Origin of the sequence: Psychrobacter sp. TB67 (assembly GCF_000511065.1) — a bacterium.
Lineage (GTDB): Bacteria > Pseudomonadota > Gammaproteobacteria > Pseudomonadales > Moraxellaceae > Psychrobacter > Psychrobacter okhotskensis.
In genome coordinates this window covers 57,672-146,628 of the sequence record NZ_AYYA01000006.1, presented here as the reverse complement: position 1 = coordinate 146,628, position 88,957 = coordinate 57,672, and the positions used below count along the sequence as shown (strand labels likewise).

The window sequence follows — 88,957 nt, the reverse complement described above, 5'->3', positions numbered from 1 at the left end:
GGTGTAATGGACATTATTCATGCTGTCATAGGGTCTAACGCTATATACTGTCTATATTTGCAAGGAATGAACGCCATGAATCAAAAAACTGCCCTTTTTGTAGTGATAAACACACCAAGAAGAATGGACGTAAGCTTGGCAAACAGCAGTATCAATGCCTAGCTTGCAGACGGCAGTTTTTAGGTGGCAACAGACTCAATAACCAAACACTTTGGACTGAATATACCCAAGGTAAACAGACTTACCAACAACTGGCTGATAAATACCACTGTAGTCTTAAAACCATTCAAAGACGCTTAGATAAAGTCAGTATCGAGTATCAGGTTAAACGACCAAAGACTGCTAATATCATCATGGACACCACTTACTTTGGTCGCAAGTTTGGTTTAATGGTCTTTATGGATAACACCACTAAAACCGTTCTTTATTACGCGATAGTCAGTCATGAAACTAATAGTGCTTATAAGCAAGGGATTGATCACCTAGCATCGTTAGGCGTTGATATACAAAGTATTACCTGCGATGGTAGACGAGGACTGCGTACGCTATTTACCGGTATACCTTGTCAAATGTGCCAGTTTCATCAAGTACAAATAGTGACCCGCTACCTCACTCGTCGCCCTAAGAACATCGCCAGTATTGAGCTTAGACAGCTCGCTTTAAACATAATACAGCTTGATAAGACAGCGTTCATAAAGCGCTTAGATCACTGGTATTTGACTCATGAAGCCTATCTTAGTGAACGTAGCATCAATACTGATACTGGTAGAACGTGGTACACGCACAAGCGTCTTAGAAGTGCTTATCGTAGTCTACGAACCAATAGTAACTGGCTGTTTACTTATCGAGAATATGAGCACTTAGATATACCAAATACGACCAATTCTCTTGAAGGGTTATTCAGTGAGCTAAAGCGACAATTGCACAGTCATCATGGGTTAAATGAGTACCGTAAGTTACGGTTTATTAAAGACTTTTTAGGGTCGAAGTCACTCAAATAGCATGAATTATGTCCATTAGCGACTACCTTCTACTTTTTAGCATGAATTTTGTCCATTACACCTAATATCGCTATGCGGTATTAATAATCATAATTTTTAGTGTGTTTTAAGGGTGACAGCAGTTTACTTAAGGACATTACTTAAAGGACAGCATCATGGAAGAGCAAATCATTATTTGTGAAACGTTAGATAGTGGCGTTAGTGTGATAAGACTGAATCGTCCCAAGGTTCGCAATGCTTTAAACACTGAACTACGCGAAAAAATGGCAGAGATTTTCATCAAATTAAACGATGACCCAAAGACCAAAGCTATCGTGCTGACGGGTGGTGATAAGGTGTTTGCGGCTGGTGCTGACATCAATGATTTCTTAACCGCCAAAACGGTTGATGTGTATCTCCGTCATAGCGAGCGTTATTGGGATGCTATCACCAATTGTCGTAAGCCGATTATCGCGGCGGTAAATGGCTATGCCCTTGGCGGTGGCTGTGAGCTTGCTATGCATGCCGACATCATCGTCGCTGGCAAGTCTGCTAAGTTTGGACAACCAGAAATCAAAATCGGACTGATGCCCGGTGCAGGAGGTACGCAGCGTTTGTTTCGCGTGATTGGCAAACATAAAGCCATGAAGCTGATACTAACAGGCGACATGATAAGCGCTGATGCAGCGGATCAAATGGGGCTGGTCTCTGAAGTGGTCGAAGATGAGGCGACTATTAATCGTGCTATTGAAATCGCTGAACAACTCGCAGGTTATTCGCCTATTGCGTTAACCCAAATTAAAGAAGTCGCCAATCTTGGGATGGATATGCCGCTACAAGCCGCCTTAGCTTTGGAGCGTAAAGCCTTTCAAATTTTATTTGATACCGAAGATCAAAAGGAAGGCGCGAAAGCCTTTTTAGAAAAGCGTGACGCGAATTATAAAGGTCAGTAGCTTGTCAAAGCGTAAATTTCTCAAAGCATAGAAAGAAACAGCATATATACTTTGAAAACGAGACTATTCAATAAGAGTATATAAATTAACAAGACCATATAAAGGATTATTATGACTGTTAAATCATTGGCCATTATTGGCACCGGTATCATGGGTATGGGTATTGCCCAAATCGCCGCCCAAGCAGGCATTCAAGTGCTTTTATTTGATGCCAAAGCAGGCGCTGCCGAGCAAGGACGCCAATCGCTTCAAGCTATGTTAGAGAAGCTAGCGGCTAAAGGCAAATTCACCGATGGGCAGCTACAGTCTACTTTATCGAATCTAACCGTGATTGAAGATATAGCCAAAATTGCCGATGTTGATGTCGTTATTGAAGCAATCATTGAAAATTTAGACATAAAAAAGCAGCTGTTTAAGCAACTAGAAAGCCTTGTCCCTGCCGAGACGATTTTGGCAACCAATACCTCATCGCTAGCGGTGACGGCAATAGCCTCCGATTGTGAGCATCCAGAGCGCGTGGCAGGATTTCACTTCTTTAATCCAGTACCCTTAATGAAAATCGTTGAAGTGATTCCGGGACTCTCTACCAAATCTTCAGTAGTAGAAACGCTTACAACTCTAGCCAAACGCATGGGGCATTTAGGGGTCGTTGCAAAAGATACTCCAGGGTTTATTGTCAATCATGGCGGTAGAGCTTATGGCACAGAAGCGTTGAAAATATTAGGCGAGGGCGTTGCTAGTTTTGAGGATATAGATCGTATTTTACGTGATGGCGCTGGCTTTCGAATGGGGCCGTTTGAGCTACTGGATCTCACTGGTATCGATGTCTCGCATCCAGTGATGGAGTCGATTTATAACCAATATTACTTTGAGCCTCGCTATCGTCCGCATCCTTTGACCCGTCAAATGCTAACGGGTAACAAGCTTGGTCGTAAAGTTGGTGAAGGCTTCTACCAGTACACAGACGGTCAAAAAGTGACATCAAATACAAATCAACAATTACCTTATAAGACAGATTCCGATACCTCCAACCTCTCAGTTTGGATTGGCGCAGATTTAGCAGAAGATAAACAACAGCTGATTGATCATCTAAACGCTAATGACATCACTATCGACGATAATGATCAGCCAAATCCTGACAGTTTAATATTACTGGCAATTTATGGCGAAGATACCACCAATGCGGCTATTCGCTATCAAGTTAATCCAAAGCAAGCGGTCGCCATTGATATGCTGACTGACTTATCCCAGCATCGTACTCTCATGCCAAGTATCGTTACAGAGGATAAGTTTGTGGCGCAAGCTTATGCTCTATTTTCTAGAAATAATAAGTTTGGTAAAAGCTCGGATGAGGGCTCAAATATGGCTATCGATGCCACGCTGATTACTGAAAGCACTGGTTTTGTGGCGCAGCGAGTCGTTGCTATGGTCATTAATTTAGGTTGCGATATTGCGATGCAAGGTATTGCCACACCAAAAGATATCGACAATGCCGTCAAGCTTGGATTGGGTTATCCGTATGGTCCTATCTCATGGGGAGATGAGCTTGGTGCCGAGCGTATTTTACTTATCTTAGAGCGTATCTATGGGTTAACAGGTGATCCGCGTTACCGTCCAAGCCCATGGTTACAGCGCCGTGCCAAGTTAGGCATCTCATTATTTACTCAACAGAGCAATTTCTCATGCTAATAGCATGGCAATCTTTCTATGGTCAGCTTACTTTATGTATAAAGTGCTACTGGGATGAATTTTTTGCAGCCTCTGTCTGCGTAGACACAGCAAGCAAGAAAAATTTATACCAGTAGTACGATTAAACAATCGTAACTCTTTTATTTAGAATTCACTATAAACCCTACATTTTAATCAGACAAATTCTCAAACACAACAAGGAACAGTTATGTTAGACGCCTATATTTATGATGGATTAAGAAGCCCTTTTGGTCGCCATGGTGGAGCATTAGCAACCGTGCGTCCTGATGACTTAATCGCCACAGTGATGAAAGATTTGGTTGAAAAACATCAATTACCTAGCGATATCTTTGATGAAGTGCTGATCGGTAACACCAATCAGGCCGGTGAGGACTCACGCAACATCGCTCGTAATGCTGCATTGCTAGCAGGACTAGATGTCAAAACCCCCGGTCAAACCGTCAACCGTTTATGTGCTTCAGGGTTATCTACTGTCATTGATGCCGCTCGCGCAATTACTTGTAATGAGGGGGATATATTTTTAGCAGGTGGCGTTGAGTCAATGACCCGCGCGCCCTTTGTGTTTGCCAAAACTGAGCAGCCTTTTAGTCGTGAATTTAAAGTATTCGATACAACTATTGGCAGCCGCTTTCCCAATCCTCTTTTGACTAAAGAATTTGGCAGCGACAGCATGCCGCAGACGGGTGATAACGTCGCTCGCAAATATGGTATCACTCGCGAGCAAGCAGACAAATTCGCCGCAGCCTCGCAAGCTAAATACCAAGCCGCCAAACAAACGGGATTCTTTGACGAGGAAATAACGCCAATCATGGTATCGCAAGGTAAAAAATTACCTGAAAAAGCGATAGCAGAAGATGAGCATCCTCGCGCCAGCTCTACTGTCGAAGCGCTACAAAAACTTAAGCCTTTAAATCATGAAGGGGTCGTCACAGCAGGTAATGCGTCAGGTATTAATGATGGCGCAGCGGCTTTAATTATTGGCTCAAAGCAGGCAGAAGAAAAATTAGGCTTTAAGCCTATTGCCAAGATTCTGTCATCTGGTGCTATGGGTGTTGAGCCTAATATTATGGGCGTAGGACCTGTTGAGGCCATCAAATTGTCACTAAAACGTGCCAAGCTGACCCTTGATGACATGTCCATCATTGAGATTAATGAAGCCTTTGCCTCGCAAGTACTCGGCTGTCTAAAAGGTTTAGATATTGATTTTGATGACAAGCGTGTCAACCCCAATGGTGGGGCGATCGCTGTCGGACATCCGCTGGGTGCATCAGGGGCAAGACTTGCATTGAGCACAGCGCGCGAGCTACAGCGTACGGGCGAAAAATACGCAGTGGTCAGCTTGTGCATTGGCATTGGGCAAGGGCTTGCCATGGTAATAGAACGAGTTTAATTCTTTCGTTAATCCACTGTAAAAGAGTGACAACGTTAACCTCGCTTGCCTTGCCCTTCTTTTAAATTGAATCAACTATATGCCCTCGCCATACTATTTTATTATCAAGGACGACAATAATGACTTCTATACTTAACCAACATGAGGACTACCAACAAGCTGAAGAAGCGTATGGTTTTCCTTTAATTATCAAACAGCTGCTAAACCGTGCAAAAATTGCCTCTACGGATCAAACCATTAGTTATGCCGATAAGGTTACTTATACCTATGCTGAATTTTTTAAGCGCGTTAATCGCTTGGCAAACGTCCTGAAAAACATGGGTTTACAAGCAGGCGATGTGGTTGCTGTTATGGATTGGGACAGTCATCGTTACCTTGAAGCGTATTTTGCCGTGCCGATGTCTGGCATGATTTTACAAACGGTTAATGTACGCTTGGCTGAAGATAAAGTGCTGTACACCATCAATCATGCTAAGCCCAAAGCCTTGTTGCTAAATGCTGAGTTTGAGCCAATGGCTAAAAACTATCGTCATGAAGCCCCTTCTATTGAGAAAATTGTTTGGCTCGATGATACTGGCTTTGATGATGCTGAGTATGGCGAAGACGATACAAAAAACCATACAAAAACTGAGCAAGCTAGCATGCCAGATTATGTCGAAGGTGAATATGAAGCCATGCTAGCAGCTGCTAGTGATGCGTTTGATTTTCCAGATTTCGATGAAAATACCATCGCCACGACATTTTATACGAGTGGCACGACGGGCGACCCAAAAGGCGTCTTTTTTACCCATCGCCAGATCGTATTGCAGACGCTGGCAAGTACGTTAGCATCTGCGCTAAATGCCGAAGGTCAAGGCGCGCGCTACAATGATGTGTACATGCCAATGACGCCATTATTCCATGTGCATGCTTGGTGCTGGCCGTATGGGGCAACCATGATAGGGCTTAAGCAAGTATATCCAGGGCGCTATCTAGCCCCCACGTTGGTGGATTTAATTGAGCAGCACAAAGTCACGCTTTCACATGGCGTTCCAGCAATTTTGCAGATGCTATTAAAAGAGATGGCAGCACGGGGACGTAAGTTTGAGGGTCTGAAGTTGTTACTCGGTGGCTCAAAGTTGAATGAAGGTTTGGCCAAAGCAGCTATTGAAAGCGGTATTGAGTTTATGTCTGGATTTGGGATGTCAGAGTCTTGCCCCGTGTTATCGAGAGCGGTGTTCGATGATAAAACGGATTCGATGGAAATGAAGGATCAGCTCAATTATCGGTGTTTATCTGGCTCACCCATTATGCTCGTCTCAATGGAGATCTGGGATGAAAACGGCAAAGCTTTACCAATGGATGGAGAATCGACAGGAGAGCTTGTGATTCGAGCGCCTTGGCTGACCCAGAGTTATTTTAAAAACCCAGATGCTGGCAATGAGTTATGGCGCGGTGGCTGGATGCATACCCAAGATATTGCCTGTATTACCTCTGACGGTACTCTAAGCATTACGGATAGGCTCAAAGACGTTATTAAGTCTGGTGGTGAGTGGGTATCTTCGCTTGAGGTCGAGACTATTTTATCCTTCCATCCCAGTGTCGCTGATGTTGCCGTCATTGGCGTGCCGCATGAAAGATGGGGCGAATGTCCTTTAGCGTTAGTGGTTTTAAAACCTGAATATGTCGATATCAAAGCGGAGGATATTTTAGCCTTAGGTCATCAAGCGGTAGAGAAAGGCCATTTACCAAAGTATGGCGTGCCAAGCGAAATCAAGTTTTTAGCAGAAATGCCAAGAACCAGTGTGGGTAAGCTCGATAAGAAAAGAATGCGGATAATGTGCGCAGAAAAACTCATTTAATCCAAAAATTCTATCGATGACTGCAAAAGATAATTGCAAATTTTTTTTTGAATGTTCAACAGACCCTAATAATTTTAACGTATGTGTCAATAACACGTACGTTCACTGGCATGATGAGACGAGAAAACTATGAAAGCTTTAGCGATATTACCAGAAATACAAGAGACGCTTAATAAAGACAAAAACCATCCCATGCATGGCTTCGCGGTTATCTACTCTCAACAAGTAGCGTGGGGCGATATGGATGCTTTTGGTCACGTCAATAATGTGGTCTATTACACTTATGCCCAAAACGCTCGAATTTACTACAACAGTCAATTAAATCTATTTAATGAAAACACTTTTTCCGTCATGGCAGCATCATCCTGTCAATATTTCAAACCCGTGACTCACCCCGATACCTTATGGATTGGGGTTCGAGTTAAGAAAATTGGTAATGCCAGCTTGATTCATGAATATACCTATTATAGTACGGTGTTAAATACCATCGTTGCTAAGAGTGAGTCCGTGCTGGTATATCTTGATAAAGCGAATGGGCAGAAAAAAAACATCGATGATACCAAAAAAGCCGCGATTACCGCTTTCGAAAGTTTTAACTAAAATAGGCTGCATGGGTTTTACACAAAAAGGTGGCGCTGATAGTTATGGTATTAAAAGCACGGTAGCAGCAGAGATTTTAATGAATTTAAATTAACTTAAATGGATTTTAAAACAACACAAGGAATGTGTAGGTTATGCTTTATATCAAAAAATTGTCTTTTGGTTTGGCTGTCCTTGGGGCATGCGTACAGGCACAAGCGATAGATCTTGTCACCAATGGAGATACTACTTTAAGTATCGGTGGTTATGTGAAAGCAGAAGGTATATTTTATTCTCCCGATGAAGGGGAGTCTGAGTTTAAAGGAAGTGGACGACAATCTCGGATTAATGTTAAAACCACAAAGAATGTAGAAGATAAAAAATTAACCGGTTTTATTGAAGGTGATTTTTATGGCAATGCCGCAAACGGTGGTTCAGACTTACGGCTTCGCCATGCTTATGTTCAGGTCGATGATTTGACCGTCGGTAAGACGTGGAATGGTCAGTTCTTAGCAGTCTATCCGCTCTTGACTGATCAGCTTGACTTTCGGGGTACGGGATTGGGTACTATATCTGGTGGTGGCGCTGATATTCGTCCAGATTTGACGGTGCACTACACTCATAAAGGGTTTCGTTTTACCGCTCAAGACCCTGTTTATGATGAAGCCAATCTGCCTGATATGGTAGTTAGCTACAAGAATAATATATCTGATCTTAGCTATAATGTGGCGGTCACTGCTCGTGAGGCCAAAAATGGAGACGATTCGGATGTAGGCGTCGGTGTCTCTTTGGCTGGTAAACTAAAACTGGGCAATGACTCGCTACATGCGAGCGTATATAACGGTAAAGGGATGGGCGTCTATTCTACCGTCTGTGTTGGAAGAGCCCTTGGCACGACGGGCGATTTAGATTGTGATGCGGAAGACGGTAAGCTTGTCTCGCAAACGGGCTACACGGTCGGTTACAGGCACAAGTTCACAGAGAAACTGATGAGCAACATGCGCTATGGTGAAATTATGGTGGATGATGAGGCAGATACTTCTGTAAATGTAAAAAGTATCAACCTTGTCTATGAGTATCTACCAGATCTAGACATTGGTATTGAGTGGCGGGATCGTAGCGACAAAACGCTGTCACAGGTAAAAAAAGGTCAGCAAGTTGAAATAATGGCCAAATACGAATTCTAAGCTGAATATAGTCAATCATGTATAAATCCGATACGGTCTCAGGCGCTTAGTCGACTATTTATCGTACTTTCACTTACCTTCTTTGTATTCGGATTAGGTTCAACATACCTTCTGGTTAAAGTTCTTTTGGTTAGTCATTGCTTATTTGGTTGTTAAGAGATTGTAAGCAATGACACCGTTTTTAAGAAAGTCTCAGTTTGGCAAAGGCTCGTATCGTCTTTCTTGTATCACAATTATAGTAAACCAATTCTATCTATAGTCTCGTTAGCGTCATTCAAAAGTTCTGGCCCATTCAGCCCATGCTACATTTATGTCGACTCAGTCTTGACGCCAATACACTTTCACAACGACTTCTGCACGGCTGAGCTCAAATCTCTCTCTTAACATAGGTCGCAGCGCCTTCACCGTGCTAGCCTCTAGTGCGCCCCAAACCTTATCAATTTGCAATGGATGTTCAGTCAAATAATCGCTTAGCTTACTATCGATTAACGTGGCTAAACTCTGCTCTGAGTTTATTGAACCGATTACGATAGGTAGTACGGTAAAGTTTCCGTCAATACTGCCTTTGACATCGTGATTTATTTTTATATCATCAAAATAGCTTTGATCGGCTGCGTCTTGCGTGACACACACAATCAATGGTGGCTTAGGATTGTCCCAAAGCTCTAGCAAACGTGCCGCTGTTGGCATCGAAGTCTCATCGACGATCAGTAGCGCTTGGCCATCGCGCAAATGCTCAACCTTCTCTGGAAACTCCCTTTTAGTGATAACCGTATCACCTGCCTGCAAGGCTGTCGCCCAATTCCCGCCCGGGGTATTCCCATGGACAAAGACATCGACCCATGCTTGCAGACCATCAGAGTTTTGCCATGCTTTTCTTAGGGTGTAATAACAATGTGGACGAGCGGGGTGCGAGCTGTCTTTTATACCGCTATTTATATGATTGCTAGCAATGACGTTGTGTTCTAAATCAAACAAATACGCATAACCGGCCTCATTCATGGGTATCGAGGTTGGGTTGGTATTTGATGGGTCGTTTTCACTTAATGCCGGAAGGCTTAATGCTGGCACGTCTAATGTAAGACGCAGCATATTTTTGCTGACTCTGTAGCTGTCCTGAACTATAAAGGTTTGCTTGGTCAATTTGATACTTTTTTTACCCAGCTTTTTATCCGCTCTTTGTTTGAGCAAAATATATTGGGTTTGTAACTCATCAGGCTCTGTAATGGGGGTTGCAAACCCAATAAAAAAAGTCTGATCATAAAGAGTTTTATTTTGAGAGTCGGTAGGCTGTTGTTCTTGATTTTTGGGCTGTACTTGTACCTCGATACCCTCAGAGTAGATAGCGGTTAACTGCACGTCTATGTTATTAAGCTCGTTTAAAGACAACGAGGTAAACACTCCGAGAAACCCAAGTAGCTCATCAAAATGCTCTTCATTGAGATGAGCAATAATGTTCGTTATTTCAGGGTCATTTATCAAGGTGTAGGGGCGTACTTGGTTAGGCGTGCTTTTGTTCGCAGCTAAAAGGGCGTCGGTCATATTAATACTCACAAGCAACAGTGAATTGAGGAACAAGATTATTTATTTTTTGGTAATGATAATTGTTTTTATTATCATTTGCGAGTAAAATCGATTTTTATTGTCATATCAAGTTACCGACAACGATTTCTATTGACCATTAATTTTATTAACCGTGAGTGCCTATATGCTACGTGCAAATCAACTGACTATTAGTCGTCAAGGGAATACTTTACTAGACAATGTGAGCTGTGAGATTGCCAGCAATCAATTGGTCGCCCTAGTAGGGCATAACGGCTCGGGCAAATCGACCTTGATTAAAGCTTTGGCAGGCGAGATGAGCAGTAGTAGCGGTAGCATCACTTTGGATGAGCGATCTATTAGCGATTACGGTAGTAAAGAGCTGGCGCGGCAAATGGCTTATTTGCCGCAGCAACTGCCTGAAGCGGCTGGATTTACGGTACGTGAGCTGATCATGCTAGGGCGTTATCCACATCAAAAATGGCTGCAAAAGCCAACCCAAATGGATAAAGAAAAAGTCGCGCAAGCGCTGAGAGTGACTCAAACAGAAGCGTTCGCTGACCGTATTACCGCGACTCTCTCAGGCGGCGAGCGCGCCCGAGTGTGGCTGGCGATGTGTCTGGCGCAAGATACCAGATATCTGTTACTCGATGAGCCACTGGCTGCCCTTGACATACATTATCAAATCGAGGTTATTCAGCTTATTCGTCGCTTAGTCGATGAGCAAGGTTTGAGTGTGGTCATCATTGTGCATGATATTAATTTGGCCGCGCAGTATGCAGATCGAATCATTGCGCTAAAGAACGGTCACGTTTGTCATAACGGTGATGTGTCCAGCACCATGCAACCCAAAATATTGCACGATATATTCAATATCGATATGCAGTTACTTAGCCATCCAGTCACTGGTCAGCCCGTCGCAGTGGCGTAGTGCTCGGTATTTGCTTTTTTTATTCTTTCTTCTTAACTCGCCTACAAAGATATGCTTCTATGCGTCCTGTTTTTTATAAATATAAATCGTCCAAACCGTCAACCGTTTTGCCACTAACAACCCTAAAATGGTTAACCGTTTCAGTATGTTTAGTCTTAACGGCTTGTAATAATACAACGACCGCACAAAGCGCTGACCAGCTTGATGAGTCACATTCTAAAAATGCTGCAAAAGCAGACAATCATACTGGCGAAACCAACCACACTAACGACACCATTAATATTGCCTCCCCTGACTGGGGCAATGCGGCGACCTTGACCGCTATGGGTCATCCACCGATTGCCACTGGCGATGTCAGAGTGTGGGACAGGTGGGTAGGTACGCCTACCTTGCCGAGCTCAATTATTGATTTGGGCATTCGCTATCAACCCAATGCAGAACTCATCGCCCAATTACCCGTTAATCTGGTGGTGGATAACTTCTTTTATAAGCATGCGCGCAACCTCTACGGGGACGTGCCTGCTGAATCTGTGATGTTTGCCGCCAAGGGGGAGACGGCAACGTGGGCTGACTATACCGAACCAACGCGAGAGCTAGGCATACTGATTGATAACCCTAAGATGGCTGAAGACTATATTGTAAAAAGTCAGAAAGACATACAGCTGGCCAGTCAGCAATTCCAGCAGCGCTATCCAAAAGCCAAGAAATTTGCAGTGGTACAGTTTGCGGATGCCAATAACATGCGTATGTATGTGGCAAACAGCTTATTTCAGCCTGCGTTAGAGCAGATGGGTAGAGAGCTTGTAGTATTGGGCAAGGGCAATCAGTGGGGGTTTGTGCCAATACGAATGGGAGATTTGGCGCAATTAGATGATGAGACTTGTCTATTAATTATCGATCCACTAAGCCCAATTACTAGAGCTGAAATTGATGACAGCTTAATTTGGCAGCGCCTGGATTATGGTAATACCCGCTGTGTGGGCGAGCTACCACCAGTATGGATTTATGGTGGGATGTCATCATTGGTTAGCCTAGCAAATAACTTGTCAGAAGTTTCATTAAAAGGCGGGGAAGTACTATGAGCGCCAACGCAGATACTCACAACAACCACAATAACCATATCAATAACTACGCCGACAGTTCTCATAACGACAGTGCTCATACGATGACATTAGCCTCTCAATCAGCAACGGTTTCAAAACCCTCATCAACGTCATCATTAAAACAGTCATCGCCGCCACCGAACCAACCCAAACCTCAAACTTCTCTATTTACCAATATATCTTGGCGACTGTGGGTCATGCTCATCGGATTAACGGCTCTATCATTATGGAGCAGTTGGGTACTGATAGATCAAGAATGGACGCGCCCATTCCGTGATTTGTTGATACCAAGCTCGCAATTGGACATTGCCAGTATGGCGATACAGCTGCATATCGTGGCGACCAGTGTGGTGGCGTTATTAGCTGGCGGGCTGTTAGGCGTGGTCAGTATCTTGCTACAGCAATTGGTAAAAAACCCTTTAGCATCCGATACGACGCTAGGGGTGGGCGTTGGTGCGCAGTTGGCTATGCTCATCGTCACGTTGTTTTTGCCGAGCTTGGCCATTTATGGTGGACTTTATGTGGCCTTTGTGGGGGCTATCATCAGTATGAGTCTAGTGTTTGCGTTATCAGCACCCAGTCGGTTTAACCCATTGATTTTGATACTGGCTGGTTTGGTGGTCAATATTTTGCTGGCAGCCGTGGCCAATGTATTGGTGTTGTTTTTCGCTGAGCGTAGTAATGGCATGCTGTCATGGGCGGCTGGGTTTTTGGCACAAAACAGCTGGCATACCAGTATCGCGCTAGTCATCACTGCTATTTTGATGGCGGTCGTATGTCTGCCACTATTGAAACCATTAACGCTAATGAGTCTAGATGACACGCAGGCCAAACGTTTGGGTGTGCCTATTAATGGGATTCGGGCACTGGTTGTATTGGTGGTCGCCGTTGTGACCGCTTTAGTGATTAGTGAAGTTGGTTTAATTGGTTTCATTGGTCTTGGTGCGGCAAGTTTGGTCAATGCGCTGGGCATCTCCGCGATTGGTAAGCGTTTGGCCACTGCCTTTGGGTTGGGGGCACTGCTGTTATTGTTGACCAGTAATGTCGCGTTACTGCTTGAGCCAATGCTCGATATGCAGATTCCAGCTGGTGCCATGACAGGTATCTTGGGTGCGCCGCTGATTATTTGGCTGATTTTGCGTCAGCGCCGCGCGCGGATAGAGACAGTGACGCCTATGCTTGCGGGTAAGCATACATCTATTGCCTTTTGGCGATGGGGCGTTGGTGTGATCGCTATCATCATGCTAGCTTGTCTTTTTGTACAAGACATCAATGGTTGGGGGCTCAGTACTGACTGGGCGCTCACTCAGCAATACCGCTTGCCTCGCAGTTTGAGTGCTGCAGCGACAGGCTTGATGTTGGCGGTCGCCGGTGTGCTACTGCAAACTTTAACGCGTAACCCTATGGCCAGTCCAGAGGTATTGGGTGTCAGTTCAGGCGCCGCACTTGGGGTTATTTTAGGGTTTTTATTACTGCCAAGTTTAGGGCTGTCCGCGGGAGCAGGGACGTTGCTGGTTTCAGGACTGTCAGGGGCGATGGCCGTGTTGCTATTGATTATTTGGCTGGCACGCAGGGTCAGCTCAGGTTATTTATTGTTAGTAGGTATAGGCATTGCCGCCATGATGGATGGGGTGATGCATATGGTCAAGCTCTCAGGAGATCCGCGTCTAGAAGCAATGCTCAGCTGGCTTTCAGGGACGACTTATAGCGCTCAGCCTAGTACAGTATGGTATCTCATTGGCATTGCCGCTATCTTATTTATACTCAGTCTATTGCTGATTAAGCCTTTACGTGTCCTTGGACTAGGTACAGGTGTGGCGCGTAATTTAGGTGTGGCAGTTACGCTAGTGACTTTATCGTTATTGGCATTAGTAGCAGCGCTTAGTACGGCTAGCACGCTTGCCGTTGGCCCGTTGAGTTTTATTGGTTTGATGGTGCCACATTTGGCGACTTCACTGGGAGCTGTGAAGCTTGAACGGCAATTGCCACTAGCTGCGCTTTTAGGGGCAGGGGTAATGGTGATAGCAGATTGGATTGGCCGTTACGTTATTTTTCCTTATGAGCTGCCTGCGGGCACGATTGCTGCCATTATCGGTGGTGGATATTTCTTATGGCTCATTCGTAAGGTGCCAGCCTCAGCAAATAGATAGCTCATGTCTGCAAGCATTGAATAGCCGACAATTTTGACTTCATTCAGCAGAGGCTTATCTAACCTTATTTGATCAGCATTTTGATAAGAATAACGATGCTAAATTTCAGCAAGATTGGATGACGTGCTCGTCAGGCTAGCCAAATAATAACTAGGAGCAAGTCATGCCGACCATCACCCAATTTTATGGTGCCGCTGCTTAATGAGCAACGCCCCTATAAATAAGGCATCTACCAATGAGTCGCCTATAAACGAAGCCTCGAATAGTAGTGGTAATGGCTTTACCGACAAACAGGTACAGCAGGTGTTACTGACACTACTGCTCGGCGGTACGGTGGTCAGCTTTAGTAATAGTGCGCTCAATCCAGCGATTCCTGTCTTTATGTCGGCGTTTGATGTCGATATCGTGATGGGGGGCTGGGTGTTAAATGCTTATGTCTTGGCCATGAGTGTAGGGCTAATGCTGAGTGGCTACTTAAACAAAAAGTTTCCGTTTAAGCATGTTTATTTGGCGGCAATTTTTGGATTTATGCTGGGCTCAGTCATTGGCATGCTGGCGTCTAGCATGAGCTTTGTCATCATTGCCAGAGCCATACAAGGACTGAGTGGCGGTCTGATTATCCCGCTGTCTATTGGTATGCTATATCAGATTTATCCGCAGAAACAGCACGGCAGAGTAATGGCGCTATGGGGCATTGTCATTATGATGTCGTTGGCGTTTGGCCCTTTGGTCGGTGCTTACTTGGTTGAGCAGTTTGCGTGGTGGACACTGTTTGCCATTACCTTGCCACTCAGTGCGGCGGTCATGGCGATGGTGTGGTGGTTAATACCTGATATGCGCTCACATGATAAAAAAAGCCCTTTCGATACCATTGGGTTTATCAGCTTACTCATTTGGCTATTGACCATGATGGTGTGGCTGAGTACGCTGAAGGTAGACTTCACTGGCGGGCTACTCAGCAGTGATGGCTTATTAAAGATAGCCACGTTGGGTTTATTATCTATTGGGTTTCTACTGTCCGCGATGGTTTGGTGGGCATATGAGCGGCGGCAGAAATATCCATTATTAAACGTGCGCTTGTTCAATAATAAAACCTATTTGCACAGTAATATCATCAGCATTAGCCAAACAGTCGGTTTGATGCTGTGTCTCTTGTTATTGCCCGTGGTGATACAAGATGTGATGGGCGAAAGTGCTTTATGGACAGGTATTGTCCTGATGGTCGCGACGCTCGTGGCCAGTATCACCACGCATTACGCTGGCAAGATGGTAGATAAGCAAGGTGCCCGAGGGATTGGCATCGTAGGAATTGCGATTAGTGCGCTGTCTACTTTGATGCTGGCATGGTGCTTGTATCAGCCTACGCTTTGGCTATTAATGCTAATTATGAGTGTGCGAGGTATTGGGGTAGGTTTGGCGTATCTGCCGACCACTACCGTTGGTTTTAGCAGCTTACCCAAAGACGCGGTCACTGAGGGAGCCGCCCTTAATAACATCAGTCGCCGTATCATCTCTACTATATTTATCACGCTGTCCACCCTTTATATAGGCAGTCGAAGTGCGCAGTTATTAGCAGCAGGTAGTAGTGACGGCATGGCAAGCTCGATTCAAGAAATACTGGTGGTCATCGCGGTGATTTTATTATTCACAATCCCTTCAGCGTGCAAATTACCACGATCCCCATAAACAAACACCCCGTATCGGGGTTTACTTTAACTTATCAAGACGGAAATATCATTGATTTTTGGCACTAGGCATTAATCGCCGCAGAACAGTGGGCATCATTAATCAATTGTCCTTTTCACCCACTGGATAAAAGTAAGTTAAGTTTCCCTGTGTTTGCACAGGGTATCAGCGCTGTGACTACCTTCAAGAGTAACCAAGTACAAGGCACACTAGCACCCGATATTTGCTATCGCTTCGGTGAGCAGGCAACGACGATTCATTCAGGCGACATTGCCATTATGGATAATGACGGCGTATTTATATTGTCTGTTGATGTAGCACAGCAGCTATTATCAGATTGTCAAAAGAAGCATAGAGAGGATGAGGCAAAATTTCAGCGGTTTTTTGAGGCCTATCGTAATAATGAGCTAGATAAGTTATTCAATAACTAATGAAAATATCAGAGGTTAAATAGTCAGCGATATCTAAAAACAGTACAAATAAGCGTTTACTAACAAGATGTAAATACATATAGAAATAAAAATGATTATCATTTACAATACGATTCACAAAGTTAGTACACACTGTATTATTAGCTAAATATTATTCATATCACTGTTTATTTATCCAACTAAGTGAAATAACCTAAGTGAAAAAATTATGAAACGCCATCATCAAGTTGCTCTATCCGTTCTTACCCTTTGTATCAGTCAACAACTATATGCAGAAACTAATATCGACGTTTCAACGACAGATACAGTCGAAAATTCAGCTGCTAGTGATGAGCCAAACGTGACTTTGGATGCCATTACGGTCACTGCTAACGCCAGAACAGGTACGGCGCTGGCACAAAAAATTAGCGAGATGCCTGCCGTCACGCAGGTAATTACCGAAAATGAGCTGCAGATGCAGGCGACAGGCAATCGTACTACTGGTGACATCTTGGCACAGCTGATTCCGAGCTTGGGTACCAGTAGTGGTTCGACCAGTAACTACGGCACCACCATGCATGGCCGTCCAGTACAGTTTTTGCTAAATGGTGTACCATTAAGCGGTTCACGCAGTCTTTCACGTGAGCTTAACAGTATTGATACGTCACAGCTTGAGCGGGTAGAGGTGCTTTCGGGTGCCACTAGTATCTATGGTGCTGGCGCGTCAGGTGGCCTGATTAACCTTGTGACCAAATCTTTGGTAGGATATGGACCTATCAGACAGACTAGAGTCGGTGTCAGTAGCAGTCGCGATTTTGACTCAGACTCATTGGGCTATCATGTAGGGCAGACATTGGGCTATGGCGGTGAGCGAGTCTACGGTCGCTTAGATGTGGATTACGATACTAAAGGCGGCAAGTTCGATAGTCATGACAATCGCATCAGCCCAGACGTCAATCAAACTGACCAACAAGATACCGAGGCTTTGAGTGTTAATGGTAGCTTAGGTATGGAGCTCACTGATAGCCAACGTCTTGATCTCGCCGTGACTTATTATAAAGATGAGCAGGACACCGACTATGGCCCAGACTATGGTAAGGGTTTAGGTGTATTATTTGGCGAGATACCCTCTCTAAAAGCTATTGACGGCGCCAACGTAGAAAACCAGCCTTATACCGAAAAAAGCTCCGTGAATTTAAATTATAGTGATGATGATTTTGCGGGTTCAGGTTCTAGCTTAAGTGTAACGGGCTACTACAGAAACGAAAAGGGTCGTTTTTATCCTTCAGGTAAAACTGCAGGAGACCAAGCAGCTGAAGTATGGCAGGCAAATGGCCTCACTGATGAAATTGCATTGAAAAAACTAAAGAGCGCTGCAACATTTGTCACTCAATCAGAAGCAGAGATTGAGGTAATGGGTCTGCGTGCAGCGATGCAAACTGAAACCGAAATCGCAGGCAAAAATACCCTATTTAGTTATGGTGTGGATGTCGAACGCGAAAACAGTGAGCAGACCTATTATGGTCAAGATCTAAACACGTTTATTGCTAGTAATGGCTTGACCGCCCAAACCAATGGGCTTACTTACAGTGGTGGACCAGATACCACCATCGATAAATGGGGTGCTTTTGTCAATGCAGATGTTGACTTGACCGACAAGTGGCATACCAGTGCTGGTGTGCGTTACCAAAAATTGAAGTCAGAGACTGATACCTTTACGCCCATCTATGAGCAGCTGCTTGAAGAGTATTTTAATAGTGCTGCTATTAGCGGGACAAGTGCAGCTTATGGCATTGACTATCAAGCAGGCGACGTAGAAAAAGGCAACACCGACCATGACAAAGTACTTTTCAATCTTGGTACCAGCTATCAGATAACACCGAAAGATCAATTGTTTGCCAATTTTTCACAAGGTCTTGATACCGCAGATATACAGCGAGCACTGCGTGATGTGCGTGCCGGTTTCGTGGTTAATTCAGACAATGTTCAACCGATTGCAACCAATAACTATGAGTTTGGTTGGCAAGGAAAACACGGTGATACAGCGGCACGCTTGAGCGGTTTTTATAACGAATCAGACAAAACGGTACGCTTTACCAATGACTATACGGTAGAAGTGGTCGATACCGATGAGCGTGTCTACGGCGTAGAAGGCTCATTCAGTCACGATATTAATGAGCAATGGCAAGTGGGTGGCAGTGTCGCCTATACCCGTGGTCAGTACGACAAAGATGGCGATTGGTTGGAGCTCGATGCCGTGCGCTTGACGCCACTTAAAGGCACCGCATTTGCGCAATACAACTTTGATGAAGGCAGTAATGTACGTCTACAAGCGTTAGCAATTGGCGATGATGATAAAGCCTTTAAGGATCAACAGAAAGACCCTGATTCTAGCGCATTGCCAGTGACAGGTTATATGACACTAGACGTTTTGGGACAAGTAAAAATGCCAGTAGGCCGAGTAGACTATGGGGTTTATAACTTACTCAATAAGGATTATCTAACGGTCTATCATCAAACAACTTATGGCGACTTGAATCGTCTACCTGCCTCGGGCACAACTTACGGCTTGAGCTACACTGTAGATTATTAAAGAAGGGTACGATGACATGCCCTACAAATCCTTTACGTTATCTAAAAAGGATTTGATCTAAAGATTTGATATAAGAATTTAAGCCTACCCCCATCAGTTGGATGCAACTGATGGGGGTAATTTTATGGCGTACGCCCTAAATATTCCATTTTTTAATAACTGTATTCTACTTATTACACAACTGCCTCAACAGCGGTAAAAGATTTAATGCTAAAATCGCCAGTCATTATTACCCCAGCCGCTAGTGCCTGTGTAAATGGGCTAATCGCATCATCGATCAAATCATGTATTTGATACCGCGCGTACCAATATTATATTAATAGGAAGCTCTCATGATCGTTTGGCAAAAACCGAATGCATTCAGAATACTTTTTACTTTGCGCGGCTCTGTCATACCCCATATTTACCCCCAAGTTTTGCTGATTACCCTACTAAGTGCCATCATTTCAGCGGTTCAGCATTGGTTTCCAAGCTCTTTTTCCTCTTATGGTGCTGCGCCATTTACCTTGCTTGGTATCGCCTTATCGTTGTTTTTAGGCTTTCGTAACAATGCAAGCTACCAACGCTGGTGGGAAGGTCGGTGTTTATGGGGGCAACTGGTCTATGATGCTCGTAGCTTTACCCGCCAAGTCCTCTCTTTTATAGATGATGAAACTGAGACTGGACGCCACACACAGCAGTCTATGATTCATCTGACGATTGCTTTTACGCACGCACTGCGGCACAGGCTTCGCAAGACGTCTCCATGGGAGGATGTCGAGCGATTTGTAGAGCCGGAGCATCACATTAGTATGCGCCAAGCAGGCAATCTACCCGAGTATCTACTGCGCCTAATGGGTAAAAAGCTCGGATATAGTCGACGCCAGCAGCTATCATCAGATCTTATGATACAGAACATGGATGAGCGTGTGACCTCGATGACGATAGTATTGGCAGCTTGCGAGCGCATTCATAATACGCCTTTGCCATTTGCCTATACCTTACTCGTGCATCGTACCACCTATCTATATTGCTTTATGCTGCCTTTTGGCTTGGCAACATCTTTGGGCTGGGTCACTCCTTTGGTTTGCGGTGTCATTGCCTATACTTTTTTTGGTTTAGATGCACTCAATGAAGAAATTACCGATCCTTTTGGCGTTGCTGCCAATCACTTGCCCCTCACTGCTATATCCCGCACCATCGAAATCAATCTGCTCGAAGCATTGGGAGAGACGGAGCTTCCCCCTGAATTAATGTCTGAAGATGGTTATTTACAGTAAATTAGTTATTATCACTTAGATTGAGCACATGCCTTTGTTAAGCCTGTCATGCTATAAAATATCCAGCGTGACAGGCTTTCTTATATTTTGAGGCTGAGAAATGATTACTGTCTTTTAAATTTATTTAAGACTGAGCATATAAAAGAGAAGGGCTTAATCTCGATAAGTTGAGAAGATAATGATGGTTAATCTTTTGCGGATAACGTTTGAGAGCGATGTTTGGCAGTGATGCTTGAAAAAGCACGCTGAGGCAGCAAAGAAGAGGCGACATCTAAAGAAAAAATGTTATATTTAAGCTCATAAAGACACAGAGTCAGATGAGTTAACCAGACTGTTATTGTTTCAGCTTAAAGGTAAGCAGTCTCAAAAACGATGATAATAATGAAGGAAGGAAAAGTTATGCATATCACGGCAAATTTCGATGCGGGTAATATTGACGTTATTAACTTGGACAATAAAAACAATATTCAGTTGGCGATTCGTCCTGACGTTGGCGAAGAATTTTTTCAGTGGTTTAACTTTCGTCTATCAGGTGAAGTGGGCGAGCAGTATGTGCTGAATATTGTGAATGCAGGGCAGGCATCCTACCTTGCAGGCTGGGAGAATTACCAAGCGGTTGCCTCCTATGATCGGGAGTATTGGTTCCGTCTACCGACCTCTTATACAGATGGCAAGTTGACCATAACGGTAGAGCTTGAATGCGATACCATTCAAATTGCCTACTTTGCCCCGTACAGTTATGAGCGTCATCAAGACTTATTGGCAGCTGTACAAACGCATCCCTTGGTAACCTTAGAACATTTAGGCGAAACGCTGGATAAGCGCGATTTAACCTTAGTTAACATTAGCGATGGCAATAATGAGGTCAATAAACGCAACATTTGGATCACGGCGCGTCAGCATCCGGGCGAAACCATGGCTGAGTGGCTGGTTGAGGGACTATTATATAGCCTCTTAGACAGTGATAACGCTACTGCTAAATTATTATTAGAAAAAGCGAACGTCTATATTGTACCCAATATGAACCCTGATGGTAGTGTGCGTGGACATCTGCGTACCAACGCTATTGGGACGAACTTAAACCGTGAATGGTTCAATCCAAGCTTAGAAAAAAGCCCTGAAGTCTTTCATGTCATTAATAAAATGGAGACGACAGGCGTTGACCTATTTTATGATGTGCATGGTGATGAAGCTTTACCTTATGTATTCTTAGCGGGTTCGCAAGGCACACCAAGTTATAGTGACCGCCTTGCCCGTTTACGCGATAAATTCTCAGACATGTTAAAGATAGCCAGTGCTGATTTTCAGTCTGAAGTTGGCTATGACGTTGATGCGCCAGGTACGGCCAACATGACTATCGCAACTCACTGGGTGGCGGAACGTTTTGATTGCCTTGCCAATACTTTAGAGATGCCGTTTAAAGACAATAATAATTTACCTTTTGAGGATACAGGCTGGTCGCCAGAGCGTTCTGCTAAACTGGGTGAAGCGTCGCTAGTTGCTATGTTGGCGGTCGTTGATGATTTACGCTAGTGAATAGTTTGATATTATAGTTCATTGAAAATAAAACGATTATATAAATTTAAACGCGCTACTGGTATAAATGTTACTTACGTGCTGCGTCCCCATAGGCTGCGCAACCTACATTTAAAGACAGCGTCCCAGTAGCGCTATGTTCTTTTTAGAGTATATCGACTATAGTTAAATATTTAGGTTAATTATTTAAAGCTTAATCCTTCCTTATTTAATATCTCTCATTTCTCTTCCGCTATTTTTAATTGGCGTTTAAGTGGCTTGATTCCTTCAAGAACGGCCATCACTGCAGTATAATAGGTTGCTGTGACGACAAGCATGCCTTCTTTTGACCGCTTCTGCTTTGAATTCCGCATTATTGCTCTGCAATTTTTTGGTCATGATACACTCATCATAGAGTGGCTGTTTTACCAAGTTCACCACTACGATTTTTTCAACACGCTCTAATAAATCAGTAAAATATTTGACCCATTGATTTTTCACTCATACGCCTTTAATAATTAATAAGAAGACTTTATTATGCAAACCAAACGTCCACTATATATTCCCTTTGCAGGTCCTGCATTATTAGAAACCCCTTTACTAAATAAAGGCAGCGCTTTTTCATCAGAAGAGCGTGATAGCTTTAATCTGACAGGTTTGCTACCTCATAACATTGAGACGATTGAAGAGCAATCTCTGCGCGCTTATCATCAACTGCGCTCATTCACTAGTGATATGGATAAGCATATTTATCTGCGTAATATACAAGACACTAATGAAACCTTATTTCATCATCTAATTGAACAGCATATTGAAGAGGTCATGCCGCTCATATATACCCCAACGGTTGGTCAAGCATGTGAAAAATTCTCGCAAATTTATCGCCGCAAACGTGGTTTGTTTATCTCTTATCCTGAGCGCCATAAAATCGATGACATGCTGCAAAATGCCACCAAACAAAACGTAAAAGTGATCGTTGTCACCGATGGTGAGCGTATATTAGGCCTAGGCGACCAAGGTATTGGCGGCATGGGAATCCCCATTGGTAAGTTAGCGTTATATACGGCTTGTGGTGGTATTAGCCCAGCTTACTGCTTACCGATTTTGTTAGACGTCGGCACCAATAATCAACAGCTAATTGACGACCCTATGTACATGGGCTGGAGAAATCCACGCATCTCTGGTGATGACTATAATGAGTTTGTAGACTTGTTTATTCAAGCGGTCAAACGTCGCTGGCCAGAGGCATTATTGCAATTTGAAGATTTTGCCCAAGAGAACGCGACGCCATTATTGAATAGATATCGTGACCAATTATGCTGCTTCAATGATGATATTCAGGGTACTGCTGCTGTTTCAGTCGGCACCTTGATTGCAGCGTGTTTAAATAAGGGTCAAAAGCTTAGCGAACAAAAAATAGCGTTTTTGGGTGCAGGATCTGCAGGTTGCGGTATCGCCGAGCATATCATTCGCCAAATGCAGCGTGAAGGGTTAACGGAGGCGCAGGCGCGTAGCCAAGTATTTATGGTGGATCGTTATGGCCTACTTACTGATAGCATGACAGAGCTACAAAAATTCCAAGAACCGTTGGTACAAAAAGAATCGGCCATTGCAAATTGGGATAAAAGTAAGAAGCTTGGTTTAGCCCAAGTGGTGAAACAAGCAAAAATAACGGTATTATTTGGCGTCAGTGGCCAAAAAGGTCTGTTTACCCAAGAGGTGATCGAAACGTTATGTGCTAATACTGAACATCCCATTGTCTTACCGCTTTCAAACCCAACGTCTCGTGTCGAAGCAACGCCACAAGAAGTGACCAATTGGAGCAAAGGTCGCGCAATTATTGCAACCGGAAGCCCTTTTCCTCACACCACTTTTGAAGGTCAGACTTTCGAAGTGTCGCAGTGTAATAACAGCTATATTTTCCCCGGTATTGGCCTAGGAGTGTTAGCCTCACGTGCGACGGGTATCAGCGATAATATGTTAATGGCCGCAAGCCAAGCACTGGCAGATATATCTATGGAATATGAAAAAGCACCAGGTGCAATATTACCGCCAATTAGAGTCATTAGAGAGATCAGTGAAAAAATAGCCTACGCAGTTGCACGACAAGCAATTGAAGATAAATTGGCGCTACCTGTCACGGCAGAGAATTTAGAACGTCAATTACAAGCCAATTTTTGGTTACCAAAATACCGCAACTATCGTCGTACTTCTTTTTAGTAGTCAAAAAGTAGCTGCTAAAAAGCACTCATAATAAAATATAGTCAGTGAAAAATAATATCGAACCATCACACACTGCTGATATCTATTTTTCTTGCTTGCTGTGCCTGCGCAGACAGAGGCGACAAAAAATTGATATCAGCAATACCGTCGCGTTTTTAGGATATTTTGACTATACATATAATAAGGCCAAACGTTACCGTTAAAAGTAGCATTTGGCTTTTTTCATTATTGTGGTAGTCAACTAATTCAGGACGGCTGATAAGAGGGTTTTATTAAAGTGGTGTCTCTCTTCTTCTAGCGCTACTAAGACGAGTTTTGCATTGCCTCAGGTTTTGACATCGAACGCCATAATATATCAAATAATGCATCAAAATTTGCATTGAGCGGGGCATCTGCTTGACGAATCGTTTTCATAATACCGAGACGGCTGATAAACCCCATAAACACGTCAAATAAGATATGCAGTGGAACCGTCTCCACCAGTACCCCTCGCTTTTGACCATCCTCAAGCACGCTCAAAAAAGCATTGATAAGCTCTTTATTATTGTAAATAGCGATGTTATGAAAACGCGCTATCGATACCTTCGATAACACCATCACGGCGTCAGGATGAGTGTCGACAAAATCTAAGCACACCCATAACGTCTTACGCAGACGATCTTCTACGCTATCAATACCTTGCAAATGATCCATCATCCTTGTCGCTAGCCTACCAAGCACTATATCCATAATAGTATAAAGTACCGTTTGTTTATCGCCAAAATACTTATAGAGTGTTTGCAACGAGACGTTTGCAGCCTTAGCAATTTGTATCATCGTAATATCGCTAGCATCACTACTAGCAAAAAGCTGGCGTACGGCTTTCTCTATTTTATCTAAAGTAGCAGGGCGCATATCGGACAATGGCGCTAAGGCTAAAGACTCCGTTTGAGCAGTCAAATTAGCAGAGTTGCTTTTATGTTTGCCACGTTTATTTTTGGCGCTTTTTTTATCAATGTCAGTTTTGCTACTTGCTTGCGCTTTTGAGCGAGTGGTTTTCATATTTAGTATCTCCTTGATAATTCTAGCTTATCAATTTTTAAAACCAGCAGTTAATATTTAGGATAATTATAATTACCATTATAATGAACTCTGTTGCAAATGTAAGATTTATTTTATAAGATAAAAGCAACTAGGCTAGTATTAATATGTATTTTTATAACTTTATAAAAGGTAATATTAATTACTATTTTATAATTTTTTATTATATTATCCGTGTAAGAAGTTTAACATCCATTAAAACTAATACCATATCAAGGAAGACTTTATGACTATCGCCTGTTTTAAACCGAAGTGGATGGATGAAGAAATCGAGATGCTGCATGAGAGTGCGCTAAAAGTGTTTAAAGGTTGGGAAGTGCATGATGAAAAATGGCGTGAGAACGGCATGCTTGACCGCGCAGCTTGGCTAGAAGCTGGCGAGATGGGCTTTTTATGCGCCTCGATGCCAGAAGAATATGGCGGCGCAGGCGGTGATTTTCGTCATGAAGCGGCCCTGATTTATGCACAGTCAGAAGCCAATCAAGCAGGTTTTGGTGGCTTTTTGCATTCAGGAATTGTCGCCCCTTATATTTTGCATCATGGTACCGAAGAGCAAAAGCAGAAATGGCTACCCAAGATGGCGACCGGTGAGCTGATTGGTGCAATCGCGATGACTGAGCCGGGTACAGGCTCTGACTTACAGAATATCAAAACCTTCGCAGTCAAAGACGGTGATGATTATATTATCAATGGCTCTAAGACCTTTATTACTAATGGTCAATTGGGCAATTTAATAATCGTGGCTTGCAAAACGGATAGAGAGCAAGGGGCGAAAGGCGTTTCGCTGATTGTAGTAGAGACGGACAATGCGCCCGGGTTTGAGCGTGGCAAGAAGCTAAAAAAGCTCGGTATGGCGTCACAAGATACCTCGGAGCTGTTTTTTAGTAATATGCGAGTACCACAAAAGAACCTCTTGGGTACGGTTGAAGGTATGGGGTTTATGCAGCTGATGCAAGAGCTGCCGCAAGAGCGTCTCATCGTCGCCTTGGCGGGGGTTGGTGCCATGAAGTTGGCGCTGGATCTCACCATTGATTACACCAAAGAACGCACCGCTTTTGGTAAGCCAGTATGGAGTTTTCAAAACACTCGCTTTAAATTAGCGGAGTGTAACAGTCATTATATCGCTTCAAGTGCGCTATGTGATGCTGCTATTGAATCGCTACTCAAAAAAGAGCTTACCGTGCAACACGCAGCTTTAATCAAATATTGGGTGACCGAAAAGCAGTGTATCGTCATGGATGAATGCGTACAGTTATTCGGTGGTTACGGTTATATGATGGAATACCCCATCGCGCGACTCTACGCTGATGCACGAGTACAAAAAATCTATGGCGGTACCAATGAGATTATGAAAGAGCTGGCCTCACGTTTTATGTAAAAGCGGTTTTTTGATATCAGTACTTTATACCCCTTTTATACCTCTATTTTATATTTATTATTCAGAACGAACTTTCAAGGAAGAAAGTATGAAAAGTATGCTCGGACACATGATGCAACGGCCATTGTTGATTAGCCATTTGATTGAACACTCTGCCAATTACCATGGTGATACACCGATTTATTCGCGTGAGACTGATGGTAGTACGACTCATACTGATTAGAAAACGATACATAATAACAGTAAGCGCATCGCAAACGCTTTAGCCAAGCTGGGCATAGAGCAGGGCGATCGCTTAGCGACCATCGCATGGAATAACCGTCGTCATCTTGAGATATGGTATGGGGTGTCCGGCTCCGGCATGGTATGTCATACCATCAATCCACGTTTATTTCCGCAGCAAATTATCTATGTTGTTAATGATGCTGAGGATCAAGTGCTGTTTTTCGAAAAGACGTTTTTACCGCTGGTATTAGGGGTTAAAGACCATCTGCACACGGTTAAGCATTTCATTTGTATGACTACGGTAGATGAAGAGGTCAGAGCGCAAATCCCTAATGTCATCTTCTATGATGAGCTGATAGAGGGTGAGTCAAATAACTATGACTGGCCTGAGCTTGATGAAAATGCACCAAGCTCGCTATGCTACACCTCAGGTACCACGGGCAATCCTAAAGGCGTGTTATATACCAATCGTAGTACGGTGCTACATAGCTTCGCGGCCAGCTTACCTGATTCAATGAATTTATCGTCACAAGATATCGTGTTGCCTGTAGTACCGATGTTTCATGCCAATGCATGGGGTTTGCCTTATGCGGCTGCGATGATTGGGACATCAGTGGTGCTACCAGGGCCAAATCTAGATGGGCACAGTTTGGCCAATATGATCGATGAGTATAAGGTCAATGTGGCAGTTGGCGTACCGACTATTTGGCAAACCTTACTAGCGGCGGCCAAAGAGACGGGGACTAGGCTGCCTAGCCTTAAACGTAACGTCGTTGGTGGTTCAGCTTGTCCATCGTCCATGATTAAAGCTTTCCGAGATGAGTTCGATTGCGAAACCTTGCATGCGTGGGGTATGACGGAGACCAGTCCGCTGGGGACAGCCAATCAGCTCAAAGCCAAACATAGCGAGTTATCAGCAGACGATAAGCTAAAGACGCGTCTGTCGCAGGGTCGTCCGCCATTTGGAGTGGAGATTCGTCTTGTTGATAAGGATCAGAACGATAAGCTACTGCCTAATGATGGTAAAACCTCAGGCAATCTACAAATTCGAGGATATTGGATTGTCGATAGTTATTTCAATAGTGCAGAGTCGGCACTTGAGGCTGACGGTTGGTTTGATACGGGTGACATTGCAACCATCAATGAGGACGGTTATCTAAGCATTCGCGACCGTGCGAAAGACTTAATCAAATCAGGTGGTGAGTGGATATCCTCAGTAGAGCTAGAGGATATTGCTATGTCGCATCCGGCGGTGGCTATGGCAGCGGTCATCGGCGCTAAGCATCCAAAATGGGATGAGCGTCCAATAATTATTGCTCAATTAGCAGTTGGCGAGGAGTTAACAGAGGAGGCCTTAATCGCTCATTATGAGGGAAAGCTTGCAAAATGGCAGCTTCCGGACGCCGTAGTCTTTGTAGACACCGTTCCGCTGAATGGCACTGGAAAAATGCTCAAAAAGGATATGCGTGAACAGTATGAAAATCATCTCATTGAGCGCGGTTTGATCGATTAATTAAGGTAGAGCGACTTGTCTCTTAAGTAGTATTAGGGCGTGTCCTCACTTCAAGCGCTTGTCTCTAAATGGGCTAAAAATGGCTAAATTTTGCCAAATATCGTCAAATAGCTGATTAATATCGCGATATTATTTGCGCTATTTTCCTCATTTGACGGCAATTTATCTCATTTTTATGACCATTTTTAAAATGAGGACACGCCCTAGTCTCATTATATATTTAAACCCTAAAGGATTGGTTATGAAAACCAGAATCACCGAAATGCTCAATATTAAATACCCTATTATCCAAGGCGGCATGATGTGGGTGGGCACTGCGGACATGGCGGCCGCTGTATCAAATGCTGGCGGTTTAGGCATGGTTACCGCCCTCACTATGCCGACGCCTGAAGCGCTGACCAAAGAGATTGCCCGTTGCCGTGAGATGACGGATAAGCCCTTTGGCGTAAATTTAACCATTTATCCCACCATTAATCCGCCGCCTTACGATGAGTATATGGACGCCATTATCGAAAGTGGGGTCAAGATTTTAGAAACCGCTGGCAATAATCCCAGAGACTTTATGGCAAAACCCAAAGCGGCTAACATAATCACCATTCATAAATGTGTATCGGTTCGTCACGCCTTATCTGCTGAGCGCCACGGTGTCGACGTGATATCTATTGATGGTTTTGAGTGTGCCGGTCACTCAGGAGAGGAAGATATCGGTGGCTTGGTGCTCATCCCAGCTGCCGTCAAACAGCTATCAATCCCTGTCATCGCCTCTGGCGGTATCGGGCCGCCGCTTTAGTATTGGGTGCAGAAGGCATCAACATGGGCACGCGCTTTTGTGCCACTGTCGAGGCGCCCATGCATGATAATATTAAGCAAGCGTTAGTCAACGCCTCAGAGCGTGATACTCGCCTTATTTTTAGAACCCTAAATAACACCGCCCGTGTTCTTAAAAACGCCATATCGGACGAAGTTGTCGCCAAGGAGTATCGAGAGGGCGGCGTTGAATTTGCAGAGATACGTCCGCTCGTTGCTGGTGCTCGTGGTCAAGCAGTGCTCAATTCAGGCGAGGTGGATGATGGGGTCATTACGGCAGGTCAAGTTGTCGGCCTCATTGATGATATTCCAACTTGTGCCGAGCTCTTAGATCGCATCGTCGCTGATTGTGATGAGCGCTTATCTATTGCTTCAGGTTGGATGAAGTAAAATCTATAAAGTTAAGCCATATTAATTTGTTTGAATAATGGTAAACCCTGATATTAACAACATCACCTGAGAAAGTTAAAATTCATACCTAATCCCTACATGCTATGCAAGTAATAGCATGTAGGGATTTTCCGAAAACTTAGACAACAAAAAACCCTTCAAGCCTAATAGATTTGAAGGGGTTTTTGTTTTTCAATATGTGGTGGGCCCAGTATCAACCATATTTAAATATTAACTTATTGATTTTAATGTCTTTATTCGTAAATATTTCTGCTTATACCAACGGTTATACCAACAATTGAATCGAATTATAGATTGATTTTCCAATCAATACTGCAGTAAGTTTGGTCTTAAAATTAATTGTTGTTTATTGTTAAATATAGGTAATATGCTAATTGCAGAATATAACTTATTCTAACTGTATCTTAATATCATTCAGATAATATGTGGGGAAGTAAAATACTAGGAAATCGTGTATATATTCTTACCCCACAGTGGCAAGCAGTTAGGAAGGTGTTTCCTATATTAGTGAGAATTCAATATTCCAACGTCCAGCTTCATTATATTCACCTTTAGCATTCAACTTAAAATATCGGTTTTTATTAGTATCTGAGGTTAGTTGATAGGTTACACCACATTGCGAGTTTAAGCATTGCGCGATAAAGGTACGATTGGTTGCTCTTGGTTCAAACCCCGATATTAATAGCGTCACCTAAGAAAAATAAATTTCATACTCCAGCCCTCTACACTATATAGATAATAGCATATAGAGCTTTTATAACTTATCAGAGTAAGGTTGATTCATGGCATATGCAGATATTGACGATATTTTAAACACCATAATATTGAGGAGTTTACTACCTAATAAGTTATAGTTTTAATAAGAACTTGATCTACTTGAGCGTTAACTATTTCTAGTATCTATCTCAATTTTGAGCATAGCTAGACTATAAAACTGACGACATCAGTGTATTTATAAAGATTCTAATGCTTGCTGGCATGCTTGAGCTAAATAAGGGTCAATACTGTCCTGTTTAAGCAGCCATTTAATATAGCCAGTACCTTCAGAGCTAGCAGCTAAATCTGCAATAGCCTCACCCTTGTGCTTACCAAAGCTTAAATGCGTGGGTATACGCGCCATTTCACTAAATTCATATAAGCTTTCCACATCATTTATCTCATGACCTTGGCTATTAGCTAAATCAATCAGACTACCAAGCACCAGCTCAGTGAAGTAAATATCAGCAATGGCAGCATGTGCATCTCTTGCTTGAGCGCGCGCTATATAACGGTGAAAGTAATAGAGGAGGTATACTAGCTTATGACTCTCAAGCGTAGGAAGCAGGTAGTTAGCCATCGCATTAGTACATATCAGATTAGGAGTATGGGTCACGCCAGCATTTTTCAGAACGGTCATATCAAAATCAATATTATGACCAATCAAGTACTCAACACTGTTAGATAGTCTAAAATCAGTATGAGGCGGCTCATCTGCCACATCCTCATCACAGATATGTGATATTGCCATAGAGCCCAAGCTGATTTCTTTTAGAGGATTAAAGCGCTTCGCTCTTGGTGCTTGCAATACAGTCACCTTGGAAAGTACCCTAAGCATGCAAGATAGAACCTTAATATGTGGTTGCTCCAAATATGAGGTTACTCACTTTTCAAGATATTTCACCATTTAAAAATTATTATTACGTTTTTTAGTAAACGGCTAAACTCAAGCTTCAGAAATTGTTAATCTATTTCGGGCTTACTAATCGCGCGCCATAATATAATGAACAGCTCATCGAAGTTATCATTCAGAGGAGCTGGGTTTCTCCGTATAATATGCATTAATCCTAAGCGGCTAATAAAGCCTATAAACACATCAAATAAAGTAAATAAAGGCACCGTATCATTCAATATGCCTTGTTCCTGCCCATCTCTCAACACCTGTAAATAAGAATCAACTAACTCTTTATTATCATAAATGGCAATTTCGCGATAACGCGAAACTGGCACTGCTGTGGACAATACCATCATAGCATCTGGGCTTTTATCAATAAAATCGAAAAATACCCAAAGAGTTTTACGAAGGCGATCTTTAACACTATCAATACCTTGCAAATGATCAATCATACGGATCGCTAAACGTCCTAACACTCTATTTAAAATAGTGTAAATGATGGTTTGCTTGTCCCCAAAATAATTATACAAAGTTTTTAATGACATATTTGCTGTACTTGCTATCTGTATCATGCTCACTTCGGTGGGGTCATGATTTGAAAATAACAACAGCACTGCTTTTTCAAGTTTATCTAAAGTTGCTGGTCGCATAGCCGATATTGGTTTTAATTCTTTGCTCCCCATTTTACTCTTCAAATTCTTGCCTGCCATTTTCACATTCTCCAATTCATAGTTTGCATTTCGTTATCCTCTAATTCGTCTATTAGACTGTATATAAATTGCAGATTGAACAAGATTCGTATTTAGAAAAATATCTCTTAAATAAATTATTTAAGGATAATATACATTATCTTTACAATATAATAAGTTGCAATATTTATTGCAACTGCTTAATATAATTTCTATTAACCTTATTTAATAGGTTTTTATGGATTATATGAAATGATAATAAAGATTATCATTTTTTATGCAAAGCAATCATACAATGTGAAAGCCAGTATCTTGAAGGTTTTCAAACATACTAAACTAGAAAAGGAAGCCATGAGCATGTTAATGACAGAAGAGCAGAAAATGGCCACTGAAGGCTTGCGTAAAATTCTGGATAACGAAATTGAACCAAAGCTGCGTGCTCACGGAGAAGGTTTCATTCCTAAAGAGATGTTAAAAGGATTCGTCAAGAATTTAACAGAATACGGCCTAATAAAAGCGCCCTTTCCTGAGAAGTGGGGTGGTTTAGGCTTGGACTGGGTGACGCACTTATTACTTTGGGAAGAAGTAGGTGTTAGCTCGATAGATTTGGCGTTACCTATCCTAATTAATGTTTCTGGTGCCGATTTATTGATTAGAAATGCTCCAGAGCATATCAAAGAAAAATATGTGCCCGGTCTGCTCTCAGGTGATTTGTTCATAGGCATCGGGGTATCCGAGCCTGACGCAGGGTCTGACGTAGCTGCCGCAAGGACTCGAGCAGTGCGTGATGGAGACGACTGGATTATCAATGGAGAAAAAACCTGGATTTCAAACGGCGAGCATATGGATATCTTTATATGTACATGCAAAACTGCTGAAGGCGAATTGACCCATATTTTAGTAGATATGAACACACCAGGCATTGAAGTCCGCGGTATTAAAAAAATGGCTTTAAACGGTCAGTCAACGGCACAAATATTTTTTGGTGATGTGCGAGTCCCTGTGAGCAATACTATTGGTGAATTGGGCTCTGGGTTGAAGAATACGCTTGTGACCTTTGAACGTGCGCGCTGTCATATGGCGGCCTGGGGTTACTCTATTGCTCGTAGATCAATGGAAGAGTCAATTAAGTACAGCCAAGAGCGTTTCCAACACGGCAAGCTGATCGCGGGTCATCAATTAATAGCGGATAAAATCGCTGATATGGCTACTAAAATAGATGCCTCTAGATTACTAACGCTAAGAGCCGCCACTATGATCGATCAGGGCATACGTTGTGATAAAGAATGTGCGATGGCTAAATGGTATAGCACCGAAATGGCAGTTAAAGTTTGCCGTGATGCTGTGCAGATTCATGGCGGCAATGGTGTTACCAAAGAGTATATTGTTGAGCGTTTAGCTCGAGAAGCAATTATCGGCACCATCCCCGATGGCACTACTGAAATCCAAAAGTTATTGATAGCGCGCTCCCTTACTGGTATTCAAGCCTTTAGATAAATTTACTCGACGCAATAGTGTCCCAATAAGAGAAAGTATGGGTAAAACAAAGCTGAGTTTTTTAATCAACTAGTAATAAATAGTACTGAGTCAGTAGCCAGTCAGCAAGTTGTAAGGAACATGCTTAATCGACCTAAACCGTGGGTTAATGCATAACAATTAGCTTGACCTGAACGATTAGACTGATTTTAACGATTAAAAAACTCTTAGTATCTGGTTTATTGATGTATGCCAAGGAGAGGCCATCATGTTTAGTACCATTGCTATTATCATAACTTTACTGTTATTGATGTTCTTTGCTTATCGTGGATATTCTGTGTTGATTTTGGCGCCGATATTGGCAGTGTTAGCCGTATTTTTATCAGGTGATTTTTTAAGCAGTATCCCTGCTTATACCGATATATTTATGGGTGGATTAAGTGGATTCTTACTCAAGTTTTTCCCAATATTTTTATTAGGTGCTATGTTTGGGCGCTTAATGGGAGATTCGGGAGCGGCCACAGTCATTGCTAATGCGATCGTCAAGAAGTTAGGGTCAAGCAAAGCTATTCTAGCCATTATTTTAGTATGTGCATTATTAACTTATGGTGGGGTATCTGGTTTTGTTGTAGTATTTGCTATCTATCCGGTAGCCAAGAACTTATTCAAGATTGCAGATATTCCTAAGCGTCTAATCCCAGCAGCGATTTCGGTAGGGTCTTTTACTTTTACCTTGACGGCACTGCCAGGTACACCTGCTATTCAAAACGCTATTCCTATTCCTTACTACAATACCAATCTTTTTGCCGCTCCTATCTTAGGTGTTATCGGCGGGATAATTATGTTCGTGCTGGGTTGGTGGTGGGTACAGTCACGAGCAAACAAAGCTAAATCGGCTGGTGAAGGTTATGGTCAGCATAAGGATGGTTTCGAAGGGGGTATTAATGTTGCGAAAAGTGATATTTCTCAAAATAATACCACTCAAGGCGAAGAGTTCGTAACGGGTCATACAGTTAAGGAAAAAGCCCCAATTTCATTTACGATGGTTATCATACCGCTGATATTGGTTATTGGGATTAATGCGTTACTGGTTTACGCTATCTTTCCTTCGATTGACTTCAGTGCGCTACAGACTCAGTTCCCTGATCTGAATATTGCTGGCTCATTAGGATTATGGTCTATTATTATCTCGTTAGTTATTGCCTGTTTGGTCTTGATTATAATGCGAGTTGGGCATTGGCACAATCTACAAAAAACTATTAATAATGGTACGTATGACTCCATGTTACCTATTTTCAATACCGGCTCTGAAGTAGGGTACGGTGCTGTCATTGCTTCGTTAGCAGGCTTTATCATTATTCGCGACAGTATTTTAAATATAAGTCCTAATAATCCATTAATTTCAGAAGCTATAGCCATGACGACGTTGGCAGGAATTACTGGTTCATCGTCTGGCGGTTTAAGCATTGCCTTAGCGACTCTAGGTGAAGATTATCTACGCATGGCCGTCTCAGCAGGTATTGATCCAGAGCTGATGCATCGAGTCGCCGTTATGGCCTCCGGCGGTCTAGACAGTCTGCCGCATAATGGTGCTGTAATTACTATGCTAGGTATTTGTGGTCTTACTCATAAGCAGGCTTATCTCAACGTGGCGGCGGTTACTATTGCTATCCCGATAATTGCCATCATTGCTGTTATTACCTTAGGAACTGTCTTTGGTTCATTCTAAGCAGCTTGATTAATTATGAGATGTTTACTTAATGATAAATAATAACCAAATATTAATAGAGACATATGCTGCCAATACGCATACCAATAATAGCGCTTTCAAAATTAACGTTCGATAGGAGAACCATACATGAAATTACATATGGAAAATAACGCTTTAGAATTTAAACAAGTAGGGCCAGCGGCTTGGATTACCTTGAATAGACCTGCCGCTATGAACGCCATTAATCTTAATATGATAGATAAGTATGAAGAGCTACTGCCAAAGATTGCTGAAGATAGCAGTGTGAAAGTATTGGTCATTACCGGTAATGGTACAGCCTTTTGTGCGGGTGCGGATCTTAAAGAAATCTTAGTCTCAAACGATGGCCCTGCAGGCGAAGCAGATTTCATTGATCGCTTAACCGTTAACGTGCTTGATGTACTACGTAACTTCCCTAAGCCAGTTATTGCAGCTATTAACGGTATTACTATGGCCGGTGGTTTAGAGACTGCTATGTGTGCGGATATTGTGATAGCTGCAGACAGCGCGCGCATAGGGGACGCTCATGCTAATTATGGCGTCTATCCAGGAGCTGGTGGTGCGGCAGTATTACCAAGATTAATTCCACTTAATGTTGCAAAGTATTTACTTTTCACTGGCGAAACCCTTTCTGCAGAAGAAATGAGAGGCTATGGCTTCGTTAATAAAGTTGTTAGCCCCGATAGCTTGCAAGAAGAAGTGCAAAAACTAGCAGAATTAATAGCGGAAAAAAGCCCTATAGCGCTAAAAAGAATGAAAGTAGTTGCTAATGCCAGTGCAGACAAATCGCGTGATGATGCGTTGCAACAGGAGCAAGTGTTGTTCCGTGCTCATATGCGCTCTTACGATATGCAAGAAGGTCTCACCGCGTTCAGTGAAAAGCGTAAACCAGAGTTTCGCGGCTATTAACTTAAGTTATTTTTCAAATAATTTTTAATCAGAAAACAAGGGAATGAATCATGAATTTAACCAATAAAGTTGTCGTTATCAGTGGTGGTGCCTCAGGATTAGGTTTAGCTACTGCTCAATATATGGTACGCAATAAAGGGGCTAAGGTAGCCTTATTAGATATGAATCAAGAAGCAGGTGAGGCTGCTGTTGCCGATCTTGGCAAAGATAAAGCCATGTTCTGTCGTACGGATGTGACTTCTGAAGAAGATGTCGATAACGCTATTGCTGCCATCATAGATGGGTTTGGCGCTATCCATGCCGACATCAACGCGGCAGGTATTGTAGCTCCAGCGAAGATTCTAAATAGAGAAGGCAAAGCTTCGGCATTAGCGAATTTTAAAGCAGTAATTAATGTGAATTTGATTGGGCTATATACCGTCATGTCAAAATGTGCTGAAAAAATGGCACTAAATGAGCCTGATGAAAAAGGCGAGCGTGGCGTTATTGTGAACGTCTCTTCTGGTGCTGCTTGGGAAGGCCAAATTGGGCAGAGCGCCTACGGAGCGTCAAAATCTGGCGTTAACGGTCTCAATATACCGGCAGCGCGTGAGTTCGGAAAATTGGGTATTCGAGTTAATTCCATTGCTCCAGGCATGTTTGCGACCCCTATGGTGGAGTCGCTTGATGCAAAAGTTAGTGAAGCTCTTATTGCTATGTGTGAAGCACCTAAACGTATGGGTAATATGGAAGAGTTTGCCTCTACTTGTGCATTTCTAATTGAAAATAGCTACATGAATGGTCGCTATATTCGTCTCGATGCTGCGACGATACTGCAGGCTAGATAATAGAAGGCAGTTTTATGAGTACTCAGCAAGGAAGTTACATTACGCCACCAGAGTTTGGTGAGTTGCTAGTCGTTAGTGACGGAATATTATGGACTAGATTTAAAATACCTAGCAAGTTGGATCATATAAATATTTATTTGATTAGGGATGTAGATGGCTGGTTCGTGATTGATTCAGGTCCTGCCTCCGATGAAAACCGTGACTTGTGGAAAAGCTTAATACAGAACTTACCTAGCCCCGCGAAAATTACCGGTATCTTAATCACTCATTCACACCCTGATCATATTGGACTGGCTGGCTGGTTGGAGGATTATAGCGATGCACCCTTATATATCTCCGAAAAGGAGATTTTACAGGCAAGGCTTGAGAACCGTTATCGCAGTACTAAAGATTACAGTGACTTGCCACATTTCTACAGTCGTATGGATGCCTCACTAGAAGACATGCAAAGTCTGGAGGAGGTTTGGGAGTACTTAGATATGATGTTTGGTTCGTTGCCCACCGAGGTAAATATTGTCAAGTCTGGCGATACGATTGAAATAGGGGGCGAGTCATGGCATCTTTGGTCGGGTTCGGGGCATTCTATAGAGCATATTTGTTTACAAAAGGCTTCGGGAGAGGTGATGATTTCAGGTGATCAAATCATCGAACATATCACGCCCTACGTTGGCCTAAATTATATGAGCCAAGAGACCGATCCTTTAGCCGGTTGGTTAGCAGGTCTGAGCGATATGATTGATTGGATAAGTACGAATGCACTGGTCTTACCCGCACATAATAAGCCGTTTTATCATGGGGATGAAAGAGTTCGTGAAGTGTTGCAGCACCATCAAACCTCGTTAGATAAACTGCGGAAAAACCTCGACCAATGGCGCACTGTCAACGAGTTAAGTTCGGTATTGGGATGGGCAAAGAAAAAAGGTTTTGCACGTTGTTTAGCGCTTGAAGAGACGTTCGCTCACGTTACTTATTTGGTGAATACTGGAGAAGTAGTTTGCGAGACTGCAGAACTATCCGGTGTCTTGTACTACCAGTTAGCTTAAACAATTATATTTTTTAGAGATCGTCTAAAAAGTTATAACCTTTGGTTTCATGGTAAATGTAAGAGATTCGATAGCAGGATTAGGCTGTAAAGATAAACAAGGGACTACCACTTATTAAGGATAATAAACATGTTAATTAATTTTAGTAATCATATGGCAGCACTCGCGCAGCGTTACGGAGATCGTGAAGCCTTAGTAAATATAGAGCGTAACCGCAGATATACTTTTTCTGAATTTCACCTCTTATCCAATCAAATCGTCAATATGATGGTCAGCTTAGGATTAGGTGTTGGCGATCGCTTTATCAATATTCTGGATAATGACAATCTATCATTGATTCATGCTCCAACTATTTTTAAAGGCGGCGCTACTGGTGCCTTCACCAATTTTAGAGATTCGCTTGAAGAGCATACTTGGCAGGTGGCGGCTGCTAATGTGAAAGTTGCATTTATTGAAACGTCATTACTCAAAACACATTATGAAATGTTAATAGGGCAAGGCATTACTATCGTCGTTATGGATAAGCCAGAAGATAGCTTAGAGGGTGTCCTTTATTTTTGGGAGCTAGTAGATCAGGCCCCTGATCATAATCCTGATTTTGAATTAGATGATCGTGAGCATTGTGCGCTGATTCGCTTTACTGGTGGTACGACTGGCAAAGGTAAGCCAGCTATGTACTCTATGGATAATTGGTTCAGCTGCCGTGATACGGCCTTTGCTTTTGATGACAAGGATATATGGGCCGATGAACCAAGATGCATTCACGTAGCGCCTATCAGTCATGGTAGTGGCATGCTTGTATTGCCAACGTTATATTCGGGTGGCTGTACGATTACCCAAAACAGCCCTGATTTGAATGCTTACTGCGCTAATATTGAAAAAGAAAAGGCTACGCTGACATTCTTAGTGCCTACCATACTTTATCGCCTGCTAGAGATTGAGTCTGATTTAAGTACGCTTAAGTATGTGGTTTATGGCGCAGCACCTATGAGCCCAGGAAAACTCAAATTACTTCAGGCAAAGCTAGGTAATATATTCATACAGGGATATGGGTCTACCGAGCACTTTGGTTTTGCATTGAACATGAGCACCCAAAAACATATTATAAAAACAGAAGTGGACGAAGTTCGATTAGGTTCCGCTGGTCAACCTACACCTAGTGTTGAGTGTGTTATCGTTGACAGTGAAGGCAATACACTGCCACAGGGCGAGACAGGAGAGCTCTGGGTACGCTCACGTAGTGTCTGCCAAGGATACCTGAATGCCCCTGAGCTTACCGCTGAGGAATTCCATAATGGATTTTGGAAGTCGGGTGACTTAGGTTATATGGATAAAGAAGGCTTTATTTATCTTGTCGACCGCAAAAAAGACATGATTATCTCAGGTGGTTTTAATATTTATGCCAATGAAGTCGAGTCTGCTCTTAATAGCCATGCGGATGTCTTTCTAGCTGCAGTAGTAGGTATCCCTCATGAAGAGTGGGGTGAGGCTGTACATGCTGAGGTTATTCTTAGAGACAATGTTAGCTTGACAGATCTTGAGCTCATTGCGCATGTTAAAAACCTGATTGGTAGCTATAAAGCGCCAAAAACTATCTTAATTGTTGAGCAGATTCCCACTAGTGTGGTTGGTAAAGTGCTACGTAGAAAGGTGCGTGAAAAATACTGGAGCGAGGCTCGTAAAATCTCTTAGTAAGGTACTTGATATTCACAGCCTAGTCTTTACAACTGGTGTTGATGGATAAATATTTACTTTCTAAAATTAATTCAAAGGAATGACCTATGAGTGACATTTATATTACTGGCGTTGGCATGACCAAGTTTGGCCGTCATATAGAGCGCAGTTATAAGGATTTGGTGCGTGAAGCGGTAGAACAGGCATTGACCGATGCCGGTGCTGAATTGGAGCAAGTTAAGCAAGCTTATTTTGCTTCCTGTGTTATCGGCTTTATGCAGGGTCAACACATGATTCCTGGTCAGGTAGCTTTACGCTCGATGGGCTTTCAAAGTATCCCAATCTTTAATATCGAAGGGGCTTGCGCGTCTTCTAGTACCGCCTTACATTTAGCAGCGATGGCGATCAAAAGTGGCTCGTGTGATATCGCTATTGCGGTAGGAGCTGAAAAAATGATCAATGAGGATAAGGCTAAGATGTTTGCCGCTTTTGACTCAGCTTGGGATGTAAGTACGGTTGCGGATAATCGGGATACCTTATTGGCGATGGGCGCAGGCTTTGAATGTCCTGAAGGCTCGCAATCTCCGAAACCGTACTCGATGTTTATGGATGTATACGCCGCCTTTAGTCGCCATCACATAAATACTTTTGGTACTACGCAAAGACAAATCGCGGCTGTCTGTGCAAAGAACCATACCCACTCTGTGCATAACCCACTGGCTCAGTATCAACGACCTTATACGATAGAAGAGGTATTGGCAGCACCACCTATCACATATCCGCTCACTCTGCCTATGTGCGCGCCCATCTCTGACGGTGCTGCGGCTACGGTCTTATGTAATGCGGAAGGGTTAAAGCGTCTAAAGGGTGATGCTAAACGTGCCATCAAGCTATTGAGTAGTGTCGTGCGCTCAAGCTCAGATCGCAGTTTTGAGGATTATAAAAACCACCTTACTGCGCTTGCTGCTACCGAAGCTTATGAAAAGGCGGGCGTCTCTCCGGCCGACGTAGATGTCGCTGAGGTACATGATGCTACGGCTATGGGAGAGATTATTCAGGTGGAAAATCTTCAACTGGTCGGTTATGGCGAGGCGGGTAGAGCAGCAGAAGCCGGCGAGCTGACAATCGGTGGCCGTGTCCCTGTCAACCCATCAGGCGGTCTTGAGTCCAAAGGACACCCGATTGGCGCAACCGGACTAGGTCAAGTCTATGAGCTGGTGACCCAACTACGGGGCGAAGCTGGCAGGCGTCAAGTAGAGGGCGCGCGAATTGCTATTCAAGAAAATGGTGGCGGTATTTATGGAGTAGAAGAGGCTACTGCCGTTATCAATATCTTTGCTATGCAGTAGTATTTAACTAACTCATTATTAAAAATAAAAAAGGAATTTTCTATGACTGAAATAGCTTATATCTATGATGCCATTCGTACGCCACGTGGCAAAGGGAAAAAAGAGGCTCCCTTTATTAGGCAACGCCAATTTGGCTTGTTCACACTTGAGCTATGCTGAAGAAACCGTAGAGATAAACTTGGTAAACTAAGCTTATTAATCGGAGTTTACCATGACCAAGAAAACCAGAACTTATAGCACAGAATTTAAAGCAGAGGCCGTTAAGAAGATAGCGGGCAAACCCCAATTTTGACAAACTCACCTGAGTAAGTTCTCGAACTAAAAAAAGGTGCTAACAATAGGCCGTATATAGCGTTAGCATCATTTTTTGCTACTACCTATATCTAATAATTATCGACATTTGTTCATCAAAATAAGAATCGAAAACCCTCGTTAATAAGGCTATAAGCATCTAAGAAATTACTACTTGATCCATAAAGTAATTTTACTAAAAGCATATTCATCAGTGAACTTTAGCACTAGCCCACTGTTTAAAGCCTAATAAGCACACAATGATAAATACTAACAGGACTGTTGATACGCAGAAGCGACTTAGTACAAGATTAACATTATCAAACCCATCAGTACGAATTTATGTCGCAGGTTATCGATTACGATAATAGGGATATAGAGAAGCTAAGTCTTTATACTCGCCATTTACAACCTATGCTACGTGAAAGGCTCGATGATGATGAGGTTTATTTCAGTAATATGATAATGAGTCACTACCGCTTTTTTAAGCTACGTCAACAGGATTTAAAACTGTAAGAGGGTAGTTTCTTTCCGCTGAATACTGGTAGCGGTGGAGCTGGCAAAGCTAAGGATAAATAAGAGGACTGGCTATTAAAAATAGTTGCAAGGTTAAATGAGCTATTCGATGCTGAAAATCTGACCGATAGAGACCTAATCAATTACTCGTAAACTATCTGGGATAAAGTCAACGAGAACCAAATCGTCATGAATACGAATATAGTTATTGTTTTAAGTGAAAGGAGTTGATTATGTCAGATAAAAATATCAGTTTTTTAGCTGAAAGTAGCTTTGATTATTTATTTACTAATAAAGTCACTTCTCCACATTGCATGCTCGCATACTGCACAAAACCAACTCTCTTTTGCCCGCATATAGGCGATATCAGCAGGTACATCAATGGGACAGGCGCTCCCGCAATATTCACAGCACACATCATCTAAGCAAGCATAGCATTGGCTTATGGTTTCAAATAATATGTGTGAACTGATATTATATTTTTGACAAAGCATACGGACATAATCTACATAGCTAGTTTTATGATCATAGGACCAATAATCCTCACAGACCCGTTTGTCCCAAGCATTTTGTGTCATGCTCCATTCAATCCTGATGCCCATAATATACTCCTTCTTAATGGCAGAATGACTATGATTAGTGTCACATTTTTATAGTATCTATATCTATCGAACGAGTCGCACCCATCATAGTTAGCCAGCTATTGAGCGATAAGATGAGTCTATGACATAATAAAGCGTTAGTCAGCACAAAATAGTTTTTGACGGAAACTTAGTTATTGCCAACGAGTATTATTTTAACAGAAAAGTAATCACTGGCAAGTATTTTTTACTTACCAATAAGGATTTTATTGTGATTTTATGTAATCTACCAGTGCTTTTAGCGGAAAGAAGGTTGCGAGTTGCAGATTTAGTAAGAATGACAGATATCAGCAAATCAACGCTTCATAGAATTTATAACGATGAGACAACTCGCATAGAATTCGATACCCTGAGTAAGTTGTGCCAGGTATTAAAAGTCAATCCAGGGGATGTTTTAAAGTATGTTCCCGATGAGAATGAAGAAAACTAAGCTTTATAGGAAGGTCGACTGCTATAAGACGTTAACCTCCTCACCCGACTAGAATTGAAATTTTAAAATACTCTTCAGCCTTTATTTATAATAGGTTGGAGAGTATTTTTTTGTCTAAAAGATTTTTCTAAATCAATATTTAAAGTATTAAAGATAAAAATATAACAGAAATATTAAAGTCTTTACAGCTGGTAGGTTATAACATATTATAGTTAATATAATTCACTATAATTAGTTAAAAAATGAATAATATTCATCTAAAGCCTATTCAAAAGTTTATAACTTTTAGTAAATCTAATCTGGTTATTCATACACATGCTCAGAAGGCATTATTGATGTGGCAACAATTTAGACCGAGAGTAGTTGGTGTAAACATGAATAGTTTTAATGACTATTATCGACCACCGCTACGCTTAGTATCTAAACCAGACGGCGCTTACTATTTTTTTAATGAATTTAGACGTATTGATAGGGTTCTTACAGAAGAGGTTAGTTTGCGTCAGCCTTGCTTGATTGCGGCTGAAAGCTTACAAGACATTAAGTACTTGGCTTGGAGTGAGGTTGTTGAGCTGGCTTTCGCAAGAGGGACTCATCATCCTGAGTTTTTTAAGGCACTCAGTAATAGTGCACCAAAAAGTATTATTTGCGAACTTATGAATATAGAGCGTCTTACGGTAGACAATTATTGTCAGTTTGCTGGTATCAGCCAAAGTGCTTATGAGTATCAGCAGGGCAAGGCGGTTAATGATGAGGTGATGTTGGGACTGCACAAAAACATGGATTGGATGGATGCCTCTTATGAGTCAAACTAAATTATTTGATGATGTGACTACTAGGCGAGTGTTGGATAAGCTTATTCCAACAGACTCACTGCATAACGTACAAATGCGCCAGCTCGTGATTGATGTGATTAGTCTGGTGCAAGATGATGATATTGGTTTGTTGTATTTAAAACCAGGTGAGAATTTTGCAGAACTTACTGGTATAGACTGTGAAGATGTGATTAAAGAAATCATTCGGCAAGGTAAAACAGTAGAGTGGGCGGTTACCTATATGCTGATTGTCTTTTATCAGGCATATGGCGAAGTTAATATAAATAATAATGCTTGGCGATTTATGAGTGGCTACTTAAAAGTGATATTTATGATCACAGTACGCCACAACAAACACTTTGCCAAAATAGATAAGCTTGGTGTGCGTGTTCGTATGGCGCTAAGACCTTCTGATCCACAACGTGGCATTCTCGACCAGTTAATCAGCACTCATGCTCAGTGCGATAGCTTGTCCTCATGTTTACCTTATATCAGACAATATGAAGCAAGCGTCAAACAGGAAGAGGCAACAGGTGAAAAAGCGAACCAATATCTTGGTAGTAAAATTGGTCAAATTAGGTTGGCTTATGAAGTAGCAATTGATAATAAGGCTTTTATTGGTAAAACCTATAATGAAGATACTAAACGCGTAAAGTTGTCTCAAACAGTCACCAAGATAGTGGCGCATATCGATGGTGAGCCGCTACAAAGAATAGTGTTTGGTACGAAACAATCAAAAAAGCACAGTAATGTGGCAATCGCTGAAAATATTGCCGATGACAACGAAGTGCCATTGCTAGACAATGATTTTAAGCCAGCTCTGCAAATTGCTAAATCTTCTGAGCTGCAGCAATGGCGATTGAAAAATAACCATCAACACGCCCGCCGTAACCAATTTCATTTCCCAACCAATCATCGTCAGCTAAGCATTACCGGATATCAGATGTTATTTGCCACGCTTTGGCAACGCTTTATGAATGTTGATAAAGAGAGTGGTACTGGGTATGCAGTTTTACTACTGTCACTGTTAAGCGGTCTTAGTATTGATAGCATCATTGCTGATTGGCAATGCAGTCGCAGTCAACGGCAGTATTTCGTCTATGACCGTGTCCGTAAAATCAGTAGTATCGCCATCACGATCGATGTGACGACCAATACTCGAAGTCATCTGCTTGCCCACAGACAAAGCAACGGCAGTACCTTTTATCGCGCACTGCCTGAAGCTTTACAAATCATGCTTGAGGATAAAATTACCGTTTCACCTGGTAATGTTAAAGCCGCTATCTCTTACGCTAAAGATATATTGAACCTGCCAGCACTGAGTCCTCAATATATTGAAGCCGGGCTATTTATCCTTATTAAAAACGAACTTAATAAGCCCCTACATGCCGACATGATCACAGGTGTTGATGTAAGGCATAGCTCTGCGCTGTATTACACTAGCACTAAAACGGTAGAGCTAGAGCAAACTTATATAAAAGCGGTAGAGCTGATAACTGAATACTGCAATGATGAGCAAAAAGTACTTTTAATAGATGAGTGTAGCGTACCGATGAACGGGCATAGAAGCCATATTGGTAGTGATATGGTACTAAAGACCACAATGTGCCAGCAGTTCTTTAATCAACTGGCTATCAGTGCTGAGAGTTTTAATGGAAAGTTAAAATCCCACATGGATCGCTATATTGCGCAGTTCAATAGTTATAGCATTTGGCTATGGCACATTATCCTGATCCAAACGGGTATTCGCCCAGTCAGACATGCACCAGGATTACTCAATCAGTTTGATTTGAAGCGGCGTATATTATGGGTATCTGACAAAGAAGAGCGTCATGCGCAGTCTGATGGCAGGCTCATTCCTCTTAGCAAGTTTTTGATAACTGCTATACAAAACTATATGACTTATATTAAGCAATTTGCCGCCATCTATAATCCATTATGTCCAGCAGCGCCTTATCCTATCAACGACATCTTGCAATCTGAGCGTCCTCTCATTCAGCTCTATAAAAAGAACCCAAAGGGCTTTACTAGCATTACGCCAAGCCAAGTTCGCTACCAGTTGCAAGACTTTTTTAGTCATCAGGATAATTGGCTGCGTCATCAGCTGAGATCCATGCTTACGGGGCGCGTGCCTGACTATCTGATTTGTGCCCTTTATGGTCATGAGCATCCTGATCAGGAATTTATGCATCCGATGTCATCAAGCTCTATTAATCAGCTGCACCAGCTCAGTTCCCATTTAGATGCGATTGCTACAGACCTTCACTTAAAACAAATTGAGGTTCGCCTATATGGATAACATTAGCGCTCATAAAATGCGACAGCTGAATAGAGAAGAAGCTAAAAACAGTATCAAGTATGATGCTAAAGCCCTAATTAAAGAATATATCAATCAATATCCTATGCAATCGCCTTGTGAGCTGCAGCATCATTATGAAGCGATTAACCAGTTACTAGAGGAGAAGTTCGATACCGCTCAAAACTTTCAATTGGCGCGGCGCGGATTTTTAGAGTTTATTCGTGATTATAATAAAGCTCACCAGATATACCTTAACGAGCCTGTTGTACCGATACTGGCGACTCGTGAGCGCTTGACCATTAATTATGATTGGTTTGTGAATGGGTGCGCTGTGGCAGACAGTAGCGCTATGATGATAGAGTCTTGGCAACGAAAACGGCGTTTTTCAATGAATGACTTGGTTGAGGGATTATTATATTGCAGCATCATGTATGGCGGTATCAACGACATTGAGGTGTTAAAAGCGCTCTATGATTGGCTATTTGGTGAGCGCCGTATATATAAAATTAACATGTCAGCGACTGATGAAAAAAGCAGAGTAGAATGTTTGGCTATAATACCGCTTAGCGTACCTGATGATAATTATGGAACTACGCTAGATGACAGCGAAAGCTTACATCGTTTTGTTGATTATATTCCCGATGATATGGGCCTATGTTTTTTATATGCTCTAAAGGATAAAGAGTTAAACACTGCCAAGATAAAGCCATTTAATACCATAATCAACGATATCTCACAAACGCTTAAACTCACCAATAAAGATATCGATCGCCCGCAGCACTCAATGCTCATCAAATATGCCAACTACCACTGGCGACAGCTAGAGGGTAGTCTAATCGATGGTGCGCTAGCCGTGGTGAAACAAGATGATATAAAGACAACAGGTTTGCCTACTGAGAAGCTAATCCATTATAACCGAGAGCTCATCAATCAAAACCCTGAGCCACTCGAGTGGTCTGAGCTGTTTGATGCCAGTTATCAGACGGTAGGAAAATCGCAGGACAAGAGAGATGCCACAGTTTATCCAAGCTTTAGCAAAAATCTGATCAAAGAGCTGCAAGATGCACTCAAATTGACTAGAAACGCCGCTATTTGTACTATCACAATATTAATGACAGACGCTAGCCAGCCTAATGCGCGACGCTTGCTTAGCTGGGTATTATCATTGCTCGGTGATAATAGTATTAGACTAAATACTATTAGTAAATATGCTGGCTGTATTGGTCGCGACTGGCTAATGCTGACGTTGGATGAGGATATTGATCAGTGGGAGGGTAATGACTTTGAGGAAGTGTACGAGCAAATTATTCAAAGTAAGGTAAAAGATGGTCGCAAGTTTTCTGTACTGTGCAAGTCGTCAGAGTTTGACGATACATATAGTGGTATAGATAATGATAACCATACTACTGGTCAACCGCTATCTTATCTTGATCGTTTAAAAGACAGTCAGAAATTTACTTATGGCCGTTTGAAAGCATTTCATGATCATCAGCGTATGCACTTTGATGCGCCTTATGTGCATTTTCCCTGGGGTAATAATCGGCAAGTTGTCAAAGCTGAAATGATATCACCGCGCGTGTATAGAGCGATGAGAAGTTATATCCAAACATCAGAGTTAGAGATAGAACAAAAGCAGCTATGTTTTATTGTACTGGCGCTTGCTTATCGGACTGGTATGCGAATTAACGAAATTATTGGTATTAAGGTTAGCGACATTGCAGATATAGGGTTTATTAATGGCCAAGTGGTTGAAGTGCCAAAAATAATCCTCAAGCCCAACCGCTATCGCCGGCTAAAAAGCAGTAGTTCTAAACGGGTGATACCGATAGACAGGCTTTTCAAGGATGATGAGTTAAAGCCCTTCATCGCATTCTATTATCAACAAAAAAGGTTAAAAAGAAATTATTTATTCTCACAAGGCTCAGGTGACCAGCCACTACCGTCCGTATTCTTTAGTAATATGATGAAAATAATATGGGATAGATTGCTGAGTACCCATGATTTCACCTTTCATAGCTTTCGGCATACTGCAATTAGCCAATTGGTCCTGGTGTTAAACGACTCGCCACTTAGAGAGGTGATGACAGATTATGGTACAGCCCATAGTGAATCTATCGTTAGCGCCGTGCTTGCTAATAATAAAGAAAAGGGGATGTGGTTTGGGCTAGCTAGCTTTGCAGGGCATCTAACGCCAGATACTACGTTTGAATATTATATGCATACCGCTCATCTATTGGCTGGATGGCAAATGAGTCAAGCCACACTTGTTATGCCGATAACCGTGTTTGAGATGGTGACAGGTATTGGTTATCAGACGGTGAATAGACAGAATGGCAGAGCTTATAGTCCTAACACCAAACAGGTTCATCTTGATAAAATGCGTGGCTATTTAATCAATAAGGTTGCGAGCAAAGAGTCTCTACTCTCTTATAACAGAACACCAGCTAATACAGATTATGAGCAAAACACACAAAATGACGCAGCGAATACTCGACCGTCTCTATTTGTCCATCCTAGAATTTATGATGTGATTGCACTGTTAGAAGAGCTGCAAAAAACAAGTGTTGATAAAAGAGCGGATCAGTTGGCAGAGGTCGCACTTCAGCATGGTATCGCTGTCAATGATGCTAGACAGATTTACGATAGAGCCAGTCAGATTTTTACTGATGATAGGCTGCTTTTGAGTGCGCCGACGGGACATAAAAACCAAGAGGTTCTAGTTAAAGCGCTTGATCGAGCATATCAGATGTCAATTGATGAGCCTGCTAGACTGAAATCGTTTGTAGGAATATTTACAGGTAAAAAAAACTTAAACACCTCATCGATTCATTTTGGTATTAAAGAGACTCAGCTTAAAATGCTACAGCAGTTCATGGAAGTAGGTTGTCAGCTTATCGATGCCAGTCATTGGCGAATTAGAGCACATAGCGAACAGGCAGTGCGTGATATTAAAAAAGAGCTTGGACTGAATAGCTCAATACGTATTGGTGCTCGTGAGAGTTTCCATGGTTATGAGGTTAGGGTAGTACAGAAAAAGCGGAGAAGATCTGATAAAAATATGGCTATAACAGATGATTATTATTCCTCGTCAGGAATTTTGAAGTATGTGGGATACTTACTTATAATATTAGTTGAAAACTAGATACAGCCTTTTGTAATTCTGAATGATTGCTTTTTTTATGTAGCTTGCAGTAGTTATCAAGCTGATTTATTCAAGTAGTTCGTATGAGCAAGGTGACAGAGTGACAAGCTATATGGTCAACGGGCTAGAAGATGATTTTTGCTCTATATGATTAAAATTTTGTCACAGATAATATTCTTCTAAACACTAGAGAGTATAAGGATTGTCACGTTGTCACGTTTAGAAAAGGTTAGTGTATACGATAAATGGAATACCTTACCTCGTTAGATGTGGTAGTGATAGGTACTGTGGCAGGAGTAACTCTTAAGTGACTACTAAAAAATAATACTAACAATGAGAATAATAACTTTAACTATAGTAATTAGCCTCTATCTAAGTGTTAGTTTCAGTTCAAAGCCAAGAAAAAGGAATTGCAATTAGATTTTAAGGTTTTAACCAAATAATAATGCATCGGCTATTTACTCGAGATTTATAACTCATAAAGTATCATCTTATTAGATAGAGCGTGAATATTTAATAGCTTTTGATATATTCACAGTAGCGGAGTATAGGTGGTTTTAGCGTGACAACGTGACAAGGCATACACTGTGTGGCGTACAGCTATTTTTATCCGCGACTTTTTAATACCTTTCACCGGTTACGATATGTTAAAAGGTAGGTAGCTAATAGCTTTCACGTTGTCACGTACGTAAATCCCAATATCTTCTCGACTACCTTATAAAAAATAAGATTTAAGAAGTTAACTACAAACTTTGCATGTTGAGGTCTTGGCTATATTTTTAGTAACTAAACTCTAGTTAGTTAGGCTCTCAAAAATACTAAAATGTATGTTTCTAACACACTGAAACTTGCAGAAATATCTATCCATTAAACTAACCTAACATTTAATTTGCGATGACCATTCAAGAATCTAATAATACTCCTTAATATAAGCATAAGCTCGATCGAATAGTTCTTGATCTTTGTGTAGCTTGTACTTCAAAAGTGCTTTACGTAAGGATTTTTGTACCTCACGCTCGCCAGCGCTAGTGGTTTGCCAGCCAGGAAAGCGCACAATTCTCACGATGGCATCAATATCAACAACAATGCGTTCGACCACCGCTGGTGTTTGATCTGTTTTCAGTTCTAGAAATAGTTCAGACAAAGCCGATGTAGGTGATTTCTCTTGGACCTCGATTTCTAGCTCTTTTTCTGCTTGAACGGTTTCTTTCGCAATTTTACAAAGCTCTTTTACAAAATCAATGGAAGCTACTAAACCTTTTTCAGCTTTATCTCGTAAAGCCTCAAGGCGTTCACTTAGAGACTTAAAAGTAGGCAAGTCGCCTGCACCCTTAAAGCGCTCAACTAAAGCTTTCTCTAGTTGCTTTACTTTTTTCGGACTAGGATTATTGAAGATATCTTCGATGATATTTGCATCCATGACAAATTCATCTAAGACATGCACACTACCCACATGCACGTTGTCATGGATCAATTTGGTAGTCTGTGCACCCAGTGTCAACCAAAGCAATTTACCGATACTGTCAGAGGCGGGCTTGACCGACTCATACACCTGAGCCAGCCATTTATAATCTTGGTTATAGTTATCTAACACTGAATCCGGTGATAACGACTCCCAAAGCTTAAATAGAAACTTAAAGTCCAACGCAAAAGCATCTTTCTTTTCATTATTGGCTATAGCGTTCTGTGCTGCTTCTAGGCCCTCAAAGCCTTCTAAGGTTCTATCTACGCTTTCAAAGTGAGACAAGGCATTGTGCATGGCTTGTGGGAGCTGTTCGCGCAGCTCTGATAGGTTAGTAATGATTTGCTGTGCACCTAGCTCATCAAACTCTAGCGCTTTTGCTGCATCATCAAACACACCAAAGTAATCAACAATGCAGCCAAAAGTCTTGCCTGGATATAGACGGTTGGTTCGGCAAATCGCTTGTAGCAAGGTATGGTCTTTCATGGACTTATCTAAGTACATGGTCTGACAAATAGGCGCGTCAAAACCTGTTAAAAGCTTTGCGGTAACGATAATAAATTTAAGCTCTGAGCTAGCGTCATTAAATTCATCAACAATTTTTTCTTGTTGGCTCTTGTCTATACCCCATTTTTTCTTAAACTCATAATCATCGTTAGCGGTAGTAGAAATAATCACTTTACTGGCCGCTTCAGGAAAGTGCTCATCCAGTGCCTCTTTATATAGAACGCAAGCATGACGATCTGGCGTTACTATCATTGCTTTAAAGCCGTGAGGCTCTACTTTTTCCATAAAGTGGATAGCAATGTCTTCAGCTATTCTAGTAATACGCTCAGGCGACTTTAAGAAGGCGGCCATTTTGGCTGACTTCTTATTCAAAGCATCAGCGTCTTCATCGCTTAACGCTTGGCTTTCTTTAAAGTCAGCAAAGGCTTTATCAAGTGATTCTTTATCAATATGCACATCAACCAAGCGTGGCTCAAAATGCAAGGGTAGGGTGGCTTCATCACGAATGGAGTCATGGAAGGTATAGCGACTCATATAGCCGCCTTGGTCTTCCTCGGCACCGAATGCCCAGAACGTATTCTTATCCGCTTTATTAACGGGCGTACCGGTTAAGCCAAATAGAAATGCATTAGGTAATGCAGCGCGCATCTGACGACCTAAATCCCCTTCCTGTGTACGGTGGGCCTCATCTACCAACACGATGATATTATCGCGGGTATTCATATTAGGTTTGGCATCACGGAACTTATGAATAGTAGAAACGATTATTTTGCGGGTGTCACGCTCAAGCATTTGCTGTAATTCTCTAATACTTTCGGTGCTTTCTACGTTAGCAATATCCGCAGCGTTAAAGATGCCGCTTATCTGCGTATCTAAGTCGGTTCTATCTACTAGGACAATAACCGTTGGGCTTTTTAGCTTTGCTTCACGGCGCAGTTTTTGTGCGGCAAACACCATCAGTAAGGACTTACCTGAGCCTTGAAAATGCCAGATTAAGCCTTTTTTGATTTTACCTTCAACGACACGCTCAACGATTTTATTCGCGCCTTCATACTGCTGAAAACGCGGTATTATTTTCATTCGCTGCTTTTTCTTATTACTGCTGAACAGTGAGAAGTTACGCATGATATCGAGCAGGCGTGCAGGGTTAAGTAGATCTTTTAACTCTTTAGCCACTCCACCTAAACCAAAGCTTCTAGCAATAGCATCGTCATCATTACTTAGACGCCAAGGTGCCCAAAATTCTAATGGACAGCGTACAGAGCCATAAAAGAACTCTTTGCCTTCAGTAGCAAAGGAAAGGATATTAGGTACAAATAACTGTGGCACAGCATTTTCATAAATATTGTGTATTTCATGCGCGCCGTCTAGCCAGCTAACAGAGGGGCGAATAGGGGTTTTAGCTTCGCCGACGACGACAGGAATACCGTTAATTATCATCACGATATCGGGTATTTTGGTCTCTCTATAATGAATACGAAACTGGTTGGTAATGACGTATTGGTTATTATCAAGGTTTTCAAAGTCGATTAGGCGAATAGACACATGGTGATTATTCTTACCAAAGGGCATGGTCTTTTCGCCCGTTAACCACTGGAAAAACTCTTCGTTGGCTTTGACTAAACCGACTTGGTTCACCGAAATTAGAATAGCGCGTAAAGCATGAATGACTTCATCAGCCAAAGCAGGATTCGCTTGGATATCAGGGTTTAAGCGCAATAGTGCCGCTTTTACTTGCGACTCAATCAACACCTCATTAACACTACGACCAAGCTGCTCGGCGGATTGGAATTGCCACTGGGCACTATACTGACTGCGAGGCTCATTAACCTGGTTGCTCTCATGAGAAGCATTTAAATTAAGGCCACTCATTTGATTGATGATGTAGTGCTCTACGCTGTTTAATTCATTAAAAGCCATTCTAGTAGTCCGTTACTTAGAAAAAATATGTTTTAACATCTCGATTAACACTTCTCTTCCAGATTTCAAAGAAACAATTATTGAATTTATTGTTTCATCAAAAGATAGCATTTCTCTTACAATTTCTTCTTGTATATAAATCGGTAGTACTGGAATTTCCAAGTTACCTATTCTAGTAGTGTTTAGATTAGGTTGATCGGCCCCTGCGGCGATGCGGTTTCTAAGGTGATCTGTAATCGAATCTAAAAAATAATAAAGGTATTCCTTTTGTAGACCTTCAAGTTCAAGAAATGCAGCTACGCCGTCATTAGCGCCTGCTTCGAAAGTTAATATCCTGGGTACTCCCAGTGAGTAGCCACTATTTGAAAGCAATACTGTATTAGGTGGTATTATTCGAGTTTGCTGAGCTCCCTTTTCAGTAAGGCATGATTTAACCTGGTCTTTAAGTAAAAACGGTGACGTATTCTTTGTGAGACTCCCAACAGTAACCCAAGGCAAAAAACTTCCATTAAAGAGCTCCGGACTTCCTGCAGGTCGGGGTGATGAGCCTCTTACAATTGAAGCGAAGTTTTTCAGTTTTTCAGAATGCCACTTATTTCTCACGCACTCGTCAGAGGATATTTTAGCTTGAAAATATGCTTTTCTTGCTACTAAAGCTTTACTAAGCAAGCTTTCAAGCATTTCTAAATTTGTGTTTTTTGACCATAAAAGATCACTAATTCGTTTTTGCTCTTCAATAGGTGGAAGTTTAACCTCAAAAGCTGCTAAATCCCGCCACTTGACACGTTTTGACATAGTGCCTTCTGCATTAGAGTTAGCATAGGTCCAAAGAGCAGGAGAATTTACTATAAATGCCAAAAATCCAGGTTCTATTAATTCATGGTTTTCACGTAAAACAAAAGCATCACCGGAACACACTCCATCAAAGTTTACTAAGGACGCTCGTTTTAAATAAGCATTTCTTCTCGCGAAAAGGATATCGCCTGCTTTAAAAGATTTTGCTGCTGAAGTTAAGTTTTCAGTTGATTCAAAGTTTTTAACATTCAAGTCACCCGAAATAAAGTTCTGGAGACCTACGAATTTTTTTAAATCAGATTCTGAAGGGTGATCAACCCTCTCTGAAATTTCCTCAGCAATTTCGCCAAGGCGAAAAGTATTCCATTTCATATTGTCGATTTTTAGGTTTATAACTTTATTAAGCATTTTCATTGCCTTTATCGAGAGCTTCAAACAGCTTACTAACGGATACTTTCAAATCACTAGCTTTATTTTCCCAATCAGACAAAGCCTGACCAAATCGTAATCCTACTGACTCTTTATCTTCCACGAAAAGCTGGACACTTAATCGGGTGTTTTTATCAGCTAAAATATCCTCGTTTTTAATAACCTTTGAAAAGCCAGAGAGAGTTTCATAGTTTAAATAAGCACTATGTATTTTCTTAATATGATGCTCATCTAAATAACTTATTGTTTTCTCCTTTCTCACCTCATCAACTGCTTGAATAAAAAGTACATTCCCTTTTCTATCTTGCGTCTTATTATTATTGGTTATTAATAAGCATGAAGTCATAGATGAGTTATAAAAAAGATTAGGACCTAAACTAATTACACATTCAACTACATCATCAGAAATCATTTCCTTACGTATTTTAGCTTCGAAATCTCGGAACAATACTCCATGTGGCCACAGAGTCACAGACCGACCGTTCTTTAAGTCCAAACTTTTTTGAATATGCTGCTGAAAAGCATAGTCTGCACAGCCTTGCGGCGGTGTGCCCCATAGATTCCTACCATAAGGATCATTCTCAAAAGATTTTCTGTCCCATGACTTAATCGAATAGGGCGGGTTCGCCAATATTACATTGAACTTTTTTAGCTCACCGTTCTCTATTAAGCCTGGGTTGGCCAAGGTATCGCCACGTACAATCTCAAACTCTTCTATGCCATGCATAAACATATTCATGCGGGCAATGGCTGAGGTGAGTAGGTTAATTTCTTGGCCATATAATTTGAGGGTACGATATTCTTTGCCTTCATCTTTTAAATGCAGAGCACAGTTAAGCAATAAACCACCGGAACCACAAGTTGGATCATAAACAGATTCGTCTGGCTGTGGGTCCATTATCATGGTCATCAGCTTTACTACCGTACGGTTGGTATAAAACTCAGCCGCCGTATGGCCACTATCATCAGCAAACTCTTTAATCAGATACTCATAAGCGTTACCTAGCTTATCGTCAGGTACATTGGCTAAATTAAGCGTGTGCTGCGAGTAATGCTCAATAAGGTTAGTAAGCATAGCGTCGGATAGGCGATCTTTATTAGTCCAGCTAGCATCACCAAAAATACCTTGTAAGGTGTCAGGATTGGCTTGTTCAATGGCACGCATAGCGCCTTGCAGTGCTTGACCGATATTAACCGTAGTTTCACGAACGTCTTGCCAGCGCGCACTTTCTGGAATTTGGAAATGGTGGTTTTCTGCAAAGGCGGCGTACTCCATATCGCCATCTGATTCAGCCAATGCTTTTTCAAACTCTTCATCGTAAACGTCAGAGATACGCTTAAAGAATAGTAAAGGAAAGATATACTGCTTGTAGTCGCCAGCATCAATGGTGCCGCGTAAGGTAGTGGCTGCGCCCCAGAGGTACTTTTCTAGTTCTTGTTGGGTCATCATACTGATGCTTCCTCTATCAAACTTGCTTGTTCTTCAACATCCCTAATAATTTCAGAGGCATTGATATCTCGACCTTCAGCTAAAATGTGTATTGCATTCGCTACATAAGCGGCTCTTTTAGCAATAAATTGAGCAAAGTCATTTTTGACCTTATCCGCTTTTTCTTCACCAGATAAACCAGTGTAGTCCCCACACTTTAATTCATCCAACGGTATTAGATGTGATTGCAGGCGTGCATTGACGATATCCTCGCTGGTCCAGTTATAACGTTCTTTCAGGTAACTGAGTGGATCTTTACTGCTGATATTTAAATTAGTTTTATCGGTAATTAGTGCACAGTTCAGTGCAAAGTAACTTTCCGTTCCCACTTCTTTTAATAAGGCATCAGGGAACACATGATGATAATGTCTGCGGCCATCAACAAGTTGTTGTCTAGTTAGTGACGAACCATCAGCAAAATCGTAAGCACCTAGTTTGCTAAACACAGCCATGATACCTCGACCGCGAATATTCTCGCGTTTTGGCCAGCCAATCCGCTTTAACTCATCATCAATTGCTAGTGGATATAAATCACGATTTAAAACTTGAACATCATTTTCAGTATAGAGGGAGCCATCTGCTTTAGTTACTGCTGTAATGATATTTCTAAGCATTATGAAGTCGTTAAATGCATGAGAGGCGGCAGCGTTTTCATAACGGTCTGTAAAGAAACTAGACCAAAGATACTTTTTAAGTAATATTTCAAAGTTTCCTCTAGAGTCTAAATTTTCAGGTATATCAACATATAATGCAGCAATCACAGCTAATACTGCATTGGTGGGTAACCTAGCACGGTCATAAATAGCCTGGCTTTCCATAAACGTTGCCATTTTAGACAGGCCTAGAGACATCCTATCCCAGTTATCGACCATATCTTCTTTGTTCATATCCCACATGCCACGCTGATTCGGTAGCTTCCCTTGTATTAATGCGGAGGTAGCGAGTATTAAAAATGGCAATTCAAAATAATGCTTAATTGTTGGGTATTTTTGGTCTAACTCATTTTGATAATCATCTAAAGAGACGCCTTTAACGCCTTCTATTTCTGCGCGAATAATATCGTACTGTGATAAAGGTTTGCTGTTGGTATTCATGTTAATAAATACTTGTAAAGCGGTTTCTTTGCTTGTTTGTGAAGGCAGTGCAAGATACGGAAGATTAAAGTGCGTAATGACTTCTCTAAAGTCCCTTATTTTGTTTTTTAGCTTCTCTTGTTTTCCCATCCATTGCTTTAATAGGGCTTTGTAATCTTCTTCATCAATACTTGGTTCTGAACTTGATAATGCAGAATCAATCCACTCTTCAATTTCATCAGAAATATCACCAGGTCTAAACAAGTTCATGGGTATTAGGCCACGTTTTAAGCACTCACTAGGCTCATCCACCCACAACGGCATTCTGTTACCATTTTTATTTATCCAACGACCTTTATACCAAACTTCCGACTCATCTGTTTTTTCGTTTTCGGGCACGCTTTCATCGTAAGCGTTTAGGTATAAAAAGTAATTAATATCCTCATAGTTATTGTGCAAAGCTCGCCACAGCGATGTTAAACGCTGCTGGCCATCTAGAAGGTGCTCAGTAACACGCCCTTGGGTTTCCGGAGCAGTAACTAAATATCTTGATACAAACTGCTCTTTATCGACATCAAGCAATAATGTTACGCCTAGCGGTAGATTTTTGGTAACCGTATCTAGCAGGCTGCAAACTCTGTTTTTATCCCAAGCTTGGTGTCTTTGAAAACGAGGTAGTTTTATTTCACCACTTTGAATTTTTTGAAACCAGACAGAGACCTGTCTGTCTTTTGCTGAGCTAGATGGCATCTTCATTATAAAAATTCCTTTAATATCGCTTTAAACTTTTCTTCCGCTTCAAGGCTGGCTTGCCATGCTTCTTTTAAATCAGCCATAGCTTCTTCAACAGTGGGCAGGTTGTCTTCTATGATTTTCTCTACGTAGAGTGGGATATTTAGATTGAAATCGTTTTCTTTTAAGTCTTCAAAACTGGCTACCTTAGCGTAGTTCTCGACATCTTGGTAATCGCTATACCATTGATATATTTGCTGAACGTGTTCTGGTTCTAGGTGGTTTTGTGCACGGCCCACACGTATTTGTTCAGAGGCATCAATAAATAGAACGTTTCCTTTTTTATCGGCATCTTTGTTTTGTTTGAAGACCATGACACATGCGGCTAACTGTGTGCCGTAGAATACATTAGGACCTAAACCTATGACGGCTTCTAAAATACCCTGCTCTAGTAATGCTTGACGGATTTTACCTTCAGCACCTTTACGAAATAGGGCACCATGAGGCAATACCACGGTCATACGACCTGTACTGTTCATGGATTTAACCATATGCTGTACCCAAGCCATGTCGCCATTACCTTTAGGTGGCACGCCAGCAATATTGCGTCCATAGGGATCATTAGCCCAATTATCCGCGCCCCAATCTTTGAGTGAGAACGGCGGATTAGCTATGACACAATCAAAGGTTTTTAAACCATCGGCTTGGAAAAAGGCAGGCTCGCGTAAGGTATCACCACGCAGGATTTCAAAATCTTCTATGCCGTGTAAAAACATATTCATACGTGCAATAGCACTGGATGTCAGATTTCTTTCTTGGCCATAGAGTTTAAGCGTACGAAAGTCTTCGCCGTTATGTTTCAGGTTATCGACACACTCTAATAGCATACCTCCGGTCCCACATGCAGGGTCATAGACAGATTCACCTTCGTGCGGATCAAGAATAAGTCCTAGCAAATGCACTACTGATCGCGGCGTGTAAAACTCACCTGCTTTTTTATTGGTTAGGTCAGCAAAGTGCTTGATTAGATATTCGTAGGCGTTACCTAACATATCTGGATTAGCATTTTCATGGCCTAAACGATACTGTGAGAAATGCTCAATCAGATCAATCAATAGCTTATCTGGCAGCTTATTCTTATTACTCCACTGAGCATCACCAAAGATACCGTATAAAAAGCCTTGGTTAGCTTGCTCAATGCCGCGTAGCGCCTGTTCAATGGCTTGGCCTACATTAGTGGTCGTTTCGCGCACATCATTCCAGTGACAGCCTTGTGGTATTTCAAATCGGTGCATTTCTGGCATAGATGCGTATTCGATATCACCGTCAGACTCTTCTAGTGCCTGTTTGTATTCTTCGTCATAAACGTCGGAGATACGCTTGAAAAATAAGAGGGGGAAAATATACACCTTGAAATCTGAAGCATCGACGGGACCTTTTAGGATCCAAGCAGCTTTTGAAAGGTATTGCTCTAACTGGGACAGTGATAAGACTTCACTCATTAATAGATTCTCTCAATAAAGCAGGTATGGATAAAATGTAGTGGTCTGGTGGTTATATCGTACCCAGAGTTTTATCAAACCCCAATAGCACACATACCACCTGAGTATTTCGTAAAACCTTAAAAGCGCTGCTAAGTCAAATCAGAAATGACTTAGCAGCGCTTTTTTGTGCTCGGTTATGCTAAACACACCGTTCTTTGTTCTACTAAAGCTAATAATAGCACACCCCAAAAAATGATGATATTAACACCTAAGCAGTAGAGTTCGCCTAATCTGTATGTACTGATAGAAGTCAGTATATTTTATATAAAATACATTCATAGTCCTTACAAAATAACCCGCTTAACAATTAATCACCATTATATTGAGACAAACAATTGAATTTAGAATAGTACATAACCTAGAAAATAAATCACTAGGCAGTCTACTATACTTGTCTTAATGATAATAAATAGTAAGCGAATGAATATGACAGCGGCTTTAATTGATGAATACGCTCCTTACACTAGAGCGATAGCTCACGCCTGCGCTATCACCTTTAAAGGCAATGCTAGAAACAACCTCCAACAAGACGCATTTTTCTTTTTAGACCATTGGTATCAAGAGGATTTAGGGGTGATGGCAGTGACATCAGTACAAGCGCCATTTTGTCTTGCTGTATCAGACGGCGTTGCCAGCTCTAACCAGTCACAGCACTGCTCAAAGGCAGTGGTCAAAGCAATTAAAGCGCTATGGGATGACAAACAAGCAAACGTCCAAAACATGACCTCAGATCGTATGTATCAACAACTGAGTCAAACAAAGCATGCAAAAAAACGCTATGGCGCTGCAGCAACCCTCGCCATGATTGTCGGCACATTAAAGGATGACAATTCAATCAATATAAACATCAGGCATGTTGGTGATAGCCGCGTATATAAGCTAGGTAAATATGAGAATGAATGGCAGTGCTTAACTCGTGATCATAATCTATTGAATGAGCTGGTAGATGAGCAAGCGAAAGATGAAGATCGCCAAGTAGAGTTTACGGAGTACAATCGCACAGGTATGGCTGGAAGCTTGTATAGTATTACTGAGTGCTTTGCATTGGCAGTGAATAGCGATGACCCAAGCAGCGAGCCACCTAACAGTACAAAACAGACCTTCACGTGCAATCGGGCGATAGTCTCGTTGTCTGTACTGACGGTATTCATGACTTAGTGCCAAGTAATGAATGGGCGCTTATCGATAATCAAACGGATTTACAAGAGTGGCTACAGACGCTTAGACAGCAAGTTTATGACTCTGATGGCAATGCTTATGATAACGGTACAGCCATTGTGGTACGGTTTGAATAATTGTCTTATGACAGTTCATTTCTAAGATGAAAATTTGATAGATTCAATAACCTATAGAGTAGCTCATATGTCTACATACCCAATAGCAACCTACAACAAATCAACCCGTCTGTTTGCGCTCTATCAGCGTTTGCCACGTAGTAAAGACAAGGCAATATCGCTCACAGAGCTAATGAACGTTTATGGTGATAACCCTGATCATTACACAAACGAGCGCAAAAACTTAGAGAACGACCTAACAAGTCTCAATCAAATATTTACCGATATTTTCCATAGCGATGCTTTAATCAGGTTGCCAGCTTGGAGTCAGAATATCAGCGGCAAGACCGCACGGTTTTATATTGAGCCAAGTTTTAGTATCGATATCATCAATGAGCAAACGGTATTCTTTTGGCAAATGCTTGCTAACTATACCGCCAACTACTTACCAGCACCCTTTAAGCAAAGTATTAGCGATAAGTTGAACCAGTTAGATCGCCAAGACAAGTACAGCTTCAATCAAAGTAGTCTGGGGCAGTGGAAAGACCATCTCATTATTCTGCCTAGTATCGTACAAGCACCAAAGCTTGATAGTGACGTGCTGGCTAGCATTCATCACGCGTTGTTGCAAAACAAGCAGCTTCAAATTAGCTATCAAAATAAATGGCGTAACAATCCTGCCGTCAGAGTAATCTATCCTAAAGGGCTCGTTTTTATTGACAATATGATGTACCTCACTGGGTTTGATCCAACGGACGATCATATCGATGATAATGTCTTATTAAAGGCGCACCGTAATTTTGCGGTTAATCGTATTGAAGCAGCTGAAGTAACAGAGCAGTCGGTACCGGACTGGGTAGAGCGCAATGCTTTAACTCTTGAGAATCTACGTAAGCTAGGAAAGTTGGAATTGAATAATTGTTTAGAAATCGGACTGGTTCTAAAGGTGCAAAAATATGCCTGCCAGCATTTATATGAGCGGCCGTTATCATCTACTCAAACGATTACGGTTATCAATGACACTTGGAATGAAGTGCACGCAACGGTTGCGAATACTCAGCGTCTGCAAGATTGGCTAGTAAGTATGTCGCAGTTGGCAGTAGTGGTTGAACCGCTAGAGCTAAAAAAAGCTATTCTTAAGCGTTTAGAAAGCGGGATGGAATTATATACAAAATAGTTGATCAAGCATTTTGCCAAAAGTACTAAAAAACAGATATATTTTTCTAATGTAATCAAGGAGTCAGAATGACCACAGCTAACTTATTCAAATTTGTTACCTCTGAGCTATCACAAGACGCTCTGATATGATAGCTTCTGTCATGGGCAGACCAAGACTAACAAACAGTAATTGATACACACAAAGCACGAAATAAGATAGTAACCAGTGTATTGGCGTTGTTCTTCACTAGAGAGAGTAAATCATCACCAAGTAGCATTGATAAAATAGTGGTAAAACGTCAATTAAGTGATATTAATGTTCTTTGCATTTATTATTGCCTGTTTTATCATCAGTGATGACTGGGATGAGCAGGCGCTACTTGAGCTGAAAGAGAAAGCAGAGGTTGATGTTTTATTAGGTTTACAAACAGATGACCACGACCATGAAAGCTTAGATATTATAGAGGCGGTTATTAAGTTTCAGCTAGATGAAGTAAGTGATGTCGTTGAACTGCTTAATGTAAATTCTTCAAGCACTATTATCGGTATAGATGTAACAGATGTTAAAAGACTATTTAAGTGTGTGAATGCATTCAAGTTAATTCAAGTAGGCGAGATAGATGACTCTGAAACAAATATGATGATGTCAAAGACAGGTAAGCCAATTTATCAACTGATTGAAGATCGAAATACTAACGGTTTGATTGTTGGAATGGTAAAGAGTCAAAGTCTGTCATTGGGGGATGTAGCTTATATATCAGATGCTATTGAGACTCTACTAAATAATTAGAATGCATTTATATACCACTGTTCAAGTATTGCTGATGAGCCTGATTCTTTCCGTTTAAGAGTAATTTATGCTCAGAGTTAGGTAAAGGTTTAGATATAAGCGTTATGAGCTATGCTGAAAAACACCATAAAGGTAAATAAACTTGTTAAACTAATAATTCGATAAGGATTTTAGCAGTTAATCTGTATCTAGAAGTGTTCTGATTTTCCGGATGGATTATCAGTGCTAAACAATTGGATTAAATAAAATAAAAGAACCGAAACCTGTATCAAACAGATTTCAGTCTCTCGTATATGCTCTAAAATCTATAGTAAATGTGATAGATAACGTGAAAAGGCATCCTCAAAGTCTCTAACATCGTAACCTTTACCTCGCGCTTCGTTACCGCGTAGGTCACGCGTCCTCATATCTTTAGATGAAATTTTGAATCCACTCAATCGTTTAGCTATTTGCCGTAGGGTGATAGGTTTACCATGATTTAAAGTCGACCAGATCATCTCTGGGTCTCTACATAATCCTGCCAGCAAATTCTTACTCAAAAGTCTGTCTGTCCCATGTAGATTAAAAACGGTTTGAATATCAGCTAATAGCTGCTCATTTAAACTTGGTTCTTCACTTTCTAAACCCGATATTTCAATACAAGCTTTATAAGCCTGCTCTAGCCAGTCATCACCAAGTACTAGTGCAATTTTTAGAAGTATTTCCCAGTTATCTTGTGCACGATCATTGATATGAGGAGGTAACACTGGCTTTGCTGCTTTTACCGCTAACATATTATCATCAGACCATCTTGCAAGCTGAGACTGGATAGTTTTAGTGACGTCTATAGGTAATTCACGAAGCCGTTTTTTTGACTCATTTTTCATTTTACGACGCAGAGTTAGAGATATTGATCGATCTATTAATGTGCCAGGGATTTTGCCAATACCTGAGATTGCTTTAGCACCATATGCATTAAACGCTACTGGCTTATTATCATCTCCAACACAGCGTAAAACCTTAGAATGCTCAAGACTGTGCCCTGCATTTAGTATGCCCCGCATTTCTTTATCATCATTAATGAAAGTATCAACTTCATCAATAAATAACGTTGGTGTATAAGCTTCAATGCAACGATACAAAGCTGATTTTGTGATATTAGATGTTGACAGCGACTTTTTGCTCAAAAGGCTCATTAATGTTAATAGCGTACTTTTACCGCAGCGTTTTTCTGGAGCATTGATCCAAGCTATCGGCAACACATCACTTGCTGGTACGAGCCATGTCATTAATATCCATAACGTAGCAGAAACTTTAACTGCATCAGTGCAAGCGATGTGATCCTCTAGTATCTGATATATTAGACTAACTATTAAAGCAATATCTAATACTGGTTCTGAGCTTGGCTTAGTATCAACGACTAAACTTTGAGTGTTTTCATCTAGCTCATTTTTTACATTCTTGACCAATTTATCAAATGCGTTTAATGTTACATTTAAAAACTTAGCAGTATCAATTCGTGCTAGCTGATAATCTAGCTCTGGTAATTTAGCTATATTGTTAATAATAGCTTTTGCTTCCTCTGAGCTAATTTTCGGCACATTTTGTGATAAAATATCTAATGATGGCTGGTCAATGTCATCTTTAGTACTCTTCGAAGGCTGAGCATCTGGCAGGATGCTCAGCTTTTTTATTGGGTCAACTGATTGCTCATCAATTGCCTCAGGAGGTGTAACCTTGTTGTTTTTACTCATGACTATGCCTCCTTATCATTAGAAAACGTAGAATGGCTCTCAATCCATTCTAGAACCTCAGAGTTTCGCCAGGCCACTACGGTTGGAGACAGTCTTATGCTGGCAGGAAACCTACCATCACGACTCCACTGGTGTAAAGTCGTTCTCGAAAATGGTAAAAAAGGAAGGATAGTTTTTGCTCGTGACATGCCCTGGATCGGTAGCGTACTAATTGACTCATTTTTTAGTGACGCGTTACAGTCATTATCGTTATATTGATCGGTCATTTTATTTCTCCATGTGTACTGCAGCGACATGCTGCGGTACGTATGGAATATAGTAAAATAAGATAAGAATGTCATCGCAATTTGCGATCACTAAATCGCAAGTTGCTAATGTTAGCGTTTATAACGCTCATTTGCATCAGCAAAAATGTCTTCAATATTTCTTTGACCAAGTTTCGGAATATTTTCATCTACAATATGTTGAATTAAACCAGATTGAGTTGGCTTACCTGTGCTTTTAGGGCTTTCACTTTTAAAATGATATGCAGAGATATCAGGATTTAGTAACAAATCTTTAAGAACTAATATTAATGAGTAGGCACTATCTTTGACATCATTTTTTGTCTGTTGAGACTGAGATTTATCAAGTTTTTTTCTAAGTATTTCTATTTCTTTGTTTTTTTGACTAATTATTCTGTTTGTATCAGATAAACTATTTCTCAATTTTGGAAGTTCATGACTACTTTCAATAACTGTTATAATGTACTGTAAGTCATTTTTTAAGAATATAAGTTCATAATCATCTTTATTAATAGGCGATAAGGTATAACCTAAAATATTTTTGATTTCATCATTATTGAGATCTTTATCACCAAAATCAGCCTCAATTTTTTCAGGTATAAACATTTTGGGTCCTAGACTGACCTCTAAATTGCCTCCTAGATATGTGACACTTAAAGGTAGCAATCTGAAGACCCCTTCAACTAGTATAGATACTCCGAGATTCTTTGTAGCTCGCTTAGCATTTAAACTGAATAAAAGTTTTTCAATAAAGCGCTTTGTGTTTCTCAGACTTGTACTTGAATCATAGTCATGAGGGTGGATTGTTTCTCCAATTTCCAGGTTGCACATTTGAGTGCTGATAGTGTGATATAAGCTATCTGTGATTTCTTTTATACTTTTTTCTGGAACATCTTCTGCCTCTGTTACAATATCGACTGGACCGCTATAGCTTATATATGGTGTTAGACGATCAGTGTGGATCAAACGTACAATACTTTCGTCTTTACTATATGAGCGGTCTTCTGTTTTGAGAAGTAATTCCCTTACTTCGTCTAAAGTATAAAATAACTCTTTATTATAATTCATATTTTTACCTGTATTTGTCATTTTAAAGACCTGAGGTTTTGTTGGGCATACAAACATTACACCCCTTATTTTAAAGAGCTTACATAATCCGCCCATTCATCCATCATCTTTTGACGGTAATCTAAATGCTGAGCGCCGTTATAGGCTTTACTAATTTTATTTTCTTGCTCATGGGCAAGTTGTAACTCAATGGCTTCATGCATAAAGCCTTGTTCATGAAGTATAGTGCTCGCCAGTCCTCGGAATCCATGTCCCGTCATTTTATATTTATAGCCCATTTGATATAAAGCGTTAATAAAAGCATTTTGGCTGTAAGGTTTGCGAGTTGAAGGGTTGTAGAATACATACTGCTCTGAAAAATTCAGCTCTTTAATTTGTTTTAATATATCTATGACCTGTGGTGCAAGAGGCACAATGTGAGGTCTATCCATCTTCATTTTGTCTGCAGGTATACGCCAAATTTTATCGTTCCAAGCTATCTCTGACCATTCCATGAACCTAAGCTCATTGGTACGTACGAATGTGTAGCATAGAAACCATAAGCCTAATTTGACTGTGATATGCCCAGTGTAGTCATTGATATCTTGTAAGAGTTTTGGCAACTCTTTCGAAGTAATGCGACTATGATTTTTAGTTTTATGCGGTTTAATGGCCGCTGATAAATCTGCTGCTGGGTTTGAGGTAGCCACACCTATACGAATAGCATGCTTAAATATCTGTCCTACTTCTGCCATTATGCGGCGAGCCATTTCATTAGCGCCGCGTGCCTCGATACTTTTACCAATCGTCAAAATATCAGGCGATGTAATGTCGTCGATTAGTTTATGACCGATAACTGGTTTAACGTCACGTGTGTAAGCTGAATAGTTGCGACTAAATGTACTTGGCGCTAAAAAGGTTTTACGGTCTGCATACCAAGTCTGTGCAATACTATCAAAAAGCCTCGAGCCATCTTGCTCAGCGCGCTTTTCTTTTTTCTTGTCTTTTGGGTTAATACCTTCACTAATAAGCTGCTTTATTTCTAGGTTACGCTGTCGTGCTTGTTGTAATGTGATTATTGGGTATTTACCTAAAGTGAGTGACTGCTGTTTACCTTGCCAGCGATAAGCGCTGACCCAAACCTTATTACCTGTATGTCTTACCCACAGCTGTAGACCATCACCGTCACTGTGCTTATCAGGCCGGCTGGGGGTGCATTTTTCGCTTGGAGCTAATTTATTGATAATAGTATGAGTTAATGGCATGTTGGTATATCTCCGTGTTGGTATAATCTATACCAACAAATATACCAATATTCTATATAGTTCGCCATATACCTATATATTCCGAAACTTCTAAAATCCCCATAAAAAAAGGCTTGCCGCATCGCTGCGAACAAGCCTGATTTAAAATATGGTGGGCCCAGTAGGACTTGAACCTACGACCAAAGGATTATGAGTCCTCTGCTCTAACCAACTGAGCTATGGGCCCTAACGGTAGACGCACAATGATACCTGATTTTTTTTATTTTTCAAGTAAAAGTTAGCAAATCGCGTAGAGTATTTGACGGCTTGTTAATAACTGCCACCGGCCAGCGTCAAACTACGTCCACCATCTACCGCGACTATCTCGCCGGTTACATAACTTGCTTTAGCCAAATATAGCACACTATGCGCAATTTCATCAGGCATTCCTATTCTTTGCATGGGAATGGAGCTAACGATGCTTTGTTGTTGCTCATCATCAAGCGCTTGATCGCTATCAGTCTCAGGCAAAATATTGACTCCAGGGGCAACGCCATTGACACGTACATCAGGTGCCATATCGAGTGCGAGAGATTGTACCATCATTCGGTGAGCGGCTTTCGCCATGTTATAGATGGTATAAGTGCTGAATGGCTTATTGTGTGCATGGATATCGAGTAGGCTAATGATGCAACCTTGCCGTGCTTTAAGATAGGGATATAACGCTTGGCTTAATAGTAAGGGCGCTTTTGCATTAGTCAAAAACAATTCGTCCCATTGCGCGTTTTCGATACTACCAAGCGGACTCGGATAAAACCGTGACGCATTATGTACCAGCACATCGAGCTGATCAAAACTTCCTATGATATTTTGGATGAACTGGCTAAGAGCCGAGCTGTCATTAACGATTGCCAAATCAGCGACGATTACCACGGCACTATCGGCTCGATTTTCATTTAGCTCATTGGCTAGGGTATTTGCTGCATTCTTACTATGATGACAATGGATAATCACCCGATAGCCCTGATAGTGTGCGGCACGAATAATAGCGGCACCAATACGCTTGGCGCTGCCAGTCACCAGCATCACTGGTGCAACAGTATTTTCTGCTAAAGATATCTTAAGTTTTTGATTCATAGTTAGGTTTTAATAGACATTGAAGAGTGATTTCTAAGCCATCTTTTCAGAGGGTATTGATGACATATCGTGCGCTTGTAAGTGTTCAATTCTGGCTTGTCGCAATGCAGCACCAATCGCTGGACCTTTGAGGTCTGATTCGATATCTTTGACGCCAATAGCATGGAAGCTGCCTAGAGCTAACATCATCTCACGGTGCTGAGAGGCGAGCTGTAACACGTGACTGGTTACTAGCAGTTGCGAGAGCTTATCAGGCTCTTTATGAGCACTACAGGCTTGAATAAGGTCTATTTTTTCGCTCGGGCTCAACTCGTTTATACGCTTTAATTTTTCGTCTTGTTGCACGAATAAAGTCGCAAACTGAGTTTGGGCTTTTGGTACTTTGGCGGTGTTGCCTATTTCAGTAATGGCTTTTGTGGCAGACATCGTTTCACTGGGTACTAAACCGAATAACGCCGGATTAAGGCTCGACAGTAATAACGCCCAGCGTTGTGATAAGTTCAATTGCATTTGACCCGCGAAATATAGTGCGGTCTGTACCTTCTCTCTTATGTGACCGTTAATGCTCCACATCTGATGTAAGGGCGCAAAGTATTCTGTTAAAGCATCGATTTCGAACAGTTGCTGCCAGTATACCTGAGGAGAGACCTGCATCATTGCAAGGCTCGATTCTTGCCAAATGCGCTCGCTACTTAAATGTGTCAGTTCGCCCGAGCTGACCAACTGACGCATCAATTCCAGTGTTTCGCCAGCGATGATAAAGCCCAAGTCATAATACCGTCCATAAAAGCGCGCGACTCGCAGAACACGTAATGGGTCTTCGCTAAAAGCACTAGAGACATGACGTAGGGTTTTGCTTTTTATATCATCCAGTCCACCATAGTAATCGACCACTTCGCCACTGATAGGGGTGGCGTCAGTGAGGCTAGTAACTTCGATTGCCATGGCATTGACGGTCAAGTCGCGACGTTGTAGATCGTCTTTTAAGCTGATATCAGGACTGGCATGAACACTAAAGCCTTGATAGCCTTGACCTTGCTTACGTTCGGTACGAGCTAGCGCATACTCTTCATGACTGGTAGGGTGCAAAAACACAGGAAAATCTGCGCCGACTTGTTGAAACCCAGCAGCTATCATCTCAGCTACTGTCGCACCGACGACGACGAAGTCTTTGTCTTTGATAGGACGACCTAACAGTCGATCACGTACTGCGCCGCCGACGAGATAAACTTGCATAATATTCCCTAGGTATTGACCCAATTGGCATTCATAGCATGAATAGAAGTGGTACTGAGCAAAAAAAACCAGTCAATGCTTTATTAAAAGCGTTGACTGGTTTTAGTATAGCAGACCGTCGCGATAAATAAATTATAGCGACGGTCTCAATAGTGTACTCATACTATCATTGAGCTTCGTCCTTTAAATCCTGAGCTTCATTCTCTAGATCTTGAGCTTCCGTCACGGCAAGCGCAGTCATATTGACAATACGGCGAGCGGTCGCTGATGGCGTTAGGATATGGACTGGTTTATTCGCACCGAGCAAAATAGGACCAATAGAGGCGCTACCAGTTGCTGTTTTGAGCAGGTTAAAGGCGATGTTTGCTGAATCAAGCGTTGGCAAGATAAGCAAGTTTGCGGCACCTTTTAATGGGCTTGATGGCATATCTTCTAGACGAATCGCTTCGTTCAAAGCAGCATCACCTTGCATCTCGCCTTCAAAATCAAAATCAACATTCATATCGGTTAGTAATTGATACACTTTACGCATTTTGACCGCGCTGGCACGGTTTGAGGTACCAAAGTTAGAATGTGATACGAGCGCAACACGTGGCGTGATCCCAAAGCGGCGTAATTGATTAACGCCCAGAACGGTCATTTCAGCCAGTTGTTCAGCCGTTGGATCTTCATGGATATAGGTGTCAGCGATAAAAATATTGCGATCTTGCATAAGTACGGCATTCATCGCATAAAAATCTTTGACGCCTTCTTTTTTGCCAATGACGCTTTGTACGTAGTCTAAATGCAATTGATAATGGCTAAACGTACCACATATCATACCATCGGCATCGCCATTTTCGACCAATAGTGAGCCGATTAATGTGGTCTTGCGACGAACATCACGGCGGGCAAGTTCAATACTAACGCCTTTACGCTTGTTCTTCTCATAATAACCCTGCCAGTACTCTTTATAGCGTGGGTCGTCATCTTGATTGACGATAGTGATGTTCACGCCATCTTTTAGACGCAAGCCCAGTTTTTCGATATTGGCTTCGATAACTGAAGGACGACCAACCAAGATAGGTTGCGCCAGCTCTTCGTCGACGACGACCTGAACCGCAAGTAAGATGTTATTGTCTTCGCCTTCACAATAAACAATGCGTTTTGGTGCGGCTTTGGCACGAGCAAAAATAGGCTTCATGACGAAGGCTGAGTTATAGACAAACTCAGACAGACGTTGACGATACGCCGCAAGATCTGTGATAGGGAGCGTGGCAACACCGGAATCCATCGCCGCTTTGGCAACCGCAGAAGCGATTTCAATGATTAAGTTTGGCTCTAGTGGACCTGGGATTAAGTAGTCACGACCAAAACTTTTCATCGATTCGATGTTTCTAACATTGGTGGTCGGTGTCGCTTCAACGTGCGCCATGGCAGCAATCGCACGTACACAGGCAACTTTCATCTCTTCATTGACAGTTGTGGCACCGACGTCTAATGCTCCACGGAAGATGTAAGGGAAACATAAGGCATTGTTGACTTGGTTTGGATAATCCGAGCGACCAGTTGCCATAATGACGTCTGGACGCACAGCATGTGCCAACTCTGGCATAATTTCTGGTGTCGGGTTGGCAAGGGCAAAGACAATAGGGTCTTTTGCCATGCGACGAACCATATCTTCTGATAAAATTCCTGGCATGGATAGCCCTAGGAACATATCGACATCATCCATCACTTCATCGATAGTAGTGGCGGTCGTGTCACGAGCGTAGCGTTGCTTTGTTTCGTCAAGGTTTTCACGGCTGGTGCTAATGATACCGCGCGAATCTGAGACAATGATATTGTCTTTATTGACGCCAAGTGCGCAAATAATATCTAAGCAAGAGATTGCTGCTGCGCCAGCACCTGAACAGACGACTTTGATATCTTCAATTTTTTTGTCAGTGATAATCAACGCATTGAGCATGGCAGCGGCAACAATGATTGAAGTACCATGTTGATCGTCATGGAATACAGGAATGTTCATGCGTTTACGCAATTCACGTTCGATTTTGAAGCATTCTGGTGCTTTGATGTCTTCTAAGTTGATACCACCAAATGTTGGCTCAAGAGAAGCGACGGCTTCGATGAATTTATCTGGATCATTTTGGGCAATTTCAATATCAAAAACATCGATACCTGCAAACTTTTTGAATAGAACGCCTTTACCTTCCATCACTGGTTTTGACGCCAATGGCCCGATATTACCTAGACCCAGTACGGCAGTACCGTTGGTGATGACGCCGACCAAGTTGCTACGCGCTGTATACTTGGCAGCCAAGGCTGGGTCTCTTTGAATTTCAAGACAGGGTATGGCAACACCTGGTGAATAGGCGAGTGCCAAATCACGTTGATTGGCCAATTGCTTGATAGGCGTAACTGAGATTTTACCCGGCCTTGGGAACTCATGATAATGGAGGGCAGCTTGTTCAAACTGCTCTTTTTCCGTAGTAGGGTTATCCGTATTCAAAGTGATATCGTCATTCATAATAATTGCCATGGTTGGAATAAATTGGAATAGATTAAATGGTGATAAAAAAACTAACGCCTAACCCTCAAAAAACCATGAGATATGATGAGAAGAGGGTAAAGTCACACTAAAAAAATAAGTATCGGCAAAAGATAAGTATCGGCGCTTAGATAGCAGCGAAAAAAAGCAATCCTGCAAAATAGTCATTCTAGCATTATTGGCATTTCACTGCCTAGTCAACAGCTGTGAATTATGCGAATAATATAATTAAATGATATTCATCATTTAGCCCGTTGATAATGCCAAAGATTGGAGTCAAATATCAACCCCATTCCTATTATGTTTCAAAATATTACAGTATAGCAGGCTTATTAAGACGAACAACTAATCGGCATTTGCGGTGCATGAGGCGTAGGCGGCTTACTATCCAGTTCGATAGCGATATCTTGGACATTATAAGGGTTGGCAAGTAGCTCGAACACCCGATTAACTTCTTCAAATTGACCTTGTTCAGCGGCAGTAATGGCACGCTGAGCCATGCTATTACGCAGCACATAAACGGGATTATTCTCTCGCATGCTATCAAGCGCTTGTTTGACAGACACTGACTGTAACTGGGCCAGATAGCGCGTCGACCAATCTTGCCAAACTTTACTTGCCTCATCGGTGAGTCCTGCTGTCAGGGTAGACAGTAGCTGCTGCTCATGAGGATAATCATCTGGTGCTACGAGAGCCAATAATGCTCTAAAGCTATTGGTATAATCGAGTAAGTTATCTTCGAGCAAGGTGAGCCATTCAAAGGCCAAGGTTAAGCTCTCTTTTTCGTGCGGCAGACCGAGCTTACGGCACAGTCCCTGTTGGTAGTGCTGCATAAAGGTCGCCTCGTAAGGCGCCAAACAGTCAGCCAATGTCTCACGGGTGACTCCTTCTACGCGCATAAAATGCGGTAGCCAAGTATTGAGATTCCAATGCCCAATAGCAGGCTGATTTTGATAAGCGTAACGCCCAGTATGGTCAGAGTGGTTATTGATCCACGCCGGATCGAAGCGCTCCATAAAGCCAAACGGCCCAAAGTCTAAAGTGCTTCCTGTAATGGATAAGTTATCGGTATTCATCACGCCATGAGCAAAGCCGATTAGCTGCCAGTCCGCAATCATTCGTGCGGTACGCTCAACCACGGCGGTCAAAAATGCCAACACGGGTGTCTCGCTTTGGCGGCACTTTGGATAGTACGTATCAATCATATAATCGGTAAATTCATTGAGTAAATCAGGGGCGAAGCTGGCAATCCACTCAACGTGACCCAAGCGAATATGACTGTCAGCCACGCGCATCAATGCCGCGCCCGCTTCCATACGCTCGCGGCGTACCCGAGTATCTGAGACCACAAACCCCAAGGCATTGGAAGACGGGATACCCAGCTGAGTGAGGGCATGACCACATAAATACTCGCGAATAGTACTGCGTAACACAGCGCGTCCATCACCCATCCGCGAATAAGGCGTCAGGCCGATGCCTTTAAGATGTAAGTCTTGCAACGTATCATTATTGTCGAGCACTTGTGCCATGAGTAAGCCGCGCCCATCACCCAATTGGCCTGCCCATTGCCCGAACTGATGACCCGCGTAAGCCATGGCTAAGGGTTCAAAATCTGCTGGCAAGTATTGACCACCGAGTATCTCAACCCAGCGCGCCATTAAATCCTCATCATCTGCCCAGCCCAATTGCTGTGCCACCTGCAGGTTGAAGTGACCAATCCGTGGATTTTCTAGCGGTGTAGGAGGTTGTTTGTGATAGAGACGTGTGTCTAGATTGACGTAGGTGTTTTGATAGCGCATACAAGGCTTTCCCATCGGCTGATAAAATCGAATTATAAAGTGAGTAACTTACTATAGCATAGCCTTACCATTGCAGCGTTTCGCTCTGTCCATCTCTTGTAATCTATACCTTCAAATTTTGCCTAATTAATCCTGTCCGATTTCATGCGCCTTGCAGATAAATAAGTGCTGTGAATAAACGCTAAACAAAAAAATCCCTCTATCTATTACAGATAAAGGGAAGGAGAAAAGCAAAAATAAGAAAGTCACATTAACGTCACATTACGGGTCTGCTGTTAACGCTTAAGCGGCTTTGGAGCTGTGACCAATAGAGCGAAATGCTGTCTTTAAATTACTGTTATGCGCCAGTATTTTTTGTTCAACCTTGGCATAATCCTGTTTTAGCGTTTCTTCAACTTCATGCAAGCGATCAGCAAATTCAGTCTTTTTCAGCTCAATGGTTTTGGCTTTTAGCGCTTGCCATTCTTCGACCGTCTGCGTAAAGGCATCGTATTCAAACTTAATACGATCTTGGAAACTCTTCATCGCATGAGGAATATCAAGTCCGTTTGCGGTGGCATTATCAATCTGCTGTTGGGCTTTTTTGAACTGCATTTGCACTTCAGCATGCTTGATGGTGGTGTCGTCAACCGTACGCAATTCACTCGTTAAACCAAGTTTAGATAAGCCAACAATCAACCATTTAGTTGGGTCATATTGCCACCATTTCACACCATTACGATAGTCGTATTGGAAGAAGTGATGATAGTTATGATAACCCTCACCCCACGTAAAGATAGCAAGGAAAAAGTTATCGCGCGCACTATTGGTATCCGTATAAGGACGCGTACCAAACATGTGGCATAACGAGTTGATAAAGAAAGTAAAGTGGTGGGTCAATACCAAGCGCAGTAGACCTGCCAATACGAGCGTGCCCCAAACGTCACCGATTAACCAACCAACTGCCGCAACCATCGCAACGTTGGTAGCCAGTACCCATAAACCATAGTATTTATGCTGAATCTGTAGCACTTTATCTTTGGTCAAATCAGGAATGTTTTTATAATCAAAGCGACCACTAGGATAATTGCGTAACATCCAACCGATATGACTGAACCAAAAACCACGTCTTGCTGAATAAGGATCTTCCATGCGGTCATCAACATGACGATGATGCGTACGGTGGCCCGATACCCAGTCAAAAGCAGAGCCTTGAACCGCAAGGGTTGAGCCAAGTAATAGGAAGTTTTTTACCAAGGGATGGGCTTTATAAGCGCGATGCGACAATAGGCGGTGATAGCCTGCAGTGATACTAATACCGGTCCACACCATAAAGGCACCAAACACGCCCCAAACCGGCGCACTAACTTGATGGGTCATCAAGTACCATGGCGTAATGACGGCAGCAGCAATAGGCGTTGTAATCAGAAAAATCGCTGGAACCAGATTGATGGGCGACTTTTGAAATTCAAGCTCAAGCGGATCGATACCTTCATAGTTAGCGACTGCATTGGCATCTTTATAACCGCTCGTCGTCGCAAACTGCGTATCGGCAGCCTCATCAGTTTTGCTTTTGCCAGTATCAAGCCACGTCTTCACGCGCAGCGCCTGAGTGCCAGCATGCTGTATAAGCGTATCACCCGACTTCATGGCAAAACGCAAGCCCTTAAGTGGTAAGCCTATTACTTTTTTAGCAATCATGTAATATTCCTAATGATATTAATTTCAGCCTCCATATTACCCTAAAAGACTAGTAAAGTGAACAGTTATACACTAGAAAAATATTGCTAAATAACAATAACTTGTAGGAGTTATGGTAGTGATTAACCCAAATAATCCCTTACTTATCAGCAATTAAGTGAAAGTGTAAGTAAAAAGATAAATATGTGTGCGATAAAAATGTATAAATGACTATCAGGCAATTAATTAGCTGGCTTTTTTAAGCCATTTTCAAGCAAGTTTTTTGAAATATGACAAAAAGATAGGTAAGAAGTTCACTTACTTAGCGCGTGAGAAAATAGGTTGGATAATCGGTAATGATGACGTCGACTTGCCACGTAATAAGCTGTTTAATCGTCTCGCTATCATTGACGGTCCACGCGCTGACTGGCAGGTGATAACGATGACAGTGCTTAATGACTGCTTGAGTCAGCAATGGATAGTGAATACCTAGCTGGACGCAGCCAAGTTGCAGGGCAGTTTGTGGTGCGCTTAGCAAAGTTTTAGGGGTGCGAATCAGTAAGCCACGCAGAATATGTTGTAAGGTTTTATTGCGTTGCAGCCGCGCGTGTAATTCGACATCAAAGCTAGTCAGGACAATAGGTAAGCTAGCAATCGGGGTGTCAAGGAGATTACGTGTCAATGCATGTACCAACTGCGTGTAATTGGTACGCTCATGAGTCTTTATCTCAAGCTCTATATAGCTAAAATTGGTCAATGCTTGATATGCGCGGTCTAAAGTAATAAGTGGGTGTTTATCCTGACGATAGCGCTGAATCTCAGCGAGCGTTAATTGATCGATGCGCGATTGCTGACCACACATGCGTTGTAGATTGTCGTCATGGAATACGATTAATTGCTCATCCGCACTCAACTGTACATCAAACTCAACCCCTGCTAAACCTTGAGGATTGAGACGTTGAGCGTGTTCAAAACCTGCTAAGGTATTCTCGACTGCTTCACCACGCGCACCGCGATGACCGAGTAAAAGTGTATTGTTAAGATTTATCATAATGAGGAACTGTCGGCTATTTTTACGAGTAATGATATAGCGTCCAACCGACAGAATCTAACGAAATTTGCAAAATAGTTTTGGATTAAATACCGTCTTAGAGGGTTGTGATATTGAAAAGTAAGCTAATATTTGAAAGTTGTTTCAGGAATAGTTTGTTGCAAGTTTCCGCTAGAATTAAGCCCTTGTTTAAATATTCTTAGCGATGATATAAGTATGTATTTGTTATGTTTTTGCAACCAAACATAGGTTTTGGGCACAATGTAAGACATTATTTGTACAGCAAGGGGTCACACTAATGACCATCTCATTTAAACACCGTATAATAATGTGATTTTCAAATCTATCGCGGCAAGTGTTGCGATCTGAATGTCAAATACTGTCCATCGCTGACGGTAAGAATTAGTAAATTGGGAGCAAATTGAGTATGAGCGCAACAAAAAGCAAGTGGATCAAATGGCAGCACGTCGCCGGTATTAGTCTGATATGTGGTTTGGCCGTGACAGGTTGTGATCGCTCAGATAAAGACGATAGCGCTGAGACGACAGAGGCAACAGTAGAACAGCCAGCAGTTGACGATAATGTCATCACGCCTGCCGTCAGTTGTGATGATCCGATGGTACAAGACCGCTTGAAATCCGCGCTAAAAAACACGCTCAATCAGCAGGCTCAAACGTTGGCTGCCAATTATGTCAATGAGGCAGAAATCAGTCTAAATAGTGGTGTTGTCACTGACAAAATCAATGGTATTGTCATTGACGTACAAAATGCAGCGATCTTACAAGAAGCCAATAACAACGGCATGACCACTTGTCAGGCAAGCGTTAGCATGACTCTGCCAAGCGAAGATTTGTACCAGGCCAGTCAAGTACAAGCAGCCGGTAACCAGCCAAGCTTGCAGTCTCGCTTAGCGCAAAACAATATTCGTATCAATAATAATATGCTCGTTGACGACGCCTTTACTTATGTCGTTGGTACTCAAGGTGGTCAAGTTCGTACCCGTATTGCTGGACAACCGGCATTATTGACTGTGGTGGCAGATGTGATGGCAGGATCTGCATTTAAGTCAGCAGTTGATGAGCAACGTTCCCAGCGTGCCGCTCAACAGGCTGAGCGTCGCCGTGACACTGCACAGAACAATAATAACAACAATCAATCAGCGCCAACCCGTCAGCCAAGAACTGTGACGCCGACGGCCCCTGCTCGTCCAGCTGAGCCTGCTACGCCACCGACTATTAACAATCCAAGTAGTAGCCAAAATAACAGTCAGAGCAGTGCTACAGAAAATAATCAAGCAGCGCCAAGCACTGACACCAAAAAACCGGCAACCCAAACCTCGCCAAAATTAGTACCTAATGATGAGAGCATTGATATGGTCATCATTGAAGATGACAGTGCTACTTATTAAGTCATAAAAACGCAGCAGTTGCTACGTGATACAACTATAAAAAAGCCCGCTACATTAACGTAGCGGGCTTTTTTATAGAACTAACCTTTTTGGATAAGGTGGGATTGCTATAGTAAAACTACATCATTTGCCTTTATGCTATGGGTGACTATTTATCATTAGCAAAATCTTGCAAGACTTGATTGTCCCACAGCACCTCAGAGACTTGGGCAGGGTCGGTACAAAAACGCGCGGCAACGAACAACCAATCAGACAAGCGATTGATAAAGCTAACGGCAGTACTGCGAATCGCTGCTGGACGCTCTTGCTGCAATAGTACCGCTTGGCGCTCAGCGCGGCGGCAAACCGTACGCGCGACGTGTAGTTGACTGACCAATAGTGAGCCTGTCGGCAAGATAAAGTCCTTGAGCGGTGGCAGAGTTGTGTTCATCGCATCAATTTGTTGTTCTAGCCATTCAATATGGCTGGCATTAACGCCTTCATATTCTGGCATGGCGAGCTCACCGCCGATATTAAATAATAAATGCTGAATTATGACCAAGGCTTGAGCAAAGTCTAACTCTTTTTGCTGTTGTAAGCGTTCAGGCAGATGTTGTTGGTTTGCGTTTTCATTATCAGTAGCTTGTGTTAAGTGTGCCCGTACCAAGCCGATGTGTGAGTTGAGCTCATCGATATCGCCCATTACGCTAAATAAATTGTCGGCTTTACTTACGCGACTGCCATCTGCCATACCGGTGCTACCATCATCTCCGGTGCGCGTATATATTTTGCTTAAGCGATTGGCCATTTCTACATCCTTAACGGTTTTTATCATTGAATAGGGTTAGTTGCGCGCTCATTGTAGTATTTTCCAGCCGATTTCGCTAAGATAATGGGTTAAGTTTTATAAAGCGTTTATAAAGCGGTAACTTTCAAGTTTATAATCTTATTAGTCGCGGTTAGTGGCTAATAGTACGATACTCATATTTTATCGTCATCTCAATTTATCTATCTTGTTCTAATTAAAAGGCTTTTATACCATGACCACACCTCTTGCCGATGCGATGTCTCAGCTTGCCATTTATGATTCACTGACGGGCGGTAAACGTCAGTTTGTACCACTTAAAGCCGGGCAAGTAGGTATGTATGTGTGCGGCATGACCGTTTATGATTATTGTCATATTGGTCATGCGCGGATGATGATTGGCTTTGATATGGCAGTACGTTGGCTAACACAAATAGGTTATGACGTTAATTATGTGCGCAATATCACTGATATTGATGACAAAATCATCGCGCGCGCGAATGAAAACGGCGAGGCTATCAGTGCATTGACTGAGCGCTTTATTAAAGCAATGCATGAGGACTTCTCAGCCCTTGGCTGCTTGACGCCTAATACCGAGCCGCGTGCGACTGACCATATCGATGAGATGCAACAAATGATTGAGACGTTAGTTACCGGCGATTATGCGTATGCTGGCGATAACGGCGATGTCTATTATGCTGTAGATAGCTTTGCAGATTATGGTAAGTTATCAAAACGTAATCTCGATGATATGCAGGCAGGCTCGCGCGTTGATGTCGAAAACGACAAACGCAACCCGTTTGATTTTGTCCTATGGAAAGCGGCTAAACCTCATGAGCCGCAATGGGCATCACCGTGGGGTCAAGGACGTCCAGGTTGGCATATTGAATGCTCGGCGATGTCGACCAAGTGCCTAGGCAATACCTTTGATATCCATGGCGGTGGTCATGATTTACAATTTCCACACCATGAAAACGAGATTGCTCAATCTGAAGCAGCGACTGGCTGCGAGTATTCACGTAACTGGATGCACGTCGGCTTTATCAACGTCGATGGCGAAAAAATGTCTAAGTCATTGGGTAATTTTTCCACAATTCGTGATGTTATTGCACATTTTCATCCTGAAACGCTGCGCTTCTTTTTATTATCCAGCCATTACCGTAGCCAAGTAAACTTTTCGGATACGGCATTAGATGAGGCTCATAATAGCCTAAGCAGACTATACCAAGCGCTCAAAGTTGCTGAACAGCAAAAAGGTGAGGAATTGACGATTAATGAGTCTTTAATAAATGACGCTTACAGCAGCCCTGCTGGACAAGATTTTATCAAAGCCATGAATGATGATTTTAATAGTTCAACGGCGATTAGTGTCTTGTTCGGGTTGGCCCGTGATATCAATAAAGCGATCAAAGCTGAAGAGGTAGATACTGCATGGCAGTTGGCGCAGCAGCTCAAAGCCTTGGCACAGGTATTAAATATTCTGCAGCAACCAGTATCACAGTTTTTGCAAGCTGTCATTGGCGATCAAGCGGATAATGGTTTAAGCGATGCGGCTATTGATGGTCTAATCATTGAGCGTGCAGAGGCTAAAGCCAACAAAGACTTTGCGCGTGCCGATGAGGTGCGTGAACAATTAAAAGCGGCGGGCATTGAGCTTGAAGACAGCCGAGCTGGTACGACTTGGCGCCGTGCTTAATAGTGCTGTGTTTAATAGTGCTTTGCTGAATATAGAAGCTATCAACAATAAAGTACGTCAACTAATAAATTAAGTCAGCATTGCGCTGGCTTTTTTTTGTAGACTGCATTAGGTTAGAAACACACCGAGGCCAAGATTTTTCGTATGCAAAACTCCCTTAATTCTCTAAATACGACCCACGTTAAAAACGTCAATCATAACGCTAATGTTATTGAGGGTTCTGCTAGCGATGACAATGTTGTGCGTCATCATAGTGGACTGACATTTTTACTCAGTATGCTCGTCATGTTGTGCAGTGTGTTTTATATTCCAGCAACTGCGGCAACCGGTAGCGATACAACAGTTGATAGGCAAGACACTACAAAAAACCCTGAGATGGCAAAGCCAGAAAACCTGATAGATTATACAGCGCAGAAAATTGATCAATTCAAACAAGACGGCATTAGTGTCTCAGATATTGCAGAAGAAACCTTCAATCCTTTAGACAAGGATGCCGTGCAGCAGGCAGGCATACTGCAAGGAGATACTGGTCTCACTGGTGATTATAACGAAAGCTATTATTCCTTAAACAAGCTAAATGCAGGATTGCCGCCGTTAGCTGAACCACCGAATTTATCTACGCCGCTTGCCACATTAGAGTTTTTTCAGTCAGCCGTCATGAAGCAGCAGTATGACTTGGCCGCTTATGCACTCAATATGAACCTCATTGATGACAAGCTGCAGCGTAATCGGGCGATTGAGCTGGCCAAACAGCTTGATTTTTTGTTGGTTGAAAAGAAGCTGTATGTTTTTGATAAATTGCCAGACCGTCCTGATGGTTTGATTGAGCCACCGCTTGGCAGCACCAACAGTATTCAAGGGATTCCTAGACGCTCCATTCAGCTTGGTTATATCGATTATCGTGAACGTCGCGTACCGATACATTTGGAGCGTGTGCGCATTGATGATAGTGCGCCTTTTTGGATATTTTCTGCCCAAACGGTTGGTAATATCGATAACCTCTATGAGCAATATCATCCTGCAAAGTTTGAGCGTTATTTACCGGCGTGGACAAAATTACAGTTATTTAGTATCGCCATCTGGGAGTTTTTAGCATTACTTATCTTCTTCTCATTTACCATGGGGGTTGGCTGGTTATTGAGTAAAGGCGCAGGCAAGCTCCTTAATTGGTATGTTAGAGATAAAGAAGGCAATCGGCTGGGTACGGTTCACCATAATAGCGTGGAAGATTTGGTCAATAAGCTGACGGTACCCTTGACCTTTACCATCAGTTTTTCCTCGGTATTTACCTTGGTATCGGGCGGTTTTCCTTACTTGGATGCGGTCGCTTCATCGACACGTCCGATCATTTGGGTGGGATTGGTCTTTAGCGCGTTGTGGCTGGGTATTCGAGCGATTAATTTTTTTGCCAATCGCTACAAAGATTTGCAGATTGAAAATCTAGGCGACGAGCAGTTTGATAAAGGTCGTCGTCGCCGTACTTACGTTTCTATATTTCGCCGCATTTTTATCTTCGTCATGATCCTTGGTAGTATTTGGATTGGCCTCAGTGAGTTCACCAATATTCAAGGATTGGGTAAGACCTTGCTGACTTCCGCAGGTATTGCTGGTGCCGTTATCGGTATCGCCGCTCAGCCGATATTGGGTAATGTCATTGCTGGTATGCAGGTTGCCATCACTCAGCCAGTGCGTATTGGTGATACAGTCATGATGGAAGGTGAGTGGACGACGATAGAGGATTTGGGCTATACCTATGCGGTTCTGCAGACTTGGGATGAGCGCCGGTTGATTATTCCAATGCGCCACTTCGTCACCGAAATCGTAGAGAATTGGTCGCATACAGACTCGCATCAAACCTGTGTGATTTATCTCTACGTCGACTATGGCGCTGATATCGAAGCAATCAGGCAACAATATATCAAGCTGGTCAAAGCGAACGACTTATGGGACGGTGAAACTGAGCCTGAAATGTATACAGTATCCGTGTCCGAAAACACCATAAAATTACGCTGTAGCCAAGCGTCTGATAGTCCTATCAACGCTTGGCGGTTGGAGTGTCAGGTACGCGAGCAGATGTTAAGTTATTTATATGCTGAACAGCAAGCTTATCTCCCCGCTGAGCGCTTGATATTTAAAGACACTAGCGTATAAGTTGGAACGGTCAATAGGTATAGTGGACAGCAAGCAAAGTGGCAAAAACAGACAAACTATTGATGTTAAAATAAGCTAACAAATAAGCATGCGATTTGCTTGTTTATTTGTTATAATATGGCGTTATTTTTAAGGGATAACTGAGCGATTAAAGATAAGAGGTTGCAGTATTTGTGTCTTCTTACCACTGATAAATCAATAGCTGTTTTCCAGTGTCTTTGTTTACTGATAAAAAATATCTAATGACAAATAACAACTGGTACATTGCTTATTATCTAAAGCTCTATGATTCAAAGCCTTTCATAAATAAGGGTTGAACGTCGTAAAGTCATAATGGTGATCTTGATTGATTGTCTTAATGCGAAAATCCCACCCATCAAAATAACCACCACTAGGGGTCTGTATGTTACGAATTGTCGATGAAGCCTTTACCTTTGATGACGTTTTATTGTTACCAGCCTACTCTGAAATTCTGCCAAAATCTGCTGATCTGTCCACGCGTCTGACCAAAAGTATCACACTGAATTTGCCATTAATCTCGGCTGCTATGGACACGGTCACCGAATCTGAAATGGCCATTACCATGGCACAGCTAGGTGGTTTGGGTATCTTGCATAAAAGCATGGATATCGATAAGCAGGCCACGCAAGTACGCCGCGTCAAAAAATTCGAAGCAGGAACCGTGGTTGATCCTATTACCGTTCACCCTGAAATGACAATTGGTGAATTATTAAGATTGACTCAAGACAATAATATTTCAGGTGTACCAGTGGTAGAGAAGGGTACTGATAAAGTCGTTGGTATCGTGACCCATCGTGACTGGCGTTTTGAGACCAATTTGTCGTTACCAGTTAGCCATATCATGACGCCAAAAGAGCAGCTAGTCACCGTGCAAGAAGGTGAAAGCAATGAAAATATCAAAAAATTGCTGCATGAGCACCGTATCGAAAAAGTGATCGTGATTGATGAAGACTTTCGTCTGCGCGGTTTGATTACGGTCAATGACTTTGCCAAAGCTGAGAATAATCCAAATGCGTGTAAAGATGAGCAAGGTCGCCTACGGGTTGGCGCTGCTGTCGGCACTGGCGCAGATACGCAAGCGCGCGTTGAAGCCTTAATCGCCGCTGACGTCGATGTTATCGTGGTCGATACCGCCCATGGACATTCAAAAGGCGTGATTGAAAAAGTCTCTTGGATCAAGAAAAATTTCCCTCATGTACAGGTCATCGGTGGCAACATCGCTACCGGTGATGCAGCCATCGCACTACGTGATGCGGGCGCTGATGCGGTAAAAGTTGGCATTGGTCCTGGCTCTATCTGTACCACCCGTATTATCGCTGGTATTGGTGTACCACAAATCTCGGCCATCGATAATGTAGCCAGCGCTCTGAAAGATAGTATCCCATTGATTGCTGATGGTGGTATTCGCTTCTCAGGTGATATGGCAAAAGCCATCGCTGCTGGTGCCTCATGTATCATGGTTGGCTCCCTAATGGCTGGTACCGAAGAAGCTCCAGGCGAAGTTGAGCTATTCCAAGGTCGTTATTACAAAGCGTATCGCGGTATGGGTAGCTTAGGTGCGATGTCAGGCCAAAACGGTTCATCAGATCGCTATTTCCAAGATGCCAAAGATGGGGTAGAAAAACTAGTCCCAGAAGGTATCGAAGGTCGCGTTCCTTACAAAGGACCAGTGGCAGGTATCGTCAATCAGTTGGTTGGTGGTTTACGCTCATCAATGGGCTATACTGGCTGTGCGACTATCGAAGATATGCGTACCAAACCACAGTTCATTAAGGTGACGTCTGCGGGGATGAAAGAGTCGCATGTTCACGATGTGCAAATTACCAAAGAAGCCCCGAACTATCGAGTAGATTAATTCATATTCTGTAGTCCTACTGACGTTGATAATTGCTGACAGACAGTAGGATAGTGACATCAAGATACAAACAGCCAACAATGCCCCGTCATTGTTGGCTGTTTTTTTTGTAAAATACACAAATAGAATATACTGGTTATTGCCTTGCCTACGCGCACGTCTGGCGTTTCATTTTTAGACTTGAGGAACATTTATAATGAGCTACTTTGGCACTGATGGTATTCGCGGAAAATTTGGTGAGTTGCCGATTACCCCTGATTTTATTTTGAAGTTAGGTTATGTGACTGGACTGGTGCTCATAGAAAAAAATGACAATCCTACTCGTAAACCGAGCGTAGTGATTGGCAAAGACACTCGTCTATCAGGCTACGTCATTGAGGGAGCACTTCAGGCTGGCTTTAACGCAGCTGGGGTCGATGTACATATGCTTGGCCCATTGCCAACACCCGCTATCGCGCATCTAACCCGTAGCTTCCATGCGGATGCAGGCGTCGTTATCTCAGCATCGCACAATCCATACTATGACAACGGCATCAAGTTCTTTTCAGCTGACGGCAAAAAACTCACTGATGAGATGCAAGCAGCGATTAATGATAAGTTAAAAGCTATCATGAGCGACTCTAATAGTGGCGATGTACTCATGCCTATTCTTGATCCAGCACAATTAGGTAAAAATAACCGTATCAACGATGCCAAGGGTCGCTATATTGAATTCTGTAAAGGCAGTTTCCCTTATCAGTATGACTTAGATCATCTGACTATCGTTGTCGATTGTGCCAATGGTGCAGGCTACAGCGTCGCCCCAAGAGTCATGCGTGAGCTGGGTGCCAACGTGATTGCTATCAATAATACGCCGGATGGTATCAATATTAATGCTGACTGCGGCTCGACCCATCCGGAGAGTTTACAAAAAGCAGTGCTTGAGCACGAAGCAGATGTTGGTATCGCCTTAGATGGTGACGGCGATCGTATCGTGATGGTTGATGAGGCAGGTAATTTAGTTGATGGCGATGGCATTTTATACGTGCTTGCCACTCAGGGAAAGACGCCTGCAGTGGGAGTGGTTGGTACGCTCATGACTAACATGGGGCTGGAGTTGGCACTAAAAGAGGCCGGTATTGCCTTTACGCGGGCTAAAGTAGGTGACCGTTATGTCATGCAAGAGCTTGCCGCTCATGACTGGATACTAGGCGGTGAACCATCTGGGCATATATTGTGCTTAGACAAAAGTCGTACCGGTGATGCGATTATCGCAAGCTTGCAAGTATTGGCCGTTATGCAAGCACAGAATAAAGCCTTGAGTGACCTCATGGAAGGCTTTGAAATTTTGCCACAAAAACTGGTCAATGTGCGCTTGTCTACCATGCAAGATCCTTTTGAGCATGAAGAGCTGGTCGCCGCTTTTGATAAAGCCCGTGCCACTCTAGAAGGTCGTGGTCGTCTATTGATTCGTCAATCGGGTACCGAGCCAATGATTCGAGTGATGGTCGAGTCAGACGATGAGATAGAGTGTGATGTGATGGCCAATGACTTAGCTGAGCAAATTAAGGCGGTATTGGGCTAGGGCGTGTCTTCAATTCACTCGATAGTCATCTAAATGGACTAAAAATGGCTAAATCTTGCCAAACATCGTCAAATAGCTGGTTAATATCCCAATATTATCTGCGCTATTTTTCTCGTTTGACGGCAATTTATCTCATTTTTATCAGCATTTTTGAAATGAGGACACGCCTTAATAATCTCAACAAATACATCATCAGAAATTGTGATCAATGTTATTCAATCAAGGAAGCAGTATGAGCATGGACTTTACCGATCAACGTCTCTCCTATGAGAAGGGCGCACTTGATCAACAGTCAATACCCGCCTCGCCATTTGAGCTATTAAAAGCGTGGATGAATGAGGCACTAGCACAAAAAGTGCAAGAACCATATGCCATGAGTTTGGCAACATGTGGGGCAGACAACAAGCCCAGTGTACGTATCGTATTACTGCGTGAGATTACTGAGACTGGTATTGTTTTTTATACCAATTATGAAAGTGCTAAAGGTCAAGATATCGCTGAAAATCCCAATGCAGAAGTGCTGTTTTTTTGGCATGAGCTTGAACGTCAAGTTCGTATCAGTGGTTCTATTGCTAAGATTGATACTGCAAAATCCGCTGCTTATTTTCAAAAGCGTCCACACGATAGCCAAGTAGGGGCTTGGGTCAGCCAACCACAGAGCGGTGAAGTGGCCAGCCGTGACGTCATGGAACAGACCTTTGATCAGCTACAAGCTGACTATCCAGACAATAGCCAAGTGCCAGTGCCAGCATTTTGGGGTGGTTATGAGATTACCATTGAGCAAGTTGAGTTTTGGCAAGGCCGTGCCAATCGTATGCATGACCGCATTGTGTATACCCAAGATAGCAAACAGAATAATGCCAGTTGGACAACTAAACGTTTACTACCATAAAGTTAAATGAATAAGTGTAAGACTGATATATTTCAGCTTGTTTTAATGCTAAAAAAACCACTTTAAATCCAGTTATATTGGTATTTAAAGTGGTTTTTTTATGCTGGAGTGTATTCACTATGCTCTATAGTCAAGATATACTAAAAACGCGACGATATTGCTGATATCATTTTTTTGTGACCTCTGTCTGTGCAGGCACAGCAAGCAAGAAAAATGGATATCAGCAGTCCTAATATTTGAATGTTCAACAGACCCTAGTTTTTTGCTTTAATATTGGTATCGACATCGACCGAAACAGACATACCGGGACGTAATTGGGTAAGGGCAGCCTGATTTTGGTCTAAATCAATGCGCACGGGGATACGCTGGGCAATTTTAATATAGTTGCCCGTCGCAGGGTTGGCAGCTGCAGCACTAAATTCACTGCCAGTGGCTGGTGAGATGTTGCTGACATGACCACTAAATTTGGCACCACCCAGCGCGTCAACATGGATGGTTGCAGGTTCACCAATGGCCATATTAGCAACTTGCGTTTCTTTAAAATTTGCGATAATCCAAATGCCTTTGGGTACGATATACATGAGCTGTGTACCCGCACTGACATATTGCCCTTCTTTGACACTGACTTGACTCAACTGTCCGGCTTCAGGGGCGGTGATAATGGTGTTGTCTACATTAATCTGCGCTTGCTTGAGAGCTGCTTCAGCATTTTTTATATTGGCATCGAGCGAAGCGCGGCTACCACTGGTCTTTTTACGGTTTTCACGAGCCGCTTGTAAGTTCGCTTCAGCTTGTTGAACGCCTGCCTGCGCTTGTGCAAGTTGTGCTTTTATATGAGCCACTTCTGCCTTTGATACCGCGCCGATGGCATCTAAACCCTGATAGCGATTGACATCTTCACGAGCACTATCGACACTCACTTTGGCGCTATATAAATCCGCTTCGCGTGCTTCAATCTGTGCTTGGCTGGTTTGTGTGTCCTGAGCATTGCTAGAGCGGTTGGTAACCGCCACTTCAATATTGGCCTGCGCCTGCTCAAGCTGTTGTTGAAACGCGCGATCGTCTATTTTTATTAGTAAATCACCCGCTTTTACTTGGGCAAAATCCTGTACGGCTACTTCGGTGACATAGCCAGATACTTGCGGACTAATAATGGTTGTTTGCCCTTTCACAAAGGCATTGTTCGTTTGCTGCAAAGTCGGGGTAAAAGGCGGTAGCTTCCATGCATATAAAATCAATGCCACGCCAATGAGTATTAAGGCAATCAATAAACCTAGATTTAGGTAGGATTTTTTCATAGGTGACCAGCCAGTGGCTGCCACAATCGGCTCTTTGGGCGGCATTGGTGGTTTATCACTGGTATTTTGGCTATCGACAGCCGATTTATCTGTATTTTTATTTGTATTGATATCCGCTTTTTTATTCGAGTCGGTAGCGGCAATTTCAGGCTCTACTGATTCGTTATTATTTTTTGGAGAGGCAGTTACTTTTACTTTAGCTGTATTAAGGGTCGTATTAAGCAGCGCGTCAGTTGGCGTCTGAGATTTTTGGTTAAGCTCACTGGGGTTTTCTTTGCTCATGACGCGCTCCTAAAGTTTGAATAAATATAACAATTATGTTCGATATTTCGATGATGTTATGCAAGATGGCGAGCAAAAATTAAGGCATTTAAAGCCGTTATTTTCCTTCACGCATTTTGGCAATGACAGCCAGCTCTTTAGCAAGGGGATTACGTTTGTGATAACGGTTATAGAGATAATTTATCAATAAAATAACAGCCGACAAAGTCGCAATACTGGCCATAAGAAAAAACAAGTCATCGTAAGCTGCGACGGTAGCTTGCCGTTGGATACCTTGCAAAACTTGTCCCATGGCAGCAACGTTGGCTTGGGTAGAATCTGTTATTTGACCTGATAAAGCCCTACCTGCGCCTGCAACTTGTGCTACTAACTCAGGCTCCCCTAAGTTGAGTGAGCTGACCATATCGGCATAGTGCACTTGCGTACGAATAGTGGTAAAAGCTTGAATAGCCGCCGCTCCTGCAAGCCCGCCCACCGTCTGCGAAATACCAAAAATCACTGAAAAACTAATAATATACGCAGGGCCACTGGCAATGGCTCGTAAAAACCCTTCAAAAACCAGAGGACCCATAAAATACACTGCGGCAAAAGCAATGAGGAATTGGCTAAAATAAAACATCGTCGGCGCCGAGTTAATCGATACACCCGTATCCAGCCAAGAACCTAGAGCGATTAGCGCCACTGCAAAAATAACAGGTCGACGCAAATCTATTGGATTGGTACTAAAAATACTAATGACCAATGCCAAAATACTGGCTGCTAATATCACAGCATAAAAAGTGACCAGCTGATCATTACCATAGCCAAGATTGGCCAGTAGTCCGGCAGCGCCAACACTTTGCTCGGATAGCAAGATACGCATGACCGCACCCGTTGTCATAAAAGCAATAATGTTGCGACTACGCATCCAGCGCACCTGTAACATGGGGTTTTTTCGGTGAGTCTCAATCCATAATGCGATGCTAATATTGACGCTTGCAATGATGAGCGGGTAGCTCAGCCAAGGTGTTGTCCACCACTGTATGCGGCCTTGTACTAAAAACACCGCCAATGCTGCAAGACCACTGGCAAAAAAAGCAAAGCTTAAAAAATCCAGTTTTTCGAATACTTTTTCAGTATTGCCCGGTGGTAGCTCTAATATATTAATG

62 protein-coding genes, 1 tRNA gene and 2 pseudogenes (1 of these 65 running past the window's edge) are annotated in these 88,957 nt (G+C 42.3%); 41 read left to right on the top strand and 24 right to left on the bottom strand.

What is annotated here, in order from left to right:
- The first annotated feature begins 353 nt into the window (after positions 1-353).
- From W293_RS0101330 to W293_RS0101295, 7 genes are all read left to right on the top strand, one after another.
- Positions 354-1,001: a hypothetical protein gene (locus tag W293_RS0101330; protein WP_025650738.1), complete on the top strand. Its 648-nt coding sequence runs from the start codon at positions 354-356 to the stop codon at positions 999-1,001.
- A gap of 155 nt (positions 1,002-1,156) precedes the next feature.
- Complete coding sequence (locus W293_RS0101325; protein ID WP_025650737.1) at positions 1,157-1,933, top strand: enoyl-CoA hydratase; 777 nt, start codon at positions 1,157-1,159, stop codon at positions 1,931-1,933.
- A gap of 105 nt (positions 1,934-2,038) precedes the next feature.
- Positions 2,039-3,622: a 3-hydroxyacyl-CoA dehydrogenase gene (locus W293_RS0101320; protein ID WP_156915592.1), complete on the top strand. Its 1,584-nt coding sequence runs from the start codon at positions 2,039-2,041 to the stop codon at positions 3,620-3,622.
- Between the two features lie 208 nt (positions 3,623-3,830).
- Positions 3,831-5,033: a 3-oxoadipyl-CoA thiolase gene (locus tag W293_RS0101315; protein WP_025650735.1), complete on the top strand. Its 1,203-nt coding sequence runs from the start codon at positions 3,831-3,833 to the stop codon at positions 5,031-5,033.
- A 119-nt stretch (positions 5,034-5,152) separates the two neighbouring features.
- The gene (locus tag W293_RS0101310; RefSeq protein ID WP_025650734.1) at positions 5,153-6,874 is read left to right on the top strand and encodes a fatty acid--CoA ligase; all 1,722 of its coding nucleotides are present in this window, start codon (positions 5,153-5,155) and stop codon (positions 6,872-6,874) included.
- A 129-nt stretch (positions 6,875-7,003) separates the two neighbouring features.
- Positions 7,004-7,474, top strand: a complete 471-nt coding sequence (locus W293_RS0101305; protein WP_025650733.1) for an acyl-CoA thioesterase — start codon at positions 7,004-7,006, stop codon at positions 7,472-7,474.
- Positions 7,475-7,608: 134 nt separating this feature from the next.
- Positions 7,609-8,640, top strand: a complete 1,032-nt coding sequence (locus W293_RS0101295; protein WP_025650732.1) for a hypothetical protein — start codon at positions 7,609-7,611, stop codon at positions 8,638-8,640.
- Between the two features lie 318 nt (positions 8,641-8,958).
- Here the strand turns inward: W293_RS0101295 and W293_RS0101290 are convergent, their stop codons facing one another.
- Complete coding sequence (locus W293_RS0101290; RefSeq protein ID WP_025650731.1) at positions 8,959-10,182, bottom strand: siderophore-interacting protein; 1,224 nt, start codon at positions 10,180-10,182, stop codon at positions 8,959-8,961.
- Positions 10,183-10,348: 166 nt separating this feature from the next.
- Between W293_RS0101290 and W293_RS0101285 the strand changes: the two genes are divergently transcribed.
- The 8 genes from W293_RS0101285 (at position 10,349) to W293_RS0101250 (ending at position 21,847) form a co-directional block, all read left to right on the top strand.
- A complete protein-coding gene (locus W293_RS0101285; protein ID WP_025650730.1) occupies positions 10,349-11,113 on the top strand; it encodes an ABC transporter ATP-binding protein in 765 nt (254 codons plus the stop codon).
- Between the two features lie 59 nt (positions 11,114-11,172).
- Entirely contained in the window at positions 11,173-12,195 is a 1,023-nt protein-coding gene (locus W293_RS0101280; RefSeq protein WP_025650729.1) for an ABC transporter substrate-binding protein, read from the top strand.
- Positions 12,192-14,366: a Fe(3+)-hydroxamate ABC transporter permease FhuB gene (gene fhuB, locus W293_RS0101275; RefSeq protein ID WP_025650728.1), complete on the top strand. Its 2,175-nt coding sequence runs from the start codon at positions 12,192-12,194 to the stop codon at positions 14,364-14,366. The genes W293_RS0101280 and fhuB overlap by 4 nt, the downstream gene beginning before the upstream one ends.
- 201 nt (positions 14,367-14,567) lie before the next feature.
- Positions 14,568-16,052 carry an MFS transporter gene (locus tag W293_RS0101270; RefSeq protein ID WP_025650727.1) on the top strand — a complete coding sequence of 495 codons (1,485 nt, stop codon included), beginning with the start codon at positions 14,568-14,570 and terminating at the stop codon, positions 16,050-16,052.
- A 173-nt stretch (positions 16,053-16,225) separates the two neighbouring features.
- Positions 16,226-16,483: a hypothetical protein gene (locus W293_RS0101265; RefSeq protein ID WP_156915591.1), complete on the top strand. Its 258-nt coding sequence runs from the start codon at positions 16,226-16,228 to the stop codon at positions 16,481-16,483.
- 208 nt (positions 16,484-16,691) lie between these two features.
- On the top strand, positions 16,692-19,055 hold the full coding sequence (locus W293_RS0101260; protein WP_025650725.1) for a TonB-dependent receptor: 2,364 nt from the start codon (positions 16,692-16,694) through the stop codon (positions 19,053-19,055).
- A gap of 332 nt (positions 19,056-19,387) precedes the next feature.
- A complete protein-coding gene (locus tag W293_RS0101255) occupies positions 19,388-20,314 on the top strand; it encodes a bestrophin family protein (RefSeq protein WP_025650724.1) in 927 nt (308 codons plus the stop codon).
- A 399-nt stretch (positions 20,315-20,713) separates the two neighbouring features.
- Positions 20,714-21,847, top strand: coding sequence for a M14-type cytosolic carboxypeptidase (locus tag W293_RS0101250; protein ID WP_025650722.1), 1,134 nt, complete (start codon positions 20,714-20,716; stop codon positions 21,845-21,847).
- A gap of 270 nt (positions 21,848-22,117) precedes the next feature.
- On the opposite strand, the gene W293_RS0101245 is transcribed toward W293_RS0101250, so the two are convergent.
- Positions 22,118-22,330, bottom strand: a complete 213-nt coding sequence (locus W293_RS0101245; protein WP_025650721.1) for a hypothetical protein — start codon at positions 22,328-22,330, stop codon at positions 22,118-22,120.
- 36 nt (positions 22,331-22,366) lie between these two features.
- Between W293_RS0101245 and W293_RS0101240 the strand changes: the two genes are divergently transcribed.
- Complete coding sequence (locus tag W293_RS0101240; RefSeq protein ID WP_025650720.1) at positions 22,367-24,049, top strand: NAD-dependent malic enzyme; 1,683 nt, start codon at positions 22,367-22,369, stop codon at positions 24,047-24,049.
- Positions 24,050-24,355: 306 nt separating this feature from the next.
- Here W293_RS0101240 and W293_RS0101235 read toward each other — a convergent pair whose 3' ends face one another.
- Entirely contained in the window at positions 24,356-25,093 is a 738-nt protein-coding gene (locus tag W293_RS0101235) for a TetR/AcrR family transcriptional regulator (protein ID WP_025650719.1), read from the bottom strand.
- 265 nt (positions 25,094-25,358) lie between these two features.
- On the opposite strand from W293_RS0101235, the gene W293_RS0101230 reads away from it, so the two are divergent.
- From W293_RS0101230 to W293_RS15890, 3 genes and pseudogenes are all read left to right on the top strand, one after another.
- A complete protein-coding gene (locus W293_RS0101230) occupies positions 25,359-26,510 on the top strand; it encodes an acyl-CoA dehydrogenase family protein (RefSeq protein WP_025650718.1) in 1,152 nt (383 codons plus the stop codon).
- A gap of 97 nt (positions 26,511-26,607) precedes the next feature.
- Positions 26,608-28,248, top strand: a pseudogene (locus W293_RS15895) (long-chain-fatty-acid--CoA ligase).
- 241 nt (positions 28,249-28,489) lie between these two features.
- Positions 28,490-29,445, top strand: a pseudogene (locus W293_RS15890) (NAD(P)H-dependent flavin oxidoreductase).
- A 973-nt stretch (positions 29,446-30,418) separates the two neighbouring features.
- Here the strand turns inward: W293_RS15890 and W293_RS15885 are convergent.
- Positions 30,419-31,060 carry a DNA polymerase III subunit epsilon gene (locus tag W293_RS15885; protein ID WP_101212840.1) on the bottom strand — a complete coding sequence of 214 codons (642 nt, stop codon included), beginning with the start codon at positions 31,058-31,060 and terminating at the stop codon, positions 30,419-30,421.
- A 125-nt stretch (positions 31,061-31,185) separates the two neighbouring features.
- Complete coding sequence (locus tag W293_RS0101210) at positions 31,186-31,827, bottom strand: TetR/AcrR family transcriptional regulator (protein ID WP_025650717.1); 642 nt, start codon at positions 31,825-31,827, stop codon at positions 31,186-31,188.
- A gap of 231 nt (positions 31,828-32,058) precedes the next feature.
- On the opposite strand from W293_RS0101210, the gene W293_RS0101205 reads away from it, so the two are divergent.
- The 12 genes from W293_RS0101205 (at position 32,059) to W293_RS0101145 (ending at position 48,965) form a co-directional block, all read left to right on the top strand.
- Positions 32,059-33,303, top strand: coding sequence for an acyl-CoA dehydrogenase family protein (locus W293_RS0101205; protein WP_264673005.1), 1,245 nt, complete (start codon positions 32,059-32,061; stop codon positions 33,301-33,303).
- A 247-nt stretch (positions 33,304-33,550) separates the two neighbouring features.
- The gene (locus W293_RS0101200; RefSeq protein ID WP_025650715.1) at positions 33,551-35,011 is read left to right on the top strand and encodes a GntP family permease; all 1,461 of its coding nucleotides are present in this window, start codon (positions 33,551-33,553) and stop codon (positions 35,009-35,011) included.
- 129 nt (positions 35,012-35,140) lie between these two features.
- Positions 35,141-35,941: an enoyl-CoA hydratase/isomerase family protein gene (locus W293_RS0101195; RefSeq protein ID WP_228706538.1), complete on the top strand. Its 801-nt coding sequence runs from the start codon at positions 35,141-35,143 to the stop codon at positions 35,939-35,941.
- Between the two features lie 50 nt (positions 35,942-35,991).
- Positions 35,992-36,768 (top strand): SDR family NAD(P)-dependent oxidoreductase, encoded by a 777-nt coding sequence (locus W293_RS0101190; RefSeq protein ID WP_025650713.1) that lies wholly within the window; start codon positions 35,992-35,994, stop codon positions 36,766-36,768.
- Between the two features lie 14 nt (positions 36,769-36,782).
- Positions 36,783-37,811, top strand: a complete 1,029-nt coding sequence (locus W293_RS0101185; protein ID WP_025650712.1) for an MBL fold metallo-hydrolase — start codon at positions 36,783-36,785, stop codon at positions 37,809-37,811.
- A gap of 129 nt (positions 37,812-37,940) precedes the next feature.
- The gene (locus W293_RS0101180) at positions 37,941-39,503 is read left to right on the top strand and encodes a class I adenylate-forming enzyme family protein (RefSeq protein ID WP_025650711.1); all 1,563 of its coding nucleotides are present in this window, start codon (positions 37,941-37,943) and stop codon (positions 39,501-39,503) included.
- Between the two features lie 89 nt (positions 39,504-39,592).
- Positions 39,593-40,834 (top strand): thiolase family protein, encoded by a 1,242-nt coding sequence (locus W293_RS0101175; RefSeq protein WP_025650710.1) that lies wholly within the window; start codon positions 39,593-39,595, stop codon positions 40,832-40,834.
- Between the two features lie 1,040 nt (positions 40,835-41,874).
- Positions 41,875-42,066, top strand: coding sequence for a hypothetical protein (locus W293_RS17125; RefSeq protein WP_156915590.1), 192 nt, complete (start codon positions 41,875-41,877; stop codon positions 42,064-42,066).
- Between the two features lie 427 nt (positions 42,067-42,493).
- Positions 42,494-42,712 (top strand): helix-turn-helix domain-containing protein, encoded by a 219-nt coding sequence (locus W293_RS0101160; protein ID WP_025650707.1) that lies wholly within the window; start codon positions 42,494-42,496, stop codon positions 42,710-42,712.
- A gap of 374 nt (positions 42,713-43,086) precedes the next feature.
- On the top strand, positions 43,087-43,524 hold the full coding sequence (locus tag W293_RS0101155) for a hypothetical protein (protein ID WP_025650706.1): 438 nt from the start codon (positions 43,087-43,089) through the stop codon (positions 43,522-43,524).
- Entirely contained in the window at positions 43,511-45,823 is a 2,313-nt protein-coding gene (locus W293_RS0101150) for a hypothetical protein (protein ID WP_025650705.1), read from the top strand. Before W293_RS0101155 ends, W293_RS0101150 begins: the two co-directional genes overlap by 14 nt.
- Positions 45,816-48,965, top strand: coding sequence for a tyrosine-type recombinase/integrase (locus W293_RS0101145; RefSeq protein ID WP_025650704.1), 3,150 nt, complete (start codon positions 45,816-45,818; stop codon positions 48,963-48,965). Before W293_RS0101150 ends, W293_RS0101145 begins: the two co-directional genes overlap by 8 nt.
- A gap of 910 nt (positions 48,966-49,875) precedes the next feature.
- On the opposite strand, the gene W293_RS0101140 is transcribed toward W293_RS0101145, so the two are convergent.
- Genes W293_RS0101140 through W293_RS0101120 form a run of 5 tightly spaced genes read right to left on the bottom strand, consistent with a single transcriptional unit; the run spans position 49,876 to position 58,874 of the window.
- Positions 49,876-52,854 carry a type I restriction endonuclease subunit R gene (locus W293_RS0101140; RefSeq protein ID WP_025650703.1) on the bottom strand — a complete coding sequence of 993 codons (2,979 nt, stop codon included), beginning with the start codon at positions 52,852-52,854 and terminating at the stop codon, positions 49,876-49,878.
- Positions 52,855-52,866: 12 nt separating this feature from the next.
- Positions 52,867-54,057, bottom strand: coding sequence for a restriction endonuclease subunit S (locus W293_RS16655; protein ID WP_025650702.1), 1,191 nt, complete (start codon positions 54,055-54,057; stop codon positions 52,867-52,869).
- Complete coding sequence (locus W293_RS0101130) at positions 54,050-55,528, bottom strand: type I restriction-modification system subunit M (protein ID WP_101212834.1); 1,479 nt, start codon at positions 55,526-55,528, stop codon at positions 54,050-54,052. The genes W293_RS16655 and W293_RS0101130 overlap by 8 nt, the downstream gene beginning before the upstream one ends.
- Complete coding sequence (locus tag W293_RS0101125) at positions 55,525-57,396, bottom strand: DUF262 domain-containing protein (RefSeq protein ID WP_037024872.1); 1,872 nt, start codon at positions 57,394-57,396, stop codon at positions 55,525-55,527. The genes W293_RS0101130 and W293_RS0101125 overlap by 4 nt, the downstream gene beginning before the upstream one ends.
- Positions 57,396-58,874 carry a type I restriction-modification system subunit M gene (locus W293_RS0101120; protein WP_025650699.1) on the bottom strand — a complete coding sequence of 493 codons (1,479 nt, stop codon included), beginning with the start codon at positions 58,872-58,874 and terminating at the stop codon, positions 57,396-57,398. The genes W293_RS0101125 and W293_RS0101120 overlap by 1 nt, the downstream gene beginning before the upstream one ends.
- Positions 58,875-59,342: 468 nt before the next feature.
- On the opposite strand from W293_RS0101120, the gene W293_RS0101115 reads away from it, so the two are divergent.
- The 4 genes from W293_RS0101115 (at position 59,343) to W293_RS0101100 (ending at position 62,138) form a co-directional block, all read left to right on the top strand.
- Positions 59,343-60,074: a protein phosphatase 2C domain-containing protein gene (locus W293_RS0101115; RefSeq protein WP_025650698.1), complete on the top strand. Its 732-nt coding sequence runs from the start codon at positions 59,343-59,345 to the stop codon at positions 60,072-60,074.
- Positions 60,023-60,211, top strand: coding sequence for a hypothetical protein (locus W293_RS17395; RefSeq protein ID WP_227502337.1), 189 nt, complete (start codon positions 60,023-60,025; stop codon positions 60,209-60,211). The genes W293_RS0101115 and W293_RS17395 overlap by 52 nt, the downstream gene beginning before the upstream one ends.
- Before the next feature lie 67 nt (positions 60,212-60,278).
- Positions 60,279-61,367, top strand: coding sequence for a helix-turn-helix transcriptional regulator (locus W293_RS0101105; protein WP_025650697.1), 1,089 nt, complete (start codon positions 60,279-60,281; stop codon positions 61,365-61,367).
- Positions 61,368-61,664: 297 nt separating this feature from the next.
- Entirely contained in the window at positions 61,665-62,138 is a 474-nt protein-coding gene (locus tag W293_RS0101100; protein WP_025650696.1) for a hypothetical protein, read from the top strand.
- 305 nt (positions 62,139-62,443) lie between these two features.
- Here the strand turns inward: W293_RS0101100 and W293_RS0101095 are convergent, their stop codons facing one another.
- The 11 genes from W293_RS0101095 to W293_RS0101040 all read right to left on the bottom strand — a co-directional run bounded on the left by W293_RS0101095 (position 62,444) and on the right by W293_RS0101040 (position 75,858).
- Positions 62,444-63,871 (bottom strand): DUF3631 domain-containing protein, encoded by a 1,428-nt coding sequence (locus W293_RS0101095; RefSeq protein WP_025650695.1) that lies wholly within the window; start codon positions 63,869-63,871, stop codon positions 62,444-62,446.
- Positions 63,872-63,873: 2 nt separating this feature from the next.
- Positions 63,874-64,059 carry a helix-turn-helix transcriptional regulator gene (locus W293_RS15875; protein ID WP_227502338.1) on the bottom strand — a complete coding sequence of 62 codons (186 nt, stop codon included), beginning with the start codon at positions 64,057-64,059 and terminating at the stop codon, positions 63,874-63,876.
- A gap of 189 nt (positions 64,060-64,248) precedes the next feature.
- Positions 64,249-65,244, bottom strand: coding sequence for a hypothetical protein (locus tag W293_RS0101085; protein WP_143007416.1), 996 nt, complete (start codon positions 65,242-65,244; stop codon positions 64,249-64,251).
- A 44-nt stretch (positions 65,245-65,288) separates the two neighbouring features.
- A complete protein-coding gene (locus W293_RS0101080; protein WP_025650692.1) occupies positions 65,289-66,467 on the bottom strand; it encodes a tyrosine-type recombinase/integrase in 1,179 nt (392 codons plus the stop codon).
- A 149-nt stretch (positions 66,468-66,616) separates the two neighbouring features.
- Positions 66,617-66,693 (bottom strand) — tRNA-Ile (locus tag W293_RS0101075).
- An 83-nt stretch (positions 66,694-66,776) separates the two neighbouring features.
- Entirely contained in the window at positions 66,777-67,583 is an 807-nt protein-coding gene (locus tag W293_RS0101070) for a pteridine reductase (protein WP_025650691.1), read from the bottom strand.
- A 33-nt stretch (positions 67,584-67,616) separates the two neighbouring features.
- Entirely contained in the window at positions 67,617-68,819 is a 1,203-nt protein-coding gene (locus W293_RS0101065) for a tRNA nucleotidyltransferase (RefSeq protein ID WP_025650690.1), read from the bottom strand.
- Between the two features lie 166 nt (positions 68,820-68,985).
- A complete protein-coding gene (locus W293_RS0101055) occupies positions 68,986-71,328 on the bottom strand; it encodes an NADP-dependent malic enzyme (protein ID WP_037024869.1) in 2,343 nt (780 codons plus the stop codon).
- 353 nt (positions 71,329-71,681) lie between these two features.
- Positions 71,682-73,148, bottom strand: coding sequence for a protein adenylyltransferase SelO (locus tag W293_RS0101050; RefSeq protein WP_025650688.1), 1,467 nt, complete (start codon positions 73,146-73,148; stop codon positions 71,682-71,684).
- A 282-nt stretch (positions 73,149-73,430) separates the two neighbouring features.
- Positions 73,431-74,828 carry an acyl-CoA desaturase gene (locus tag W293_RS0101045; protein ID WP_025650687.1) on the bottom strand — a complete coding sequence of 466 codons (1,398 nt, stop codon included), beginning with the start codon at positions 74,826-74,828 and terminating at the stop codon, positions 73,431-73,433.
- A gap of 301 nt (positions 74,829-75,129) precedes the next feature.
- Entirely contained in the window at positions 75,130-75,858 is a 729-nt protein-coding gene (locus W293_RS0101040) for a glycerophosphodiester phosphodiesterase (protein WP_025650686.1), read from the bottom strand.
- Between the two features lie 427 nt (positions 75,859-76,285).
- Between W293_RS0101040 and W293_RS0101035 the strand changes: the two genes are divergently transcribed.
- The gene (locus tag W293_RS0101035) at positions 76,286-77,266 is read left to right on the top strand and encodes a hypothetical protein (protein ID WP_025650685.1); all 981 of its coding nucleotides are present in this window, start codon (positions 76,286-76,288) and stop codon (positions 77,264-77,266) included.
- A 148-nt stretch (positions 77,267-77,414) separates the two neighbouring features.
- Here W293_RS0101035 and W293_RS0101030 read toward each other — a convergent pair whose 3' ends face one another.
- Positions 77,415-78,053 carry a cob(I)yrinic acid a,c-diamide adenosyltransferase gene (locus W293_RS0101030; protein ID WP_025650684.1) on the bottom strand — a complete coding sequence of 213 codons (639 nt, stop codon included), beginning with the start codon at positions 78,051-78,053 and terminating at the stop codon, positions 77,415-77,417.
- 232 nt (positions 78,054-78,285) lie between these two features.
- Between W293_RS0101030 and cysS the strand changes: the two genes are divergently transcribed.
- The 5 genes from cysS to pdxH all read left to right on the top strand — a co-directional run bounded on the left by cysS (position 78,286) and on the right by pdxH (position 86,229).
- Positions 78,286-79,746, top strand: a complete 1,461-nt coding sequence (gene cysS / locus W293_RS0101025) for a cysteine--tRNA ligase (RefSeq protein ID WP_025650683.1) — start codon at positions 78,286-78,288, stop codon at positions 79,744-79,746.
- Between the two features lie 144 nt (positions 79,747-79,890).
- Positions 79,891-81,897 (top strand): mechanosensitive ion channel family protein, encoded by a 2,007-nt coding sequence (locus W293_RS0101020; protein WP_025650682.1) that lies wholly within the window; start codon positions 79,891-79,893, stop codon positions 81,895-81,897.
- A 403-nt stretch (positions 81,898-82,300) separates the two neighbouring features.
- Positions 82,301-83,773 (top strand): IMP dehydrogenase, encoded by a 1,473-nt coding sequence (guaB, locus tag W293_RS0101015; protein WP_025650681.1) that lies wholly within the window; start codon positions 82,301-82,303, stop codon positions 83,771-83,773.
- 196 nt (positions 83,774-83,969) lie between these two features.
- Entirely contained in the window at positions 83,970-85,337 is a 1,368-nt protein-coding gene (gene glmM, locus W293_RS0101010; RefSeq protein WP_025650680.1) for a phosphoglucosamine mutase, read from the top strand.
- A gap of 238 nt (positions 85,338-85,575) precedes the next feature.
- Positions 85,576-86,229, top strand: coding sequence for a pyridoxamine 5'-phosphate oxidase (gene pdxH, locus W293_RS0101005; protein ID WP_025650679.1), 654 nt, complete (start codon positions 85,576-85,578; stop codon positions 86,227-86,229).
- A 254-nt stretch (positions 86,230-86,483) separates the two neighbouring features.
- On the opposite strand, the gene W293_RS0101000 is transcribed toward pdxH, so the two are convergent.
- Complete coding sequence (locus W293_RS0101000) at positions 86,484-87,809, bottom strand: HlyD family secretion protein (RefSeq protein WP_025650678.1); 1,326 nt, start codon at positions 87,807-87,809, stop codon at positions 86,484-86,486.
- 97 nt (positions 87,810-87,906) lie between these two features.
- Positions 87,907-88,957: the 3' portion of an MFS transporter gene (locus tag W293_RS0100995; RefSeq protein WP_025650677.1), read on the bottom strand. The gene runs 638 nt beyond the window's last position; 1,051 of the gene's 1,689 nt are visible here — the last part of the coding sequence; its start codon lies beyond the right edge, outside the window — the gene reads right to left on this strand; the stop codon is at positions 87,907-87,909.

Bases quoted from the DNA above. Each gene is read 5' to 3' on its own strand.
- W293_RS0101330 (WP_025650738.1), top strand. From the start codon at position 354: ATGGACACCACTTACTTTGGTCGCAAGTTTGGTTTAATGGTCTTTATG.
- W293_RS0101325 (WP_025650737.1), top strand. From the start codon at position 1,157: ATGGAAGAGCAAATCATTATTTGTGAAACGTTAGATAGTGGCGTTAGT.
- W293_RS0101315 (WP_025650735.1), top strand. From the start codon at position 3,831: ATGTTAGACGCCTATATTTATGATGGATTAAGAAGCCCTTTTGGTCGC.
- W293_RS0101310 (WP_025650734.1), top strand. From the start codon at position 5,153: ATGACTTCTATACTTAACCAACATGAGGACTACCAACAAGCTGAAGAA.
- W293_RS0101305 (WP_025650733.1), top strand. From the start codon at position 7,004: ATGAAAGCTTTAGCGATATTACCAGAAATACAAGAGACGCTTAATAAA.
- W293_RS0101295 (WP_025650732.1), top strand. From the start codon at position 7,609: ATGCTTTATATCAAAAAATTGTCTTTTGGTTTGGCTGTCCTTGGGGCA.
- W293_RS0101290 (WP_025650731.1), bottom strand. From the start codon at position 10,182: ATGACCGACGCCCTTTTAGCTGCGAACAAAAGCACGCCTAACCAAGTA.
- W293_RS0101285 (WP_025650730.1), top strand. From the start codon at position 10,349: ATGCTACGTGCAAATCAACTGACTATTAGTCGTCAAGGGAATACTTTA.
- W293_RS0101280 (WP_025650729.1), top strand. From the start codon at position 11,173: ATGCGTCCTGTTTTTTATAAATATAAATCGTCCAAACCGTCAACCGTT.
- fhuB (WP_025650728.1), top strand. From the start codon at position 12,192: ATGAGCGCCAACGCAGATACTCACAACAACCACAATAACCATATCAAT.
- W293_RS0101270 (WP_025650727.1), top strand. From the start codon at position 14,568: ATGAGCAACGCCCCTATAAATAAGGCATCTACCAATGAGTCGCCTATA.
- W293_RS0101260 (WP_025650725.1), top strand. From the start codon at position 16,692: ATGAAACGCCATCATCAAGTTGCTCTATCCGTTCTTACCCTTTGTATC.
- W293_RS0101255 (WP_025650724.1), top strand. From the start codon at position 19,388: ATGATCGTTTGGCAAAAACCGAATGCATTCAGAATACTTTTTACTTTG.
- W293_RS0101250 (WP_025650722.1), top strand. From the start codon at position 20,714: ATGCATATCACGGCAAATTTCGATGCGGGTAATATTGACGTTATTAAC.
- W293_RS0101240 (WP_025650720.1), top strand. From the start codon at position 22,367: ATGCAAACCAAACGTCCACTATATATTCCCTTTGCAGGTCCTGCATTA.
- W293_RS0101235 (WP_025650719.1), bottom strand. From the start codon at position 25,093: ATGAAAACCACTCGCTCAAAAGCGCAAGCAAGTAGCAAAACTGACATT.
- W293_RS0101230 (WP_025650718.1), top strand. From the start codon at position 25,359: ATGACTATCGCCTGTTTTAAACCGAAGTGGATGGATGAAGAAATCGAG.
- W293_RS15885 (WP_101212840.1), bottom strand. From the start codon at position 31,060: ATGCTTAGGGTACTTTCCAAGGTGACTGTATTGCAAGCACCAAGAGCG.
- W293_RS0101210 (WP_025650717.1), bottom strand. From the start codon at position 31,827: ATGGCAGGCAAGAATTTGAAGAGTAAAATGGGGAGCAAAGAATTAAAA.
- W293_RS0101205 (WP_264673005.1), top strand. From the start codon at position 32,059: ATGATAATAAAGATTATCATTTTTTATGCAAAGCAATCATACAATGTG.
- W293_RS0101200 (WP_025650715.1), top strand. From the start codon at position 33,551: ATGTTTAGTACCATTGCTATTATCATAACTTTACTGTTATTGATGTTC.
- W293_RS0101195 (WP_228706538.1), top strand. From the start codon at position 35,141: ATGAAATTACATATGGAAAATAACGCTTTAGAATTTAAACAAGTAGGG.
- W293_RS0101190 (WP_025650713.1), top strand. From the start codon at position 35,992: ATGAATTTAACCAATAAAGTTGTCGTTATCAGTGGTGGTGCCTCAGGA.
- W293_RS0101185 (WP_025650712.1), top strand. From the start codon at position 36,783: ATGAGTACTCAGCAAGGAAGTTACATTACGCCACCAGAGTTTGGTGAG.
- W293_RS0101180 (WP_025650711.1), top strand. From the start codon at position 37,941: ATGTTAATTAATTTTAGTAATCATATGGCAGCACTCGCGCAGCGTTAC.
- W293_RS0101175 (WP_025650710.1), top strand. From the start codon at position 39,593: ATGAGTGACATTTATATTACTGGCGTTGGCATGACCAAGTTTGGCCGT.
- W293_RS17125 (WP_156915590.1), top strand. From the start codon at position 41,875: ATGTCAGATAAAAATATCAGTTTTTTAGCTGAAAGTAGCTTTGATTAT.
- W293_RS0101155 (WP_025650706.1), top strand. From the start codon at position 43,087: ATGAATAGTTTTAATGACTATTATCGACCACCGCTACGCTTAGTATCT.
- W293_RS0101150 (WP_025650705.1), top strand. From the start codon at position 43,511: ATGAGTCAAACTAAATTATTTGATGATGTGACTACTAGGCGAGTGTTG.
- W293_RS0101145 (WP_025650704.1), top strand. From the start codon at position 45,816: ATGGATAACATTAGCGCTCATAAAATGCGACAGCTGAATAGAGAAGAA.
- W293_RS0101140 (WP_025650703.1), bottom strand. From the start codon at position 52,854: ATGGCTTTTAATGAATTAAACAGCGTAGAGCACTACATCATCAATCAA.
- W293_RS16655 (WP_025650702.1), bottom strand. From the start codon at position 54,057: ATGCTTAATAAAGTTATAAACCTAAAAATCGACAATATGAAATGGAAT.
- W293_RS0101130 (WP_101212834.1), bottom strand. From the start codon at position 55,528: ATGATGACCCAACAAGAACTAGAAAAGTACCTCTGGGGCGCAGCCACT.
- W293_RS0101125 (WP_037024872.1), bottom strand. From the start codon at position 57,396: ATGAAGATGCCATCTAGCTCAGCAAAAGACAGACAGGTCTCTGTCTGG.
- W293_RS0101120 (WP_025650699.1), bottom strand. From the start codon at position 58,874: ATGAGTGAAGTCTTATCACTGTCCCAGTTAGAGCAATACCTTTCAAAA.
- W293_RS0101115 (WP_025650698.1), top strand. From the start codon at position 59,343: ATGACAGCGGCTTTAATTGATGAATACGCTCCTTACACTAGAGCGATA.
- W293_RS0101105 (WP_025650697.1), top strand. From the start codon at position 60,279: ATGTCTACATACCCAATAGCAACCTACAACAAATCAACCCGTCTGTTT.
- W293_RS0101100 (WP_025650696.1), top strand. From the start codon at position 61,665: ATGTTCTTTGCATTTATTATTGCCTGTTTTATCATCAGTGATGACTGG.
- W293_RS0101095 (WP_025650695.1), bottom strand. From the start codon at position 63,871: ATGAGTAAAAACAACAAGGTTACACCTCCTGAGGCAATTGATGAGCAA.
- W293_RS15875 (WP_227502338.1), bottom strand. From the start codon at position 64,059: ATGTCACGAGCAAAAACTATCCTTCCTTTTTTACCATTTTCGAGAACG.
- W293_RS0101085 (WP_143007416.1), bottom strand. From the start codon at position 65,244: ATGACAAATACAGGTAAAAATATGAATTATAATAAAGAGTTATTTTAT.
- W293_RS0101080 (WP_025650692.1), bottom strand. From the start codon at position 66,467: ATGCCATTAACTCATACTATTATCAATAAATTAGCTCCAAGCGAAAAA.
- W293_RS0101070 (WP_025650691.1), bottom strand. From the start codon at position 67,583: ATGAATCAAAAACTTAAGATATCTTTAGCAGAAAATACTGTTGCACCA.
- W293_RS0101065 (WP_025650690.1), bottom strand. From the start codon at position 68,819: ATGCAAGTTTATCTCGTCGGCGGCGCAGTACGTGATCGACTGTTAGGT.
- W293_RS0101055 (WP_037024869.1), bottom strand. From the start codon at position 71,328: ATGAATGACGATATCACTTTGAATACGGATAACCCTACTACGGAAAAA.
- W293_RS0101050 (WP_025650688.1), bottom strand. From the start codon at position 73,148: ATGCGCTATCAAAACACCTACGTCAATCTAGACACACGTCTCTATCAC.
- W293_RS0101045 (WP_025650687.1), bottom strand. From the start codon at position 74,828: ATGATTGCTAAAAAAGTAATAGGCTTACCACTTAAGGGCTTGCGTTTT.
- W293_RS0101040 (WP_025650686.1), bottom strand. From the start codon at position 75,858: ATGATAAATCTTAACAATACACTTTTACTCGGTCATCGCGGTGCGCGT.
- W293_RS0101035 (WP_025650685.1), top strand. From the start codon at position 76,286: ATGAGCGCAACAAAAAGCAAGTGGATCAAATGGCAGCACGTCGCCGGT.
- W293_RS0101030 (WP_025650684.1), bottom strand. From the start codon at position 78,053: ATGGCCAATCGCTTAAGCAAAATATATACGCGCACCGGAGATGATGGT.
- cysS (WP_025650683.1), top strand. From the start codon at position 78,286: ATGACCACACCTCTTGCCGATGCGATGTCTCAGCTTGCCATTTATGAT.
- W293_RS0101020 (WP_025650682.1), top strand. From the start codon at position 79,891: ATGCAAAACTCCCTTAATTCTCTAAATACGACCCACGTTAAAAACGTC.
- guaB (WP_025650681.1), top strand. From the start codon at position 82,301: ATGTTACGAATTGTCGATGAAGCCTTTACCTTTGATGACGTTTTATTG.
- glmM (WP_025650680.1), top strand. From the start codon at position 83,970: ATGAGCTACTTTGGCACTGATGGTATTCGCGGAAAATTTGGTGAGTTG.
- pdxH (WP_025650679.1), top strand. From the start codon at position 85,576: ATGGACTTTACCGATCAACGTCTCTCCTATGAGAAGGGCGCACTTGAT.
- W293_RS0101000 (WP_025650678.1), bottom strand. From the start codon at position 87,809: ATGAGCAAAGAAAACCCCAGTGAGCTTAACCAAAAATCTCAGACGCCA.